The 115343-nt window shown below is 67.2% G+C and carries 92 protein-coding genes, 1 tRNA gene and 1 pseudogene (2 of these 94 running past the window's edge); 46 read left to right on the plus strand and 48 right to left on the minus strand.

Going from position 1 to position 115343, the window contains the following annotated elements; genetic code table 11:
* A protein-coding gene (locus AC5P57_RS11610) for an ankyrin repeat domain-containing protein (protein ID WP_495219582.1) crosses the window boundary here: on the plus strand, positions 1-154 show its final stretch. The gene continues 3185 nt to the left of window position 1, outside the view; the window shows 154 of its 3339 coding nt (coding positions 3186-3339); its start codon lies beyond the left edge, outside the window; its stop codon occupies positions 152-154.
* 152 nt (positions 155-306) lie between these two features.
* On the opposite strand, the gene AC5P57_RS11615 is transcribed toward AC5P57_RS11610, so the two are convergent.
* Positions 307-2085, minus strand: a complete 1779-nt coding sequence (locus tag AC5P57_RS11615; RefSeq protein WP_262235526.1) for a monovalent cation:proton antiporter-2 (CPA2) family protein — start codon at positions 2083-2085, stop codon at positions 307-309.
* Between the two features lie 345 nt (positions 2086-2430).
* On the opposite strand from AC5P57_RS11615, the gene mgtE reads away from it, so the two are divergent.
* Both mgtE and AC5P57_RS11625 read left to right on the plus strand, forming a co-directional pair.
* Positions 2431-3801 (plus strand): magnesium transporter, encoded by a 1371-nt coding sequence (mgtE, locus tag AC5P57_RS11620; RefSeq protein ID WP_099551749.1) that lies wholly within the window; start codon positions 2431-2433, stop codon positions 3799-3801.
* Positions 3802-3886: 85 nt separating this feature from the next.
* Positions 3887-6613, plus strand: a complete 2727-nt coding sequence (locus tag AC5P57_RS11625; RefSeq protein ID WP_262235525.1) for a bifunctional acetate--CoA ligase family protein/GNAT family N-acetyltransferase — start codon at positions 3887-3889, stop codon at positions 6611-6613.
* Between the two features lie 43 nt (positions 6614-6656).
* Here the strand turns inward: AC5P57_RS11625 and AC5P57_RS11630 are convergent, their stop codons facing one another.
* A complete protein-coding gene (locus AC5P57_RS11630; protein ID WP_049426729.1) occupies positions 6657-7037 on the minus strand; it encodes a YbjQ family protein in 381 nt (126 codons plus the stop codon).
* Between the two features lie 131 nt (positions 7038-7168).
* On the opposite strand from AC5P57_RS11630, the gene AC5P57_RS11635 reads away from it, so the two are divergent.
* Positions 7169-7870: an alpha/beta fold hydrolase gene (locus AC5P57_RS11635; protein WP_262235523.1), complete on the plus strand. Its 702-nt coding sequence runs from the start codon at positions 7169-7171 to the stop codon at positions 7868-7870.
* Between the two features lie 160 nt (positions 7871-8030).
* Here AC5P57_RS11635 and AC5P57_RS11640 read toward each other — a convergent pair whose 3' ends face one another.
* The 3 genes from AC5P57_RS11640 to AC5P57_RS11650 form a co-directional block, all read right to left on the minus strand.
* Complete coding sequence (locus tag AC5P57_RS11640) at positions 8031-8615, minus strand: YdcF family protein (RefSeq protein WP_262235521.1); 585 nt, start codon at positions 8613-8615, stop codon at positions 8031-8033.
* Positions 8616-8921: 306 nt separating this feature from the next.
* Positions 8922-9731 (minus strand): 2,5-didehydrogluconate reductase DkgB, encoded by an 810-nt coding sequence (dkgB, locus tag AC5P57_RS11645; RefSeq protein ID WP_262235520.1) that lies wholly within the window; start codon positions 9729-9731, stop codon positions 8922-8924.
* Between the two features lie 125 nt (positions 9732-9856).
* Complete coding sequence (locus AC5P57_RS11650) at positions 9857-11071, minus strand: MFS transporter (RefSeq protein WP_262235518.1); 1215 nt, start codon at positions 11069-11071, stop codon at positions 9857-9859.
* Positions 11072-11176: 105 nt separating this feature from the next.
* On the opposite strand from AC5P57_RS11650, the gene AC5P57_RS11655 reads away from it, so the two are divergent.
* Positions 11177-12079, plus strand: coding sequence for a LysR family transcriptional regulator (locus AC5P57_RS11655; RefSeq protein WP_142807026.1), 903 nt, complete (start codon positions 11177-11179; stop codon positions 12077-12079).
* An 84-nt stretch (positions 12080-12163) separates the two neighbouring features.
* On the opposite strand, the gene AC5P57_RS11660 is transcribed toward AC5P57_RS11655, so the two are convergent.
* Positions 12164-14284, minus strand: a complete 2121-nt coding sequence (locus tag AC5P57_RS11660) for a methyl-accepting chemotaxis protein (RefSeq protein WP_142807025.1) — start codon at positions 14282-14284, stop codon at positions 12164-12166.
* Positions 14285-14468: 184 nt separating this feature from the next.
* On the opposite strand from AC5P57_RS11660, the gene AC5P57_RS11665 reads away from it, so the two are divergent.
* Together AC5P57_RS11665 and AC5P57_RS11670 are read left to right on the plus strand one after the other, a co-directional pair.
* A complete protein-coding gene (locus AC5P57_RS11665; RefSeq protein ID WP_099551741.1) occupies positions 14469-14924 on the plus strand; it encodes an Rrf2 family transcriptional regulator in 456 nt (151 codons plus the stop codon).
* Positions 14914-15819 carry an NAD(P)/FAD-dependent oxidoreductase gene (locus tag AC5P57_RS11670; protein ID WP_262235516.1) on the plus strand — a complete coding sequence of 302 codons (906 nt, stop codon included), beginning with the start codon at positions 14914-14916 and terminating at the stop codon, positions 15817-15819. Before AC5P57_RS11665 ends, AC5P57_RS11670 begins: the two co-directional genes overlap by 11 nt.
* A gap of 95 nt (positions 15820-15914) precedes the next feature.
* Here AC5P57_RS11670 and AC5P57_RS11675 read toward each other — a convergent pair whose 3' ends face one another.
* The 4 genes from AC5P57_RS11675 to AC5P57_RS11690 form a co-directional block, all read right to left on the minus strand.
* A complete protein-coding gene (locus AC5P57_RS11675) occupies positions 15915-17135 on the minus strand; it encodes an RtcB family protein (protein ID WP_142807022.1) in 1221 nt (406 codons plus the stop codon).
* A 56-nt stretch (positions 17136-17191) separates the two neighbouring features.
* Complete coding sequence (locus tag AC5P57_RS11680) at positions 17192-18316, minus strand: slipin family protein (protein WP_495219583.1); 1125 nt, start codon at positions 18314-18316, stop codon at positions 17192-17194.
* Between the two features lie 357 nt (positions 18317-18673).
* A tRNA-Thr gene (locus AC5P57_RS11685) sits at positions 18674-18747 on the minus strand.
* A gap of 644 nt (positions 18748-19391) precedes the next feature.
* Positions 19392-20348, minus strand: a complete 957-nt coding sequence (locus AC5P57_RS11690; protein ID WP_142807020.1) for an aldo/keto reductase — start codon at positions 20346-20348, stop codon at positions 19392-19394.
* 169 nt (positions 20349-20517) lie between these two features.
* Between AC5P57_RS11690 and AC5P57_RS11695 the strand changes: the two genes are divergently transcribed.
* The 3 genes from AC5P57_RS11695 (at position 20518) to AC5P57_RS11705 (ending at position 22379) form a co-directional block, all read left to right on the plus strand.
* Complete coding sequence (locus tag AC5P57_RS11695; RefSeq protein WP_262235515.1) at positions 20518-21375, plus strand: class I SAM-dependent methyltransferase; 858 nt, start codon at positions 20518-20520, stop codon at positions 21373-21375.
* 135 nt (positions 21376-21510) lie between these two features.
* Positions 21511-21771 (plus strand): hypothetical protein, encoded by a 261-nt coding sequence (locus tag AC5P57_RS11700; protein WP_099551735.1) that lies wholly within the window; start codon positions 21511-21513, stop codon positions 21769-21771.
* A 68-nt stretch (positions 21772-21839) separates the two neighbouring features.
* Positions 21840-22379: a pseudouridine synthase gene (locus AC5P57_RS11705; protein ID WP_099551806.1), complete on the plus strand. Its 540-nt coding sequence runs from the start codon at positions 21840-21842 to the stop codon at positions 22377-22379.
* A gap of 94 nt (positions 22380-22473) precedes the next feature.
* Here the strand turns inward: AC5P57_RS11705 and AC5P57_RS11710 are convergent, their stop codons facing one another.
* Both AC5P57_RS11710 and hrpB read right to left on the minus strand, forming a co-directional pair.
* On the minus strand, positions 22474-22848 hold the full coding sequence (locus tag AC5P57_RS11710; protein ID WP_019336760.1) for a hypothetical protein: 375 nt from the start codon (positions 22846-22848) through the stop codon (positions 22474-22476).
* Between the two features lie 160 nt (positions 22849-23008).
* A complete protein-coding gene (gene hrpB, locus AC5P57_RS11715) occupies positions 23009-25513 on the minus strand; it encodes an ATP-dependent helicase HrpB (RefSeq protein WP_262235514.1) in 2505 nt (834 codons plus the stop codon).
* A gap of 67 nt (positions 25514-25580) precedes the next feature.
* On the opposite strand from hrpB, the gene AC5P57_RS11720 reads away from it, so the two are divergent.
* Positions 25581-26378, plus strand: a complete 798-nt coding sequence (locus tag AC5P57_RS11720; protein WP_262235513.1) for a TatD family hydrolase — start codon at positions 25581-25583, stop codon at positions 26376-26378.
* Positions 26379-26405: 27 nt separating this feature from the next.
* Here AC5P57_RS11720 and AC5P57_RS11725 read toward each other — a convergent pair whose 3' ends face one another.
* The 5 genes from AC5P57_RS11725 to AC5P57_RS11745 form a co-directional block, all read right to left on the minus strand.
* Complete coding sequence (locus tag AC5P57_RS11725; RefSeq protein WP_262235512.1) at positions 26406-27290, minus strand: NAD-dependent epimerase/dehydratase family protein; 885 nt, start codon at positions 27288-27290, stop codon at positions 26406-26408.
* Positions 27287-28225: a 2-dehydropantoate 2-reductase gene (panE, locus tag AC5P57_RS11730; RefSeq protein WP_099551732.1), complete on the minus strand. Its 939-nt coding sequence runs from the start codon at positions 28223-28225 to the stop codon at positions 27287-27289. Before panE ends, AC5P57_RS11725 begins: the two co-directional genes overlap by 4 nt.
* Before the next feature lie 380 nt (positions 28226-28605).
* Positions 28606-29373 carry a hypothetical protein gene (locus AC5P57_RS11735; protein WP_262235511.1) on the minus strand — a complete coding sequence of 256 codons (768 nt, stop codon included), beginning with the start codon at positions 29371-29373 and terminating at the stop codon, positions 28606-28608.
* A 275-nt stretch (positions 29374-29648) separates the two neighbouring features.
* Positions 29649-30440, minus strand: coding sequence for an ABC transporter permease (locus AC5P57_RS11740; RefSeq protein ID WP_099524090.1), 792 nt, complete (start codon positions 30438-30440; stop codon positions 29649-29651).
* The gene (locus AC5P57_RS11745; RefSeq protein ID WP_099551730.1) at positions 30437-31405 is read right to left on the minus strand and encodes an ABC transporter ATP-binding protein; all 969 of its coding nucleotides are present in this window, start codon (positions 31403-31405) and stop codon (positions 30437-30439) included. The genes AC5P57_RS11740 and AC5P57_RS11745 overlap by 4 nt, the downstream gene beginning before the upstream one ends.
* An 85-nt stretch (positions 31406-31490) precedes the next feature.
* Between AC5P57_RS11745 and AC5P57_RS11750 the strand changes: the two genes are divergently transcribed.
* The gene (locus AC5P57_RS11750; RefSeq protein ID WP_142807012.1) at positions 31491-32240 is read left to right on the plus strand and encodes a ferredoxin--NADP reductase; all 750 of its coding nucleotides are present in this window, start codon (positions 31491-31493) and stop codon (positions 32238-32240) included.
* 89 nt (positions 32241-32329) lie between these two features.
* Here AC5P57_RS11750 and AC5P57_RS11755 read toward each other — a convergent pair whose 3' ends face one another.
* From AC5P57_RS11755 to AC5P57_RS11765, 3 genes are all read right to left on the minus strand, one after another.
* Positions 32330-33496: a lytic polysaccharide monooxygenase gene (locus AC5P57_RS11755; RefSeq protein ID WP_262235508.1), complete on the minus strand. Its 1167-nt coding sequence runs from the start codon at positions 33494-33496 to the stop codon at positions 32330-32332.
* A 169-nt stretch (positions 33497-33665) separates the two neighbouring features.
* Positions 33666-34832, minus strand: coding sequence for a lytic polysaccharide monooxygenase (locus AC5P57_RS11760; protein WP_099551727.1), 1167 nt, complete (start codon positions 34830-34832; stop codon positions 33666-33668).
* A gap of 233 nt (positions 34833-35065) precedes the next feature.
* Positions 35066-35551 (minus strand): DUF1203 domain-containing protein, encoded by a 486-nt coding sequence (locus AC5P57_RS11765; RefSeq protein ID WP_099551726.1) that lies wholly within the window; start codon positions 35549-35551, stop codon positions 35066-35068.
* Positions 35552-35705: 154 nt separating this feature from the next.
* Between AC5P57_RS11765 and AC5P57_RS11770 the strand changes: the two genes are divergently transcribed.
* The 4 genes from AC5P57_RS11770 (at position 35706) to AC5P57_RS11785 (ending at position 40427) form a co-directional block, all read left to right on the plus strand.
* A complete protein-coding gene (locus AC5P57_RS11770) occupies positions 35706-36908 on the plus strand; it encodes a GGDEF domain-containing protein (protein WP_262235506.1) in 1203 nt (400 codons plus the stop codon).
* A 68-nt stretch (positions 36909-36976) separates the two neighbouring features.
* Positions 36977-38503, plus strand: coding sequence for an alpha/beta hydrolase (locus AC5P57_RS11775; protein ID WP_495219584.1), 1527 nt, complete (start codon positions 36977-36979; stop codon positions 38501-38503).
* Positions 38500-39246 carry an ABC transporter ATP-binding protein gene (locus tag AC5P57_RS11780; RefSeq protein ID WP_099551723.1) on the plus strand — a complete coding sequence of 249 codons (747 nt, stop codon included), beginning with the start codon at positions 38500-38502 and terminating at the stop codon, positions 39244-39246. The genes AC5P57_RS11775 and AC5P57_RS11780 overlap by 4 nt, the downstream gene beginning before the upstream one ends.
* On the plus strand, positions 39243-40427 hold the full coding sequence (locus AC5P57_RS11785; RefSeq protein WP_262235504.1) for an ABC transporter permease: 1185 nt from the start codon (positions 39243-39245) through the stop codon (positions 40425-40427). Before AC5P57_RS11780 ends, AC5P57_RS11785 begins: the two co-directional genes overlap by 4 nt.
* A 72-nt stretch (positions 40428-40499) precedes the next feature.
* Here the strand turns inward: AC5P57_RS11785 and AC5P57_RS11790 are convergent, their stop codons facing one another.
* Together AC5P57_RS11790 and AC5P57_RS11795 are read right to left on the minus strand one after the other, a co-directional pair.
* Positions 40500-40925 carry a DUF7832 domain-containing protein gene (locus tag AC5P57_RS11790; protein WP_262235503.1) on the minus strand — a complete coding sequence of 142 codons (426 nt, stop codon included), beginning with the start codon at positions 40923-40925 and terminating at the stop codon, positions 40500-40502.
* Positions 40926-40992: 67 nt separating this feature from the next.
* Positions 40993-41778, minus strand: a complete 786-nt coding sequence (locus AC5P57_RS11795; RefSeq protein ID WP_262235502.1) for an AraC family transcriptional regulator — start codon at positions 41776-41778, stop codon at positions 40993-40995.
* Between the two features lie 77 nt (positions 41779-41855).
* On the opposite strand from AC5P57_RS11795, the gene AC5P57_RS11800 reads away from it, so the two are divergent.
* Positions 41856-42110 carry a hypothetical protein gene (locus AC5P57_RS11800; protein WP_262235501.1) on the plus strand — a complete coding sequence of 85 codons (255 nt, stop codon included), beginning with the start codon at positions 41856-41858 and terminating at the stop codon, positions 42108-42110.
* Positions 42111-42192: 82 nt separating this feature from the next.
* On the opposite strand, the gene AC5P57_RS11805 is transcribed toward AC5P57_RS11800, so the two are convergent.
* Together AC5P57_RS11805 and AC5P57_RS11810 are read right to left on the minus strand one after the other, a co-directional pair.
* On the minus strand, positions 42193-43197 hold the full coding sequence (locus AC5P57_RS11805; protein WP_262235500.1) for an energy transducer TonB: 1005 nt from the start codon (positions 43195-43197) through the stop codon (positions 42193-42195).
* 200 nt (positions 43198-43397) lie between these two features.
* On the minus strand, positions 43398-44018 hold the full coding sequence (locus AC5P57_RS11810) for a TIGR00645 family protein (protein WP_014038884.1): 621 nt from the start codon (positions 44016-44018) through the stop codon (positions 43398-43400).
* Positions 44019-44130: 112 nt separating this feature from the next.
* Between AC5P57_RS11810 and AC5P57_RS11815 the strand changes: the two genes are divergently transcribed.
* The 4 genes from AC5P57_RS11815 (at position 44131) to AC5P57_RS11830 (ending at position 49798) form a co-directional block, all read left to right on the plus strand.
* Positions 44131-44820, plus strand: a complete 690-nt coding sequence (locus AC5P57_RS11815) for a glutathione binding-like protein (RefSeq protein ID WP_142807001.1) — start codon at positions 44131-44133, stop codon at positions 44818-44820.
* Positions 44821-44996: 176 nt separating this feature from the next.
* Positions 44997-47222 (plus strand): S9 family peptidase, encoded by a 2226-nt coding sequence (locus tag AC5P57_RS11820; RefSeq protein ID WP_262235499.1) that lies wholly within the window; start codon positions 44997-44999, stop codon positions 47220-47222.
* Between the two features lie 25 nt (positions 47223-47247).
* Positions 47248-47763: a cytochrome c oxidase assembly factor Coa1 family protein gene (locus AC5P57_RS11825; RefSeq protein ID WP_262235498.1), complete on the plus strand. Its 516-nt coding sequence runs from the start codon at positions 47248-47250 to the stop codon at positions 47761-47763.
* Positions 47764-47998: 235 nt separating this feature from the next.
* A complete protein-coding gene (locus AC5P57_RS11830) occupies positions 47999-49798 on the plus strand; it encodes a DUF885 domain-containing protein (protein WP_262235497.1) in 1800 nt (599 codons plus the stop codon).
* Positions 49799-49902: 104 nt separating this feature from the next.
* Here AC5P57_RS11830 and AC5P57_RS11835 read toward each other — a convergent pair whose 3' ends face one another.
* Positions 49903-50361, minus strand: a complete 459-nt coding sequence (locus AC5P57_RS11835; RefSeq protein ID WP_099551712.1) for a hypothetical protein — start codon at positions 50359-50361, stop codon at positions 49903-49905.
* 184 nt (positions 50362-50545) lie between these two features.
* Here AC5P57_RS11835 and AC5P57_RS11840 point away from each other — a divergent pair, with 184 nt between their 5' ends.
* From AC5P57_RS11840 to AC5P57_RS11855, 4 genes are all read left to right on the plus strand, one after another.
* The gene (locus AC5P57_RS11840; protein ID WP_005411548.1) at positions 50546-50794 is read left to right on the plus strand and encodes a hypothetical protein; all 249 of its coding nucleotides are present in this window, start codon (positions 50546-50548) and stop codon (positions 50792-50794) included.
* Between the two features lie 122 nt (positions 50795-50916).
* The gene (locus tag AC5P57_RS11845; protein ID WP_099551711.1) at positions 50917-51834 is read left to right on the plus strand and encodes a bestrophin family protein; all 918 of its coding nucleotides are present in this window, start codon (positions 50917-50919) and stop codon (positions 51832-51834) included.
* A 19-nt stretch (positions 51835-51853) separates the two neighbouring features.
* On the plus strand, positions 51854-52843 hold the full coding sequence (gene hemB, locus AC5P57_RS11850) for a porphobilinogen synthase (protein ID WP_006400669.1): 990 nt from the start codon (positions 51854-51856) through the stop codon (positions 52841-52843).
* Positions 52844-52875: 32 nt separating this feature from the next.
* Positions 52876-53145: an SHOCT domain-containing protein gene (locus AC5P57_RS11855; protein ID WP_099551710.1), complete on the plus strand. Its 270-nt coding sequence runs from the start codon at positions 52876-52878 to the stop codon at positions 53143-53145.
* 97 nt (positions 53146-53242) lie between these two features.
* Here AC5P57_RS11855 and AC5P57_RS11860 read toward each other — a convergent pair whose 3' ends face one another.
* Positions 53243-54115 (minus strand): TolB-like translocation protein, encoded by an 873-nt coding sequence (locus AC5P57_RS11860; protein WP_099551709.1) that lies wholly within the window; start codon positions 54113-54115, stop codon positions 53243-53245.
* A gap of 48 nt (positions 54116-54163) precedes the next feature.
* Between AC5P57_RS11860 and aroE the strand changes: the two genes are divergently transcribed.
* The 3 genes from aroE to dinG all read left to right on the plus strand — a co-directional run bounded on the left by aroE (position 54164) and on the right by dinG (position 57636).
* On the plus strand, positions 54164-55009 hold the full coding sequence (gene aroE / locus AC5P57_RS11865) for a shikimate dehydrogenase (RefSeq protein ID WP_099551708.1): 846 nt from the start codon (positions 54164-54166) through the stop codon (positions 55007-55009).
* A 3-nt stretch (positions 55010-55012) separates the two neighbouring features.
* Positions 55013-55366 (plus strand): hypothetical protein, encoded by a 354-nt coding sequence (locus AC5P57_RS11870; protein WP_043402795.1) that lies wholly within the window; start codon positions 55013-55015, stop codon positions 55364-55366.
* 167 nt (positions 55367-55533) lie between these two features.
* Positions 55534-57636 carry an ATP-dependent DNA helicase DinG gene (dinG, locus tag AC5P57_RS11875; protein WP_099551707.1) on the plus strand — a complete coding sequence of 701 codons (2103 nt, stop codon included), beginning with the start codon at positions 55534-55536 and terminating at the stop codon, positions 57634-57636.
* A gap of 67 nt (positions 57637-57703) precedes the next feature.
* Here the strand turns inward: dinG and AC5P57_RS11880 are convergent, their stop codons facing one another.
* Positions 57704-58876, minus strand: a complete 1173-nt coding sequence (locus AC5P57_RS11880; protein WP_262235496.1) for a DUF418 domain-containing protein — start codon at positions 58874-58876, stop codon at positions 57704-57706.
* A 226-nt stretch (positions 58877-59102) separates the two neighbouring features.
* A complete protein-coding gene (gene ilvD / locus AC5P57_RS11885) occupies positions 59103-60941 on the minus strand; it encodes a dihydroxy-acid dehydratase (protein WP_099551705.1) in 1839 nt (612 codons plus the stop codon).
* A 408-nt stretch (positions 60942-61349) separates the two neighbouring features.
* On the opposite strand from ilvD, the gene AC5P57_RS11890 reads away from it, so the two are divergent.
* From AC5P57_RS11890 to AC5P57_RS11900, 3 genes are read left to right on the plus strand one after another with little or no spacing between them, the layout of a single operon-like run.
* The gene (locus AC5P57_RS11890; RefSeq protein WP_014038869.1) at positions 61350-61922 is read left to right on the plus strand and encodes a DUF1190 domain-containing protein; all 573 of its coding nucleotides are present in this window, start codon (positions 61350-61352) and stop codon (positions 61920-61922) included.
* A 7-nt stretch (positions 61923-61929) separates the two neighbouring features.
* Positions 61930-63108, plus strand: coding sequence for a glutathionylspermidine synthase family protein (locus tag AC5P57_RS11895; protein ID WP_099551704.1), 1179 nt, complete (start codon positions 61930-61932; stop codon positions 63106-63108).
* Entirely contained in the window at positions 63108-63755 is a 648-nt protein-coding gene (locus AC5P57_RS11900; RefSeq protein ID WP_099551703.1) for a hypothetical protein, read from the plus strand. Before AC5P57_RS11895 ends, AC5P57_RS11900 begins: the two co-directional genes overlap by 1 nt.
* 104 nt (positions 63756-63859) lie before the next feature.
* Here the strand turns inward: AC5P57_RS11900 and AC5P57_RS11905 are convergent, their stop codons facing one another.
* The 10 genes from AC5P57_RS11905 to baeS all read right to left on the minus strand — a co-directional run bounded on the left by AC5P57_RS11905 (position 63860) and on the right by baeS (position 74429).
* Positions 63860-65158, minus strand: coding sequence for a DUF58 domain-containing protein (locus AC5P57_RS11905; protein ID WP_099551702.1), 1299 nt, complete (start codon positions 65156-65158; stop codon positions 63860-63862).
* Positions 65155-66141, minus strand: a complete 987-nt coding sequence (locus AC5P57_RS11910) for an AAA family ATPase (RefSeq protein ID WP_262235493.1) — start codon at positions 66139-66141, stop codon at positions 65155-65157. Before AC5P57_RS11910 ends, AC5P57_RS11905 begins: the two co-directional genes overlap by 4 nt.
* Positions 66138-67322 carry a DUF4350 domain-containing protein gene (locus AC5P57_RS11915; RefSeq protein WP_099551700.1) on the minus strand — a complete coding sequence of 395 codons (1185 nt, stop codon included), beginning with the start codon at positions 67320-67322 and terminating at the stop codon, positions 66138-66140. The genes AC5P57_RS11910 and AC5P57_RS11915 overlap by 4 nt, the downstream gene beginning before the upstream one ends.
* Complete coding sequence (locus AC5P57_RS11920; RefSeq protein WP_099551699.1) at positions 67319-68941, minus strand: DUF4129 domain-containing protein; 1623 nt, start codon at positions 68939-68941, stop codon at positions 67319-67321. The genes AC5P57_RS11915 and AC5P57_RS11920 overlap by 4 nt, the downstream gene beginning before the upstream one ends.
* Positions 68931-69923 (minus strand): stage II sporulation protein M, encoded by a 993-nt coding sequence (locus AC5P57_RS11925; protein WP_099551698.1) that lies wholly within the window; start codon positions 69921-69923, stop codon positions 68931-68933. The genes AC5P57_RS11920 and AC5P57_RS11925 overlap by 11 nt, the downstream gene beginning before the upstream one ends.
* A complete protein-coding gene (locus AC5P57_RS11930) occupies positions 69920-70609 on the minus strand; it encodes an RDD family protein (RefSeq protein WP_099551697.1) in 690 nt (229 codons plus the stop codon). Before AC5P57_RS11930 ends, AC5P57_RS11925 begins: the two co-directional genes overlap by 4 nt.
* A gap of 125 nt (positions 70610-70734) precedes the next feature.
* Positions 70735-71265, minus strand: a complete 531-nt coding sequence (locus AC5P57_RS11935) for a gamma carbonic anhydrase family protein (protein ID WP_099551696.1) — start codon at positions 71263-71265, stop codon at positions 70735-70737.
* A 164-nt stretch (positions 71266-71429) separates the two neighbouring features.
* The gene (locus tag AC5P57_RS11940; RefSeq protein ID WP_099551695.1) at positions 71430-72251 is read right to left on the minus strand and encodes a nucleotidyltransferase domain-containing protein; all 822 of its coding nucleotides are present in this window, start codon (positions 72249-72251) and stop codon (positions 71430-71432) included.
* 88 nt (positions 72252-72339) lie between these two features.
* On the minus strand, positions 72340-73029 hold the full coding sequence (locus AC5P57_RS11945; protein ID WP_099551694.1) for a response regulator: 690 nt from the start codon (positions 73027-73029) through the stop codon (positions 72340-72342).
* Positions 73026-74429: a sensor histidine kinase efflux regulator BaeS gene (gene baeS / locus AC5P57_RS11950; protein WP_099551693.1), complete on the minus strand. Its 1404-nt coding sequence runs from the start codon at positions 74427-74429 to the stop codon at positions 73026-73028. The genes AC5P57_RS11945 and baeS overlap by 4 nt, the downstream gene beginning before the upstream one ends.
* A gap of 117 nt (positions 74430-74546) precedes the next feature.
* Here baeS and smeA point away from each other — a divergent pair, with 117 nt between their 5' ends.
* From smeA to smeC, 3 genes and pseudogenes are all read left to right on the plus strand, one after another.
* Positions 74547-75743, plus strand: a complete 1197-nt coding sequence (smeA, locus tag AC5P57_RS11955) for a multidrug efflux RND transporter periplasmic adaptor subunit SmeA (RefSeq protein ID WP_099551692.1) — start codon at positions 74547-74549, stop codon at positions 75741-75743.
* Between the two features lie 12 nt (positions 75744-75755).
* Positions 75756-78905: pseudogene (smeB, locus tag AC5P57_RS11960) on the plus strand (multidrug efflux RND transporter permease subunit SmeB).
* Positions 78902-80317, plus strand: coding sequence for a multidrug efflux transporter outer membrane subunit SmeC (gene smeC, locus AC5P57_RS11965; protein WP_262235489.1), 1416 nt, complete (start codon positions 78902-78904; stop codon positions 80315-80317). The pseudogene smeB and the gene smeC overlap by 4 nt, the downstream one beginning before the upstream one ends.
* Positions 80318-80449: 132 nt before the next feature.
* Here the strand turns inward: smeC and mnmG are convergent, their stop codons facing one another.
* Positions 80450-82339, minus strand: coding sequence for a tRNA uridine-5-carboxymethylaminomethyl(34) synthesis enzyme MnmG (mnmG, locus tag AC5P57_RS11970; RefSeq protein ID WP_099551689.1), 1890 nt, complete (start codon positions 82337-82339; stop codon positions 80450-80452).
* A 548-nt stretch (positions 82340-82887) separates the two neighbouring features.
* Entirely contained in the window at positions 82888-83376 is a 489-nt protein-coding gene (locus AC5P57_RS11975) for a hypothetical protein (protein ID WP_024958802.1), read from the minus strand.
* Positions 83377-83535: 159 nt separating this feature from the next.
* On the opposite strand from AC5P57_RS11975, the gene AC5P57_RS11980 reads away from it, so the two are divergent.
* Both AC5P57_RS11980 and AC5P57_RS11985 read left to right on the plus strand, forming a co-directional pair.
* Positions 83536-84498: a pyridoxal-phosphate dependent enzyme gene (locus AC5P57_RS11980; protein WP_099555224.1), complete on the plus strand. Its 963-nt coding sequence runs from the start codon at positions 83536-83538 to the stop codon at positions 84496-84498.
* Positions 84495-85127, plus strand: a complete 633-nt coding sequence (locus AC5P57_RS11985) for a YdcF family protein (RefSeq protein ID WP_099555222.1) — start codon at positions 84495-84497, stop codon at positions 85125-85127. Before AC5P57_RS11980 ends, AC5P57_RS11985 begins: the two co-directional genes overlap by 4 nt.
* 156 nt (positions 85128-85283) lie before the next feature.
* On the opposite strand, the gene bioC is transcribed toward AC5P57_RS11985, so the two are convergent.
* From bioC to bioB, 5 genes are all read right to left on the minus strand, one after another.
* The gene (gene bioC / locus AC5P57_RS11990) at positions 85284-86168 is read right to left on the minus strand and encodes a malonyl-ACP O-methyltransferase BioC (protein ID WP_099555220.1); all 885 of its coding nucleotides are present in this window, start codon (positions 86166-86168) and stop codon (positions 85284-85286) included.
* 12 nt (positions 86169-86180) lie between these two features.
* Positions 86181-86960 (minus strand): SDR family oxidoreductase, encoded by a 780-nt coding sequence (locus AC5P57_RS11995; protein ID WP_142806976.1) that lies wholly within the window; start codon positions 86958-86960, stop codon positions 86181-86183.
* Positions 86961-86989: 29 nt separating this feature from the next.
* Positions 86990-87769: a pimeloyl-ACP methyl ester esterase BioH gene (bioH, locus tag AC5P57_RS12000; protein ID WP_262235488.1), complete on the minus strand. Its 780-nt coding sequence runs from the start codon at positions 87767-87769 to the stop codon at positions 86990-86992.
* 17 nt (positions 87770-87786) lie between these two features.
* Entirely contained in the window at positions 87787-89010 is a 1224-nt protein-coding gene (bioF, locus tag AC5P57_RS12005) for an 8-amino-7-oxononanoate synthase (protein ID WP_099555214.1), read from the minus strand.
* A gap of 67 nt (positions 89011-89077) precedes the next feature.
* Positions 89078-90121, minus strand: coding sequence for a biotin synthase BioB (gene bioB / locus AC5P57_RS12010; protein WP_005411515.1), 1044 nt, complete (start codon positions 90119-90121; stop codon positions 89078-89080).
* A gap of 203 nt (positions 90122-90324) precedes the next feature.
* On the opposite strand from bioB, the gene AC5P57_RS12015 reads away from it, so the two are divergent.
* The 10 genes from AC5P57_RS12015 to AC5P57_RS12060 all read left to right on the plus strand — a co-directional run bounded on the left by AC5P57_RS12015 (position 90325) and on the right by AC5P57_RS12060 (position 111754).
* Entirely contained in the window at positions 90325-91650 is a 1326-nt protein-coding gene (locus AC5P57_RS12015; protein WP_262235487.1) for a chloride channel protein, read from the plus strand.
* Positions 91651-91797: 147 nt separating this feature from the next.
* Complete coding sequence (locus AC5P57_RS12020) at positions 91798-92967, plus strand: L-dopachrome tautomerase-related protein (RefSeq protein ID WP_099555211.1); 1170 nt, start codon at positions 91798-91800, stop codon at positions 92965-92967.
* An 88-nt stretch (positions 92968-93055) separates the two neighbouring features.
* Positions 93056-93745 (plus strand): ComF family protein, encoded by a 690-nt coding sequence (locus AC5P57_RS12025; protein ID WP_262235486.1) that lies wholly within the window; start codon positions 93056-93058, stop codon positions 93743-93745.
* 256 nt (positions 93746-94001) lie between these two features.
* Positions 94002-95684: a ShlB/FhaC/HecB family hemolysin secretion/activation protein gene (locus AC5P57_RS12030; protein WP_239503692.1), complete on the plus strand. Its 1683-nt coding sequence runs from the start codon at positions 94002-94004 to the stop codon at positions 95682-95684.
* A gap of 87 nt (positions 95685-95771) precedes the next feature.
* On the plus strand, positions 95772-106046 hold the full coding sequence (locus AC5P57_RS12035) for a hemagglutinin repeat-containing protein (protein ID WP_495219585.1): 10275 nt from the start codon (positions 95772-95774) through the stop codon (positions 106044-106046).
* 557 nt (positions 106047-106603) lie between these two features.
* Positions 106604-107959, plus strand: coding sequence for a hypothetical protein (locus AC5P57_RS12040; RefSeq protein WP_495219586.1), 1356 nt, complete (start codon positions 106604-106606; stop codon positions 107957-107959).
* Positions 107956-108297, plus strand: a complete 342-nt coding sequence (locus AC5P57_RS12045; RefSeq protein WP_262235483.1) for a hypothetical protein — start codon at positions 107956-107958, stop codon at positions 108295-108297. The genes AC5P57_RS12040 and AC5P57_RS12045 overlap by 4 nt, the downstream gene beginning before the upstream one ends.
* A gap of 77 nt (positions 108298-108374) precedes the next feature.
* Positions 108375-109853, plus strand: a complete 1479-nt coding sequence (locus AC5P57_RS12050; RefSeq protein WP_262235482.1) for a hypothetical protein — start codon at positions 108375-108377, stop codon at positions 109851-109853.
* A gap of 882 nt (positions 109854-110735) precedes the next feature.
* The gene (locus tag AC5P57_RS12055) at positions 110736-111287 is read left to right on the plus strand and encodes an HdeD family acid-resistance protein (protein ID WP_262235481.1); all 552 of its coding nucleotides are present in this window, start codon (positions 110736-110738) and stop codon (positions 111285-111287) included.
* Positions 111284-111754 (plus strand): SecDF P1 head subdomain-containing protein, encoded by a 471-nt coding sequence (locus AC5P57_RS12060; RefSeq protein ID WP_142806966.1) that lies wholly within the window; start codon positions 111284-111286, stop codon positions 111752-111754. Before AC5P57_RS12055 ends, AC5P57_RS12060 begins: the two co-directional genes overlap by 4 nt.
* A 52-nt stretch (positions 111755-111806) precedes the next feature.
* On the opposite strand, the gene AC5P57_RS12065 is transcribed toward AC5P57_RS12060, so the two are convergent.
* The 3 genes from AC5P57_RS12065 to AC5P57_RS12075 form a co-directional block, all read right to left on the minus strand.
* A complete protein-coding gene (locus AC5P57_RS12065; protein ID WP_262235480.1) occupies positions 111807-113609 on the minus strand; it encodes a sugar porter family MFS transporter in 1803 nt (600 codons plus the stop codon).
* A 169-nt stretch (positions 113610-113778) separates the two neighbouring features.
* Complete coding sequence (gene nagA, locus AC5P57_RS12070; protein WP_262235479.1) at positions 113779-114894, minus strand: N-acetylglucosamine-6-phosphate deacetylase; 1116 nt, start codon at positions 114892-114894, stop codon at positions 113779-113781.
* Positions 114891-115343 carry the 3' portion of a DeoR family transcriptional regulator gene (locus AC5P57_RS12075; RefSeq protein ID WP_262235478.1) on the minus strand. It continues 324 nt past the right edge of the window, so only the last 453 of its 777 coding nucleotides appear in the window; the start codon falls outside the window, past its right edge; its stop codon occupies positions 114891-114893. Before AC5P57_RS12075 ends, nagA begins: the two co-directional genes overlap by 4 nt.

Here is a 115343-nt window from a genome sequence, read left to right on the forward strand (position 1 = left end):
GCGTGCCGGTGCCGATCCGGAAGTACGCGACAGCCTCAACCGCAGCCCGCGCGAGATCGCGGTGATGCGTGGCTTCATCGACGTTGCCGGCGAGTTCGAACCGCGCGTGCCGGGTGTTTCGTCGATGGCGCGGTTCCTGCGAGACAACGGCTGAGCACCGGGGTCGGATCCCTTTCCAACGGAAAGGGCTCTGACCCCGGCATCGCGTCATCCACGCATGGCGTGGATCTACGGAATCCCTAGGCTGCCGGCCAGCGGCCGGCACTACCGCAATCTGTGGTGGGTGCCGACCGTTGGTCGTCACGCCTACTTGTCGTCGCTTTCCGCGTCGGCCTCGAACAGGTGCATCAGGTCGTTGCGTGCATCGCGCGAGGTCTGGATCACGGCGGCCTCGTCGTCGTAGACCAGGTACTGGTCACGCAGCAGCTGCTCATCGTGCTCGCGGAAACGCTGCACGTGGCGCTCGGCCACAGTGGGGGCAACGCCCAGTGCAGTCAGCACGCGGCCACTCATCTCCAGGCTGGTGCCGAACACCTCGCGGAACGGCTCAGCCGACATGTCCATCAACCGCCACGCATGCTGGCGGTTGCGCGCACGCGCCAGCACCGTGGCATCCGGGTACAGCCGGCGCACCATGCGCACTGCGCGCAGATTGGTTTCCGGGTCATCCACGGTGATCACGAACACATCGATGTGCTCGCCGCCTGCCGCGCGCAGCATCTCCGGCCGGGTCGGGTCGCCGTAATACAGCTGGTTGCCGAATCGGCGCAGGTCGGCCACGGTGTCCGGGTTCGCCTCCAGCGCGACGAACGGCACTTTCTGGGCGGTCAGCAGGCGCGCGATCACCTGGCCGAAGCGGCCCATGCCGGCGATCAGTACCTTCGGTCGGTTGTCCGGCGCCACCTTGTCGGAGTCCGCCGGCTCGCGCGGAGCGGCTTTCTCCTGGCCGAGCAGTTTCAGCAGCGCGATCATCAACAGCGGCGTGATCGCCATCGACAGGCCGACGATCGCCACCAGCCGGTCGTGGTTGGCGTTGCCCAGCAGGTGCGCGCGCTGTGCCTCGTTGAACACCACGAAAGCGAACTCACCGCCCAGCCACAGCACGCTGCCCAGCAGCAGCGACTGCCGCGGGCTGAGCCGGGCGACACGGCCAACCGCGTACAGCAGGCTGAACTTGACCACCAGCAGGATGCCCACACCCGCGGCGATCAGCCACGGCTCGGCGGCGATGCGGTCCAGGTCGATGCCCATGCCCACCGCGATGAAGAACAGGCCGAGCAGCAGGCCCTTGAATGGTTCGATCTGCGATTCCAGCTCGTGGCGGAACTCCGAGTCGGACAGCAGCACGCCGGCCAGGAAGGCGCCGAGGCTGGGGCTGAGGCCGGCTTCCTGCATGAACCAGGCGGTGCCCAGCACCACCAGCAACGCGGTGGCGGTGAATACTTCCGGGCTGCGGGTCCGGGCAATGGTGCTGAACACCCGGCGCAGCACCGGTCGCCCGCACAGGATCACTACCGCCAGCGCACCCAGGGCCACGGCCGCATCTTCCCAGCGCAGGGTTTCATTCTTGACCCCGCCCAGCAACGGAATGGCCGCCAGCAGCGGGATCGCGATCAGGTCCTGGAACAGCAGGATGGCAAAGCCCAACCGGCCGTGGTCGCTGTTGATCGCTTTGTGCTCGGACAGCAGCTGCAGACCTACCGCCGTGGATGACAGCGCCAGCGCCACGCCCACCACCAGCGCGCTCTTCCACTGGAAGTGGTCGAGCAGCAGCAGGCCGCCCAGCACCAGTCCGGACAGCGCCACCTGCGCCGCACCGGCACCGAACACCGAGCGCCGCATCACCTTCAGGCGTGCCGGCGACAGCTCCAGTCCGATCACGAACAGCAGCATCACCACGCCGATCTCGGCGGCGCCGAGGATGCGGTCGGCGTCCTGCACGAAGCCCAGTCCGTCCGGGCCCAGCACCACGCCGGCCGCCAGATAGCCCAGTACCGCGCCGAAGCCGAATTTCTTGAACACCGGCACGGCGATGACCGCCGCCAGCAGCAGCACCAGGGCCAGTTCCAGACCACCGCTATGCATGGGAATACCTGGTCATCGGGGAAGCCCGCTGTGAGTCCGTTCGGGTGGGGAAAGCGTGGCGAACACCACCGCGCCATTATGCGCGCCGGTCCGTGTACGCACGAGAACAACCTGCGGGGCGGGGTGCTGCCGCGGCGGGAGCGGGTTGACCTGCATGGCCCACGGGTCCAGACTGCCCGCCGCTGGCGGCGCGTCCCCCAGCACACGCATCCCGGAGTCCCCAACCCATGTCCAGCGACAGTAGAAGTCGACCTCGTTCGACGCCAGCGATGGCCACCGCCTGACATCGGGACGGTTTGCCTGCGTTGGCGTTGCGCGAGGTCGCACCCCCACAAGGCAAACCCGATGAACCAGAAGCAATTGCTGCGCCCGGTGGCCGATGCCGCCGCCCTGGCCGCACCGCTGGCGAACTACAACACCGCTGACGCGGTGGAATTCCTCAACACGCTGGAACTCGTGCGCGCCGCGGAAACGCTGGCTGCGCTGCCGTTGCCGCGTGCGGTGAAGATGCTGGAAGCGCCGGAGCTGCACCGCAGCGGCGAGCTGGTGGCCGCATTGCCACCGGCCCGCGCCGCTGCCCTGCTCGGGCTGATGGCTGATGACCGGGCCACCGACATCGTCCACGAGCTGGACGAGGAAGAACGCGCACGGCTGATCCCGCTGCTCGGTACCGATGCCCGCCAGGCCATCCAGAAGCTGCTCAGCTACCCGCCGAACACCGCCGGTGCGCTGATGACCACCGAATACGTGGCGGTGCCCGCCAGCTGGACCGTGGCGCAGACCCTGCAGCACATCCGCCAGGTCGAGCGCACCCGCGAGACGGTGTACGCGATCTACGTGCTGGATCCGGCCAGCCAGCAGCTGCAGCAGGTGGTGACCATGCGCCGGTTGATCACCGGCCTGCCGGAGGAGTCGATCCTGGACGTGGCCCAGGTCAACCCACCGGTAACGGTGGACGCACTGATGGACCAGGAAGAAGTGGCACGGCTGATCCGTCGCCACGACCTGCTGGCGATCCCGGTGGTCGATGCGCAGCAGCAGATGCTCGGCATTGTCACCGTCGATGACGTACTGGATGCGTTGATCGAGGAATCCACCGAGGACGCGCACAAGTTCGGCGGCATGGAAGCGCTGGACAAGCCGTACATGCAGATCGGCTTCTTCGAGATGCTGCGCAAGCGCGCCGGCTGGCTGAGCGTGCTGTTCCTGGGCGAGATGCTGACTGCCAGCGCGATGCAGCACTACGAGGACGAACTGGCGCGCGCGGTGGTGCTGACCCTGTTCATTCCGCTGATCATGAGTTCGGGCGGCAACTCTGGCTCGCAGGCCACCTCGCTGCTGATCCGCAGCCTGGCGCTGCGTGAACTGCGCCTGCGCGACTGGTGGAAGGTGGCCATCCGCGAGATCCCCACCGGCATGGTGCTGGGCGCCATCCTCGGTTGCCTTGCCATCGTGCGCATCGTGATCTGGCAGCTGGGCGGCCTGCATGACTACGGCGAGCACTGGATCCTGCTGGCGATCACCATCGGTGCGGCGCTGGTCGGCATCGTCACCTTCGGCTCGCTGTCCGGCTCGATGCTGCCGTTCATCCTCAAGCGCCTGGGCTTCGACCCGGCCAGTGCCTCGGCCCCGTTCGTGGCCACCCTGGTGGACGTGACCGGGCTGGTGATCTATTTCAGCATCGCCGCGATGATCCTGCACGGCACGCTGCTGTAAGAGAAATGGGGACGGAGGGGATTAAGTCGTTTGTGGCACAAACGACTTAATCCCCTCCGTCCCCTTTTTTGGGTACCGTAGGCGTATGAGTACCTACCACCTGCAGTCCGTGTTCCGTCCGCAGTCGGTCGCGGTGATCGGCGGCAGCCCGCGTGAGCGTTCGGCTGGCCGCGCAGTGATGCGCAACCTGCGCGGCACGGGCTTCCCCGGCAAGGTAGCGTGGATCAACCCGCGGCACGCCGAGATCGATGGCATCCGCACTGTGAAGCGGCTGAAGGACCTGGACTGGGTACCGGACCTGGTGGTGATCACCGCCCCCGCAGCCATCGTGCCGCAGGTGGTGCGCACCGCTGCCGAGCGCGGCGTGCAGGCCGCAATCATCCTCACCGCGCACCTGGGCGAAGGTCCGGGCTCGTTGTCGGAACAGGTGGAAACGGTGGCGCGCAAGCATGGCCTGCGCATTCTCGGCCCACACTGCCTGGGCGTCATTGCGCCGCACGCGCGGCTCAACGCCAGCATCGCCGCGCACTTCCCGCAGGCTGGCGACCTCGCGCTGATCTCCGAATCCTCCGCCATTGCCGCCGCGCTTGTGGAGTGGGGCGTGGCCCGTTCGGTCGGTTTCTCCGCCGTGGTGTCGCTGGGCGACACGATGGACGTCGACTTCGGCGACCTGCTCGACTACTTCGCCACCGACTACCGCACCCGTGCCATCCTGCTCTATGTTGAGCAGATCAAGGATGCGCGCAAGTTCATGTCGGCCGCGCGTGCCGCCGCCCGTGCCAAGCCGGTGGTGGTGGTGAAGTCCGGTCGCGCCGAGCGGGTGCAGCCAGGCAGCCGCGATACCCACGTGCAGGCGTTGGCTCGCGCCGACGATGTGTATGGCGCAGCCTTCAACCGCGCCGGCCTGCTGCGCGTGAGCGCACTGGACGAACTGTTCACGGCTGCCGAATCGCTGGGCCGGTTGGGGACGTTCCCCGGTCGTCGCCTGGCCATTCTCAGCAATGGCGGTGGTGTCGGCCGCCTTGCCGTGGACCAGCTCATCGCATTGCGTGGCACGCTGGCCAACCTGTCCGACAGCACGGTCGAGAAGCTCGACGCGGTGCTGCCGCAGGGCTGGTCGCGCAGCAATCCGGTGGACATCGTGGTCGATGCCGACGGTGACCGCTACGCCGCGGCCATCGAAGCGCTGCTGGCCGACAACGAGAATGATGCGGTGATGGTGGTCAACGTGCCGACCGCATTCACGTCGTCCGCAGACGCCGCACAGGCGCTTACCCGCACGCTCGGACTGCGCCCGCGCCATCACCGCGACAAACCGGTATTCGCGGTGTGGCTGGGCAACGACGACCAGGCCACCGCCACGCTCAACGCGGCACGGGTGCCGACCTATCCGACCGAGGCCGAAGCGGTGCGCGGCTTCCAGCACCTGGTGCGCTACCGCGAGGCGCAGAATGCGCTGATGGAAACGCCACCCAGCCTGCCGCAGGATTTCAGTGTCGACGCGGCGGCCGCACGCGCGCTGGTCGATGCGGCGCTGGCCAACGGCCAGCAGTGGCTGGACCCACTGGCCACGCATGAGCTGCTGAAGGCCTACGGCATTCCCTCCGCGCCGGTGATGCATGCGCGCGATGCGCACGAGGCGATGGACCTGGCGCAACCGCTGCTGGAACGTGGCGCCAGCGTGGCACTGAAGATCCTGTCACCCGATATTCCGCACAAGTCGGAAGTCGATGGCGTACGCCTGAACCTGACGACGCTGCCGGCGGTGCAGAGCGCGGCCAATGCGATCCTGTCACGTGCCCGCCAGTTGCGGCCGGATGCGCGCATTGACGGCCTGCTGGTGCAGCCGACCATCGTCCGCCCGAAGGCGCGTGAGTTGATCGTCGGCATTGCCGATGACGCAACGTTCGGCCCGGTGATCGTGGTCGGTCGTGGCGGTACTGCGGTCGAAGTGATCAACGACAAGGCGCTGGCACTGCCGCCGCTCGACCTGCGCCTGGCCCATGAACTGATCGGCCAGACCCGCGCCTCGCGCATCCTCAAGGCCTACGGCGACGTGCCCGCCGCCGACGAGCGCGCATTGGCGCTGGCGCTGGTCAAGCTGGCACAACTGGCCGCCGACATTCCTGAAGTGCGCACGCTGGACATCAATCCGTTGCTGGTCGATGGCAAGGGCATCCTTGCCCTCGACGCACGCGTGGCGGTGGCGCCGTCGCGCATCCTGCACAAGGGCCGCGGCCATCCACGCTTCTCAGTGTTCCCGTACCCGAAGGAGTGGGAGCGCACCATTGAGCTGTCCGATGGCGGCCGTGCCTTCGTGCGCCCGGTGCGGCCGGAGGACGACGCGCTGTTCCGTGCGTTCTTCGCCCGCGTCAGCGACGAGGACCTGCGCCTGCGCTTCTTCCAGTCGGTGAAGCACTTTAGCCACGAGTTCATCGCGCGCCTGACCCAGCTCGATTACGCACGCTCGATCGCGCTGGTGGCGATCGAGCCGCGCAGTGGCGAGATGCTGGGCGCGGTGCGCCTGCACGCCGATGCGGATTACCACCGCGGTGAGTACGGCATCCTGATCCGCTCGGACCTGAAGGGCCACGGCATCGGCTGGCGGCTGATGGCGATCATGATCGAGTACGCCAAGTGGCTGGGCCTGGACGTGGTCGAAGGCCAGGTGCTGCGCGAGAACAGCACCATGCTGGCGATGTGCCAGAGCCTGGGCTTCAAGACCAGACTCGACCCGGACGACCCGACGGTGATGATGGTGACCCTGCCGGTACAGCAGGTCGAAGTGCCCGCAGTGCCGCCGGTGGCCTGACCGCCACCTCGTCGGCAGCGCCGGGCCATGCCCGGCGGTCCCCTCAGCGCACCGGCTCCACCACCACTGCCGTGCCGTAGCACAGCACTTCGGTCAGCCCGGTCATCACATCGGTGGCGTCGTAGCGCATGCCGATGATCGCGTTGGCGCCCAGCTGCCGCGCGTGCTTGACCATGTCGCGGTAGGTTTCCTCGCGGGCCTGTTCGCACAGCTCGGTGTAGATGGTGATGTTGCCACCGAACAGGGTCTGGATGCCGCCGAGGAAATTGCCGACGATCGAGCGCGAGCGCACGGTGATGCCGCGCACCACGCCCAGGTTGCGCACCACGCGATGGCCGGGCAACTCGAAGGCGGTGGTGACCAGTGAATCGTCGAAACGTGCCAGCGAGGTCGTCGGGTTGCCGCTGTTGTAGGGGTCTGCCATGGCCGCATCCTTGGAACGGGTAGGGTCGAGGGATGCATCCTAGCGTGTCGTCGCGCTGCTGGGCCGGTTCTGCAACGCACAGGGCCAGCCACGGCATGTCCTTGTCACCGCACCGGCGCGACAATACCCCCATGACCGACCGTACCCCCCTGTTGCTGCTGCCCGGCCTGCTCAACGACGCCGAGCTGTGGCGCTCACAGTTGCCTGACCTGGCCGACATCGCCGATTGCACGGTGGGCGACCAGACCCGTGGCGAGACCCTGCAGGCGGTGGCCGAGGACGTGCTGGCGCAGGCGCCGGAGCGCTTCGCGCTGGCCGGTTTCTCGCTGGGCGGTTTCGTCGCCCAGCAGATTCTGCGCATCGCGCCGGAACGCGTGCTGCAGCTGGCGCTGGTCGATACGTCGATCCACGCCGACTCGCCGGAGCGCGCCGAGCAGCGCCGCAGCCAGCGCGCCAGCGTGCGCCTGCCGGGGAAGTTCCACGGCTTCGGCGATGCGCTGATGCGCAGCTATATCGACGCCTCGCGGCTGGATGACTACGTGCTGGTGCAGCGCGTGCGCGACATGACCGCTCGCCTGGGCGCGGACGTGTTCCTGCGCCAGAGCGCGCTGGAACGCCGTGACGGCCATGACGTGCTGGCTGGCTACCGCGATCCGCTGTTGATCATCTGCGGGGCCAACGATCGCATCACGCCGCTGGCAGTGAGCGAGGAAATGCACGCCCTGGTGCCGCACTCGCAGCTGGTGGTGGTGCCCGATTGCGGGCACCTTGCCCCGATGGAGAAGCCGGACGAGGTCAGTGCGGCGATGCGTGGGTGGTTGTCTGCGGATTGAGGTGGGTTGGGAGGGCAGGCGGTTCGTTCCACCCCAGTTTGTTGTAGGCGTGGTAGCGGAGAATACCGATGCGTTCGCGCAACGCGTACTCCGCCAGCATCATGTTGAAAGAGGTTGGAAGGAGTCCTGGCATTGCGTCGGCATGATCGCTCGCAAGGCCTTAGGCGGCGATGCCGGCATGACGGAAGTACTGCAGGCTGCGCCGCATGTGCAGGCCCGAGGTGACGAGCACTATCTGGGTCGGCTGCATCTGTCGTGTCAGTTCAGCGCTACGGTGAGCGTTCTGCCAGGTGTTCAGGCTGGCATCCTCCAGCACCAACGACTGCGGAGGAATGGCCAGCGCATGGAGCTCGCGCGCGTAGACTTCGGCTTCCGAGGGAAGCCCTGTCCTGGTATGGCCACCGCTCACCAGGATCCTGCAGGTTGCCCCGGTGTCGTTGCAGGCGTGAAACGCCTGCGCGGCGACCAGCAGGCGGCTGTACCCCGGTACGCTTGGCCGCGAGTTGCCGGGTGAGCCCTGGAGTCCGGCGCCCAGCACGATGATGGTGGCCGAGGGCTGCCACTGGGGAGTCTGCACGTGGGGTGACGTCCCTTGGATGCCATCCAGCCACCATTGGGCAACCGGGCCGATACCCATCAGCAGCGGCAGTGATGTCAGCGCCATGACGATGGCGAGCGCGCGACGGCGTCGCCACAACGCCAGCATCGCGCACGCCCACAGGAGGAGCAGCAGAAGGGTCAGCATCGCAGTGGTCCGCAGGAATTCAACGAATCCGATAGCATGATCCGCGCACTCTTCGCATCATGGACATGCAAAGTGCGGAGCCAACCTCACGATGGCACCACCTCGCGCCGGTGTTGGCATCGTCATTGGCCTATCTGGCCGTGGCGCGCGTCCGTGGCAATGATCCCGCGCTTCTTCAATCGGTTCCGTTGGCCTGACGCTGCAGGTTCCCGGCTGGAAACTGTCGTTTCCAGCCGGCAGTTCCGTCGCCCAACTTGTGTCAGTTGCGACACTTTTACCCGACGCATCACGTGCGTATCGCGTTACTCAGTCCCACGCCGGCGCAATGCCTTCCGGATTGGCCAGGCGGTGCCCACGGTCCAGCTTGGCGATCTGCGCCATGTCTTCGTCGGTCAGGCGGATCGCTGCAGCTTCCAGATTGCCCGAGAGATTCTCGCGCCTGGTCGACGACGGGATCACCGAGAAGCCCTGCTGCAGCGCCCACGCCAGCGCGATCTGCGCCGGAGTGGCCTGGTGACGGCCGGCAATGGCCTGGATCACCGGGTCCTTGATCACCTCGCCATAGGCCAGGCTCATGTAGGCGGTGATGTGGATGCCGTTGTCCTGCAGGAACTTCACCAGCAGGCGGTTCTGCAGGTACGGGTGGATCTCGATCTGGTTGGTGGCAATAGCATCGGCGCCCAGGATGCCGATCGCCCTGCGGGTCTGTGCGATGGTGAAGTTGGAGATGCCGATGGCCTTGGTCAGGCCCTGTGCCTTGGCCTCGGCCAGCGCGGTCAGGTACTCCTCCATCGGCACGTCGACCTTGTCGTTCGGCGACGGCCAGTGGATCAGCGTCAGGTCCACATGATCGGTGCGCAGCTTTTCCAGACTGGTACGCAGGCTTGCCAGCAGCGCTTCGCGCTTGAACTCGGTGATCCAGACCTTGGTGGTCAGGTAGATCTCTTCGCGCGGCACGCCGGAATCGGCGATGGCCTGGCCGACCTCGGCCTCATTGCCGTAGATCTGCGCGGTATCGATGGCGCGGTAGCCGACATCCAGCGCGTTGTGCACGGAATCGATCACGGTCTGGTCTTTGAGGCGGAAGGTGCCGAGACCGAAGGCGGGGACAGTCATGGGGAGCTCCAGCAGAGGGGAGGGATGCGAATATCCGGCAAAGGGTAGGCCAGTGGCCGCATGCGTGCCGGCAACGGTGCATTGCACCACCGTACCGGCAGGGCGCCGGCACGGCATGACTTATCTCAATGCGCGCCCACGGCGATGCCATCGACGCGGTCATCGATGCCGTCGCGGCGGTCCAGGCGGCCGCTGAGCACGGTCAGCGCATACGCACCCACCACCACCAGCGCGCCCAGCCACGGCGTGTGCATCAGGCCGATGTGCTCCACCACCAGGCCGCCGAGCGAGGCGCCCAGCGCGATGCCGATGTTGAAGGCGGCGATGTTCAGCCCCGAGGCCACGTCGGTGGCCTGCGGCGCATAGCGCTGCGCCTGCTTGACCACGTAGACCTGCAGGCCGGGCACGTTGCCGAACGCCACCGCACCCAGTGCCAGCACCGTCAGCAGCATCAGCCAGGTGTTGCAGGCGGTGAAGGTGAGCACGAACAGCACGACGGCCAACAGGGCGAAGATGCGCTTCAGTGCGGGCACCGGACCCATGCGGTCGGCCATGCGCCCGCCCCACAGGTTGCCGATTGCCACCGACACGCCGTACACCAGCAGCACCAGGCTGACCGCATTGGCGGAGAAACCGGTGACGTCCTGCAGGATCGGCGCCAGATAGGTGAAGGTCAGGAAGGTGCCGCCGTAGCCCAGCGCGGTCATCGCATAGACCAGCAGCAGGCGGGGCTGGGCGAGTACGGCCAGCTGCTGGCGGAAGCTGGCCGGCGCACTCTGCGGCACGCTGCGCGGCACGAACAGCAGCGCGCCGAGCAGGGCGATCACGCCCAGAGCGGCCACCGCCAGGAAGGTGGCGCGCCAGCCCAGGTGCTGGCCGATGAAGGTGCCCAGCGGCACCCCGGTCACCACCGCCACGGTCAGGCCGGTGAACATGATGGCGATCGCGCTGGCGGCCTTCTCCTTCGGCACCACCGCGGTGGCGATGATCGAACCGATCGAGAAGAACACGCCGTGGGCGAGGCCGGTAAGGATGCGTGCAGCGATCAGTGAGGTGTAGCCCGGTGCCATGAACGCGATGATGTTGCCGACGGTGAACAGCACCATCAGCGCCACCAGCAGGGTCTTGCGCGGCACGTGGCCGGTCAGCGCGGTCAGCACCGGCGCGCCGATCGCTACGCCCAGCGCGTACAGCGAGACCAGCAGGCCGGCGGAGGGCAGGCTGACCTGCAGGTCGGCGGCGATGGTCGGAATCAGGCCGACGATGACGAACTCGGTGGTGCCGATGGCGAAGGCACCGAGGGTCAGGGCCAGCAGGGCGAGGGGAATGCCACGGATCATGGCAGGCTCCAGAGGGAAGGAAGGCGCGCAGTGTGCGCGGCGCACCTTTGCCTAAAAACCCATCGTCACGCCAATCACTCTTGCCTCGTGGTCAATAATGGCGCCATGAAAACCACCCTCGATGAAATGCAGGCGTTCCTGGCGGTGATCGACAGCGGTTCGATCAGCGCCGCGGCCGAGCAGCTGGGGCAGACGCCCTCCGGCGTCAGCCGTGCGCTGGGGCGGCTGGAGGACAAGCTGGGCACCACCCTGCTGACCCGCACCACGCGCCGCCTGCACCTGACCGCCGAGGGCGAGGCCTACCTGCGCCATGCACGGGCGATCATCGATGCGGTGGAGTCCGCTGAGGAACAGATGGCCGCCCGCCGCGAGCGCCCGGCCGGGCGCCTGCGCGTGGATGCGGCGATGCCGTTCGTGCTGCACGTGATCGCGCCGCTGGTGGCCGGGTACCGCGCGCGCTACCCGGAGGTGCAGCTGGAGTTGAACAGCTCCGAACGCTACATCGACCTGCTGGAACGGCGCACCGACCTGGCGATCCGGATCGGTCCGCTGGCCGATTCCACCCTGCATGCGCGACCGTTGGGCCGCTGCCAGCTGCGGCTGGTGGCCAGTCCGGCCTACCTGGCGGCGCACGGCGAACCGACCAGCGTCGCCGCGCTGGGCCAGCACACGCTGCTCAGCTTCAACGAACCGGAATCGCTGAATCACTGGCCGCTGCCGGGCGATGCCGATGGCCTGCTGCGGGTGCGCCCGGACATCGCGGTGTCCAGCGGCGAGACGTTGCGCCGGTTGGCGGTGGAAGGGGTGGGCATCACCTGCCTGTCCGACTTCGTGACCGACCGCGACCGCGCCGCCGGCACCCTGGTGCCGGTGCTGGCGGCACAGACGCTGGACGTGTACCAGCCGATCCATGCGGTGTATTACCGCAACACCGCAGTGTCGGCGCGGATCAGCTCGTTCCTGGATTACCTGGGTGAAGCGATGGCGCAGAGCGGTTACCTGCGCTGAGGTCGTGGTGGGGTTGCCGGCCAGCGGCCGGCACTACCGTTCATCACGAGGGTAGTGCCGGCCGCTGGCCGGCAACCAAATCCGTCAGGCCGCGCGCGCCAGCGCGTCCTTTGCTGCTGCCGTGGTCGACAGATCAAATACATCCACTGCATCGATCAACCGGTTCGCCTGCTGTTCCAGGCTGCGTGCGGCGGCACTGGCTTCTTCCACCAGCGCGGCGTTCTGCTGGGTGGTGCCATCCATCTGGATCACCGTCTGGCTGACCTGTTCGATGCCCGCGCTCTGTTCCTGCGAGGCCGCGGAGATCTCGGCCATGATGTCGGTCACGCGCTGCACCGACGCCACGATCTCGGCCATGGTGTCGCCGGCCTCGCGCACGCGCTGCGCGCCGTGGCCGACCTGTTCCACCGAGGCTTCGATCAGTGCCTTGATCTCCTTGGCGGCACCGGCCGAGCGCTGTGCCAGGGTGCGCACTTCGCTGGCAACCACCGCGAAGCCTCGGCCCTGCTCACCGGCGCGTGCCGCTTCCACCGCGGCATTCAACGCCAGAATGTTGGTCTGGAACGCGATGCCATCGATCACGCTGATGATCTCGGCGATCTGCCGCGACGAGGTCTCGATCGCGCCCATTGTCGCCACCACCTGGCCGACCACGCTGCCGCCCTGCGAGGCGACCGTGTGCGCGCCGATGGCCAGCTGGTTGGCCTGGCGTGCGTGCTCGGCGTTCTGGCGCACGGTGGAGGTCAGTTCCTCCATCGATGCCGCGGTCTCCTCCAGATTGGCCGCCTGTTGTTCGGTTCGGCGTGACAGGTCGTTGTTGCCGGCGGCGATTTCCGCCGCCGCGGTGTGGATGTTGCCGGAGGCGTGCTTGATGTCGGTGACGATGGTCGCCAGCTGTGCAGCCGTGGTGTTGGCGTCGCCTGCAATGCGTGCGAACACGCCCTGGAAATCACCGTGCATGCGAGCGCCGAGGCGGCCGTCGGCAATCGCGCGCAGCATGCTGGAAACTTCGCCCAGGTTCAGCTCGGTGGTCTGCATCAGGCGGTTGAGGCCATCGACCATCGCGCGGAAATCATGCTCGAAGCGTGCGCTGTCGCCGCGCTGGCTGAAGTCACCGGCGGCAGCGGCTTCGGCCAGGCGGCGGATCTCGCCGTTGATCACACCGAGGTTGGCCTTGGCCGTATCCAATGCGTTGGTGATCACGGCCTTTTCGCCGGGCAGGCGTTCCATGTCCTGGCTGAGGTCACCGATGGCGTAGCGGCCCATGATTGCAATCGCACGCAGCTTTACCTGGATATGTGCATCGACCAGTGCATTGCTGTCGGCGACCATTTCGCCGAATGCGCCCGGGAACGCACTGGCATCCATGCGATGGCTGATGGTGCCGGCGTCATGCGCCTGCGCCATCGTCGCCTGTGCGTCCAGTACGCCGCGCAACGTGGACTGCACCGCCTGCATCGCTTGGGCGAGGCGACCGATCTCGTCGCGGCTGCGCACCTGCACCACGTGCTGCAGATCACCAGCGGCCACGGCACGTGCAGCGGCTTCCACCGCCAGCACCGGCTGCACCACCGCACGCCGCAGCCACCAGGCCAGGCCCATCAGCAACAGCACGGCGGCCAGCACGGTCAGCGCTGCGCACAGCAGCAGTGTCTGCCGCGCCTGCTGCGAGCGTGCCGCCACGGCCGCCTCCGCCACCTGCGTGGCATGCGTGCTCAATGCATCCAGTGCCGTAGCCACCGGGCGATCCTTGCCGCGCACGAGGTTGTCGCCGGCGGCGGGATCGTAGCCGGCCTCCGCAAACGCCTGCAGGGCAGCGTGGTAGTCCTTCTGCAGCTGCGTGTGCAGGCCGATGAAGGCCTGTGCCAGTTCACGCGTGCGCGCGTCCGGGCTGGCCAGCAGGCCCTTGGCCAGCTGCTCGACCAGGCGGCCCTCGCTGTCGAAGGCGTCCAGATGGCGCTGGCGCAGCGCGTCGTCGTGGCCGCGCAGCAGCACGTTCTTCCATTCCTGCACCTGGCCGCGGAACTCGCGCTGCAGGCGTTCGGCGTCGCGGTTGTGCGCGACTTCGGGCGGAACCTCGGTGGAAAGCTTCAACCAGGCGGAGGCCAGGCCCGCCAGAGCGCACAGCAGGACCACGGCAAGACCAACGGAAACCGCGCCGAGCAGCTTGGACTGCAGGCGCGGAGCACGGACAGACGCATTCATGGGGAGGGACTCTCGGGAAGGGGCGATTCGGTATCGACCGCTGCCACCTCCCTCTGAAGTGCGACTTGGATCACATTCCCGTTTCGTTTAGCGATGTGAAGAGGATATTTCATAGGACATATGTGTCCATATGGAACGAAAGCGGACCCTCGACAGGGGATTTAAATGTAACTATGGTTGTTACATGAAATCCGCGAATCCCCTTTCCGACGCCCTGCACGTGATGGCGCATCTGGTCGGCCATGCCACCCCGCGCACCTCCGAGCAGCTGGCGGCGTGCCTGCCGACCCATCCGGTGGTGATCCGCCGCCTGCTGGCACAGCTGCACAAGGCCGGCCTGGTGCGCAGCACCCGTGGCCACGGCGGCGGCAGCCAGCTGGCCCGCGATGCGGCAGCCATCACGCTGCATGACATCTACCTGGCGGTGGGGGCACCTCCGCTGGTGCAGGTCGGCGCTCGCGATTCCGGCGGCGGCTGTCCGATCCAGCAGCTGGTCAACAGCGCCCTGCTGGAGGGCGCACGCGAGGCACAACGGATGCTTGAACAGCGATTGCAGGCGACCACGCTGGACCAGCTTGGCGCCGACTTCGCCCGCCATCTTGCCCATCACCGTTCCCTGGAAGGTCACCATGAATCCTGATGTGCTCATCGTCGGCGGCAGCTATGCCGGCATTGCCGCCGGCCTGATCCTGGCCCGTGCCCGTCGCCCGGTTACGGTCATCGACGCCGGATTGCCGCGCAACCGCTTCGCCAGCCATTCGCATGGCGTGCTGGGGCTGGATGGCATCAGCGGCGCCGAGCTGCTGAAGACCGCGCGCCAACAACTGCTGGATCACCCCAGCGTGCGCTGGCTGCACGCCGAGGCGGTGCAGGCCACCGCCAGCGCAGGGGGCGTGGAAGTGCATACTGCTGACGGCCAGGTGCTGGCCGCACGCAAGCTTTTGCTGGCCAGTGGCATTGCCGACCAGCTGCCGGAACTGCCGGGGCTGGCCGAGCGCTGGGGCAGCACCGTGCTGCACTGCCCCTACTGCCATGGCTATGAAGTGGGTGGTGGTGCCATCGGCCTGCTCGGTGGCCATCCGATGTCCGCCAGCAAGGCGCCACTGTTCGCCGATTGGGGAAATGTCACCTTCTTCAGCCAGGGCCTGCCGATCACCGATGAGGAGCTGGCCGCCATGCAGCAGCGCGGCGTGCAGATCGAGACGTCGCCCGTGCTGGGCGTGCAGGGCGACCAGCCGACCTGGCTGGAAGTGGAGCTGGCCGACGGCCGCCGCATCGCCCAGCGTGCGCTGTTCGTGCCGGCCACCCAGGCGATGGCCACGCCATTGGTGCAGCAGCTGGGCTGCACATTGGTCGATAGCCCGCTGGGCGTGCTGATCGAGGTCGATGCGATGAAGCAGACGTCGGTGCCGAACGTGTATGCGGCAGGCGATGCGACGACGGTCGGCAACATCACGCTGGCCACCGCCGAGGGCGTGCGCGCCGGCATCGGCGTGCATCACGCGCTGGTGGCCGAGGACAGCGTGCCGCGCTGAATGTCTCGGGGTCAGATCCCTTTCGCAGAAAGGGCTCTGACCCCCGACATGACGTGCCGCCCTGGCAGAGGCCGGCCGTAGCCGGCATCGCTCCATCATCCTTTCACGCACAGCACCTGGCGCAGGGTGTGCACCACGTCAACCAGGTCCAGCTGGGCGGCCATCACATCATCGATCGACTTGTACGCCGCCGGTGACTCGTCCAGCACGCCGCTGTCCTTGCGGCATTCCACATGCGCGGTGGCCTCACGGTGCTGGGCCAGCGTGATCTGCTGGCGCGCCGTGCCACGGCTCATCACCCGGCCGGCACCGTGGCTGCAGCTGTGGAAGCTGTCCGCGTTGCCCTTGCCGCGCACGATGTAGCTGCGCGTGCCCATGCTGCCGGGGATGATGCCCAGCTCGCCCTCGCGGGCACTGACCGCGCCCTTGCGCGTCACCAGCAGCTCCTGGCCGTGGTGCGTTTCCTTCTGCACGTAGTTGTGGTGGCAGTTCACCGCCATCGCCGCCAGCTGGAACTTCGGCAACCGGTGGCGCATCTCGGCCAGCACGCGCGACATCATCGCCTCGCGGTTCTGCCGGGCGTAGTCCTGCGCCCACGACACGGCTTCGACGTAGTCATCGAACAGCGGCTCGCCTTCCATGAAGAACGCCAGGTCCTTGTCCGGCAGGTGGAAGCCGAGCACGCGCCGCGCCAGTTCCTCGCGCGCCTTCTCGATGAAGTAGGTGCCGATCAGGTTGCCGGTGCCGCGCGAGCCGCTGTGCAGCATCACCCACACCGTATCCGTCTCGTCCAGGCACAGTTCGATGAAGTGGTTGCCACCGCCCAGCGTGCCCAGCTGACGGTCCAGCTTGTCGGTGCGGATCTTCCGGTGCCTGTCCTTGATCTTCTCCAGCCCGGCGGCCAGCCCGGACTGCACCAGCCGGGTGTGGATGCTGTCGGGCATGCGGTGATGCTCGCCGCCACGGCCATTGCCGACCGGGATGCTGCGCTCGATGCTGTTGCGCAGCTGCCGCAGGTCATCGGGCAGGTCATTGGCGCGCAGCGTGGTGCGCACCGCCGCCATGCCACAGCCGATGTCGACGCCGACCGCAGCCGGGATGATCGCACCACGGGTCGGGATCACCGAGCCCACGGTCGCGCCCTTGCCCAGGTGCACGTCCGGCATCACGGCCACCCACGGTCCGACGAACGGGATCGCGGCGATGTTGCGCAGCTGCTCGTGGGCCTGCGCTTCCAGCGGTACCCCGTTGACCCAGCCCTTGATCGGCGTGGTGCCCTCGGCATGCAGCCATTGATAGTTGTGTTGAGTGTCCATGTCTTCGTGTTTGTCCTTGATGGGCCGGCGGCGCGTCCCTGCGCCGCCGCTACCCCCTACCTGATCGTCACCAGCTGCTTCAGCACGCCATCCAGGCCGCCGAACACGGTGAGCTTGTCGATCTTCTCGGTGACCTTCTCCAGTGCCTCCAGCTCCTTCAAGCGCATCAGCACCGGGTTGTCCTCGATCAGCTTTGCGGTGTTGAGCTGCGAACGCGTGGCGTTGGCCTCCTCGCGGCGGCGGATCACGCTGGCCTGGGCCTGCTTCTCGGCCAGCACCACGCCGTTGAGGATCTCCTTCATCTCGCCCGGCAGGATCACGTCCTTGATGCCCACGCCGAGCAGCCGCACGCCGTGGCCCTCGATCGTCGCCTGCACATGGGCAGCGATCTCGCCGTCCAGTGCCGCCTTGTCGCCCAGCAACTCGTCCAGGCTGCGCGCCGCGATCGCCTGGCGCAGGCCGAACTGCAGCTGACGGTAGACGAACTCATCGGCGTTGCTGAGCGTGCGGTGCGCACGCACCGGGTCGACCACCTGCACGGTCGCGGCCAGGTTCACCCGCAGGGTCACCTTGTCGCGGCTGAGCAGCTCCTGGCCGGACACGTCCAGCGAACGTGCACGCAGTTCCACACGCTCCATCGACACGTTGCCGTTGAAGTTCCAGAACGCGTGCAGGCCGGCGTCCAGCGTCTGCCGCAGCGTGCCATCGATGAACAGCAGGCCCACCGACTCGCTCGGCACGGTGCTGATCACCGCCACACGCGGCAGCACGCCCAGCTGGCCCAGGCGCTGCTGCACGTCCGCCGGAATGCGCGGCTCGTCGCCCAGCGCCATCACGCGTACCTGGGTGTCGACAGAACCGCGCCAGTACAGGCGGCGGCTGCCCGGCGGCAGCACTTCGTCGATGCGGCCGTTGCGCAGCAACAGGCCGACCTCGCTGGCGCCGACGTTGGCCAGCACGAAGTGCGTGTCCAACCGCGCGCCCAGCGCCTCGATCAGGCTGTCCTGGTCGCTGCCGGTATAGGCCGCGCCCTTCGATGCAGTGTGGATGTCCACGTGCGGCCGGCCGCCGAACGGCGACAGGCGGTGCACGCCCGGCAGCAGGATCTGCTGGAAACGACGGTTGCGATACACCAGGCCGCGCTCGCCGTCGCCGATCACGACCTTGATGGTCCAGAACATGGGAGTCTCTCCTTGTATGGCTCTGGTGGTTCGACCCGTTGCGGATGAATCGCCATGACCCGGGTCGATCCGGTCGTGGCGAGGCCGCCTGCACATCACGTGCAGGCGGCGGAAGAGGGCGGCCATCGGCGGACGGTCCGCGCGCGGAGCCTTCGGTGCACCGGCAGTGCTGCCATCGTCGTTCCCGGCAGGCAGCACCGGTGCGGAACGTGGCTGGCAGTGGCGGCGGGCCGGGGCCCGGCGTGCGGTCCGTTGCCTTCCACGTTCCTGCCCGAAGGCGATGTCCGTGGACGGCGACGATGGCCGCTGGGGCTTGCGCCCCGGGTGTTGCTTCAAGTCATGACGTGAGAGGTCATGTGGTTTGGAGTGGGAATCGAACCCACGACAGACGGATTACGGATCCGTTGCTCTGACCAAGCTGAGCTATCCAGTTGGGGACCGCGCGGAATCGAACCGCGTACCGGCGAACCGGTGCCTGCCTCCAGCAGGCGATCCAGGCGATGGCATGTCCGCGACCTCCGGCATGCGCCACGGCAATGCCGCGCGCACCAGCCCGTGGTTGAAACGGGACCGTTGGAGAATCGAGGGTGCAGGCCACCGACATTATCGGCGAGCGATAATGTTTGGGTGCAATGCAGATAATGTCCAGGCGTTGCCGGTCGCGCGAAGTAAATCCTTCGGCGGGGCAGAAAAACCTGGGTCAGTGAGCGGCGGGTCGCCGCGCGGGGTGCAGTTCTGGCATCGCGGGTCCTTGTGCCGACGCAAACGAAAACGCCCCCGGGACTTGCGTTCCGAGGGCGTCGTCAGGCCTCGGAGATCGGGGTGGCCGATCTCCGCAGGGCGGGTATCAGGCCGTTGTCAGCTGGTCTTCCTTGCCGAACGCGCGCGCCGGCCCGTCCATGCGCAGGCATGGCAGCTGTTTGGCGATGGCGACGGAATGCGCGTTCAAGGGAAGTTTCCAGTGGTTGTTGAAACGAGGTGCGCACGATAAACCACGATTTAGTCGCGTGCAACCATTTTGTTCAATTATTTTCTTCGCTGTTGTGCAATGCCGGCCAGCGGCCGGCACTACAACTCAGGCTTCCGTGCTGGCGGCATCCAGCTGCGCGACATCCTGCACGCTCAGCGCTACGTTGGCCGCTGCCAGCAGATCGTGCAGCTGTTCGACGCTGGTCGCGCTGACGATCGGTGCGGTGATCGACGGCCGCGCGATCTGCCACGCCAGTGCGATCTGTGCAGCGCTGGCGCTGTGCTTGCTGGCCACGTCATCCAGCGCCTGCAGGATGCGCAGGCCGCGCGGGTTCAGATAGCGCTTCACCACTGTTTCGCCACGCGCCGGGCTCTTTGCCGCATCAGCCGGCGTGCGGTACTTGCCGCTGAGGAAGCCACTGGCCAGCGCGTAGTAGCCGATCACGCCGATCTGCTCGCGCTGCACCAGCGGTTCCAGTTCCTTTTCGTAGCCGGCGCGGTCGTAGAGGTTGTACTCCGGCTGCAGGGTTTCGTAACGCGGCAGCTTGTAGTCGGTGGACACCTTCAGCGCATCGGCTAGGCGCGTGGCGCTGTAGTTGGAAGCACCGATCGCACGCACCTTGCCGGCTTCGATCAACCGGCCGAACGCGGCCAGGGTCGCTTCCAGCGGTGTCGACTCGTCATCCTCGTGGGCCTGGTACAGATCGATCACGTCAGTCTGCAGGCGGCGCAGCGAATCCTCGACCGCCGCATTGATGTTGTCCGGGGTCAGGCCGGGGCGCTCGGCCCACTTGGCCACCTTGGTCGCCAGCACCACCTTGTCGCGCTTGCCGCTGCGGGCAAACCACTTGCCGATCAGCGTTTCCGATTCGCCGCCGGCATTGCCCGGCACCCACGCCGAATACACATCGGCGGTGTCGACCAGGTTGAAGCCGGCATCGACGAAGGCGTCGAGCAGGGCGAAGCTGGCCTTCTCATCGGCGCTCCAGCCGAACACGTTGCCACCGAAGGCGAGCGGACGTACATGCAGGCCGGAACGGCCCAGTTCGCGGGTTGCCGTCATGGGCACGGACTCCTTGGGGGAAGTGCTCCAGAATAAAACGCGTTGTGTGACCGTGCTGCGGCGGTGGCCACAAAACAGTGTTCCGCGACGGGCATGCGGCTAACGTTTTGTGAACACCTGGGACGCTGCGGCTGCTAGTCTCGCCGGATCTTCCGCTGGAGTCGTTCCGATGATGCCTGCTTCGTCCCCGCGTGGTTGCCGACTGCTGCTTGCTTCGGCCCTGCTCGCTGCTGTTCCTGCGTTCGCCGCACCGGCCACGGTAGCGCCGGCGAAGATCCAGGTCTCGCCGGCCATCGACGCGGCGGTGAAGGCGCCGACCCGCGATGCCAGCAACGCCAAGCGCGATGGCTTCCGTCATCCGGCGCAGACGCTGTCGTTCTTCAAGGTGGCACCGGAAAAGACCGTCATCGAGATCACCCCCGGCAACGGCTGGTACTCGGAGATCCTGGCGCCGCTGCTGCATGACAAGGGTCGCTACGTCGCCGCCGTGGTCGATCCGATGGCCGTGCCCGAAGGCCGCGGCCGTGACTACCAGCAGCGTAGCCGCGACAGCCTGGAAAAGAAGTATGCCGGTGCGCCGGCACAGTTCGGCAAGACCGCCGTGGTCGCCTACGATCCGGCCAAGCCGGTGTTCGGCCCGGCCAATTCTGCCGACGTGGTGCTGACCTTCCGCAACGTGCACAACTGGCGCAAGGCCGGTCAGGCGCAGGGCATGTTCCAGGGCTTCTTCAACGTGCTCAAGCCGGGCGGCGTGCTGGGCGTGGTCGAGCACCGCGCCAAGGCCGATGTGGCCGACGACGATGACACCGGCTATGTCGGCCAGCAGCAGGTGATCGCGATGGCCGAGGCCGCCGGCTTCAAGCTGGACGCGCGCAGCGAGGTCAACGCCAACCCGCGCGACACCAAGGACCACCCGAACGGTGTGTGGACGCTGCCGCCGACCAACCAGCACGACAAGGCCGATGATGCGAAGTACCAGGCGATCGGCGAAAGCGACCGCATGACATTGCGCTTCATCAAGCCGTAAGAGGGGTGCCGGGCTGGCGCATGCTGACTCTGTAGAGCCGAGCCCATGCTCGGCTCATCGCGCGTAGCGCGGCGCATGGCTGGTCCCAAGGCCGGCCATGCGCCGGAATTCGATCGTATGCAAGGACATGGATAGTTGAAGAAGATTTTTTACATCGCTGCCGCGGTGCTGGTGCTGGGGCGGTTGATCGATTTCGTGTTCTACGGTGGTCATGCCCACGATCTGATGGCGACGGTAGGGTTTGCCGTGCTGTTTGCGGGTGCCCTTCTGGAGGAACGTTCGCGCAAGGCCGACCCGCCGGCGGCAGACCTGCGGCGCCGGGCCAATGTCATCGCCGCGTGCGGCATCGCATTGGTCCTGGGTTCGTTCCTGCTGGAATGGAAGGTTTTCGGCTGAGCCCGCCGTGATCGCGGCGGCAACGCGGGAATGGGACAATGCCCTACCCGCCGCCTGCCGTGCCCGCAATGCTGATCGCCTTCAACAAGCCCTTCAACGTGCTCTGCCAGTTCACCGACCGCAGCGTGCCGCCGCGGCCGACCCTGGCCGGGTTCGGCCTGCCGCCGCGCGTGTATGCCGCCGGCCGGCTGGACCATGACAGCGAGGGGCTGCTGCTGCTGACCGACAACGGCACGCTGGCGCACAAGCTGACCGACCCGAAGCACAAGGCCGACAAGACCTACTGGGTGCAGGTGGAAGGCACGCCCAGCGACGAGCAGCTGCAACAGCTGCGCGACGGCGTGGTGCTCAACGACGGGCCGACCCTGCCGGCGAAGATCGAACGCCTCGATCCGGCGCCGTCGCTGTGGACGCGCGATCCGCCGGTGCGTTTCCGCAAGACCGTGCCTGACAGCTGGCTGGCGATCACCATCCGCGAGGGCCGCAACCGCCAGGTGCGGCGGATGACCGCGGCCGTGAACCTGCCGACGCTGCGGCTGGTCCGCGTGTCGATGGGGCCCTACCGGCTGGACGACCTGCAGCCGGGGCAGTGGCGGCAGATTGGCTGAAACAGAAAGGGCCGGAGGCCTTGCGGCGTCCGGCCCTCGTGCGGTGCTTTGAGGTCGGAGCCCTTCCTGCGGAAGGGCTCCGACCCCAGATGATTCACGCGTCGCTGCCGATATCGCTGTGCTCGTCCACCACGGTGTCGTTGCGGCGGTCACGTGCGTTGATACGCTGCGCCTGCCCATTCACCACGTGGCCATTGGCGGCCTTCTTCTTCTGCTGCTTGCGGTACAGCGCATAGCCGAGCAGGCCTACACCGACCGCAGCGGCGGCCACGGCCACTGCCGGATTGCGGCGCACGAACTTGGTCGCGGCCTTGCCGCCGGTCTTCACTGCGCCGATGGCGGCGCCGGTCTTGATCCAGTCCGCATTGCGCAGGCTGCCACCGGCGCTCTTCAGGCCATCGCCGGCGGTGTGGGCCAGCTCCAGGGCGCGCTCCAGAGCGCGGTCGGTGATTACGGTCAGCTTGCTCATGCGGGGGTCCTTTGCCTCGGGTCGAAGTCCAGTGTCGCGTGTTGCCCGTAAACGGTATGTCAGTCGAGGCCGCACGTGGCGTGACTTTACCGCAGCCATTCAGGATCAGGCAGGGTGGGGTCAGAGCCCTTTGCGTTGCAAAGGGATCCGACCCCGCCAATCAGGTCCCGCGCGGCTTGGCCCGGTGGGTGGCCGTGGCCGTCCACGGATCATCCGGCCATGGATGGCGCGGGTAGCGGCCCTTCATCTCCTTTTTCACCTCGGCGTAGGTGTTTTCCCAGAAGTTGCGCAGGTCCTGGGTGACCTGCAGCGGGCGGCCGCCGGGGGAGAGCAGGTGCAGGGTCAGCGGCACGCGGCCATCGGCGATGCGCGGCGTATCCGCCAGGCCGAACAGTTCCTGCAGCTTCACCGCCAGCACCGGTGGCAGCGGATCGCCGCTCTCGCCGTCCAGCGCATAGCTGATCGGCCGCTCCAGCCCGGACGGCACGGTGATGCGGATTGGCGCATGGCGTTCGACCAGCTGCCGTTGTGACCACTCCAGGGGGGACTTCAACGCTTCGCCGAAGCCGGATTCATCCAGCGCATCCAGTCGCGTCTTACCGGCGAACGCAGGCTGCAGCCACTGCGCGCGGTTGGCCAGCAGGGCGTCGTCGCTGCAGTCGGGCAGGTCCAGCTCCGGCATCCAGCGCCGCAGCGATTCCACCCGTGCCTGCCACTGGCGCAGGCCTTCGGTCCACGGCAAGGCCTGCAGGCCGAGCTCGGCGACCGCGTCGGTCAGGGCCTGCGCGGCGTGCTGCGGATCGACCCGGCCGGCCGAGCGGCTGTCCAGCACGATGCGGTCGAAACGGGTCTCGCGCAGTGCCACCAGGGCGCGGCGCTCGCTGTCCCAGCGCACCACGTCTTCAGTGACGAAGCGCTCCGGCCACGCCTTGCGCAGTTGGCCTTCATCCACCGGTGCGGCACGCAGCAGCAGCGCATCGCGTGCCTCAAAGCGAAGCTCGCTGGCCACCAGCCACGGTTCGCCACGCAGGTCGCTCAGTTCGTGCAGGCGCGCGCTGCGACCATTGGCCAGCAGGTAGCGCAGTGGATCGCCGGGATGCTGGACACCGATCCGGTCGGGGAAGGCATGTGCGAGCAGGTCACCCAGCTCGTGCGCCTCGATGCTGGCCGGTGGCGCGGCATCGCAGCGCAGGCGACGTCGCCATTGTTTGGCGGCGGCATCGATGGCGGCCAGCCCGCTGCGATTGGCGTCGCCCGGCGCGCGGCCGTTGCGGAACGCGGCCAGTGCGCGCCAGCGGGCCGCCAGCGCGTCACCGCCCTGGCGCAACGGGTCGCGGGCTTCCAGCAGGGCGGCCAGATCGGCGGCCAGCGCCTGCGCGCGGGCATCAGGTGCTGCCAGCAGCATCGCCGCCATCCGTGGATGCGTGCCCAGCGCCAGTACGCGGCGGCCGAGTGCGGTGATCGCACCACGGCTGGACAACGCGCCCAACCGCTGCAGCAGTTCGCGCGCGGCGCTCATTGGGCCGGCAGGTGGCGGATCGAGGAAGCGCAGGTCGCTGCTGCCCCAGGCGGCCAGTTCCAGCGCCAGTCCGGCCAGTTCCACCTGGTCGATCTCGGCGCGGCGCTGCGGCTCCAGCCGCTGCGACTGCGGCCACAGCCGCCAGGCCACGCCTTCGGCCACGCGACCGGCACGACCGGCGCGCTGATCGGCCGACGCCTGGGCGATGGCCACCACGTCCAGCCGGGTGAAACCGCTGTTGGGGTCGTAGCGCGGCTCGCGTGCCTGGCCGCTGTCGATCACCACGCGCACGCCGGGCAGCGTCACCGACGACTCGGCCACATTGGTGGCCAGCACCACGCGGCGGCGGCCATCGCTGGCGGCCTGCAGCACGCGTGCCTGCTGTTCCACCGGCAGCTCGCCGTGCAGCGCCAGCACCTCCACGCCGCTGTCCAGGGATTCCTGCAGGCCGGCTTGCACCCGCGCGATCTCACGCTGGCCGGGCAGGAACACCAGCAGGTCGCCGGGATGTTCGGCCAGGGCCTGTTGCACCGCGCGGCGCACCTGCAGTTCCAGCGCCTCATCGCGGCGCGCCGGGAAATGGCTGACCGTCACCGGGTAGCTGCGGCCCTCGCTGCTCAGCCGCGGCGCATCAAGGAAGCGTGCCAGGCGCTCGCCGTCCAGCGTGGCCGACATCACCACCAGGCGCAGGTCGTCGCGCAGCTGCGCCTGCACGTCCAGCGCCAGCGCCAGGCCGAGGTCGCCGCTGAGATGGCGCTCGTGGAATTCGTCGAACAGGATCGCACCGACCTCTTCCAGCATCGGGTCGTCCTGCAGCATGCGGGTCAGGATGCCTTCGGTGACGACTTCAATGCGCGTGCGCGCCGAGACTTTGTTCTCGAAACGGATGCGGTAGCCGATGGTGCCGCCCACATCCTCGCCCAGCTGCCGCGCCATGAACAGCGCGGCGCTGCGTGCGGCCACCCGGCGCGGCTCCAGCAGGATGATCTTCCGGCCTTGCAGCCACGGTGCATCGAGCAGCGCCAGCGGCACCTGGGTGGTCTTGCCGGCGCCGGGCGGGGCTTCCAGCACCAGCCGTGGCTGCATGGCCAGGTGCTGCTGGATCTGCGGCAGCAGCGGGGAAATCGGGAAGAGCGGGGCGTTCATGTGCAAAGGATAAGGGGCCGCGGCGGGCGCAGGTACAATGCGCGGGCACTTTTCCCCCGCGATGACCATGCACCTGATCGATATCGGCGCCAACCTGACCCACGATTCCTTCGACCGCGACCGTGACGCCGTGCTGGACCGTGCGCGCCAGGCCGGCGTGGTGCAGATGGTCATCACCGGTGCCAGCCGCGAGCACTCGCCGCTGGCCGTGCAGCTGGCGCAGCAGCACCCCGCCTTCCTGTACGCCACCGCCGGCGTGCACCCGCACCACGCGGTGGAATACACCGAGGAATGCGATGCGGAGATGCGCGCGCTGCATGCCCAACCGCAAGTGGTGGCGGTGGGGGAGTGTGGGCTGGACTACTTCCGTGATTTCTCGCCGCGCCCGGCCCAGCACCGTGCGTTCGAGCGACAGCTGCAGCTGGCCGCGGACAATGGCAAGCCCCTGTTCCTGCACCAGCGCGACGCGCATGCCGATTTCATGGCACAGATGAAGAACTTCGAAGGCCGCATCGGCCCGGCGGTGGTGCATTGCTTCACCGGCGAACGCGATGAGCTGTTCGATTACCTCGACCAGGACTGGTACATCGGCATCACTGGCTGGCTGTGTGACGAGCGCCGCGGCGCGCACCTGCGCGAACTGGTGAAGAACATCCCGGCCAACCGCCTGATGATCGAGACCGACGCGCCGTACCTGCTGCCGCGCACGCTGAAGCCGATGCCGAAGGATCGCCGCAACGAACCGATGTTCCTCTCGCACATCGTGGAAGAGCTGGCACGTGACCGTGGCGAGGACGTTGCGGTGACCGCGGCCAATGCCACTGCCGCCACGCGCGCGTTCTTCCGCCTGCCTGACGCCGGTTGATCGGGTAGTGCCGGCCAGCGGCCGGCACTACCGGAGCAGGTCGCGCAGGCCTTCACGGTAACTCGGAAACCGTGGTTCCCATCCCAATGCTTCACGCGTGCCACGACTGTCGATGCGCTTGTTGCTCTCGTAGAAGCGCCGCAGTGCCGGGCTCAGCGCCGGATCGTCCCAGGCCACGGCCGGCGGCAGCGCGACCCCGCCCAGCTGCGCGGCGAAGGCCAGTACGTCCTGCGGTGGCGCCGGCTCGTCGTCACTGGGCAGGTACAACCCTTGTGCGGTGGGGCGCTGCATCGCGGCGATGATGACCGCCGCCAGGTCCTGCACATGCAGGCGGTTGAACACCAGCCCGGGCCGCACCACGTGGCGTGCACGCCCCTGTGCCAACTGCATCAGCGCATTGCGGCCCGGCCCGTACAGGCCGGGCAGGCGGAACACCGCCGAGGCGATGCCGTGTTGTCCGGCCAGTGCGCGCCATTGTGCTTCCGCGAGCAAGCGCTGCACGCCGGCCGCTTCAGTGGCATCGGCCGCGCTGCGCTCTTCGATCCAACCGCCGGCGCGGTCGGCATACACCGAGGTCGACGACAGATAGCCGACCCAGCGCAATGCCGGGCTGGCCTGCAGCGCGGGCAACAGCAGGCGCAGTGCCGGGTCACCCCTGGCATCTGGCGGCACGCTGCACAACACGGCGTTGGCCTGCGCGATTTCCTCGAGCAGGGACGGCGAAGGCGAGGCGTCGGCATGCAGCCGGTGTCGATGCAGGCCATCGTTGGGCGCCGCTGCCGGATCACGCACCGTCCCCGCAACCTGCACGCCGCGCGCCTGCAGCTGCGTAGCCAGCACGCACCCGCTCCAGCCCAGGCCGAGGATCAGCACCCGCGCCGGCAGTGCGTTGGCCTGCAACGCGAAGCTCACGCGCTGCGCAGTGCCTGGTAGGCCTGCAGGCTGCTATAGGCGACCTGCAGCAGCAGGGCTTCCTGGTCGGCCTTGCGGGCACGCGCCAGCATGTCGCCGACGATCTGCTCGGCTTCGACCTGCTGGCCTGCTTCCAGGTCGCGCAGCATCGAGGCCTTCAACGCAGAGCCGGACTGGGTCAGGGTGCCGCGTGCGGTGTCCTGTGCGGCTTCGGGAATCGGCTCACCGGCGGCCTCGGCCACGGCCAGGCACTCGTCATACAGGCCACGCACGATCGCCTCGCCATCGCGGGTAGCGACGATGGTGCCGATGTCGGCGCGCAGCAGGCAGGTGGCAGCGGCCAGCGCGGTCAGGAAGGTGTACTTGACCCACTGTTCCTGGCCGATGCGTTCGCTGGCCAGGTGATCAAGACTGGCCTGTGCGCAGGCGGCGGCGAAGGCACGGACGCGCGCGGAGATCGCGCCGCCATCGCGCTCGCCGAAGGTGAGCTTGGCTGGCTTGCCCAGATGCAGCACGGCGCCGTCAGTGGCCTTGGTGGCGCTGATGAAGCACAGGCCACCCAGCACCGCCTCGCGGCCGAAGCGCAGGTCCAGTGCGTTGTAGTGGTGCAGGCCGTTGAGGATTGGCAGCACGGTGGTGTTCACACCGACTGCCGGCGCGATGGCATCGATCGAACTGTCCAGGTCATAGGCCTTGCAGCTGAGAATGACCAGATCGAACGGCTTCTGCGCGGCGAGCGCTGGCAGCGCGTCGGCAGTGACGTGCTGCACCGGGAAGCGGGCATCGCCGATGGGGCTGCGGATGACCAGGCCATCGCGATCCAGCTGCGCTGCGCGGGCGGGGCGCACGAGGAAGGTCACGTCCACGCCGGCCTGGGCCAGGCGACCACCGAAGTAACCGCCGGTACCGCCGGCGCCGAGGATCAGGATGCGCATTGCAGGTTCACCGTGTTCTGGGGGAATCAGAACTGCGATTGTGCCGGAGATTGCGGCCAACGGCGGAGCACCTCGTGGTGGTTCGCGGAAAGCACTGTTCATTGGGGTAGGCCGGGCGGGTAGGCCGCGCAGGGGACGCTGCAAGTACGTCCCCGTAAGCTCGGTCGCCGCTTGCTCGCGTGCGCTTTCCTGCGCACACGGCAAGACCGGGGTTGGGCGTCCTGCCCAACCCGCCCGAGGCATGCCTCGGGCCCATGCGGCTCACGCCCCTGCACAACCTACCCGCCCGGCCACGGACATGTTCCGGGCGCGGCCACCACGGAAAGCAGATCAAGAGCGGAAGCGGGTCGCTCGCTGCGCCCGCTCGTGTAGAGCGGTGCTCAGGGCAGTTGTTCGCTGAAGTCTTCGGTGTAGCCCAACAGCAGTGTGGTGCGGGTGGCCAGGGTTGCAGCCAGTTGTGACCAGGTGTCATCCGTTCCTGCGGCATAGGTGTGCTGCAGATCCGCGACCAGAGCACTCGCTTCTGCAGGCAACGGCGCGCTGTCGCGCTGGAAGCCCAGCCACGACGCGCCAAGCCCGAACAGACGGTAGTCGTATCGCTCCTGCAGGTGCCGGATCAGGGCGTGATTCTGGAAGGGGTCCCAGTCCGCGCTGAAGTAACCGTTGGGCAGGGCGGCGATCAGCAGGTCATCGCGGTCCACGGGCACCTGCTGCACGCAGACCACATCGTCGACGATGTGGCCCGGTGTGGCATTGGCCGCGACCAGTGCCTCGATGTCTGCGTCATTGCACATCAGCGTGCCCGCCAGCGCGCTCCATTCCAGTCGATGAGAGGAATGCTCGAGTTGCGCGACGACATGCGCCAGCAACCGCCCGCGTGCCGCCAACGCATCTTCGGGGGTTGCCGGGTCCTCGTCCTCGTACAGCGCGATGCGTGCGTCGTCTGACGCGTGCATGCTGGTGTAGCGGCACTGGCCGGCGTCATCGAGCGTGCATAGATAGCGATACCGAGGATCAGCCGCGTGCTGTGAGGCCAGGTATTCCAGCACCTCCTCCAACGTGGGCGAATCGCCCAGCAACGCATGGCTGAAGGCATCGATGGGGCCGTCCGACACGGCCTTGTCCAGCGGAATGGAAGTGATGTTCATCGCCACAGCCTAGCCGCAATCCCGAACGAGAAGAGCGGAGCGTCGACCTTACCGTGAACGCTCCATCCACGCATGGCGTGGATCTACAGTGTCGACCAAGGTCGACACCCACCAACAGCAGCGGCAATCTGTCGAAGGCGGGGTGGGTCCGGTTGCGGGGGTGTGAGCCGCAACCGGACCCACCCCGCCATCCCCCGGATAGTCAGCTTTTGCCGTTGAAGTTGACGTTGACGTTGATTCGGCGGGTGCAGGGCCGCAGGCCCTGCACGCAGAACTCAGCTGCGCATGCCCACGCCACGGCGCAGCAGCCACAGCGCCAGCGCCGTCAGCACCACCACGAAGCCGATCATCAGGCCGTAGGCCACCGGCAGCGGTACGTCGCTGCTGCCCAGCAGGCCATAGCGGAACGCGTTGACCATGTAGAAGATCGGGTTGGCGTGCGTGGCCGCCTCGGCCCAGGTCGGCAGCAGCTTCACCGAATAGAACACGCCACCCAGGTAGGTCAGCGGGGTCAGGATGAAGGTCGGCACGATCGCCACGTCGTCGAACTTCTTGGCGTACACCGCGTTGATGAAGCCGGCCAGCGAGAAGATCGTCGCGCCCAGGATCACCGTGGTCAGCATCACGATGGGGTGCGGAATGCGCACCGGGGTGAAGAACATCGCGATGATCAGCACGATCACGCCCACCATCAGGCCGCGCAGCACAGCACCGGCCACGTAGCCCCACAGGATCACCCAGTTCGGCATCGGGCTGACCAGCAGTTCTTCCACGTGGCGGCCGAACTTGGCGCCGAAGAACGAGGAGCTGATGTTGCCGTAGCTGTTCTGGATCACGCTCATCATCACCAGGCCCGGCACGATGAACTGCATGTAGCTGTAGCCGCCCATGTCACCCACGCGCGACCCGATCAGGTTGCCGAAGATCAGGAAGTACAGGGTCATGGTGATCGCCGGCGGCACCAGGGTCTGGCCCCAGATGCGCATGATGCGGGCGACTTCGCGGCGCACGATGGTCATCAGCGCGACGCGGTTGCGCTGGCCGTCGGTCAGCTCGGTGGTGCTCATGCGGAAGTCTCCAGGTTGCCGGTGAGGCGCACGAACAGCTCCTCCAGGCGGTTGCTCTTGGTACGCATCGAACGCACGCGGATGCCAGCCTCGTTCAGCGTGGCGAACACGCGGTTGAGGTCCATCGCGCGCGGCATGTCGATGTCCAGCGTGTGCGGATCGGGGGCGGTCAACGTCGCGCCTTCGATCACCGGCAGCTGCGCCGGCAGTTCGCCATCGATGTCCAGCAGGAAGCCTTCCACGTCCAGCTTGGCCAGCAGGGCGCGCATCGGGCCCTGCTCGACGATCTGGCCGTGGTTGATGATTGCCAGGTGGCGGCACAGGTACTCGGCCTCTTCCAGGTAGTGCGTGGTGAGGATGATCGTGGTACCGGCGGCATTGATCTCCTTCAGCACGCGCCACATGTCGCGGCGGATCTCGATGTCCACGCCGGCAGTCGGCTCGTCCAGGATCAGCAGGCGCGGGCGGGTCATCATCGCGCGCGCGATCATCAGCCGACGCTTCATGCCGCCGGACAGGGTGCGGCTCATCACCTGCGCCTTTTCCCACAGATGCGCACGCTTCAGTTCCTCTTCGGCACGCTTTTCGGCTTCCTCGCGCGGCACGCCGTAGAAACCGGCGTAGTTCACCAGGATGTCGAAAGGTTTCTCGAACAGGTTGAAGTTGATTTCCTGCGGCACCAGGCCGATCAGGCGCATGGTGGCGCTGCGGTTGCGCACCAGGTCGCTGCCGAACACTTCCACCTGGCCCTCGCTGAGGTTGACCAGGGAGCTGATGATGCCGATCAGGGTCGACTTGCCGGCACCGTTGGGGCCGAGCAGGGCGAAGAAGTCGCCCGGGGCCACTTCCAGGGAAACCCCCTTCAGGGCCTGGGTGCCGTTGTCGTAGGTCTTGCGCAGGTCGCGCACGCGCAGGGCGGGCGCCGTATCGTTCTGGGATGCCAAGCTCGAAGCCTTCGCGCCCATGGGCTGGCGCTGGAGAGGGGGCGGGGAGGGGCTATTATAGAAGACCCCGAGGGCTTGCCCCGGCTACACACTGTCCCGAAAAGTCGTGCCTGTTCAATTCCCCCTCAAGCTGGTCGGCTGCCGCATGCTGGCCCCGACCGTCGGCCACTACCAGTTCGTGCGTGACGATGGACAGCCGCTGGATTTCCAGCCCGGCCAGTTCATCCAGGTCCATTTCAGCTACGCCGACGGCACCGAAACCAAGCGCAGCTACTCGCTGGCGACCATCCACGACCACGCGCTGGGCCCGGGCGAGGCAGTGGATATCGCGGTCAGTTTCGTGCCCGGCGGCGCCGCCACGGCGCTGTTCGAGGCGCTGGAGCAGGGCGGCCAGATCAGTGCGTCCGGCCCCTATGGCCGGTTCTGCCTGAATCCCGGTGATCACAACGCCCGTTACCTGCTGATCGCCACTGGTACCGGCGTTACCCCGTACCGCTCGATGCTGCCGCTGCTGGAAAAGGCCATGGCCGAGCGCGGTGTGCAGATCGTGCTGCTGCAGGGCGCGCGCAGCCCGGGTGAGCTGCTGTACAGCGAAGATTTCTACAGCTTCGCCGAAAAACATCCGAACTTCCGTTATGTGCCGTGCCTGTCGCGCGAACTGCCGGCCGATCCGCACCCGGACGTGCAGCACGGCTACGTGCAGCAGGCCCTGGCTGGTTTCTCGCCGGACCCGGCCACCGACATCGCTTACCTGTGCGGCAACCCGGACATGGTCGATGCCTGCGCCGAGCTGCTCAAGGCGGCTGGCCTGGGCAACCCGCAGATCCGCCGCGAGAAGTACGTCAGCAGCAAATAGGTCCGGTTGGTGCCGGCCGCTGGCCGGCAACCCCACGACGCCTGGAAATACCCACCGGAGGCGGCGTCATGCCGCCCCCGGTGCCTGCCTCAGTACGCGATCCAGGCATCCCGCCAGGCGAACCCGGTGCCCGGGCGGTAGGCATCGGCATTTATGTTGCACCAGGCGCCTTCCGGGAACGGGCGGCAGGCGTACAGCGTGCCATCGGTGCCCTTCACCACGGTCTCGCCAGGCTTGTAGCTGCCGATACCGGCCGGGTACACGAAATCGTAGTCGCCGCCCGGCGGATCGATCGGGCCCGGCCCCGGAATCCGGGTTTCCAGTTCGAAGCGGTTGCCCGGCTTGAGATAGACACGGTTCCCGGTCGCCGACGCCACCGGCGTGATGACGCCGTTCCTCATTACACCCACCCGGGCGTGCTGGGCGTTGCCGTTGACCTTGCGCGCCAGCGCCAGCGGCCACTGGTCTGCAGCAGTCTGGCCGGCGGCCAGGGTGATTTCCGGACGTTCCAGATCGTTGCCGTTGGCGTTGAACACGCGCAGGGTCACCGTGGTGCCTGCTTCCAATGCACCGCGCGCGGTGACCGGGCCGGCATCCTGCCATTGCGGCGGCGGGGTGACGCCATCACCGTCTTCGAAGCGCACGTCCACACAGGTGTAGAAGGCTTCACCCGAATCCGAGCGCTGCCAGGTGTTGTAGATGATGTGCTGGCCGCTGCGCTTGGGCAGCGGGCAGTCCAGCTTGTAGACACCGCCCTCGGACAGCGGCACGTTGCCCAGCGTGCAGAACGCTTCCAGGTCCGACCAGCGCAGACCGTCGCTGGCCTTCCAGCCGTCACGGGTGACGTAGAACTTCCACTCGCGGGTGGCGTGCGGTGCCGGTGCAAGGAATTCAAAGGTGTACCGGCCGCGTGCATCGGCGCGGATCGGCGAGGTCGGCCAGTCGCTGCGGTTCAGGTCGAGGCCGCGGAACTTGCTGTTGCCACCACTGCACAACTGGCCATCCGGAACGACGGCCTGATGGTTGCCGTGCGCGGCCGCCTGGTTGACGCCGTTCCAGTCATAGAACGGCTGCGCGCCACCAATGGCCTTGGCCGCAGCGCAGGCCGGGTTGGTCGGGTTCTCCGGGTTGCCCTCGTAGCACTGCTTCACGCGGCTGAGCGGCTTGGACATGGTGCCGTGGGCGAAGGCGCCGCCGGACAGGGCCAGGCCAGCGATGGCGGACAGCGCGAGCGCGGCCCGATGGGACAGATGCATGGAGATCTCCTCTGGAAGGGTGGAACTGCCGGGAGGAGTCTTCACATGCGAACTGACGATCACCATAGGAACAGTACGAAACTCGCGGCCGCGAAAGTGCTTCTGCGCAGTCGTACCCACTTCCTGCAGGCGAGAGGCGATGCAGTGGCACCGCCTCTCGACCGTATGATCAGTACGCGATCCACGCATCCCGCCAGGCGGCACCCACGCCCGGCCGGTATGCCTCGGCATTGACGTTGCACCAGGCACCCTCCGGGAACGGGCGGCAGGCGTACAGCTTGCCGTCGGTGCCCTTCACCACGGTCTGGCCCGGCACGTAGCTGCCGATACCGGCGGGGTACACATGGTCGAAATCACCGCCCGGCGACGGCGTGCCCGGGTCCGGCACCTTCGTGTCGAGCTGGAAGCGGTTGCCATCCTTCAGGTACACGCGGTTGTCGGTGGCCGAGGCGGTCGGCGTGATCACGCCATTGGCGAGCACGCCCACGCGCGCGTGCTGGGCACTGCCATTGACCTTGCGGGCAAGCACCAACGGCCACTGCGCGGCCGCCGTCTGGCCGCCGGCCAGCGTGGCCTCAACGCGTTCCACGTCATTGCCGTTTGCATTGAACACGCGCAGCGCCAGTGTAGTTCCCACCGGCAACTCGCCGCGCGCGGTGACCGGGCCGGCATCCTGCCACTGCGGTGCCGGCGTGGTGCCACCGCCCTGGAAGCGCACGTCCATGCAGGTGTAGAACGCTTCGGTCGAATCCGAGCGCTGCCAGGTGTTGTAGATCACGTGCTGGCCGCTGCGCTGCGGCAGCGTGCACTGCAGCTTGTAGGTGCCATCGGCCGACAGCGGCGTATTGCCGAGTGTGCAGAATTCCTGCAGGTCGGCCCAGCGCAAGGGGCTGCCCGGTTGCCAACCTTCGCGGGTGACGAAGAAGCGCCAGTCACGCGTGGCATGCGGCGCGGTGGCCTTGAACACGAAAGTGAACCTGCCATTCGCGTCGGGCTGGATCGGCGTGGTCTGCCAGTCACTGCGGTCCACGTCCAGGCCGCGGAAGGTCGGGTTGTTGCCGCTGCACAGCTTGCCATCGGGCACCACCGCCTGGTGGTTGCCATTGGCGTTGGCCTGGTTGATGCCATTCCAGTCGTAGAACGCCTGCGAGCCGCCGATCGCCTTGGCGGCGGCACAGGCCGGATTGGTCGGGTTCTCGGGATTGCCCTGGAAGCAGGCGTAGACGCGGCTGACCGGCGTGGTCATGGTGCCGTGGGCGGCCGCAGTGCCGGCCAGGCTCAGGCCTGCGGCGGCGAACGTGGTGGCCAGCAGCAACGGTGTGGATCGGAATGACATGGCGCATCCTTGTGGTCGTCGAAAGGGAACGGTGACCGCAGGAGTTGCGCTGCGCAGCGGACTTGCGGCGGCACCACAGCGAGTATCGAGTCGTGGTGCGGGCGGCGGAACCATGGAAGTGCCGATCCGTGACTGTGCATGTGAAGCCCTTCCCGCAGGCTTCACGTGGTGCTGAACGGATGCGCCAATGGTCACGTGATCGGCGTGCCGTCGATCACGTCATGGAGGTGGCATTACGTGGCGTTGATGCCAACCCGATCTGCCTGGCATGAGAAACAGCCGTGTGCCGCGTTGTGCAGCTGGACAAAGGCCACCGCTGGATCGGCGAAGATCGTGTCCAGCTGCGTGGCGACCTCGGTGCCGGCGCAGACCTGCGCACTGCGCATCAGCGCCGCTGCGTCATAGGCGCGCAGCGAGATCAGGCGGCGCTGCACATAAGGTGGCACCTGCCCGGCGGGCAGTACGCAACGGATCACGCCGCGCTGCACGAAGATCGGGCCGGAGGCGCGATAGGGCGAGTGCAGCGGCAGGTGCACATGGGACAGCAGGAGCAGTTCGCTGCCGCGGGGAGGATCGCTCAGGCTGATCCGGCAGGGGTGTCCTCCCGAATCACCTGCCCAGCGACGCTGGATTCCCAGCGCAGCGAGCGCGATGTCACTCATCTCGAAGAGGGGCAGGAAGGGGCGGTGGTCGATGCCACCGAGGTACCACGCATGCATGGGCGTCTCCTTGGTTTCCCGCGGATTCTGCGCATGCGCCGGCCGCCATGCTCGCCGTTTTCAGACCCCGCATCACCCTCGAGCCGAGGAACGCCGCGGGAATCGCGCTGCAAGGCGCTAAGATGCGCGCGCCGCCCCGGCCGATGAGCGCTGCATGTCACTGGATTTCCGCACCATCACCGTGCTTGGCTTCCTGCTCTGCATCGGCATTGCCGTGGGGTTCTCGCTGCTGCTGGTCGTGCTGCGCGGGCAGCCGGTGCTGCGCCAGTGGACCGCCAGCCTGTGGCTGCTCACCCTGGGCGTGACCCTGCTGGCGCTGCGTCCCTATCTGCCACTGGCGCCGGCGGTGCTGGCCGGCAATGCAGCGATGGCCGGGTGCGCGCTGATGATGCTGCGCGGCGTGGCGCTGCACCTGGAGCAGCCGTTGCCGCTGTGGCGGCCGTTGTTGATGGCGGCCGCGTTCATGGCCTGCATCTTTGCCTTCCTGGTGCCATGGCCAAACCTGGGCGTGCGCCTGCAGGTGTTCAGCGTGTTCGCGCTGGTTGTCGATGGCTGGATCGCCTGGCTGCTGCTGCGCCATGCCCCGGCCCAGCAACGCACCAGTTGCCGGTTGGCCGCTGCGGTGTTCCTGGCCGAAGCCACATCGTATGCCGTGCGCCTGTTCCTGCCGGTGGCCCCGGATGCCGGCGAGGACATCATGCGCACCGGTTCGCCGATGTTCGCCACCTACATCGCCGGAGTGATGCTGGAACTGGCACGCTGCTTCGCGATGGTGCTGCTGCTGGTCGAACGCATGCTGGTCGATCTGCGGCATGCGGCGCGCACCGATGGCCTGACCGGGCTGCTCAACCGCAGCGCGGTGCTGGCCGATGGCCAGGCGCAGTTGCAGCGGCTGCGCCGGCAGGGACGGCCGCTGGCGCTGCTGCTGGTGGATGTCGATCACTTCAAGCAGATCAATGACCGCTGGGGCCATCTGGCAGGTGACCAGGTACTGCGCCATTTCGCAGCGCTGCTGCAGCGCTGTGCACCGGGCCACGACGCCCTGCTGGGCCGTTACGGCGGTGAGGAGTTCGTGCTGGTGATGGCCGGCAGCACGCAGGGCGATGCAATGGCAGGGGCCGCAGCGATCCGTGCCGCTCTGCAGCGGTGCCCGGCGCGCCTGGCCACCGGACCGGTGACGGTCACCGCCAGCATCGGTCTGGCGATGGACGAAGGCCAAGGCGACCTGTCCACGCTGCTGGCGGCGGCCGATGCGGCGCTGTACCGGGCCAAGGCCGAGGGCCGCGATCGCCTGGCCTGCGCCACGCCGGCGGAGATTTCGCGTCTGCCCATCGCCGACGACGCCGTGCCCGTGTAAGTTGAGTCACATCTTCCGCGGCAGCCCGTCGTGGTTGCCAGGAACGTCCTCCAGGGGAAACGAGCACGATGCAAAGACACCACCTCGCGTTGGCCGCAACGTTGGCCAGCCTGATGCTTGCCGGTTGCAGCCAGCCACCGTCACCCGGCGTCGAAGGCGCCAGCGATGGACCCAGCCGCCGTTTCGGCACGATCGACTTCCAGCCCTGCACGCTGTCCACGGTAGGTGCCAGTGCCAACGTGGAAGCGCAGTGTGCCACCCTGCAGGTACCGGAGGACCGGGCCCAGCCCGAAGGCCGACGCATCGGCCTGCGCATCGCCTGGCTGGAATCGGGCAGCAGCGGCTCCAGCCAGCCCGACCCGGTGTTCTTCCTGGCCGGTGGCCCCGGCCAGGCCGCCAGCGAAGTGGCGGTCATCGTCGATACCGCGCTGCGCCAGGTGCGCAAGCAGCGCGACATCTTCCTCGTCGACCAGCGCGGTACCGGCGGCTCCAACCCCCTCAACTGCCTTGGCGCGGATGGCAAGGAGCTGGCCATGGACGAGGATGCCGCACCCACGGAAGCCTCGCTGCGCGATTACGCCGAGCGCTGCGCCGCCTCGCTGCAGGGGCGTGCCGATGCGCGCTTCTACACCACCAGCGAGGCGATTGCTGATCTGGATGCGGTGCGTCAGGCGCTGGGCGTCGAGCGCATCAACCTGGTCGGCGGCTCCTACGGTACCCGCGTAGCCCAACGCTATGCCGGTGCCTATCCACAGCACACGCGCAGCATCGTCATCGATGGCGTGGTGCCGAACGAGCTGGTGGTGGGCGGCGATTTCGCCACCACGTTCGAGGATGCGATCGCCCTGCAGTCGGCGCAGTGCCGCAAGGATGCCGCCTGCAGCAAGCGCTTCCCGACCGACACCCGTGCGCAGCTGCGCAGCGTGGTCGAGACCCTGCGCCGCGCCCCGGTCTCAGTGGAGTATCGCGACCCCGGCACCAACCAGACCCGGCAGGATGTGCTGAGTCCGGACAGCGTGATCGGCCTGGCGTTCGCCTTCTCCTATGTGCCGCAGTATTCCTCGCTGCTGCCGCTGGTTCTCGATGAAGCCGCGCACGGCCGCTACGCACCGCTGGCGTCGCTGGCACGCGGTGCGAACCGCAGCATGGATTTCCAGATCAACCGTGGCATGCAGTGGTCGGTGATCTGCAGCGAAGATGCGCCGCGCTACCACGCGCCGGCCGAGGATCCCGAGCGCCTGTTCGGCAACGACGTGGCCAGTGCCTTCTTCGCCGCCTGCCCGGTTTGGCCGCACCGGCCGGCACCGGCAGCCAATGCCGTGCCGCTGCGCAGTGACGTACCGGCGCTGCTGCTGTCCGGTGAGCTGGACCCGGTGACGCCGCCGCGCTATGCCGAGCAGGTCCTCAAGGGCCTGCCCAATGGACGCACGCTGGTCGCACGCGGCCAGGGCCACGGCACGCTGGCGGCTGGTTGCATGCCGCGCCTGCTTGGCCAGTTCATCGACACGACCGATGCCAAGGCGCTGGATGCCGGCTGCCTGGACACGCTGAGCTATGTGCCGGCGTTCACCTCGTTCAACGGATGGGAACCATGATCGTCGCCGACAACCTGCACAAGGCTTTCGACACCCGTACGGGGCGCATTCAGGCGGTCGCCAACGTCGGCTTCCGCGCCGAGGATGGCCGCATCACCGGCCTGCTGGGCCCCAATGGTGCCGGCAAGACCACCACCATGCGCATGCTGTACACGCTGATGACGCCCGACCAGGGCAGCATCAGCGTCGATGGCATCGATGCAGCGCGCAACCCGGTGGAGGTACGCCGCCACCTGGGGGTGCTGCCCGATGCGCGTGGCGTGTACAAGCGCCTGACCGCGCGCGAGAACATCGCCTACTTCGGCGAACTGCATGGCCTCTCGGCCCAGCACATCCGCGAACGCATCGAGGTGCTGTCGCATGCCCTGGACATGGGCGACATCCTTGATCGCCAGACCGATGGCTTCTCGCAGGGCCAGCGCACCAAGACCGCGATTGCCCGCGCGCTGGTACACGACCCGCGCAACGTCATCCTCGATGAACCCACCAACGGCCTGGACGTGATGACCACCCGCGCGCTGCGCCGGTTCCTGCTGGGGCTGCGCGAGGAAGGCCGCTGCGTGATCCTGTCCAGTCACATCATGCAGGAGGTGGGTGCGCTGTGCGATCACATCGTGATCATCGCCAAGGGCACGGTGATGGCCGCCGGCAGCGCCGATGAACTGCGTACGCAGGCCGGCGAATCCAACCTGGAAGATGCGTTCGTGAAACTGATCGGCAGCGAAGAGGGCCTGCACGCATGAGCATGATGTCGACCCTGATGACGGTGATGCGCAAGGAGCTGCGTGACCTGTCGCGCGACCGCCGCACGCTGGCGCTGACCCTCCTGTTCGGGCCGCTGCTGTACCCGGTGCTGCTGCTGGGCATGGGCAAGCTGGCTGAGAGCCGGGTGCGCACCCAGATCGAACAACCGCTGCAGATTCCGACCATCGGTGCGGACAACGCCCCCAATCTGGTGCGTTTCCTCGCCGCGCAGGGGCTGAACACCGCTCCGGCACCGAAGGACCTGGCCGAGGCCATCCGCAGCCAGGAGATCGACGTGGCGCTGCGCATCAGCGATGACTTCGGCAAGGACTGGGCCGATGGCAAGCCGGCGCTGGTGGAGGTGATCAAGGACAGTACCCGTCGCGCCGCAGAAGTACCCAGCGCGCGCCTGGAGGCGGCACTGGCGACCTACAACGGCCAGGTCGGTGCGCTGCGCCTGATGGCGCGTGGCATCGACGCGCAGGTCGCACGGCCGCTGGAGGTGGCGCGCCAGGACCTGGCCAGTGCCGAGGCCAAGCGCGGCATGATCCTGTCGATGCTGCTGCCGGTACTGCTCACGCTGACCTCGTTCATCGGCGGTGCCTATCTGGTGATGGACGCCACCGCCGGCGAGCGTGAGCGACAGTCACTGGAGCCGTTGCTGGCCACACCGGGCTCGCGCAGCGCCATTGTCAGCGGCAAGATCGCGGCCGCCTGCGTGGTCGGGTTCGTGTCGCTGCTGCTGACCCTGGTGGCGTTCAAGGTGAGCGCACAGATCGCACCCGGCAACATCGGCCGCCAGTTCAACATGAACGTCAGTTCGATGCTGCAGATGCTGCTGGTGATGTTGCCGATGCTGATGATCGGCACCTCGCTGCTGACCTTCCTGTCGGCCGCGGCCAAGAGCATGAAGGAAGCGCAGAGCCACATGACCTGGCTGATGCTGTTGCCGATGATGCCCGGCTACGCGCTGGTGGCCTATCCGCTGAAGAGCGAGCTGTGGCAGTACGCCGTGCCGTTCCTGTCGCAGAACCAGATGCTGCTGAAGGTGATCCGCCACGAGACGATCACGCCGGCGGTCTGGGCCATCTATCTCGGCGCCAGCCTCGGCCTGGCCGCCGTGCTGTGGTTCGCCGCCGTGCGTCGTTACCACAACGAGCGCCTGGCGATCTCCGGCTGACCGCCGCTGGTAGCGCCGGGCCATACACGGCGGATATGAAACGAGGCCCGGTCAGTCCGGGCCTCGTTGCTTTCAGGATCGCGTTGTCTGCCAAGTGGCGAAGCGCTGGGTGATCACCGGTGCCAGCCGGTCGAAGTTCTCCCAGGTATCGGCGACGTGGTACAGCGAAGGGAGATCGTCTGCCAGCAATTCGATGTAGTCATCGGGATACAGGCAGTCATCCGCGTCGTAGTATTCCAGCGTGAATGCGTTCGCCTCATCGTTGATCATTTCGTCAAGGAACTTGCCATCACACACCAGCAGGAACTGACCGGGTGTCATCCTACGCCGGGTCAAGGATTCCAGTTCCTCCTGCATGTCCTCTGCCAGTTCCTCACTTGCCATACCGCGCAGTAGGAGCCATGCCACGTACATGCCGATATGCGTTGCACCGGCCTCGGGGGCAAGCTCGGCGGGAAAATCGCCGTCGGAATGCCAGCTGGCGTCGTCGTACTTCATCTATTTTCCTCTTGAGGTCGACAACCAGCATAGGTCGCGAGGAACTACGGTGGGAGGGTTGAATGCGTCATCCTTTTCCATACCGCGCAGGCGTCACGCCCATCTCGCGCTTGAACACGGCGATGAAGGCGCTGGGCGTGTCGTAGCCCATCGACAGCGCGACGCTGATCACCGGCTCGCCGGACAGCAGGCGTGGCAGCGCCAGCAGCACGCGCAGTCGTTGCCGCCATTGGCCCAGCGTCATGCCGGTCTCGGCCAGCCAGTGGCGGGCCAGGCTGCGGCTGGACAGGCCGCTGCTCGCGGCCCAGTCGTCGACGCTGCGGTTGTCGTGCGGCGCGCGAGCCAGCGCGGCGGCGATCCGGCGCAGGCGGCGGTCGCGCGGTTGTGGCAGGGCCAATGGCAATGGCGTACTGCTGGCGATCTCATCGGCGATCACACCGGCCAGTCGTGCCTGTGCAGCATCCAGCGGCCGATGGGGCCATTGCAGCGCACGTGCTGCCGCCGCCTGCAGCAGCGCATCTGGCTGGAAGATGCGTGGTGTGGCGGGCAGACCCAGGCAGGCCTCGGCGTTGAAGTACAGGCTCCAGCCATTGAACCCGTCTGCGCCCAGCAGCGCGTGGGGCAGCAAGGGCGGTATCCAGGCGACGTGACCTGCAGGCAGCAGCCAGTGCAGGTCGTCGGCGGCGATCCGCAGCAGCCCCTGGTGCGCACCCAGTAGCTGCCCACGCGCATGACGGTGGCGGCCCGTGCGACGCACACCGCGCTGGCGCAGCCGGGCCGCCAGCACCACCGGTCCGTCGGAGGCATCGGCCAACGCGGGGTCGAGCAATGCGGTGGTTGTCTGATCTGCCATATCGATTGGCAGTTATACGGCAGAAACGTCGCGTCCGGGCCCCGACACTGGAGCCCACTTCAACGGAGCGCTTCCCCATGCAGCCACAGGACATTCTTCCCGACCATCAGAACGACGTGCAGGTGAACGGTCTCACCGTGCGCAAAGGCAGTGTCGGTGCTTTCCTGGCCAGCGTCCGCGACTGGCAGGATCCGGCCAGCGATCCTGCCACACGCGCCACTGCTGAAGCCGACCTGCGTGCGTTGCTGCCGGGCCTGCACGCGCTGGGCCTGTTCCAGGTGCTGGCGGCGCGCGATCCGGCACTGCAACGCCTGATCGATGGAGTGGCCTGAAACGGACAAGGCCCGGACATGCCGGGCCTTGGCGTCATTGCAGGGGCAGAAACGACTTAATCCCCTCCGTCCCCTTTTTCGTTCAGTTGTTGCCCGGCGCGAACACCAGCGTGCGGCGGGTGGTCACCGGCGCGCTGACCGGCTCAAAGCGCCAGCGCTTCACGGCGTTCAGGGCTTCACGATCGAACACGCGCCCCGGCGTCGCGCGCAGCACGCGAGCGTTCACCACCGAGCCGTCGGTGCCGACGGTGATCTCCACCAGCACTTCGCCGGAGGTTCCCGAGCGCAGCGCTTCGCCTGGATAGCGCGGCGCCGGTGTGCTGACCGGGCGCAGGGTGGGCGCTGCGGGTGCGGCGGCCTGGCGCGCGGCGCTGGCCTGCTGGGCGGCGGCCTGCTGCTGCTTCTGCTCGGCTTCGCGGCGGGCGGCGGCCTGGCGCTCGGCTTCCTGGCGCTCATTGTCGCGGCGGGCGGCATCCTGCTGCGCGGCGATCTGCTTGGCGGCGTCGGCTTCCTTGGCGCGCTGCTCGCTCAGGCGTTGCTGTTCGGTCTGCTGCTTGCTGCGGTCCTCGGCCTCCTTCTTCGCCTTCTCGGCTTCGGCCTCGGTGCGCTTGGCAGCGTTCTGCACGCCCTTGGCCAGGCCGTCCTTCAGGCGCGGCAGCGCCGGCGCGGACGCATCCACCTTCTCGATCAGCGCCACCAGGCGCTGCGCTTCGGTGTAGTCCTCGCGGCCCAGGTGCTGTTCGGCGGCGATCAGGGTGTAGGGCAGCAGGTCGGTCAGCGCGCTCTTCACCGAGGCGTCGTCCGGGGTCTTGTCGCGCAGGGCGAGGTAGTACTCGATGGCGTTGTCGCCGGCCGGCGCGTACATGCGGTTTTCGCGCAGGGCCTGGCTGGCCGACTCACGCAGCTGCTCGGTGCCCATCGACTGCACCTTGGCGGCGACCACCGGGGCGGCCGGAGCAGCGGACGTGGGTGCGGCGGCGGGGGCCGGTGCGGGCGTTTCTTCCTTGCCCGAGCAGGCGGCCAGCGCCAGTGCCAGGGCAATCGGCAGCCACCGGCGCGCGGCGGTGATCGTTGAGACGTGCGACATCCTGCTCCCCTCTAGAAGACGACGTGACGTAAATCATTGATACGCATGGCCGGGACCTGTGGTCCGGGCGCGGCAGGGTGACGTTTCCCGACGCCACCGCCGGCAACGGCGAGGGTGCAATCTAGCATCCCCGCCACCGCCACGTACAAGGGCGGTGGCAGGGAAGGGCAACGGCGACCAGGCCGTTGCCGGCGCCGACCTCAGTGGTCGTGCGCCTTGTCGTGCGACTTGCTGTGGCTGTTGGACATCAGCTTGTCGGTCCAGGCGATGCCGATCGCCGACAGGATGAACACGCAGTGGATGATGGTCTGCCACAGCACGCCTTCCTGGGTCAGCATCGAGCAGCGGGCGACACCGATGTTGGCGGCGGCCACGCTCATCTGCTCCGGCGTGCACAGCGGGATACCGCCCAGCGCACCGCTGGCGATGAAGGTCTTCAGCAGGTGGATCGAGGAAATGCCGATGATCGCCATCGCCAGCTTCACCTTCAGCACGCTGGCGTTGACGTGGCTCAGCCATTCCGGCTGGTCCGGGTGGCCTTCCAGGCGCAGGCGCGAGACGAAGGTCTCATAGCCGCCGACGATCACCATCACCAGCAGGTTGGAGATCATCACCACGTCGATCAGGCCCAGCACGATCAGCATGATCTGCTGTTCACCCATCGAGGCGGAATGCGAGATCAGGTGCCACAGTTCTTTGCCGAATAGGAACACATAAACGCACTGCGCCACGATCAGGCCCAGGTACAGCGGCAGCTGCAGCCAGCGCGAGGCGAAGATCAGCGTGGACAACGGGGAGAGCGGCGGGCGGTTTGCACTCATGCGGGGGATGCTGCGTTTCGGGGGAGAGGCGAGGTTACCGGCCCGCCATGACGGTGCCAACCCAACTCACGCACTAGACTTCAGGTTCCTTTCCGCACCCCGAGCCGACGCCATGATCGACCTGTATTACTGGCCCACCCCGAACGGCCACAAAGTGACCCTGCTGCTGGAAGAAACCGGACTGGAATACCGCATCCACCCGGTCAACATCGGCTCGGGCGACCAGTTCAAGCCGGAATTCCTCGCCATTTCGCCCAACAACAAGATGCCGGCCATCGTCGACCAGGCCCCGGCCGATGGCGGCGCCCCGCAGAGCGTGTTCGAATCCGGTGCGATCCTGCTGTACCTGGCCGAGAAGACCGGCCGCTTCCTGCCCAGCGACCCGCGCGGCCGCGTGACCACCCTGGAATGGCTGTTCTGGCAGATGGCGGGCCTGGGCCCGATGAGCGGCCAGATGGGGCATTTCAATGTGTATGCGCCGGAAAAGATCCCGTACGCGGTCGAGCGCTATGACAACGAAGTGCGCCGCCTGCACGGGGTGATGGACAAGCGCCTGGCCGAGCATGCCTTCCTGGCCGGCGACGAGTACACCATCGCCGACATGGCCAGCTACCCGTGGATCGGCGCCTACGACAAGCTGCCGGTGGACTTCGCCGCCTTCCCGAACCTCAAGCGCTGGCACGAGGCCATCGCCGCGCGCCCGGCCACCCAGCGCGCCTATGCCCTGCGCCAGCAGGTGAACCCGAACGCCGGCAAGCCGCTCAGCGACGAGGAGCGCAAGCACCTGTTCGGCCAGCGCTGACCCAGAACGGCGTCATCCACGCATGGCGTGGATCTACCGGTGGTGGGTGCCGACCCTTGGTCGGCACTCCTTATGGGCAGAAGGTCATGCTGCCTTCCTGCACGGGCTTGGTTAGGATGGGGGACAACCGCCCGGCGCCCGCCGCAGGGCGGACCTGCCGTTTGCCGGGATCCTCCATGCGCCACCTGTTCGCTTCGCTCGCCCTCATGCTCGCCACCAGTACCGCCGCCCACGCTGAAAAGCTGACCCTGGAAGCCATCACCGGCCCGTTGCCGCTGTCCGGCCCGACCCTGATGAAGCCCAAGGTGGCGCCGGACGGATCGCAGGTCAGCTTCCTGCGCGGCAAGGACAGCGACCGCAACCAGCTGGACCTGTGGACCTACGACATCGGCAGTGGCCAGACCCGGCTGCTGGTCGATTCCAAGGTGGTGCTGCCCGGCACCGAGACCCTCAGCGATGAGGAGAAGGCCCGCCGCGAGCGCCAGCGCATCGCTGCGATGACCGGCATCGTCGATTACCAGTGGTCGCCGGACGCGCAGCGCCTGCTGTTCCCGTTGGGCGGCGAACTCTACCTGTACGACCTCAAGCAGCAGGGGGCGGCGGCCGTGCGCCAGCTGACCCACGGTGAAGGCTTCGCCACCGACGCCAAGCTGTCGCCCAAGGGCGGCTTCGTCAGCTTCATCCGCGGCCGCAACCTGTGGGTGATCGACCTGGCCAGCGGCAGGCAGCTGCAGCTGACCCGCGACGGCAGCACCACCATCGGCAACGGCGTGGCCGAGTTCGTCGCCGACGAGGAAATGGACCGCCACACCGGCTACTGGTGGGCGCCGGATGATTCGGCGATTGCCTTTGCCCGCATCGACGAATCCCCGGTACCGGTGCAGAAGCGCTACGAGGTCTATGCCGACCGCACTGACGTGATCGAACAGCGTTACCCGGCCGCCGGCGATGCCAACGTGCGCGTGCAGCTGGGCGTGATCGCACCGGTTGCCGATGCGCAGCCGCGCTGGGTCGATCTTGGCAAGGAACAGGACATCTACCTGGCCCGCGTGGACTGGCGCGATGCGCAGCACCTGAGCTTCCAGCGCCAGTCGCGTGACCAGAAGCAGCTGGACCTGGTGGAAGTGGCACTCGACTCCAACCGCCAGCGCGTGCTCGCCCACGAAACCAGCCCGACCTGGGTGCCGCTGCACAACAGCCTGCGTTTCCTCGATGATGGCAGCGTGCTGTGGTCGTCCGAACGCACCGGTTTCCAGCACCTGTACCGCATCGACAGCAAGGGCAAAGCCACTGCGCTGACCCACGGCAACTGGCCGGTGGACGAACTGCTGGCGGTCGATGAGAAGGCCGGCAAGGCCTACTTCCGTGCCGGCATCGAGAGCTCGCGCGAAAGCCAGATCTACGCGGTTTCGCTGCAGGGCGGCGAGCCGCAGCGCCTGTCGAAGGCGCCGGGCATGCACAGCGCCAGCTTTGCGCGCAACGCCAGCGTCTACGTCGACAGCTGGTCCAACAGCAGCACGCCGCCGCAGATCGAACTGTTCCGCGCCAATGGCGAGAAGATCGCCACCCTGCTCGAGAACGACCTGGCCGATCCCAAGCATCCGTATGCGCGCTACCGCGATGCGCAGCGCCCGGTCGAGTTCGGCACGTTGATGGCTGCCGATGGCAAGACCCCGCTGAACTACAGCCTGATCAAGCCGGCCGGTTTCGATCCGTCCAGGCGCTACCCGGTGGCGGTGTACGTCTACGGTGGCCCGGCCAGCCAGACCGTTACCAACAGCTGGCCCGGCCGTGGCGATCATCTGTTCAACCAGTACCTGGCCCAGCAGGGCTACGTGGTGTTCTCGCTGGACAACCGTGGCACCCCGCGTCGCGGTCGTGATTTCGGCGGTGCGCTGTACGGCAAGCAGGGCACGGTGGAAGTGACCGACCAGCTGCGCGGCGTGACCTGGCTGAAACAGCAACCGTGGGTGGATCCGGCGCGCATCGGCGTCCAGGGCTGGTCCAACGGCGGTTACATGACCCTGATGCTGCTGGCCAAGGCGTCGAACCAGTACGCCTGTGGCGTGGCCGGTGCGCCGGTGACCGATTGGGGCCTGTACGACAGCCACTACACCGAACGCTACATGGACCTGCCGGTGCGCAATGAAGCGGGCTACCGCGAAGCGCGCGTGCTGACCCATATCGACGGCCTGCGTTCGCCGCTGCTGCTGATCCACGGCATGGCCGACGACAACGTGCTGTTCACCAACTCGACCAGCCTGATGAGCGCGTTGCAGAAGCGTGCCCAGCCGTTTGAGCTGATGACCTACCCGGGTGCCAAGCATGGCCTGTCCGGCGCCGATGCCCTGCATCGCTACCGCGTGGCCGAAGCCTTCCTGGGGCGTTGCCTGAAGCCTTGATCCAGCAACGGGAAGGAGCCCGCCGATGACCCTGCCACCGCCGATTCCCGCCCATGACTCGGCATCCGCCGGTTGGTGGTGCCGCCACTGGCGCTGGGCGATGCCGTTGATGGTGGTGCTGGTGCTGGGTGGGGCCGGTGGCGTGGTGACCTGGAGCGTGCTGCGCTGGAGCGAGGCCGCACGCGAGAGCCCGCCGATGCGCGAGGCGCTGCGGCGCGCGGGTTGCAGTATCGACCTGGTGGGAGCGTTCGGTGAGCCGCTGAATATCGAGTCGATGCCGCTGGGCAGCATGCAGACTGCGATCAACGGCCAGCGTGATGTCGGCCTGACCGTGGCCCTGGAAGGACCGCATGCGCATGGCCGGTTGTTCGTGCAGGGCACCCGTCGCGATGACGTGTGGGACTACCCGGTGATGTACGTGCTGGGCGAGGACAAGCAGACCTTCGACCTGACGGCGCTGGATGATGATGAGGCTGCACACGAATGCGAACTGCAGGCCTGCCGTGATCGCGGCGAATGCCCGCTGACCGCCGCGTTGTGACCTCCGAGGGCAGGCGACTGCGGGACGTCGACTGGGTTTACACAGTTGGTCGACCGCTCTTCGATCAGATGGCGAAAACCCCCGCGCTGCGCGCGATGGTCGACTGACAGTCGACACTACCCCCGGCAGGTTTCCGCGGAGCCCGTCCGCACAACCCGGTCGCCGTGACCTCCAGCCGATTGTCGCCATCGCTGTGAGCGCGTAGGGTGCGGGCAACCCTTTGCTGGAGTGTCCCATGAAGCCGATTGCATTGGCCGTTGCCCTGGCCCTGACCGCCGCACCGCTGCTGTCCGCACCGCCGGCGCTGGCGGCACCCGCCACCAAGGTCGCTACCCCGGCCAGCCCGGCCTGGGTCGCCCGCAGCAATGCGCTGGCGCAGATCCTGCTGGATGCGCAGGGCCCGTTCCAGCCGGAGGAAACCGGCTTCTTCGGCGTGCCCGGCTATGACGACAAGGTGGCCGACCTCGGCCCGGACAACGGCAAGCGCTACCGCGCTGCCATGGCCAAGGCCCGCGACGAACTGAAGGCGAAGCTGGCCGCCGAAAAGGATCCCAATGTCCGCCAGGACCTGGAGATCATGATCCACGCCGCCAACCAGAACATCGAGGGCAGCGAGCTCAACGAGAAGTACCTGCTGCCGTGGAGCGACGCACCGCAGACCGTGTTCAGCGGCCTCAACCTGCTGCTGTCCGACCAGGTGCCGGCCGAGCGCCGGGCCAAGGCGCTCGATCGCCTCAAGGCGTATGCCGGCCTGCAGCCGGGCGGCACCGCCTTCACCACGCTGGCGCGCCAGCGTTACGAGGAACGACTGAAGGACAGCAGCCTGCTGCAGCCGACGAAGATCGAAGTGCAGCAGTCGCTGGACAACGTCGAGACCTACGTCACCGGCATCGAGTCGCTGCTGAAGAAGTACCAGATCACCGGCGCCGATGAGGCGATGAAGACCCTGGCCGGGCAGATGAAGGACTACGCCGCCTGGACCCGCAGGGAGGTGCTGCCGAAGGCACGTGCCGACGCACGCCTGCCGGCGCCGCTGTATGCCTACCAGCTCAAGCAGGTCGGCATCGACATCGATCCGAAGCTGCTGATGCAGCGTGCGCAGCTGGAGTTCATGGAAACCCGCTCGGCGATGCAGCAGCTGGCACCGCTGGTGGTGAAGGACAAGGGCCTGAAGGTGGCTGATCCGAGCGACCCGGTGGCGGTGATCCGTGCGCTGAAGGCCGACAAGATCGCCGACGACCATCTGGAAGGCCACTACCGCAAGGTGATCGACGCGATCGATCCGCTGATCCGCGAGCATGCCATCGTCGACGTGCCCAAGCGCGCCATGCAGATGCGCCTGGGTTCGGCCGCCGAGAGCGCGGCCAGCCCGGCCCCGCATTTCCTGCCGGCACCGCTGGTCAACAACACCGGGCAGCAGGGCACCTTCGTGCTGCCGCTGGGCAACCCGGCCGCGGGCCCGGGCGCGCAGTACGACGACTTCAACTTCGGTGCGGCAGCATGGACGCTGAGCGCGCATGAAGGTCGCCCCGGCCACGAGCTGCAGTTCACCGCAATGGTCGAGCGCGGCGTTTCGCTGGCGCGCACCATGTTCGCGTTCAATTCGGTGAACGTGGAAGGCTGGGCGTTGTACGCCGAAGCCGAGATGGTGCCGTACGAGCCGCTGGACGGGCAGATGATTGCCCTGCAGTTCCGCCTGCTGCGCGCCGCGCGCGCGATGCTTGACCCGATGCTCAACCTCGGCCTGACCGACCGTGCCAACGGCGAGCGCGTGCTGATGGAGCAGGTCGGCCTGTCCAAGGCGATGGCCACCCAGGAACTGGACCGCTACATGGTGCGCATGCCGGGTCAGGCCGGCAGCTACTTCTACGGCTATACCCGCATCCTGGAGCTGCGCATGCAGACCGAACTGGCGCTGGGCGCGAAGTTCGACCGCCTGGCGTTCAACAACTTCCTGCTCGACCAAGGCCTGCTGCCGCCAGACCAGCTGGCTGACGCAGTGAACAAGGTGTTCGTGCCGAAGTACAAGCGCTGAGCATCTCCGGCAATGCCGGCCGCTGGCCGGCATTGCCCTGGCGCAGGAAGGATTCCTGAGGTTGCCGGCCAGCGGCCGGCACTACCCGCGGTGACGCAGCTGCGTCACCGCTGCGGGGTAATCACCTGTGTCGGCAACCGCGCGGGCGGTGCCGGATTCGGCACCCAGATCGCGACGCCGGCGGCGCGCTTCTGTGTGGTCGGAATCCCGATGCCGACGCCGCCACCAACGTGCGAGCCGAAGGTGCCGGCGCCCACCGACATGCCTACCGGCGAACCGCTGCTGCCCACGCCCATCAGCACCACGCCGTTGGCGCCCAGTGCCGCCGCTTCACGCTTCAGGCGTGCCACCGCGGCATCGGTCTGGCCCTGGGTGCCGAAGCCGACGGCGGAAGCCGATTCCAGCTGGGCGATTTCCTGGGAGCCGGCCGGTGGCGTCGAATAGATCTGCACCAGCGCCGGGTCGATCGGTGCGCGGGCGCGGCCCAGCATCACCTTGGAGGTGCTGGCACAGCCGGCGGCGACCAGCAGCATGGCCGCCAACGCGGCCCAACGGATGTTCATGGCACTACCCCTGCAGGACTGGTTGCGATGATCGGCGGGCCACTCTGAATCGGCGCCAACACCCGGGCCAGGGCACGCACGACTGCACGCTAGCACGGGTCGGGTGACAACCCCGCCAATGGCAGTAGGCGGCAGCAATGGGAACGATTATGGTGGGGCCACGAACCAACTGCGGGAGAGCGGCATGGGTGTGATCAGTCTGTTGTGGGGCGTATTGGCGCTGTTGTGGATGATCCTGGCGTTGATTCCGCTGCTGGGCTGGGGCAACTGGTTCCTGATCCCGTTCGCCGCGGTCGGTGCGGTGATCGCCGCGCTGGGCATCCTGTTCACCCACCCGAGCAAGCGTGGCCGGGCGTGGGCCGGGTTGGTCCTGAACGGCATCGTGGTGGTGGTCGGCATCCTGCGTCTTGGCCTGGGCGGCGGCGTGGTCTGAGCCCGGTCCCGGGTGCGACAGGGCGTCGCAGGCACACGGCCGACGGCCGGGCGGGGGCGTACAATGAATGGCTGCGCGAGCCCCCCGCGTGCCTGTGAATCCGCGCCCGGCGCGGCTGCCCCATGATCATCCGACCCCGTCCCCACGGCTGGCAACTGCTGTACATCCTGCGCGGTTCGATCGTCAAAGCGATCGCGCCCAAGGTGCTGGCCATCCTGATCCTGTCCATCGCCGTGGCCGCGGTGGTCGAACTGGCGCCACCCACCGGCATCGAACGCGTTTCGGTCACGCCGTTCACCCTGCTGGGCCTGGTGCTGTCGATCTTCCTCAGCTTCCGCAACAGCGCCTGCTACGAGCGTTGGTGGGAAGGCCGCAAGCTGTGGGGCCAGCTGGTCTACGAATCGCGTTCGCTGGCGCGCCAGGTCAACCTGCTGCTGGCCGATGACGCCGGTCGCCGTCGCCGCATCGCCTACCTCACCACCGCGTTCGCCCATGCCCTGGCCGGGCGCCTGCGCGGGCGCATCGTGGCGCTGATGGCCCTGCCGTGGCTGGACAAGCGCCAGCGCGAACAACTCGGTCAGCGCGAGAACGTACCCGACGCGCTGCTGTCGATGATCGCGGCCGAACTGGCGCAGGCCCTGCGCGCCGGTGACCTCGATCCGATCCTCTACACCCAGCTGGAAGAACGCCTGCACGCGATGTCGTCGATCCAGGCCGGCTGTGAGCGCATCCTCACCACCCCGCTGCCGTTCGCCTACACCCTGCTGCTGCACCGCTGCGCGTGGATGTTCTGCGTGCTGCTGCCGTTCGGCTTGGCCAGTTCGCTGGGCTGGGGCACGCCGGTGCTGTCGGCGGTGCTGGCCTATGCCTTCTTCGGCCTGGACCAGCTGGGCGAAGAAATGGAAGACCCGTTCGGCCTGGAGCCGAACGACCTGCCGCTGGACGCGCTGGTGCGCACGATCGAGATCGACCAGCTCGACGCGCTCGGCGAACGCCCATTGCCCGAACCCCTGCTGCCGCAGGGTTACCTGTTGCAATAGCCACTCCTCGGAGCCTGCCATGTCCCACCCGCTTTACCGCCCGCGCCGCATGCGCCATGACGAGTTCTCACGCCGCCTGATGCGCGAGAACACGCTGACCACCGACGACCTGATCTACCCGGTGTTCGTGCACGAACTGGCCGGCCGCACCGCAGTACCGTCGATGCCGGGCGTGGAGCGGCTGTCGATCGAAGAACTGCTGAAGGTGGCCGAAGAGGCGCTGGAGCTGGGCATTCCGGTGATCGACCTGTTCCCGGTGATCGACCCGTCGCTGAAGTCGCTGGATGCGTCGGCGGCGTGGGCCGAAGATGGCCTGGCGCAGCGTGCGATCCGCGCGCTGAAGTCGCGCTTCCCGGAACTGGGGGTGATGACCGACGTGGCGCTGGACCCGTACACCACCCACGGCCAGGACGGCATCATCGACGACAAGGGCTATGTACTGAACGACATCACTGTCGAAGCGCTGGTCAAGCAGTCGGTATCGCACGCTGAGGCCGGTGTGGACATCGTCTCGCCGTCGGACATGATGGACGGCCGCATCGGCGCGATCCGCCGTGCGCTGGATGCCGACAACCACATCAACGTGCGCATCATGGCGTACTCGGCCAAGTACGCCTCGGCGTTCTACGGCCCGTTCCGTGACGCGGTGGGCAGCGCGGCCAGCCTCGGCAAGGCCGACAAGAAGACCTACCAGATGGATCCGGCCAACGGCGACGAGGCCCTGCGCGAGATCGCGCTGGACCTGGAAGAGGGCGCCGACATGGTGATGGTCAAGCCGGGCATGCCGTACCTGGATCTGGTGCGCCGGGTGAAGGAGACCTTCGGCGTGCCGACCTTTGCCTATCAGGTGAGCGGCGAGTACGCGATGATGAAGGCCGCCTTCGCCAACGGCTGGCTGGACGAGCGCGCCTGCGTGCTGGAATCGCTGCTGGGCTTCAAGCGGGCCGGTGCCGATGGCGTGCTGACCTATTTCGCGCCGCAGGTGGCGCGATGGCTGCGCGAGCGCTGACAATAGCGCCACGATAGACGGAGGACTACGCGATGGGACCCGAACTGGGATGGATGCAATGGTTGATCTGGGGCATCGGTACGCTGGTGTTCGGCGCCATCATCGTCGGTGTCTTCATCGCCGCCTGGCGGGCCGGCAAGCGCCCGCCGGAGCAGCTCTCGGCCGCCCGCCACGTGGCCCGTGAGCAGGCCCTGCCGGAGAGCGTGCAGGCCGAGCTGGCGGCGCTGAACCAGCGCAAGGACAACGGCCAGCTGAGCGAAGTGGAGTACGAGCAGTTGCGCGCCAAGGTGTTGTCGCGCTGACCGCGCGTTCCGGGCGTTCCATCCACGCATGGCGTGGATCTACTGGTAGCCGCCAACCTTGGTTGGCGCTTTCACACAGGCCCACCAAGGTTGGCATCTACCGAGCGCCCTGCACGCACCCGGCCACCGCCGCCACCTTCGGTACCGCCAACCGGTACACATCCACGCCACCGGCACGCGGTGCCTTGGCCGCGCTGCTGGCCACCATCATCTCGCCCGGCTTGGCGTTGTCGATCACCGGCGCGCCGGTCCAGCCGCTGGTCTGGTTGAACGACAGCCCCAATGGCTGCAGCGACACGCCGGTCCACGCACAACCGCTGCTCCACACCTGTGCGGTCGTGCCGTTGCCGCGGCTGAACACCACGGCGCCGTCATGGCCCAGCCAGTCGCCGTCGGTCTCGTCGCCGGCGCTGTTCAACGCGGTCAGTGCGGTGGCCGGTCCGCGCTGGCCCTGCGCATCCAGCGTTGCCACGAACAGGTCCCAGCCGGCGCCACGGCCCTGCTGGCGGGCAAACAACAGCCGTTGGCCGTCCGCGCTCAGGGCCGGCCCGCGCTCTTCCCGGCGACCGCCATCACCGGACAGCGCCTGCGCATGGCCCAGCTGGCCGTCGACGGCCAATGCGGCGCGGTACAGCGCCAGCGCGCCCTCGCGGCCGGCCGCGAACAGCAGCCAGCGGCCGTCACGGCTGAAGTAGGGATCGCGGGCCTCGCCAGCCACGCCCACCGGCAGCGCCTGTGCCTGCTGCCAGCGGCCATCGACCACGCGTGCCTCCCACAGGCCCCAGCCGGCCTCGCCGCGGCGGGCGAAGACGATGCGCTGGCCATCGGCGCTGATCGTGGCGCGGCCCTCGTCGGCACGGGTCGAGACCACGCCCATGCCTTCGATGCCGTACTCGTTCAACGCCATCGCCACGGGGGCAGAGAGTAGACTGGCGGCAAGCACCAGCAGGGGCAGGGTGATGCGCATCATCCGGTTCCGTGCACGAAAGAGCATCAGTCTAGCCAGCTTGAGGATTCCATGACCGACCGTTACGCCGTCTTCGGACACCCCGTTGCCCACTCGAAGTCGCCGCAGATCCATGCGACGTTCGGTCGCCAGGAAGGCATCGCCATCGACTATCGCGCGATCGACCTGGCCCCGGATGCGTTCCTGGCCGGCCTGGAGGCCTTCGCTGCCGAGGGCGGTGTCGGTGCCAACGTCACCCTGCCGCACAAGGAAACCGCTTTCTCGGTATGCACCACGCTGACCGCACGGGCGCGCCGCGCCGGGTCGGTCAACACGCTGCTGCGCAAGGGCGACCGCTGGCACGGTGACACCACCGATGGCATCGGCCTGGTGCGTGACCTGACCGATCGCCATGGCCTGGACCTGCGCGGCCGTCGCGTGCTGATGATCGGTGCCGGTGGCTCGGCGCGCAGTGTCGCCCCGGCGCTGCTTGATGCCGGCATCACCGAGCTGGTGGTGGTCAACCGCACGCCGGAGCGTGCCGACGAACTGATCGACGCCATGGGTGAACCGGGCCGCGCGATCAGCCGCTACTGGGAAGACCTGCGCGACCTGGGTGACTTCGAACTGATCGTCAACGCCACCTCGGCCGGCCGCGACCGTGACGTCGAGTTCAAGCTGCCGCTGTCGCTGGTCAACTCGATGACCACCGCCGTCGACCTGAACTACGGCGAGGCGGCCATCGCCTTCCTGGCCTGGGCCCGTGCGGCGCAGTGCCGCAATACCGTCGACGGCCTGGGCATGCTGGTCGAGCAGGCCGCCGAGAGCTTCCTGCAGTGGCACGGTGTGCGCCCGCAGACCGACGAGGTCTACCAGTCGCTGCGCCAGGGCTCGGCCGTGCTGGCCGGCGAGGATTGATCGATGGACAGCACAACGTTGATGGTGACCGTGCTGAGCATGGTCGGCGTGCGCCTGCCGGTGCTGATCGCGCTGTGCATCGGCCTGGTCTGGGTGGTCGGCGCACCGCGCGATGCCACCCGCACCGGCGCCCTGGTCGGCCTGGTGCTGTTGCTGCTGTCCAGCCTGGGCGGCCTGGCGGCGGGTGTCCTGCCGATGTGGCTGGTCAGCAGTGGCAACTTCAGCGCCATCTCGGGCATGGGCGCCATCCTCGGCGTGCTGCATTTCGCGCTGGCGATGGTCGAGGCCATCGGCGTGGTGCTGCTGGTGTGGGCACTGGTACGCCTGCTGCGTAGCCGTACGATTCCGGCGGCCTGAGCGGCAGCGCCGGGCCATGCCCTGCGCATCTGGCCCTTGGGCGATCCGGCCACCGTACCGTGACCGCCGCCAGGCGTCGTCGCTGGCCCGTTCAGGGTGCCAGCGGCGGTGAACGTGGCCAGCCATGCGACAATGACCGGCCTGATCCAGCTACGGTAATTCCCGGCGTGACCGAAACCGTCGCCGCTCCGCGCACGCTCGATGACCCCTTGAAGGACGCGATCCGCAAGGCGTACACGACGCTGCAGGCCAATACGCCCGGCTTCTCCACCCGCCGCTCGCAGAGCCAGATGATCGGCGTGGTGTCGCGCGCGCTGTCGAAAAGTGGGGGTGTCGGCGTCGTCGAGGCACCCACCGGCGTCGGCAAGAGCCTGGGCTACCTGACCGCGGGTGTGCCGATCGCATTGGCCAGCAAGAAGAAGCTGGTGATCAGCACCGGCACCGTCGCGCTGCAGTCGCAGCTGGTCGAACGCGATATTCCCAACTTCCTCAAGGCCACCGGCCTGGAAGCGACCGTGGCGCTGGCCAAGGGTCGTACCCGCTACCTGTGCACGCGCAACGCCGCCGAGGCGCAGGGCGAGGGCTCGCAGGGCGGCATGTTCGAGGATGACGCGCCCCTGTTTGATCGGCCGCTGGCGCCGATCGAGATGGACATCGCCAAGCGCCTGACCGATGCCTTCACCGGCGGTACCTGGGATGGCGACATCGACAACGCGCCGGAGACCATCAGCCCCGGCCTGCGCAGCCGCATCACCACGCCGGCCTCGGGTTGTGCCGGCCGCCGCTGTGCGTACTCGGCGCAGTGCGCGGTGCTGCGCTCACGCAACACGGTGCGCGATGCGCAGATCGTGGTCACCAACCACGCGCTGCTGCTGTCGGCACTGTCGATCGGCGACAGCGACAACGGCCAGCCGTTGATCGCACCGCCGTCGGACATGCTGCTGGTGCTGGACGAAGGCCATCACATCGGCAACGTGGCGATCGACCAGGGCGCGGCAAGCCTGGCGCTGGATGAAATGGCCAAGCGCACCGGACGCCTGCAGATCCTGATCGCGGGTGCCTACCGCGCGGTCGACAAGGATCGTCTCGGCAACCTGCTGCCGAACGAAGCGATCGAGGTGGCCAGCAACGTGGCCAAGCAGCTGCGCGCGTTCCGCGATCACATCGAGCGCGTGTGGATGCCTGCGCCGGCGGACGAAGAGCCGATGTGGCGCGCCGCCAACGGGCGACTGCCCGAGGCCTGGCGCGAGCCGATCGAAGCACTGGCCGACGATACCCGCAGCCTCTACAACTGGGCGCATGCCGCCACCGCGCAGGTGGCCAAGGGCAAGCCGGACGATGCCGCGCGCGAGCGCCTGCAGCGCAACCTGGGCATGGCGCTGGAGATGATCGAGCAGCAGTACAACCTGTGGCAGGCCTGGCGCCGCGAGGACAAGGACGGCGCGCCGCCGATGGCGCGCTGGGTCACCGCCACCCGCGACGGCGACCTGGTGCTGCACGGCTCACCGGTGTCGGCCGCGCACGTGCTGCGCAAGCTGCTGTGGGATGAAGTGGACTCGGTGGTGATGACCTCGGCGACGCTGACCGGTGGCGGCGATTTCCAGTCGCTGGCGATCGACAACGGCATCCCTGAAGAGGCCGAGATGGTCTCGCTGTCCTCGCCGTTCGACCTGCCCAACCAGGCCGAGCTGATCGTGCCGAAGTTCCCGGTCACCCCGGACGACCGCGAAGGCCACCCGCGCGAAGTGGCGCGCTACCTGGATACCGAACTGGACTGGGCCAAGGGCTCGATGGTGCTGTTCACCTCGCGCTGGAAGATGGAGAAGGTGGCCGGCCTGATGTCGGCCGCGCGCCGCAAGCAGGTGCTGGTGCAGGGCGAGATGTCCAAGACCCGGTTGATCGACGAGCACCTGCGCCGCGTGGCGGCGGGCGAGGGCTCGGTGCTGTTCGGGCTGAATTCGTTCGGCGAGGGCCTCGACCTGCCGGGTGAGGCCTGCACCACGGTGGTGATCACCCAGGTGCCGTTCGCGGTGCCGACCGACCCGCAGACCGCCACCCTCAGCGAGTGGTTCGAGGGTCGTGGGCTGAATGCCTTCAACCTGATCGCGATTCCGCATGCGCTGCGCACGCTGACCCAGTTCGCCGGCCGCCTGATCCGCACCTCCACCGATACCGGCCGCGTGGTCATCCTCGATTCGCGGCTGCTGACCCGCCGCTACGGCAAGCGCATCATCGACGCGTTGCCGCCGTTCAAGCGCGTGATCGGCTGAAAAAAGGGGACGGAGGGGATTAAGTCGCAAATGGCACAAACGACCTGATCCCTTGCGTCTCCGGTGGCTACCGCCGCAACGGCAGCCATTGTCCTTCGCTGGCGCTGCGCCACAGCCATTCGACCGGCCCGAAACGATGGCCGCGCAGCCACCATGCACTCGCCCACAGTTGCAGTGGGAACACTACTGCAGCCACCAGCAGCACCGGCCACAGCCCGTGCAGCGGACCGATGCCCAGCCCGAAGCCGGCAAACAGCGGTACGCAGATCGCGCTTTGCAGCAGGTAGTTGCTCAGTGCCATGCGCCCGGCCGGAACGAACACGCGCAGCACGCGTCCGGCCCATGGGCGCAGATAGAGCAGGGCGAAGATCGCTGCCGCAGCGATGCCCAATGCCAGCGGCGCAACGCGGTACGACACGCGCAGCAGGTAGCCGGGCACGCCCCCTCGCAGCGCTGGCCATGCCTGCTTCAGTGCATCGGCATTGGCATCGATCCACAGGAACGCTGCCGTCAGCAGCAGGCCGCCCAGAGCGATTGAACGCAGCAGCGGCAGATGTGCCTGCGGCTGCAGCAGCAGGCCGCGACGGCCTGCCCAGTAGCCCAGCAGGAAGCGACCGAGTACGAAGAACAACAACGCCCAGTTGCTCAGCTTCAGCCACGCCGCCAGCTGCAGGTTGTGCCACCACGCCTGCGCCAGGCTTCCGTGCTCCAGCGCATCGAGTGCTACGGCGTTCATCTGCGCGCGCGGTGTGAGCAGGGCCACCCATTCGCGTATCCACGGCGCCAGCAGCGGAGGCAGCAACAGGGCAATGAACAGGCCGCTGAACAGCAGGGCGCGATCACCCAGGTGCCGGAACAGCGGCAGCAGCAGGCCGACCACGGCATACACCAGCAGGATGTCACCCCACCACAGCAGCACCGAATGCAGCAGGCCGATCACCAGCAGCACCGCCATCCGCCGCAGGTGCGCGGCCATGCTGCCCTGCGCATTGCCGTCCATCTGCATCGCCACGCCCATGCCGAACAGCAGCGAGAACAGCGTGATTGCCTTCATGTCCACCAGCCATTCCATGCCGGTGCGGATGGCCTGGTCGAGCGCCGCGCTGGGCAGTGCCTGCTGCGCGGCCTCGGTCATCAGCGCGTCGAGCGAGAAGAAGCGCAGGTTGACCAGGAACACGCCGAGCAGCGCGAACCCACGCAGGGCATCGATGAGGGGCTGGCGAGATGGACGTTGGGTCATGCCGCGCAGCGTAGCGGATCGGTAGTGCCGGCCGCTGGCCGGCAACCGTTGTTGGTAGATGCCGACCTTGGTCGGCGCTGTGGGTACCGTGCCAACCAAGGTTGGCACCCACCAGAGCGATGTGGCGGTTGTTGCAGGGGTAGTGCCGGCCGCTGGCCGGCACCTGCACCGCGATGGCCCACATCGATGAGGCTGCCGGCCAGCGGCCGGCACTACCGTATGGCGATCAATCGCCCAGCAGGGCGGTGTTGCGCACGGCGCCCTTGTCGGCGCTGGTGGCGAGCAGGGCGTAGGCCTTCAACGCGCTGGTGACCTTGCGCGGGCGCGGCGCGCGCGGCTTCCAGCCACGCGCATCGGCGTCGGCGCGGCGCTGGGCCAGCACGGCCTCGTCCAGCAGCAGATCGATGCGGCGGGCCGGAATGTCGATGCGGATGCGATCGCCATCTTCCACCAGGCCGATGACACCGCCGCTGGCCGCTTCCGGCGAGACGTGGCCGATCGACAGGCCCGAGGTGCCACCGGAGAAGCGGCCGTCGGTGAGCAGCGCGCACTGCTTGCCCAGCCCCTTCGATTTCAGGTAGCTGGTCGGGTACAGCATTTCCTGCATGCCGGGGCCGCCCTTCGGCCCTTCGTAGCGGATCACCACCACTTCGCCTGGCTGCACCTCGTCGGCGAGGATGCCGGCGACGGCGGCGTCCTGGCTTTCATAGACGCGCGCGCGGCCTTCGAACACATGGATCGACTCGTCCACGCCGGCGGTCTTCACCACGCAGCCATCGACGGCCAGATTGCCGCGCAGCACGGCGAGGCCACCTTCCAGTGAGTACGCATGCTGCAGTGAGCGGATGCAGCCCTCGGCGCGGTCCACGTCCAGCGTCGGCCAGCGCGTGGCCTGGCTGAAGGCCTCCTGGGTGGGGATGCCGGCCGGGCCGGCCTTGAAGAAGGTATGCAGGGTGTCGTTGTCACTGCGCAGCACGTCCCAGCGTTCCAGCGCGTCGGCCAGGCTGGCGCTGTGTACGGTCGGCACCCTGGTTTCGAGCAGGCCGGCGCGGTCCAGTTCACCGAGGATGCCGAACACGCCGCCGGCGCGGTGCACGTCCTCGATGTGGTACTTCGGCGTGTTCGGCGCCACCTTGCACAGCTGCGGCACGCGCCGCGACAGCGCATCGATATGGGTCAGGTCGAAGTCGACCTCGGCTTCCTGCGCCGCGGCCAGCAGATGCAGGATGGTGTTGGTGGAACCGCCCATGGCGATATCCAGGGTCATTGCATTGGCGAACGCGGCCTGGGTGGCGATGCCGCGCGGCAGCGCGCTCGGGTCTTCGCCGCCATACCAGCGGTGGCAGAGTTCGACGATCAGGCGGCCGGCGCGGCGGAACAGCGCTTCGCGGTCGGCATGGGTGGCCAGCGTGGTGCCGTTGCCGGGCAGCGACAGGCCCAGTGCTTCGGTCAGGCAGTTCATCGAGTTGGCGGTGAACATGCCCGAGCAGGAGCCGCAGGTAGGGCAGGCACTGCGCTCGAAGGCGGCCACCTTCTCGTCGGAGGCGCTGTCATCGGCGGCCACCACCATCGCATCGACCAGGTCCAGCTTGTGCTCGGACAGCTTGGTCTTGCCCGCTTCCATCGGCCCGCCGGAAACGAACACCACCGGGATGTTGAGGCGCAGCGCGGCCATCAGCATGCCCGGGGTGATCTTGTCGCAGTTGCTGATGCACACCAGTGCGTCGGCGCAATGCGCGTTGACCATGTACTCCACGGCGTCGGCGATGATCTCGCGGCTGGGCAGCGAATACAGCATGCCGTCGTGGCCCATCGCGATGCCATCGTCCACGGCGATGGTGTTGAATTCCTTGGCGACGCCGCCGACCTGCTCGATCTCGCGCGCGACCAGCTGGCCGAGGTCCTTCAGGTGCACGTGGCCGGGCACGAACTGGGTGAAGGAGTTGGCGATGGCGATGATCGGCTTGTGGAAGTCGCCGTCCTTCATGCCGGTGGCACGCCACAGGGCGCGGGCGCCGGCCATGTTGCGGCCGGCGGTGGAGGTGCGGGAACGGTATTCGGGCATGGCTGGCGGAACGGGCGGGCCGTACGACGTGGGGGTCAGCCGATCATGGCCAATTTTTTCGGTTGCTGCTGCAACCACCTTCACCGCTTGCAGCGGCTTGGTGGTCCGCGCATTTCCCCTTATCCCTGCGCCTTCGGCGCGCCCCCTTGAACAACAAGGGGGCTTCTTGCCGGAGACTTGGCTGTGCACGCCGGGCATAGCCGGGCGCCGCGGGGTGTGTGCCAACCAAGGTTGGCACCTACCAGTGCGGTGTGCCGCCCGGGGTCGGATCCCATCGCGGCGGGATGGGCTCTGACCCCAATGCCGACGAAAATGAAAGTCCGTTCATCTTTCGGACTTTGCCGATTCCGGTTGTTGGCCAGGATTTGGCATCATTGGGGCATTGATCCGTCGACAGGGCATGAGGCCATGAAACGTTCCCGCACCACCGCGCTGCTGCTGATGAGCGCTGCGCCGCTGCTGTTCACCGCCTGCCAGAAGGAGCCGGAGGTGAAGGTGCAGGAAGGCCTGTACACCTCGGTGGAGGCCTGCACCGAGGCCACCGGCGATCCGTCGTCGTGCCGCAATGCCTTCGCCGAAGCGCAGAAGCAGGCCGCCGATGCGGCACCGAAGTACGCCAGCAAGGAAGCCTGCGAGAAGGATTACAAGCCGGAGCAGTGCGTGCAGCAGCACACCTCGGCCGGTACCTCGTTCATCGGCCCGATGATGATGGGCTTCTTCATGTCGCAGATGCTGAGCAACCGCGGCGGCCTCGCCCCGCAGGCGCCGGCGGCGTCGCCGGCTTACCAGGACAAGAGCGCCGGCTGGGCGCGCCCGGCACCGGGCGGCAGCGGTGGCCTGAACACCGCCAGTGGCATCGGCGCCGGCAAGGCTGGCCTGGCCCCGGTCACCAGCGAACCGAACCGTGCGGTCACCGCCAGCCGTGGTGGCTTCGGCAACACCAGCGCGCGCCGCAGCACCAGCGGCAGCTACGGCGGCTGATCGACCCATGCAGCGCATCCGGATTGCCGAGCGTGCCCAGTGGCGGGCACGCGCGGAAGAGGCGGGTTTCCGCTTCCACACCATCGACGGCCAGCCGTACTGGGATGAAAGCGCGTACTACGCGTTCACCCTGCGCCAGATCGAACAGGACATCGAAGACCCCAGCGCCGAGCTGCACCAGATGGCGCTGGATCTGGTCGGCGATGTCATCGCCAGCGAACGCTTGATGGACCAGCTGGCGATTCCGTCGCACTACCGCGACTGGATCGCTGACAGCTGGCGCCAGCGCCAGCCGCACCTCTACGGCCGCCTGGACCTGGCCTACGACGGCACCGGTCCGGCCAAGCTGTACGAACTGAACTACGACACGCCGACCTCGCTGTTCGAGGCCAGCTTCTTCCAGTGGCAGTGGCTGGAAGACCAGCGCAACGCCGGTCGCCTGCCGCAGCATGCCGACCAGTTCAATGCCATCCACGAAGCGCTGGTCGAGCGTTTCGGCGAACTGGCCACGCAGCTGCCGCCGCCGCTGTACTTCAGCGCGGTGGGCAGTTCCGAAGAAGACCGTGGCACCGTCGATTACCTGCGCGACTGCGCTTCGCAGGCCGGCCTGCATGGCCAGGCCATCGCCGTCGAGGATATCGGGTTGTCCGAGGACGGCCGCTTCACCGCGCTGGATGATTCGGTGATCGGTACGTTGTTCAAGCTGTACCCGCTGGAAGACCTGATGGCCGAGGAATTCGGTCGCGCGCTTCCCGGCTCGGGCGTGCAGCTGCTGGAGCCGGCCTGGAAGGCGGTGCTGAGCAACAAGGGCATCCTGCCGTTGCTGTGGCAGCGCAACGTGGGCCATCCCAACCTGCTGGAAGCGCACTTCGATGACGGCAGCACGCTGGCGTCGGGCTGGGTGCGCAAGCCGCTGTTCTCGCGCGAAGGCGCGAACATCGAGATGCACCTGGCCGATGGCAGTACCCAGCGCAGCGACGGTCCCTACGATGGCCCGGCGATCATCCAGCGCGCGCATCCGCTCACCCGCTTCGAAGGCGGCTACCCGCTGATCGGCAGCTGGGTGATCGGTGACCACGCCTGCGGCATCGGCATCCGCGAGGACGACAGCGCGATTACCCGTGACAGTGCGCGCTTCGTGCCGCACGCGATCGTTGATGAGGCGCCGACGCGGATCTACGTCTGATGACGGTGCGGCGTTGGCCTGGCCGGCATGGGCGTCCCACGCCCGTGCCGGGCCGGCATTTCGATGACGGGCGCAGCCTGCAGGCCTTCGCGGACCGCGTCGCTGTGCGTTGCCATCGCTGCGACACCCCCGGCTGGGTGATCGCCAGCTGGAAACCTTATCGGTGGACGGCGCGATTCCGCTGCACCGGCTGCAGTTCTGCGTTGGACAGTGGTGACTGGGTCGGCGCGGTCTACATGCTGGGCCGCCAACCTTGTGGATTCTGTGGGCATCAGTGGCTGCATGTGCGTCGCCGGGTTCCCGCTGGCATCCCTGCACCGGCGTCCTTCGCTGCTCGATGTGCGCAATGTGATCGTAGTACCGATGTTTCGGTCTCGGTGCGTCCGTTGCGTGATGCCGAGCCTGCCGATCCGCACTTCGGATTGCCGCTGCGCCTGGTTGAACCGACCCGCGCGGGCCTGCTCTGGGCCTACAACGCTGAGCATCTGCAGGCACTGCACGAGTACGCGAGCGCGACACTGCGGGAAAGCCGCGGCCATCACCGATCCATGTTCTCGCGCCTGCCGCAGTGGATGAAGCTGGCCCGCAACCGGGTGCTGCTGCAGCGTGCGGTGGAGCGGTTGCAGCGGCGGTTGTTGCAGGGGTAGTGCCGGCCGCTGGCCGGCAACCGGTGTTGGTAGGTGCCGACCTTGGTCGGCGCTGTGGGTTTCGTGCCAACCAAGGTTGGCACCCACCAGAGCGATCGCTGGTATCAGAGCAGCCCTTCGCGCTTCACTGCCAGATAGCGCTCCACCAGCGCAGCAGGCAGCGCATCGGCGGTCACGTCCAGCACCATCACCTTCTCGCTGCGCAGTGCCTCGTGCGCCTTCGCGCGCTGCTGCAGGTACAGCGCCGCAGCGCCAGCCTGGGCGGCGTCCTCCAGCGACTGCACCTCATCATCGAGGACAGCATCCAGTTCGCGCTCGCGCAGGCTGGCCACGCACACCAGGTGGCGTTTCTGCAGCAGGCGCACTGCCGCCAGCAGATCCTCGATGTCTTCGTCGCGCACGTTGCTGACCAGCATCACCAGCGCGCGTCGGCGCTGGCGCAGCGACACCTCGGTGGCGGCGGCCAGGTAATCGGTGGCCACCGCGCGCGGCTGCAGGTCGTAGCTGGCACGCAGCAGGTGCTCGACCGTACCCATGCCACGCTGCGGCGCCACCCAGCGGCGCTCGCCACCGGCAGCGAACAGGCCGGCGGCATCGCCCTGGCGCAATGCCAGGTACGCCACCACCAGTGAGGCGTTCAAGGCGTGGTCGAAATGCGAGAGGCCGCCTTCGCTGGCCAGCATGCGCCGGCCACTGTCGAGCATCAGCAGCAGCTGCTGGTTCTTCTCGTCCTGGTACTCGCGCGAGACCAGCTTGCGCGCCCGTGCGGTGGCCTTCCAGTCGAGCTGGCGCAGGCTGTCGCCCACGCGGTATTCGCGCATCTGGTGGAAGTCGGTGCCTTCACCGCGGCGACGCTTCACGTGCGCACCCACCAGGCGCGAGGCCTGGTCGGCGCTGAACAGGGCGAAGCGGGTGAGCGGCACGAAGTTCGGATAGACCCGCACGTCCAGCGCGGGGGGCAGGGTGCGTTGCTGCCACCACAGCCGCCATGGCGAGCGCATGCGCAGATGCACGCCGTCGAAGCGGAAGCGCCCACGCTGGAGCGGCTGCAGGTGATAGTGAAGTGTGGAGGCGCTACCGGGCTGCAGGCGCACGCGCTGCGGCAGCGATTCCAGCGGCCATCCGCCGGGCACCAGGTCGAACACCTGCACCGTCATCGCTGCGTCTGCCTGCAATCGCAGTGCAGCCTCGCGGCGCACGCCCAGTGCCAGTGCTTCGGGCAGTTCGCGCTGGATCTGCGGCGATGGACGCCGCGTCTGCCGCCACAGGTCGAACAGCGCAGGCAGTGCGATGGCCACCGCGGCCAGCGCCCAGCTCCAGCGTGGCAGCAGGTCGCCCAGCACCAGGCCGCCCAGCGCGGCCCAGGCCAGCAGCAGCGCCAGCAGCAGCGGGGCCGGCCTCATCGGCGCGGCGCTTCCACCTTGACCAACAGCGCGCCCAGCACATCGTCGGCGTCCTGGCCCTCGATCTGCAGTTCCGGGGCCAGCGCGATGCGGTGGCGCAGTGCCGGGCGGGCGATGTCGCGCACATCATCCGGAGTGACGAAATCACGACCGGCCAGTACCGCCTGCGCGCGCGCGGCACGCACCAGCGCGATGCTGCCGCGCGGACCGGCGCCGACCGCGATTCCCGGCCACTGCCGGGTGGCGGCAACGATGCGTACCGCGTAGTCAATCACTTCGTCATCGACCGTGATCGCCGCAGTAGCACGCTGCAGCGCCAGCAGTTCGCCGGCGCCGAGCACGCGCGGTACCTGGCTCAGGTCGAAATCGCTGGCGGCGCGGCCGCTGGTGATCGCGGTCACCATGCGCTTCTCGTCCTCCAGCTGCGGGTAGTCGATCAGCACTTTCAGCAGGAAGCGGTCCAACTGGGCTTCCGGCAGCGGGTAGGTACCTTCCTGTTCCAGCGGGTTCTGCGTGGCCAGCGCCATGAACGGTGGCGCCAGGGCGAAGGCCTTGCCTTCGATGGTCACCTGGCCTTCCTGCATCACTTCCAGCAGCGCCGACTGGGTCTTGGCCGGCGCGCGGTTGATCTCATCGGCCAGCAGCAGGTTGGTGAACACCGGGCCACGACGGATCTTGAAGCTCTCGCTCTTCGGGTCGTACACGGCGTGGCCGCTGACGTCGCTGGGCATCAGGTCGGGGGTGAACTGCACGCGCCCATAGTCCAGCTCCATCGCCTGCGCCAGCGCGCGCACCAGCAGGGTCTTGCCCAGCCCCGGCACGCCCTCGATCAGCACGTGGCCACCTGCCAGCAGGGCCACCAGAATCTGGTCCAGCACATCGGCCTGGCCGATGAAGGCATGTCCGACGGCGGTGCGGATGGCATCGACGCGTTCGATCAGGCGGGCATCGGCGGCCGCCGGCAGCTCGGGGACTTCGGTCATAGCAGGGATCTCATCTGGAGCAGCAAGCGGATGCGCTCGCGCAGGGCGGAGGAATCGTGCGGCGGAGGCGGTGTGAGCGCGCTGGCAACGCGGCCCTGCGGCCACTTCAGCAGCTCGGCGATGGCCTGATCGCGTGGCGCACCGTCCAGTGCGGCGGCAATCGGTGCGCGCAGGCGCAGGCGGTGCAGGAACAGGGCGAGGACGGCCTCGTACAGGCGCGCGCCGTGGCCGAAACGCAGCAGCAGTTCACCACTGGCGCGCACGTGCTCCAGCAGCGAACGGCGTTCCAGTACCGGTGACGGCAGCAGGCTGCCGAAGCGCTGCGAGCGGCCCCACAGCCAACCCAGCAGGGCCAGCAGAAGTGGCGCCCACAGCGGCCAGCCCTGGTAGAAGACGCGTGCCCACAGCGATGGCGGACGGCTGGCGTAGATCAGCCAGACCGTACCGTTGCCGTAGTTCGGGTCCAGCAGATGGCGGGTCAGGTCGCGGTGCGAAGCATCGTGCAGGCCATCGCTGGCCCTGCCGCCCGCCGAGGCCAGGCGCGCTGCCGGTGAATCCACCTCGCTGCGCATGAACTCCATGTCAGCCAGCACGCTCACCTTGCCCTGGCCATGGCGGAGGCGTGCGAACACGAGATCGCGATCACCGCCCCAACGGCGCTCGGCCTGCGCACTGGCCGCAAAGCCCAGGGTGAAACGGCGGCCACCGCAGAATTCAACGTGGCCCGGATCATCGTCGACATGGAAGGGTTGGCAGTCGCTGCGCTGGAACAGGCTGTCCACGCCCAGCCGGTCCAGCAGCGGCCCCTGCGTGCTGCCGGCATCGTCCTCGGCCGGCGGCGGTGTGCGTACCAGCAGGTGGCCGCCATCCTCGACCCAATCCAGCAGGGCGTTGGCGACGGGCGGCGGCAGCTCGCTGCTGTCCTGCAGCAGCACCACCGTGTCGTGCGGCCCCAGCGTCATCTGCTGCAGTTCCAGCCGGGGCAGCGAATGCACGTCGATGCCGTCGGCACGCAGGGCCTGGCCAAGCACGTACAGCGGGTTGTAGCCGGCTTCGCCCTGCGGCGGCAGCCGGATGGTCTCGGTCACGCGCTCATGCGTGCGCAGGTAGAGGATGGTCAGCGGCACGCCGAACAGAACCAGCACGCCCAGAAGCAACGACCAGAACAGGCGCGGGCTCATGCCTGCCACCCGTACTGCTGGCGCAGCGCTGCGGCCAGTGCGTCGAAATCGCTGCGGCTGGGCAGGCGGCCACCGTAGGCCGCGTACTGCCACATGCGGACGATGCGCGCGAACAGGTCACGGTCGGTGGCGTCAGGCATGCGTCGCGATGCGCGCAGGCACTGTGCTTCGGTGGCGCCGGGGGGCAGCGCGATGCCACTGCGCTCCCCCACGGTACCCACGCTGGCACGGTAGAGCAGGGCCAGCGCCTGGCGGGGTCGGCCCTGGTCCCAGAGCAGGCCGGCCTGCGTGGCCACGTCCGGCGGCAGCACCACGGGCAGTTCCACCTGTTCCTCCATCACCTGCGGTGGTGCATCGGCCTTGCGCCGGCCGCTGCCGCGCAGCCAGGGCAACCACATCCGCGCCGTCAGCAGCAGCACCAGCAGCAGGACGCCGAGCAGGCCCCACAAGCCCCACTCGGCCAACCGTGCCAGCCAGGCGATGCCATCCTTGCGCGCCTTGCGTTCGCCCCGGGCGCTGCTGTCACTCTGCAGCTGCTTGTCTTCCTTCTTTTTTTCCTCGGCCTGTTCGATCGGCTTCCAGTGGGTGACCTGGCGGGTCGGGCGCTGCAGCGGATCCTCGTAGGCGCGATTCACCGCCTGGCGGAAACCGGCAGTGTCCACCGGCGTGCCACCGAAGATGGTGGCCGGCGTGTTGGCCGGGTCGATGGTCGGTTCTTCGTCGTCCTCTTCGGCGGCAATGCCGCTGGCGCTGGGTTTGCCCATTGCGCGTTCGGGCTCGGCATCTGCGTCCTGCGCGTGCACCGGTGCGGAGGCCAGCGGCAATGCCAGGCACAGCAGCAGGGCCAGCGTCGATGCCGCCGGCAGCAGGCGATCGCGCAGGCGGCGCAGGGCGATCTCGACGTCCCAGGCTTCCATCTGCGTACGCCGGTTCAAGTACAGGCCAAAGCCCGCACCGACGAAGAACGGGCCGATCAGCGCCGAGGCCAGCCAGCAGGCCAGATTGAAACCGAAGCGTGCCCATGCGGGCGTGTCCTTGCCGATCATGTCCCACGCCGCGCGCCAGGATTCGGACATCAGGTCCAGCGGCATGAACATGAACACTGCACCGATGGCACCGGACACCAGCACCGCTTCGAACGCCATGCAGGTCACGGTCAGCACTGTCGCCGCACCTGCGGCGCCGGCCGCCACCGCACGGCGGCGTGGACCGCGCTGGCCCGGTGCGTTGCCTTCCAGCAGGTTCACCGGCAGGCACAGGCTGCGCAGCACGCTGAAGCGACGCCAGCCAAGGTAGCCCCAGAAACCGGTGTTGCCCCAGTGGCGCTGCGCACGCAGGGCCGAAAGCGTGCTGACCGGTTCGCCGAAGATGCCGCGCGACAGCACATACAGCGGCGCACGCTCGAACAGCGGCTTGCACCACCACATCGCCAGCCAGGCCCAGCCGAAGGCATCCAGCCACCCTCCCAGCACGTTGAAGATCACGAACAAGGGGGCACTGGCCAGCAGCCAGCTGCCCCACACTGCGCGCGCATGGCGGCGGGAGAGGGCAGTGCCCAGCTCCATCGCTTCCCAGCCGCTGCGTGCACGCAGCACCACGTCCAGGCGGTCAATGCGCATGGCCGTCTCCACGCCCGCCACGCCACAGCCACAGCAGCACGCCGGCCCAGAGCACTCCGGCGACGCTGAACTTGATCCATGCGGGGACTTCGGCGATCGACGACCAGAACGCTTCGATGAAGGCCGCGACCAGCAGCATGAACGCCACGCCCAGGCACAGCCGGGCACCGATGCGGCCACCGTCGACCAGCGCATCCAGGCGGCTGCGCCGGCCCGGTGCCAGCAGTTTCATGCCCAGCTGCAGGCCGGCACCGCCGGCGATCACGATCGCGGTCAGCTCGAATGCGCCATGGCCGACCACGAAGCGCCAGAACGGTCCACCGTGCCCGATGTGCTGCAGGTGGCCGGCCACCGCACCGATGGTTACGCCGTTGAACAGCAGCACCAGCAGCGTGCCCAGCCCGGCCAGCAGGCCGCTGGCGAAGGTGCGCAGGGCAATGCTGATGTTGTTGAGGATGTAGTGGCCGAACATCATCCAGTCGGTGCCGCTGTCGCGGCCCAGTCGTTCGGCAGCAGGGTCGTACATGCGCTCCATCGCGGCGATCTGGCGGTTGTCCATCAGCGTGTGGATCAGGTCCGGATGGACCTGTGCAAGCACGAAGCAGGCGATCGCCGGCAGCGCGAACATCGCCAGCGCTACCCACATGCTGCGTGCCTGGCTGCGCACGAGCAGCGGGAAGTCGGCCACCAGGAATTCCAGCGCGGCGCGCCAGCGCGTCGGCCGTGTGCGGTACAGCACGCTGTGGCCCTGCTGCATCAGCTGCTGCAGGCGCTGGACCAGCTGCGGGCTGTAGCCGCGCTCGCGGGCCAGCGCCAGCTGCTGGCACAGGCGTCGATAGCGTTGCGGGACGGCGGTATCGTCCAGTGCCAGGCCGCTGGCCTTGCGGCGCGCGCGGCGCGAGGCGCCGGCACGCAGCAGCAGCCACTGTTCCAGCTCCTCCCATTCCTGGTGGTAGCGGGCGACGAACTGTTCCTGTTTCATCGCCGCCCCAGCAGCCAGTTGGCCATTGCATACAGGCGCAGCACACCGATCTGGCCCAGGCTGCCGGTCAGGGGTTCGGCAATGCCGGCCAACTCCTGCTGGCGGGGCGCGGACAGACGTGGGGCGCGCTCGGCGAAGGCCATCAGCGCGGCCTGTTCCTCCAGCCGCAGCGGCTGCGGTGGGGCCAGCACGCTGTCGATGGTGGGGGGGGGCGGCAGGTACGGTACAGGCGCGTGTACCACCACGGTGCCGGCAACCAGATCGCCGAGGCGGCGGCCGTGCGGATCGAACAGGCTGCTGACCAGGCCCAGTGCATAGCCAAACGGCAGCATGTCCACCGTACGCAGCAGGTTGCGGGTGATCGCCGCCATCCAGCCCACGGGCGCGCCATCGCGGGACAGCACGCGCAGGCCCAGCGCGCGCTTGCCCAGCGTGCGGCCCCACAGCGCCTCGCACACGATCGGGTAGACCCAGTAGACCAGGAACATCAGCACCAGGTTGAGGCCGGAGCCGAATTCGTCCAGCACCGCCAGCGGGATTGCCATGAGCACCAGTACCGCGATGCGCACGCCAAGATCGACCAGCCACGCCATGGCCCGCGGCAGCGGCCCGGCTACCGGCAATTGAAGCAGCACGCCCTCCGGCGTCACCACCTCACGGTAGGTATCGAGCATCGGTGCGGCCATCAGCGCGATGGCCTTCGTTGTGGGCGCCGGAGTCCTCTCCGGCGGGCAACCACAGGCATGGGGGGGTCTCGACAGGTCCTGGTCGGGCCCAGACTTTAGCAGAGCCGCGTGGCGGCGTTGGCTGCTCAGCCCCGGTACTCGTCCTTCAGGCGCACGTAGTGGTCGGCCGAATAGTGCAGCGACTCGATCTCCTTGTCGCTCAGCGTCCGCGCCGGCCGGGCCGGGTTGCCGACCCACAGCTCGCCTTCGCCCACCACCTTGCCGGGGCCGATCACCGCGCCGGCACCGACGAAGCCGTGGCGTTCAACGCGGGCACCGTCGAGGATGCAGGCGCCCATGCCGATCAGGCTGTAATCGCCGATGGTGCAGGCATGGATGATGCAGCCGTGGCCGACGGTCACGCCCTCGCCGATCAGGGTCGGGTAACCGGCCTTGTTGTACGGGCTGTGGTGGCTGACATGGATGATGGTGCCGTCCTGCACGTTGGTGCGCGCACCGATGCGCACGTAATTGACATCACCGCGGATGACCGTGCCCGGCCACACCGACACGTCGTCGGCCAGGTCCACGTCGCCGATGACGGTGCAGGCCGGGTCGATGTACACGCGCTCGCCGAGGACGGGCATCTTGTCGCGGAAGGGGCGCAGCGGGTTCATCGGTGTCTCCGGAAATCAGGGCATTCGCGACGATGATACGCGTGCGTCCGCTGGGGGAGGTACCGCCCTGGGGCCGCGCGGATACGCAGTAGATCCACGCCATGCGTGGATGGTGATCTCGGTGCCGACCAAGGTCGGCAGCTACCAGAAACGGGTGCAACCGCTCAGGCCGGCGCGTGCTCGGCCAGCATCTGCCGGAACAGCGCGTCCAGCCGGGTGCTGTCGCCCTGCCCAGCGGGCAGATGCGGGGCCTGCTCGACGCGGGCGGCCAGCTCACGATCGATGAAATCGCTGATCGCCGCGATGCGCGGTCCGGCACTGACCTCGGCACTGGCGCGTTTCACCACCAGCAGGGCATCGATGGCTTCACGCACCGGGCCATGTGGCAGCAGCCGGTCCAGCAGATCCTCGAAGGCCATCGGCTGGGGTGTCTGCTCGTGTTCGATCCACTGGCAGGCCAGCAGTGGGCGCAGCACGTACAGGTACTTCTTGGTGCGTACCGTTTCGCCACGCAGGTAGCCGCGATGGTTCGAGCGCGCCATGTTGAAGTAGTGCCACCACGTGCCCAGTGGTGAATGGAACGACTCAGCTGCCTTCCACAGCTGCGACACCGCGGTGTGATCCTGCTGGTAGATGATCGGCGAGCGCAGCCACTCGATCAGTGTCGGATTGGATTTTGAAACCAGGCGCAGCGCTTTGCGCAGGTCCCAGCCGCTGACGTCGAGTTCATCGTCGATCGGCAGTTCGATCACATCGCGCTGTGCTTCACCGGGGCCGGTGCTCTCGTTGACGGTGAGATACCACGGCTGGCGATGCACGTAGATGAAGCGCGCGTCGTAGTCGCTGTCCGGCGAGGAAAAACCCCAGCCGCGGCTGCCGGATTCGCAGGCCAGCAGCACACGCACATCGTGGCGCTGTTCGATGTCGGCGAGGGTGGAAAGAATGGCGGCGCGCTTGTCCGGCGCGATCGGGTGGATGTCGTCCATGCAGTCGTGATTCGTTGATGTCGAGCGTTCTCGAATGTAGCGCAGATCGAACACACTGCGCCTGCCGGGCCAAGCCAGGCGAACGCGATCACGGCTCGTAGCTGTAGCCCATGCCGTACACCGAACGGATCGGTTCGCCTTCCATGCCGGCGTCGGCCAGCTTGCGGCGCAGGTTGCGCACATGGCTGTCGACGGTGCGGTCGACCACCACGCGATGGTCCAGGTACAGCCGGTCGAGCAGTTCATCGCGCGCCCAGATCCGGCCCGGCGTGGCCAGCAGCGTGCGCAGCAGGCGGTATTCCACCGGGGTCAGGTCCAGGCCCTTGCCGTTCCAGGTGGCGCGTGCGGCCGGCTCGTCGATGTGCAGGCCGCCGTTGGCGCGCGCACCGGGGTCCGGGCGGTAGCGGCGCAGCACCGCCATCACCCGAGCGACCACTTCACGCGGACTGAACGGCTTGCAGATGTAGTCGTCGGCACCGATCTCCAGGCCCAGCAGGCGGTCGATCTCTTCCACCCGTGCGGTGACCATGATGACCGGCACATCGCTGCCGGCGCGCAGTTCGCGGCACAGGTCCACGCCGTCGCGCTGCGGCAGCATCAGGTCCAGCAGCACCAGGTCGGGCTGGTAGCGCGCGAACGCCTCGATCACCTGGCCACCGTCGTCCACCCACTCGCTGGCCATGCCGGCAGCGGCCAGGTAGTCGCGCAGTACCGAGGCCAGGCGTGGCTCGTCCTCGACGATCAGGATCTTCGCGGACGTGGCGGGCGACGTGCTCATGCAGGCTCCGGCAGGGTGATGACCACGCGCAGCCCGCCCAGTGGCGAGGGCTCGGCGTGGATGACGCCGTGGTGGGCCAGGATGATGTTGTGGCTGATGGCCAGGCCCAGCCCGCTGCCGCCACTGGCGCGGTTGCGCGAACTTTCCACGCGGTAGAAGCGTTCGAACAGCAGCGCGCACTTGTCGGCCGGCACGCCCGGCGCGGTGTCTTCCACGATCAGCTGCAGGCCGGCAGGCACGCGCGCTGCCTGCACGAGTACGCGGCCACCGGCGTGGGTGTAGCGCAGTGCATTTTCCAGCAGGTTGGCCAGCACCTGCTGCAGGCGCCGTTCGTCACCGGACACCTGCAACGGCGTGGCGGGCAGATCTTCTTCCAGCGCCAGGCCTGCATTGGCAAAGCGCACGCGCATGCCATTGAGTTCGCTGCGAAGCAGCGCCACCAGGTCCAGTGGCGCGAAGCGGTACGCCAGGCCGCCGGACTGGGTCATCGACAGGTCGTGCAGGTCGTCGATCAGCTTGCCCAGCTGGCGGATCTCGCCCTGCAGGCCCACCAGGTTGGCGCGGTCCAGCGGACGGATGCCATCTTCGATCGCCTCCAGCTCGGCGCGCACCACCGCCAGCGGCGTGCGCAGTTCATGCGAGATGTCGGCAATGAAGGCGCGGCGGTTGCGCTCGGTATCGTCCAGCGCCTGCGCCATCCGGTTGAAGTCGTTGACCAGTGCGTCCAGCTCATCGTCGCTGGTGCGCTCGATGCGGGTGGCGTAGTCACCGGCGGCCAGCCGGTGCGTGGCCGCGGCCAGCTTGGCCAGGCGCTTGCGCAGCGCACGCGATACCAGCCAGGCCAGCAGTACCGTCACCAGCAGTAGTGCGATGCCGATCACCCACCAGGCACGCACCTGGGTGTTGTAGAAATTCAGGTCGTTGGTGGCGATGACGGTCTGGAAGGGGACCATGCCCAGCCAACCTACGGTCTGCCCGTCCACCTGCACCGCGTGCGGCTCGTCATCGCTGGTGGCGTCGGGGTTGCCGGCCACGAAGCGGTGCTGCGCATCGAACAGGCCCAGACGCGAGGGCACGCCGGTCTGGTCGGACAGCGGCGGCACCGGTCCTTCGTGCCCATGGGCCAGATCCGGGCGCAGCAACCGCGCCCAGCGGTCGCCATCACCGTGCAGATGTTCCCAGCCAGCGTGCTCGCGGTACTCGCGCTGCAGGTGCGGCATCAACCGCTGCATGCGCAGATCGCCCTGGTCGTTGAGGTAGTCCAGGAATCCGGTCTGGAAGGCCACGCGGCTGGCAATACCGTTCACTGCCAGCACCAGCAGGCAGGCGGTGAAGATCGCGAGGAAGGTCTTCGCGGTCAGGCCGAATTTGAGTCGAATCTTCGCCATCGCGGAGGCCATTAGCGGCGCATGCGGCGCCGAAAGCAAGCGCCAGCTGAGCCGGTCGCACAATCTCCATATTCTCTGCACAGTTCCACGGCAGCGTGCACGGGTCCACGCAAGGCCCCCACGCCCCCCATGTCCCTCCTGCGCCCGCTGTCCCGTTCCCCGCGTCCCCTGCTGCTGCCCCTGCTGCTGGCCCTGGCGGCCTGTTCGGCGGGCAGGACTGAAGCCCCGGCCATGCCCGAAGTGGGCGTCATCACCGCCAGAGCGCAGCCGCTGGCACTGCAGCAGACCTTGCCCGGCCGCGCCGTGCCGTTCGAGATCTCCGAGGTGCGGCCGCAGATCGGCGGCCTGATCCGCCAGCGTCTGTTCACCGAAGGCCAGCAGGTCGAGGCAGGGCAGCTGCTGTACCAGGTCGACCCGGCGCCGTACCAGGCTGCTTTCGATACCGCGCGCGGGCAGCTGGCGCAGGCCGAGGCCACTGTGTTGTCGGCACAGCCGAAGGCCGAGCGCACCCGCGCGCTGGTGAGCATGGATGCGGCCAGCAAGCAGGATGCCGACGACGCCACCTCGGCGCTGAAGCAGGCGCAGGCCAACGTGATCGCCGCGCGCGCTGCATTGCAGGCCGCCCGCATCAACCTTGACTACACGCGGGTGACCGCGCCCATCGACGGTCGCATTGGCACTTCCAGCGTGACCGCTGGTGCGCTGGTCGCGGCCGGGCAGGATGCCGCGCTGACCACCATCCAGCGGCTGGACCCGGTGTACCTGGATGTCACCCAGTCCAGCACGCAGATGCTGGCGCTGCGCAAGCAGCTCGATGCCGGCCTGGTGAAGGCCATCGATGGCAAGGCACAGGTGAAGGTGCTGCTGGAGGACGGCAGCACCTATGCGCATGAGGGCACCCTGGAGTTCGTTGGCAGCGCGGTTGATCCGGGCACCGGCAACGTGGTGCTGCGCGCGGTCATCCCGAACCCGGACGGTCTGTTGCTGCCCGGCATGTACCTGAAGGCGGTGCTGCCGATGGCCACCGACGCGCGCGCGCTGCTGGTGCCGCAGAAGGCGGTGATGCGCAACGAGCGCGGCGAGCCGCTGCTGCGCCTGCTCGACGCCAGGGATCATGTGGTCGAGCGCCGGGTCAGCACCGGCCAGGTGGTCGGCAACCAGTGGCAGATCACCGATGGCCTCAAGGCCGGCGAACGGGTGATCGTCAGCAACGGCAGTGCGGTATCACTGGGCCAGCAGGTGAAGGCGGTGGCGGCCACGACGGCGCAGCTGGCCGCGATGCCAGCGATCGACCCGAACGGCAACACCGACGAAAAGTCGCACTGAGGCCTGCCGCGCATGGTTCGTTTCTTCATCGACCGGCCGATCTTCGCCTGGGTGATCGCCATTGCGGTCAGCCTGCTCGGCCTGCTTGCGATCCTGATCCTGCCGGTGGACCGCTATCCGCAGATCGCCCCGCCCACCATCACCATCCGCGCCACCTACACCGGCGCCTCGTCGCAGACCGTGGAAAACGCGGTCACCCAGGTCATCGAGCAGTCCCAGCAGAGCCTGGACCACCTGATGTACATGACCTCCACCAGCGCCTCCGACGGCTCGGCGCAGGTCAACCTGGTGTTCGCCACCGGTACCAACCCGGACACCGCGCAGGTGCAGGTGCAGAACCAGCTGCAGGCCGCCATGGCCACGCTGCCGCAGGCGGTGCAGCAGAACGGCCTGACCATCACCAAGTCCAGTGGTTCGATCTTCGAGGTGCTGTCGTTCACCAGCGAAGACGGCAGCATGGACAACTTCGATGTCGCCAACTTCATGGAAGCGCGCATCGACGACCAGATCAGCCGCGTCAGCGGTGTCGGCAACATCCAGCCGATCGGCCAGGAGTACGCCATGCGGATCTGGCTGGATCCGGAGAAGATGCGCCAGTACGCACTGATGCCGTCGGACATCGAGACCGCACTGCAGGCGCAGAACACCGACGTGTCGGCCGGTGAACTCGGCGGCCAGCCGGCGCTGAAGGGCCAGCAGCTCGACGCCACGGTGACCGCGCGCAGCCGCCTGCACACGCCCGAGCAGTTCGCGCAGGTGGTGCTGAAGGCCGATGCCAACGGCAGCGTGGTGCACCTGGGCGACGTGGCGACGATCGGCCTGGGGCCGGAGAGCTACGACAGCATCAGCACCTTCAACGGCAAGCCGTCGGCCTCGCTGGGCATTGAACTCAATGCCGGTGCGAACGCGATCGCCGTCTCCAGGGCCATCGATGCACGGCTTCAGCAGCTGCAGAAGTACTGGCCGCATGGCTACACCGCCCACGTGGCCTTCACCACCACGCCGTTCGTGACCATCTCGCTGAAGGAAGTGGTGATCACCCTGATCGAGGCGATCATCCTGGTGGTGCTGGTGATGTACCTGTTCCTGCAGAACTGGCGCGCCACCCTGATCCCGACCATCGCGGTGCCGGTGGTGCTGCTGGGCACGTTCGGCGTGCTGGCCGCGTTCGGCTATTCGATCAACACGCTGACCATGTTCGCACTGGTGCTGGCCATCGGCCTGCTGGTGGACGATGCCATCGTGGTGGTGGAGAACGTGGAACGGGTGATGACCTTCGAAGGGCTGGCGCCGAAGCCGGCCACACTCAAGGCGATGGGCCAGATCACCGGCGCGCTGGTCGGCATCGTGCTGGTGCTGACCGCGGTGTTCCTGCCGATGGCGTTCTTCAGCGGTGTCACCGGCGTGATCTACCGCCAGTTCTCGGTGACGATTGCTGCAGCGATGATCCTGTCGGTGCTGGTGGCGATGACCATCACCCCCGCGCTGTGCGGCAGCATCCTGCATCAGATCCCCAAGGGCGGCCACCCGCATGGAGACCACGGCGGCGAACCGAGCCTGCTGGGCAAGTTCTTCATCTGGTTCAATCACCGCTTCGAACGCACCTCCAACGGCCTGCGTCGTCGGGTGGATGGATTCCTCGGCCGGCGCACGCTGGGCGTGGTGTTCTACCTGGTGCTGAGCGTGGCCACCGGCCTGCTGCTATGGCACCTGCCGGGTGCATTCCTGCCTGATGAGGACCAGGGCATGCTCAACGCGCTGGTGAAGCTGCCGGCCGGTTCCACGCTGGAGCAGACGCGGGCGGTGATGGATCGCCTGAGTGCCGCCGCGGTGAAGGACGACAGCGTGCTGTCGATCCAGGCCACCGCCGGTTTCAGCGTGACCGGCAGCGGCCAGAACGTCGGTCAGGCCTTCATCCGCCTGAAGGATTGGGATGACCGCAAGGATGATGCCGATACCATCGCCGCGCGCTTGACTACAGCCATGGCCAGCGTGCCCGATGCATAGGTGTTCATCACCTCGCCACCGGCCATCCTCGGCCTGGGTGATGCGGGCGGATTCACCCTGGAACTGCAGGACGAAGGCGGTGCCGGCCATGCGGCCGCGGTGGCCGCGCGCAACACCCTGCTGAAGGAAGCTGCCAAGGATCCGAGGCTGGTCAACGTGCGCTATGCCAGCCTGGAAGATGCACCGGTGTATGCGGTGAAGGTGGACGACGCCAAGGCGCAGGCGATGGGCGTGAGCCCGCAGGACATCAATGACACCTTGAACGCGGCGCTGGGCGGCGACTTCGTCAACAACTTCATCTACAAGGGCCGCATCAAGAAGGTGTTCATCCAGGGCACTGCCGAAGCACGCATGCAGCCGCAGGACATCGAGCGCTGGAGCGTGCGCAACCAGGCCGGGCAGATGGTGCCGCTGTCGTCGCTGGTCAGCACCCACTGGACCAGCGCACCGGCCGCGCTGCAGCGCTACAACGGCATCTCGGCGATGGAAATCACCGGCCAACCAGCGCCGGGTGTCAGCTCCGGCGAGGCGATGGCCGAGATCGCGCGCCTGGCCGACACACTGCCGGAAGGCTTCAGCCACGCCTGGTCGGACATGGCCTACCAGGAACAGCTGTCGGGCAACCAGGCGCCGATGCTGTATGCCATCTCGCTGCTGTTCGTGTTCCTGTGCCTGGCCGCGCTGTATGAAAGCTGGGCGGTGCCGTTCGCGGTGATGCTGGCCGTGCCGGTAGGCGTGTTCGGTGCCGTGCTGATGATGAACCTGCGTGGCCTCAACAACGATGTGTACTTCCAGGTCGGCCTGTTGACCACGATTGGTCTGGCAGCGAAGAACGGCATCCTGATCGTCGAGTTCGCGCGCATCCTCGAACAGCAGGGCAAGAGCACCCGCGAAGCGATCCTGCAGGCCGTCTATCTGCGGCTGCGGCCGATCGTAATGACCTCGCTGGCGTTCCTGATGGGCGTACTGCCGCTGGTGTTCGCCACCGGCGCCGGTTCGGCTGCGCGCCGTTCGCTGGGTACCGGCGTGGCCGGTGGTACGGTTGCCTCGATGGTGCTGGGCATGTTCTTCGTGCCGTTGTTCTACCTGCTGGTGCGCCGCATGTTCCCGGGCCGCGCCGCAAGCCAAGCCACTGCCCCGGAGGCAAGCCCATGAAGCCGTTGCTGCTGCGCGCCCTGACGGCCGCGACGATGACCACCGTGCTCGGTGGCTGCGTGAGCATGGCGCCGCGTTACCAGCGGCCCGAGGCGCCGGTGCCGATGCAGTTCGGCAATGCAGCGACCGGCGAAGCTGATCCTGCGCTGGCGATGCCGGCATGGCGTGAGGTGTTCCTCGAACCGCGCCTGCAGCAGGTGATCGCGCTGGCCCTGCAGAACAACCGCGACCTGCGCGTGGCCGTGCTGCAGGTGGAGAAGGAGCGGGCGCAGTACCGCATCCAGCGTGCAGCGCTGCTGCCGTCGGTGGATGCCAGCGGCAGTGTCACCCGCTCGCGGGTCAGCGATGCCAACAGTGAGACCGGGGCCACCCAGGTGACCGAGTCCGATGCGGTGCAGGTGGGCATCAGCAGCTGGGAGCTGGACCTGTTCGGTCGCATCCGCAGCCTGAAGAACGAGGCCCTGCAGAACTGGCTGGCCAGTGCCGAGAACCAGCGCGCGGCGCGCACCAGCCTGGTCGCCGAAGTGGCGACGGCGTGGCTGGCGCTGGCCGCCGATGGGCAGTCGCTGGCATTCACGCAACAGACCCTGGACAGCCAGCAGCAGACCCTGCAGCGCACCGAGGCCCGCCATGCGCAGGGGGTGGCCTCGGGCCTGGACCTGTCGCAGGTGCAGACCAGCGTGGAAGCCGCGCGCGGCGCGCTCGCCAAGCTGCAGACGCAGCAGGCGCAGGATCGTGATGCACTGCAGCTGTTGGCGGGGGCGCCGCTGGATCCGGCCCTGCTGCCGACAACGCAGGTGCTGGAAGGCAGCGTCGCGCTGGCACCGCTGCCCGCCAACCTGCCCTCCAGCGTGTTGCTGCAGCGCCCGGACGTGCTGTCCGCTGAGCATGCGTTGCAGGCAGCCAACGCCGATATCGGTGCCGCGCGCGCTGCATTCTTCCCGACGCTGACGTTGACTGCCAACTACGGGCACAGCTCCACCGCGTTGTCGACGCTGTTCTCGGCCGGCACCCGTGGCTGGTCGTTCGTGCCCAGCATCACCGCGCCGATCTTCCATGCCGGCGCACTGAAGGCGTCGCTGGATGCCTCGAAGATCGGCAAGGACATCGGCATCGCGCAGTACGAGAAGGCGATCCAGCAGGCCTTCAGCGAAGTGGCCGATGCGCTGGCCACGCGTGATCACCTGGCCGCGCAGATCGATGCGCAACGCGCGTTGGTGGCCGCCAGCCAGCGCAGCTACACGCTGGCCGAGGCACGCTACCGCACCGGACTGGATGGCTATCTGCAGTCGTTGGACGCGCAGCGCAGCCTGTATGCCGCGCAGCAGGACCTGATCGCCCTGCAGCAGCAGGAAGCGGGCAACCGGGTGACGTTGTTCAAGGTGCTGGGCGGAGGCGCGGACGCACGGTAACGCGCCCGCCAATGTGGGTGTGTCTTCCGCTCCGGTAGGTGCCGACCTTGGTCGGCACAAATGCATGCAGCATCGCGATCTGCTGATTCGTGCCGACCAAGGTCGGCACCCACCAGAAGCAGGTGTGACTGCTTACGCCACGCGTCCGCGCCGCGCCCGCTCCAGGTGCACCAGCAGCAGCGAGATCGCCGCCGGGGTCATGCCCGGGATACGTTGCGCCTGGCCGATGGTCTGCGGGCGCACACGTTCCAGTTTCTGCAGTGCCTCAGCCGACAGCCCGCGCACGGTCGCATAGTCGAACGCCTCGGCGATCGGCGTGGCCTCATGCCGCTGCTGCCGCTCGATTTCCTCGCGCTGGCGATCCAGGTAGCCGGCGTACTTCACCCCGATCTCCACCTGTTCGGCGACTTTGGCGTCGGCCACGGCCGGGCCCAGCGACGGCACCTGCATCAGCTGCGCGTAATCCAGCTCGGGGCGCTTGATCAGGTCCAGCACATTGGTTTCGCGGCTGACCGCCACGCCCAGCGTTTCCTGCACTTCGCGGCCCAGCGCATTGGCCGGGGTCGCCCACAGTGCACCCAATCGCACGCGCTCGGCGGCCACGGCAGCCTGCTTGGTCTCGAACGCGTTCCAGCGGCGGTCATCGACCAGGCCCATCTCGCGACCGGCCGGGGTCAGGCGCTGGTCGGCATTGTCCTCGCGCAGCTGCAGGCGGTATTCGGCGCGGCTGGTGAACATGCGGTACGGCTCGTTGGTGCCGTGGGTGATCAGGTCATCCACCAGCACGCCCAGGTACGCCTCATCGCGGCGCGGGCACCAGCCGTCCAGCCCGCGCACCTGGCGCGCGGCGTTGAGGCCGGCCAGCAGTCCCTGCGCGGCGGCTTCTTCATAACCGGTGGTGCCGTTGATCTGGCCAGCGAAGAACAGGCCGTTGACCAGCTTGGTTTCCAGCGAAGCCTTCAGCCCGCGCGGGTCGAAGAAGTCGTACTCGATCGCATAGCCGGGGCGGGTGATATGCGCGTTTTCGAAGCCGCGGATGCTGCGCACCATCTCCAGCTGCACGTCGAAGGGCAGCGAGGTGGAAATGCCGTTGGGGTAGATCTCGACGATGCCCAGGCCTTCGGGTTCGACGAAGATCTGGTGGCTGGCCTTTTCGGCGAAGCGCACCACCTTGTCCTCGATGGACGGGCAGTAGCGCGGGCCGATGCCCTCGATCTGGCCGCTGTACAGCGGCGAGCGATGCAGCGCGTCGCGGATGATCTGGTGGGTCTGCTCGGTGGTGTGGGTGATCCAGCAGCTGACCTGCTGCGGATGCTCGTCCACCGAGCCGAGGAAGGACATCACCGGACGCGGCGTGTCGCCGGGCTGCTCGTCCATCGCGCTGTAATCCAGCGAACGGCCATCGATGCGCGGCGGCGTGCCGGTCTTCAAGCGGTCCACCTGGAACGGACGCTCGCGCAGGCGCGCGGCCAGCGTGGTGGCCGGCGGGTCGCCCATGCGGCCGGCGGCGTACTGGGTCGGGCCGACGTGGATCTTGCCGGCCAGGAAGGTGCCGGCGGTCAGCACCACGGCTTCGGCGTCGAAGCGCAGGCCGGTCTGGGTGATGACCCCGCGCACGGCGTCGCCTTCGATGACCAGGTCATCGACGGCGGCCTGGAACACGGTCAGGTTGGCCTGGCCTTCGACGATGGCGCGGATCGCCATGCGGTACAGGTTGCGGTCGGCCTGGCAGCGGGTCGCGCGCACGGCCGGGCCCTTGGAGGCGTTGAGCGTGCGCCACTGGATGCCGGCGCGGTCGGCGGCATGCGCCATCGCACCGCCCAGGGCGTCGATTTCCTTGACCAGATGGCCCTTGCCGATGCCGCCGATGGCCGGGTTGCAACTCATCGCGCCCACGGTTTCGATGTTGTGGGTCAGCAGCAGGGTGCGCACGCCGGTGCGGGCTGCGGCCAGCGCGGCTTCGGTGCCTGCGTGGCCACCGCCGATGACGATGACGTCGTAACGATGGAAGGACGGGTTCATGGGAGGCTGTTCAGCTGGGGGCGGGCGCGGCCGGGGGGCGGCGCCGGGGTGGCGATTTTAGCGCCATTCGGGGCCAGGACGCCGGCGCCGGCCAGTTGGCGTCGAAATCAACCCTAAAGTTGGCAGGATTTTTGCAGATAACCCAATAGCACCCATCGTGGCTGGCGCCGTAGGCGCCCGTGACCGGAATTGGAACAGGGGCCGGTACAGGTGCACGATGGGGGAGCAGAGGGCCGGCAGTCGGGGGACTGTCCGGCCCTGTTTTTTGGGGCGCCGGGAAAGGCCCCATCCACGCATGGCGTGGATCTACTGAAGCAGGGGCCTCGCCGGTCGGCGTCCCGCCAAAACAAACGGCCCCGCATTGCGGGTCCGTCTGCCTTCAGAGGTGCCGACATCCGACAGGGCCGGAACAGGGGGGATCCAGATGTTCCTGTCGGATATCGACGTAGAGCTTTCTGCGGCGGCCCGTGTCGTTTTTGTCACTTTGTGACGCGGGCCGTCACTGTCCGCGTAGATTGCGGCTTAGACCGTGTGAAATGCAAGACGGTTCAGCGCTCAACTGTGCGCTGCGTCGCACGATCCATGTTGCGCCAGGGGGAACCGTTCATCCTCGGCGCACTCGGTGCCGGGGCCGGGCGGGCCTGCGGTGCGGGCGCCGGCGGCTGCATGTTCGACTGCGGCGGGCGACGCATCGAATCCATGTTCCGCCACGGGGAACCGCCGTTGTACGACGGCCTCGGCGGCGGCGGACGGTTCTCGCCACCGTTGCCGGGCGGGCGCGGCGGCGGGCGGTGGTTGTGCGGCGGGCGGTAGATCGGGCGCGAGTAGTACGGGTTGCCATAGCCGCCGTAATAGCCGCCATAGCCACCGTAGTACGGGTAGCCGTAGTTGTAGGGATAGCCGGCCGGGTAGCGGTACTCCACCGACGGCGCGCCGTGGTAGTAGCCGCCACCGCGGCCACCGCCTACATAGTCGTAGGTGGTGCAGCCAGTCAGGCCCAGCAACAGGCCACCGGCAAGCAACAGGCGCATTTTCATGGTGGGTCCCCCCAGAGGACGGGTGTGCAGTCAGCTTCGTGCGCGGGCATTGAATCGGCCCTTAATCCGGCTGGCCAGGATGAATGGAGGCGTAGGCCCGCATGCTGGCATGACCTGTGCCCCGGTCGCCAGCGCAGGGGCATACGTTAATCTTGCGTCATGAGCGATTCACTGTTGCCCCGCGCCGATGACGTCCTGCTTGCTGCTGCGAGGATCGCCCCGCATGCCAGCGTGACCCCGGTGCTGCGCTCGCGCACGCTCGATGCGATGACCGGCGCACAGCTGGCGTTCAAGGCCGAGCACCTGCAGCGCGGTGGCGCATTCAAGTTCCGTGGTGCCTGCAATGCGGTGTGGTCGCTCGATGCCGATCGTGCCAGTACCGGCGTGGTGACCCATTCCTCCGGCAACCACGGTGCCGCGCTGGCCCTGGCCGCACGCACCCGGGGCATCCCCTGCCATGTGGTGGTGCCGGAAGGGGCGGTGGCCGCCAAGCTGGCCAACATCGCCCGCCACGGCGCCACGCTCTGGCGCTGCCCGCCGACCATCGCCGACCGCGAGGCCACCTGTGCCAGGGTGCAGGCCGATACGGGCGCGACCCTGGTCCATCCGTACGCGGACCCGGCGGTGATGGCCGGTCAGGGCACTGCGGCCCTGGAACTGCTGCACAGCGACGGCCCGTTCGATGCGCTGTTGGTGCCGGTAGGCGGCGGTGGCCTGGCCAGCGGTACCGCGCTCGCCCTGCAGCACGCCAGTCCGCAGACCCGGCTGATTCTGGCCGAGCCGGCCGGTGCCGATGACACCGCGCGCTCGCTGGCCACCGGCGAGCGCCAGGGCGCGTTCACCCCGGACACCATCTGCGATGGCCTGCGTACCCTGATCGGCGCGCCCAATTTCGACTTGCTGCGCGCCGCCGGTGCCGAGGTCATCGTGGTCGATGACGCCGCAACGCTGGCGGCGATGCGCCTGCTGTGGGACGTACTCAAGCAGGTAGTGGAACCCTCATCGGCCACCGTGCTGGCTGCGGTGCTGGCGCAGCCACAGCGCTTCGCCGGCCTGCGCGTGGGCCTGGTGTTGTCTGGCGGCAACGTCGACCTGCCAGCGCTGCGCTGGGGGGCTGCGTGAGCCGCGGGCGGCACCGCGAACGCACCGGCCTGCTGGGCTGGTTGTGGCGGCTGTTCGTGCTGCTGGTGATCTGGCTGCTGGGCGTGACCGCCTGGATCGTCTGGGTGGGGGAACGTGACCAGGCCGCCAAGGCCGACGCCATCATCGTGCTGGGTGCCGCCGCCTATGACGCCAAGCCGTCACCCGTGTTTGAAGAACGCATCCGCCATGGGCTGGACCTGTATGAAGCGCGCTATGCGCCGCTGCTGATCTTCACCGGTGGCTATGGCGGTACCGGTGCCCGCTTCTCCGAATCGCAGGTCGCGCGGCGCTATGCGCTCAAGCACGGCGTGCCGGACGACGCGATCCTGATCGAGACCGCCTCGCGCAATACCGTGCAGAACCTGGTGGAAGCCAAGCGGCTGATGGACCAGCGCAGCCTGCACCGGGTGATCATTGTCAGCGACCCGCTGCACATGGCGCGCGCGCTGCGCCTGAGCAAGGCGCTGGGCATCGATGCGCTGGCCTCGTCCACGCCCAGCACGCGTTTCCGCAGCTTCCATACCAGCTGGCGCTTCCTGGTGCAGGAAATCTATTTCTTCCACCGCGACCTGGTGCGCCCGCCGTTGAGTTCGCCGGCCAACACCTGAGCAGCTGCCGCTACGATCGCCCGGGTTGTCGTGCTGGCCCATACCTGCCTTTGGTAGGTGCCGACCTTGGTCGGCACGATGCTGGCGGCACCGCGATCTGATGGATTGTGCCAACCAAGGTTGGCACCTACCAAAAGCAGACCCGCGATCGTTCGATCAGGTCTGCTTGCGACGGATCGGAATCGCCGACACCGGCACCGCGGCCACGTCATGCCCGCCCTCGCGGATCGGCGCGCCCGGGTCCGGTGCCCAGGCGTGGGCGTAGATCACTTCCCAGCTGCTGGGCAGCTTGCCGTCGGCGCGGCGCATCGGTTCGTACGCCGCCGCCGCCGCCGCGAAACGTCCGCGCCCGGTCAGGGTATGACGGCGGTCTACCCGTGCATTGGTCGCGCCCATCGCGCGCAGCTCGCGCATCAGCGAGGGCAGGTCGTCGTAGGTCAGGGTGAACAGATCGCGGTCCAGCACCGGGTCGCGGAAGCCAGCCATCATCAGTGCATCGCCGAACTGCGCGATCTGCGCGAAGCGGCTCACGTGCGGGCGGTCGTCGGCGGCGGCGAAGGCTTCATTGAGTTCCACCAGGGTTTCCGGGCCGAAGGTCGAGCACAGCAGCAGGCCACCCGGCTTGAGCACGCGGCGGAACCCGGCGAACACCGCCGGCAGGTCGTCCACCCACTGCAGGCACAGGTTGCTGAAGATCACGTCGACGCTGTTGTCGGCCAGCGGCAGCGCAGCGGCGTCACCGCACAGGCGCTGGAACGGCTTCCACCAGCCGGCCTGGCGCTTGGCCTGGTCCAGCATCGGCAAGGCCACGTCCAGCGCGATCACCTGTGCCTTCGGCCAGCGCTTCTTCATCAGCGCACTGGCGTGGCCGGTGCCGGAACCAATGTCCAGCACCACCTCGGGCTTGCGTGCCTCCAGGTAGTCCAGCGATTCGATCAGCCGCGACTGCACCTCGCGCTGCAGGGCGGCAGCAGCGTCGTAACTGGTGGCGGCACGCGCGAACGCGCGGCGGACATGGCGGGCATCGAAGTGGGACGGCATTGCGAAAGTCTCTTAGAACGTACCGGGGTAGGCGCCGCCGTCGATCAGCAGGTTCTGCCCGGTGAGGTAACCGGCCTGTGCACTGCACAGGAAGGCGCAGGCGGCGCCGAATTCGTCCGGCGTGCCGAAGCGGCCGGCGGGAATCTGCTGGCGCCGGCGTTCAGCCACGTCGCCGGCGTCGCCGTCCTTGCCCGCACTGTGGGCGAAGTTGGCGCGCAGGCGATCGGTGTCGAACTGGCCGGGAAGCAGGTTGTTGATCGTGACGTTGTGGGCCACGGTGCGGCGCGACAGGCCGGCGACGAAGCCGGTCAGGCCACTGCGCGCGCCGTTGGACAGTGCCAGGATGTCGATCGGTGCCTTCACCGCCGACGAGGTGATGTTGACGATGCGGCCGAAGCCGCGCTCGATCATCGCGTCGACGGTGGCGCGGATCAGCGCGATCGGCGCCAGCATGTTGGCGTCCAGCGCGGCAATCCAGTCGTCGCGCTCGAAATTGCGGAAATCACCGGGCGGCGGGCCACCGGCGTTGTTGACCAGGATGTCCACCTGCGGGCAGGCAGCCAGTACCGCCTTGCGGCCGGCCTCGGTGGTGATGTCGGCGACGACGGTGCGTACCTCACCGGCACCGGGCAGTGCACGCAGTTCGTCGGCAGCGATCTGCAGTGCAGCCTCGCCACGAGCCACGATCACTACGTTCACGCCCTCGCGCACCAGTGCACGCGCGCAGCCCAGGCCCAACCCCTTGCTTGCGCCGCAGACCAGTGCCCAGCGACCAGTGATACCCAGATCCATGCGTCAGTCCTGCGGAATTCGGTAGGCGCTCATTGTCCGCCATCGGCCGGTGACAGGCCGGCAACGAAGTGTTGCAGGGCGGCCGCCACCTCCTCGGCATGGCCGAGGAAGGGTGCATGGCCGCCGTGGGCGATGGTCAGCGCCTGCGCGCCCGGGGCCAGCGCCGCAGCGGCCTGCATGGCGACCGGTGACACCAGGCGGTCGCGCTGGCCGGCGATCCACAGGCTGGGCTTCCCCAGCGCTGGCAGGGCGCCGCGCAGGTCGGTGCTTTCGAGCAGGCGCAGGCCTTCCAGCAGGGCGCGTTCAGTGGGGGCGCCGCGCTCGACCAGGCGCTGGCGCAGCGTGCGCAGCTCCTCGCGGGCGTGCGCCGAGCCCATCACGTCCAGTGCCAGGAAGCGCTCCAGGGTGCCGCCGAAATCGTTGGCCAGCTCGCGCCCGAACTGCTCGAACACCGCCGGTTCCACCGCGTGCGGCCAATCCTCGCCACGCACGAAGCGCGGCGTGGCGGCGATCATTGCCAGGCCGCGTACCTTCGGCAGCGTTGCCGCCGCGTGCAATGCGAACAGGCCGCCCAGCGACCAGCCGCACCACACCGCCAGCGGCGTGGCCGCGGCAATGGCACTGACCACGAACGGCAGGCGCAGCGACGTGGTGTCCTCGCGGCTGTGCCCGTGGCCGGGCAGGTCGACAAGATGCAGGGTGAACTGGTCCGCAAGCCGCTGTACCAGCGGCGCGAACACGCCGCCCTGCAGGGCCCAACCGTGGATCAACACCAGGTCCGGCCCACGGCCGGTGACTTCAATATGCATGGGCAACTACACGGAACTCAGGCAAAAGCGGGCAGCGGCGGTGGGGCGGCTTCGCGTACGGCCAGGTCGACGCGATCGCGCGCGTTGGCGATGGCCTCGACCAGACCCCGCACCTGTTCCGGTGCATGCAGTGCGGACAGCGTGACGCGCAGGCGCGCCTTGCCTTCCGGCACCGTCGGCGGGCGGATCGCGCCGACCAGCCAGCCGGCCTGTTCCAGCGCCTTGGACATCGCCATGGCGCTGTGGTCATCGCCGCACAGCAGCGGCTGGATCGGCGTTTCCGAGGCCATCAGGTCCAGCCCGTGGCGGCGTGCTTCGCTGCGGAACAGCGCGATCAGGTCGGCCAGCTTGGAGCGGCGCCAGTTGTCCCTGCGCGCCAGACGCACCGCTTCGAGTGCAGCGGCGGCCATCGCCGGTGGCACGGCGGTGGTGTAGATGTACGGGCGCGCGGTTTCGGCCAGATGCTCGATCAGGTCGTCGCGGCCCAGCACCAGTGCACCGGAACCACCCAGCGCCTTGCCCAGTGTGACCAGCTGCAGCGGCACATCGTCCACGCCCAGTCCTGCGGCGGCCACGGCACCACGGCCATCACCGACCACGCCTACACCGTGCGCATCATCCACATAGAACAGCGCCTGCTGCAGGCGTGCCACAAGCGACAATGCACGCAGCGGTGCGATGTCGCCATCCATGCTGAAGACACCATCGGTGGCCAGCATTGCCGCGCCATCGGGCGCGTGCTTGAGCTGACGCATCGCGCCTTCCGCATCCAGATGCGGATAACGACGCAGACGTGCACCGGCCAACCGGGTGGCATCGAGCAGGCTGGCGTGGTTGAGCTTGTCCTGTACGCAGACATCGTTCTCTTCACTCAGCAGTGCCTGCTGCACCGCCAGATTGGCGGCGAAGCCACTGCCGAACAGCAATGCACGCGGGTAACCCAGCCACTCGGCCACCTCGCGTTCGAGTGCGTCGTGCATCGCGTGGTGGCCGCAGACCAGGTGCGAGGCACCAGCGCCAGCGCCTTCGCGTGCGGCGGCGTCCTGCAGCGCGTTGACCACGCTGAACTGCTGGGCAAGGCCCAGGTAGTCGTTGCTGCAGAAGCCGGTCAGCCATTGGCCGTCCACTTCCAGGCGCACGCCATCACGACGGGTGACCGTGCGTCGCGGGCGGCGACGGCCTTGGGCATCGCGCAGAGCGCGCTGGGCGTGGAGGCGGGCGGTCAGGTCGGGGCGGGCCATGGTGGCTGAATGCGTCGACGGGGCGGCTAGGGTAGCGCGTTGCCGCTGCGCCTGCTTGCGGCCCGTCTCAGGCCGCGTGAGCGCAGCCGCAGCCGGGCGTATCGGCGCTGATATCGGCGTGCACGGTGCCGCCGTGGTCGTGGCCTTCGGCATCCACCTGTACTGCCATTGGCTGCAGACCCAGCCGCGCGAACAGGGCCAGGTCGCGTTCGCTTTCCGGGTTGCCGGTGGTCAGCAGCTTGTCGCCGTAGAAGATCGAATTGGCACCGGCCAGGAAGCACAGCGCCTGCAGTTCGTCGCTCATCGCCTCGCGGCCGGCCGACAGCCGCACCATCGAGCGCGGCATGGCGATGCGGGCCACCGCGATCATGCGCACGAACTCGAACGGGTCCAGTTCGGCGCTGCCATGCAGCGGCGTGCCCGCCACCTGCACCAGCTTGTTGATCGGCACCGAATCGGGGTGTGCCGGCAACGTGGCCAGCGCCAGCAGCAGGCCAACGCGCTGCGCGCGCGTCTCGCCCATGCCGACAATACCGCCGCAGCAGGTCTTCAGGCCGGCATCGCGCACATGCTCCAGCGTGTCCAGGCGGTCCTGGTACTGGCGCGTGTGGATGATCGAATCGTAGTAATCCGGCGCGGTGTCGAGGTTGTGGTTGTAGTAGTCCAGACCCGCATCCTTCAGCGCACGCGCCTGCTCGCCGCTGAGCATGCCCAGCGTGGCGCAGGTCTCCAGCCCCAGTGCCTTCACCCCGGCGATCATCGCCGCCACCTTCGGGATGTCGCGGTCCTTCGGCGAACGCCACGCCGCGCCCATGCAGAAGCGCGATGCGCCGGCGGCCTTGGCCTGGCGTGCCTTGGCCAGCACCGCATCGGTCTCCATCAGCTTCTGCGCGTTCACCCCGGTGCTGTAGCGCTGCGCCTGCGGGCAGTACGCGCAGTCTTCCGGGCAGCCACCGGTCTTCACCGACAGCAGCGTGGACACCTGCACCTGCGCTGGGTCGAAGTGCTCGCGATGGACCGCGGCGGCGCGGAACAGCAGCTCGGGGAACGGCAGATCGAACAGCGCCTGCAGTTCGTCGTGTTGCCAGTCGTGGCGGATGGCAGCAGCCATGGCGGGACCTTGGGTACGAATGGAGCGAGGGCGGCAGTGTGGGTGGGTAGATGAAGGCTGTCAACAATATTATTCGAACAATGGTTTACAGTGCGCGCATCCAGTCAGGTGCGGTGGAAATGCGGTGTTTCACCGTATCCAGCAAGGCCTTCGGCCACAGTGGCCGCTGCCCAACCGGTACGACAGCGCGCAGACTCCTGCCCATGTTTGATCTTTACAGCCTCCGCGGCCGCATCACCGCGCTGGTTCTCAGCGAGGCCTGGCGCCGCCGTGCTGCGCTCTGGGGCGGCGCCGTGGCCGTGGCGCTGGTGGCCATCCTGTTCGCCAAGGCCAGCGACGCGGCCTTCCATCTATTCCAGCGGATCACAACGCACTCGCCGTGGTGGGCCCTGCTGCTCACGCCCGGCATCTTCGCGCTGTTGGCCTGGTTGACCGCCGGTGTGCTGAAACCCACGCGGGGCAGCGGTATTCCGCAGGTCATCGCTGCGCTGGACAAGCCCGATGAGCCATTCCGGAAGACCAATCTTTCGCCTGCGGTCTCAGCCGGCAAGCTGCTGCTGACGTCGTTGTCGCTGCTCGGCGGCGCGTCGGTCGGGCGCGAAGGTCCCACGGTGCATGTGGGCGCCAGCCTGATGTATCTGTTCGGTCGCTGGTTCGGTTTCAAGGATCCCCGCGAGCTCTCGCACTTCCTGCTGGCCGGTGGTGCGGCGGGTATCGCGGCGGCGTTCAACACGCCGTTGGCCGGAATCGTCTTCGCCATCGAGGAGCTCAGCGGCCGTTTCGAGCATCGTTTCTCCGGCACCCTGCTGACCGCGGTGATCGTCGGTGGCGTGGTGTCGCTGGGCCTGCTGGGCAACTACACCTACTTCGGCCATGTGAGCGCACGCCTGCCGCTCGGCCAGGGCTGGCTGGCCATCCTGCTATGCGGCGTGGTGGCTGGGTTGCTGGGCGGATTGTTCGCGCGCGCGGTGCTGGCCAGTGCGGCGGGCCGCCCGCGTTGGCTCGGGCAACTGCGGCAGCGGCATCCGGTTCTGTTGGCCGCAGGCTGCGGCCTGGTGGTGGTACTGCTCGCCCTGGTCTTCGGTGAAGGCGCGTTCGGCACCGGCTACGAGCAGGCGCGCAGCCTGGTGCAGGGGCAGGCGATGGTCGGCCACGAGTTCGGACTGATGAAGCTGCTGGCCAACCTCGCATCGTACGTGGCCGGCATTCCCGGCGGCCTGTTCTCGCCGGCGCTGGCGGTCGGCGCGGGACTGGGCCACAACCTGGCGGTACTGATGCCGGGCGTGGACCCGCGCGCGTTCGTGCTGCTGGGCATGTGCGCCTACCTGACCGGCGTCACCCAGGCACCACTGACCTCGGCGGTGATCTCGCTGGAGCTGACCGACAGCGGCGATCTGCTGCTGCCGATCCTGGCCACGGTGCTGATCGCGCGCGGCGTGTCCGGGCTGGTCTGCCGCGTGCCGATCTACCGCGGGTTGGCGGAGGTGTTGATGGCGCCGCAAGCAGAGCCAGCTGATAGGCATCGCTGATTACCTTGATCAACAGGATCAATCAGGTCGCAATCTTCACTCCTGCAGTGAAGCTGATTCCCCGTTGCACCGTCTACTCGATGCCAGGTGCGCCGCTGAAGATGCACCCACGCCGGGGCTGCACCCGGACCTGCATCGAGAGCGACCATGATCAACTGCCGTATCCGCAGCCTGGCGGCTGCCGTCCTGGCCCTGGCCAGTTCCCCCATGCTGGCGATCGCCGGTACCCCATTGCTGCCCAGCGAGCGCAGCATCGGCACCCTCGAACCGGTGGCGCGTTTCGAAGGCGCCATGCCCACCAGCGTGGCGGTATCTGAAACCGGGCGCATCTTCGTCAACTTCCCGCGCTGGGGCGATGAGGTGGCCTACAGCGTGGCCGAATGGCGCGACGGCCGCGCCGTGCCCTATCCGGATGCGCGCATCAACAGCGCGGAAGGAGCGGACCCGGCTGCACACTTCATCAGCGTGCAGAGCGTGGTGGCCGATGGCCAGGGCCGGTTGTGGGTGCTGGACACCGCCGCGCCCGGGTTCTCTGCGCCACAGGCCGGAGGTGCCAAACTGGTGGCGATCGACCTTGCCACCAACACCGTGGTCAAGACGCTGGTGTTCCCGGCCAACGTCATCGACGCGCGCACCTATGTCAACGATGTGCGCTTCGATTTCCGGGTTGGCCGCGAGGGCGTGGCCTACGTGACCGACTCGTCGCTGAGCGGTATCGGCGGCATCATCGTGATCGACCTCGCCACTGGCGTCGCGTCCAAGCGACTGGTCGGCCACGTATCCACCTCGGCCGATGCCGCCTTCGTGCCGATCGTGGAAGGGCAGCAGATGCAGCTGCGTAACGCCGATGGTTCATCGGCGCCGTTTACCGTGGCCGCCGATGGCATCGCCCTGTCGCCCGATGGCGGCACGCTGTTCTACACGCCCTTGTCCAGCCGTCATCTGTACAGCGTGCCGACCGCGCTGCTGCGCGACCCGAAGGTGAGTGAGGCGGCACTGGCGGCAGCTGTGGTCGACCTTGGCGACAAGGGCGCCTCCGATGGCATGGAGATGGACGCCAACGGCCGGCTGTATGCGAGCGATTACGAGCACAACGCCATCCATGCCCGCGACGCGCAGGGGCGATGGACGACGGTGGTGCACGACCCGCGCATCCTGTGGCCGGATACGCTGTCGATGGGGCCGGACGGCTATCTGTACTTCACCGCCAACCAGCTGCATCGACAGGCTGGCTTCAATGGTGGCGTGGATCGCCGGCAGACGCCGTACATGGTGTATCGCACCCGGGTGGATGCGAAGCCTGCGCCGACGCGGTGAAGTGCTCCGTAAACTGGTAAGGATGCCTACGGGCTGAAGAGCGTGCGCCTGATGGCCTCGGGACCGCGGCGCGTTCAGGCTGTAGCGCATGCCAGCCCTGTCCACGCCCACTCGTCTTCTGGAGGCAGCACTTCGCGTGCTGCTGCCACTGCGCTGCCTGGTCTGTGGCGAGCCGGGCCACGATGAACTTGACCTGTGCCGCGCCTGCCTTGCCGAACTGCCCTGGGCCGGTCGTGCCTGCCTGCGCTGCGCACTCCCGCTACCCGGGAACGCCCTGATTGTCTGCGGCATATGCCGCGACGAGGTGCCGCCGCAGGCCGCCACGCATGCCAGCCTGCTGTACCTTCCACCCGTCGATCAGCTGCTGGTGCGTTACAAGTTCCATCAGGACCTGGCGGCCGGGCGCCTGCTCGCACAGCTGATGCAGCGCGCGCCACCACCCTGGTCGTGCGCGCCGCTGGTGCCGGTGCCGCTGCATGCGCGACGCCTGCGCCAGCGTGGCTACAACCAGGCCGCCGAACTGTGCCGCCTGTTGCCGATGCCGGTCTGGCAGGGGCTTTACCGGCGCCGCCACACCGCGCCGCAATCCGAGCGCAGCGCAGAACAGCGCCGGGACAATCTCTTTGACGCATTCGGCACGCGCTTGTCGCCACCCACACGGCTGACCGTCGTGGACGACGTGATGACCACCGGCAGCACCGTGATGGAAATCGCCGAGACGTTGCGGCTGGCGGGCGCCAAGGACGTGCGGGTCTGGGTGTGCGCACGGGTGCCGTGACGGCCGGAGCGATTGACACCATATGACGGCTGCTGAAGGATGCCCATCCTTCAGCGCGCGGTGCTCGACTGCGTCGCCGCAATGGGTGCGCGGATGCAAAGACCCTAAAGTTCCGCGCACTCCCGCCGATAGCGGTTGGCGGTCGAGTCGGTGTTGGCCGCACGTTCTATCTGCACGATGTCTGTTCACAGCTTCAGGTCTGTACCAATGCTGGACAAGGAAGTCGTTGATGGGTAACAGGAAAGCAGGATGCAGCATGCGTGCCGTTCTGGGCACCGCGGGGCTGTTGTGGATCGGCGTCGTGCATGCGCAGTCGGCCAGTCCTTCGTTCGTCGAGCAGCAGGAACTGCGCGAACGCGCCGAGCGCGAGGCACGCGAGCGTGAGCAGCGGCAGGCATTGCCGGATGTATCGCGCGAACAACCGGCCGCTGCCACCGATATGCATTCGCTGGAACTGCCGGACGAAGAACCGTGCTTCACCTTGCAACAGCTGCAGCTTGACGGCGCGCATCTGGGGCGGTTCGCGTTCCTGCAGCGCTATCTCGACCGCTACCGTGGCCGCTGCGTGGGCCAGCAGGGCATTGCGCTGATCGTCCGGCGTGCGTCGGATCTGGCGCTGGCCAAGGGCTACGTGACCACCCGCATTGGCCTGCCCGAGCAGAGCCTGGGCAGCGGAACCCTGCGCCTGCAGCTGGTGCCAGGCGTGATCCGGCAGATCCGCTTCAACGTGGAAGAGGTACCCGATTCGATGTGGAAGAGCGCGTTTCCCGCGCGGCCGGGGGACGTGCTCAATCTGCGCGCGTTGGAACAGGGCCTGGAACAGCTCAAGCGCGTTCCGTCGCAGGACGTAAGCATGGAGCTGGTGCCGGGCGAGGCGCCCGGCGAATCGGACGTGGTCATCAGCATCCGCCACGGCAAGCGCTGGCGTGCCTCGGTGTCGCTGGACGATGCCGGCAGCCGTGCGACCGGAAAGCAGCAGGTCGGCGCGACCGCCTGGGTAGACAACCTGGCTCGCGTCAACGACCTGCTCAGCATTGGCGTCAGCAGCGACGGCAGTGCCGACAAGGGCCGGGGTACCCACGGCTTCAATGCATCGTGGTCGGTTCCGCTGGGCAACTGGCGTTTCAGCACCAGTACCTACAGCTCGCGCTACAAGCAGACCATCGCCAGCAACGCCGACACGTTCGCCAGCACCGGCACCTCCAGCAACGTCGATCTGGCCGTGGAACGGCTGCTGGTGCGTGGCCAGAGCTATCGCAGCGGCATTGAACTGCGCGTGGCGCAACGGTCGTCGCACAGCTACGTGGAAGGCGTGGAGATCGAAGGCCAGCGCCGCCGTACCACCTCGGTCGAGCTGGCGCTGCTGCACCGCCAGTACCTGGGGCGGGTCCAGGCCGATGTCCGCCTGGCGCACCGCCGCGGCGTGCCCTGGCTGGGAGGCGATGATGACGCCGTGGGCCGCGATGACCTGGCGCCGACGTTCCGCTATGGGCTGACTACGCTGGATATCGGCGCCGGTGGCGCACTGACCTCCGGGCCGCGCCCGCTGGCATGGAACACCGCGCTCCGCTACCAGTGGAGCGAGGACACGCTGTATGGCTCGGAGTTCATCAGCGTCGGTGGCCGCTATACCGTCAACGGCTTCGACGGCGAGGTGCCACTCGGCGGCAGCCGCGGTGGCTATTGGCGCAACAGCATCAGCTGGATGGCACATCGCGCCATCGCGCCCTACGCGGGCATCGATATCGGCCACATCGAGCGCGACGACCGCCAGGGTATCGGCGGCGGAACCCTCAGCGGTGCGCACCTGGGTGCACGTGGCGAGCTGGGCGGATTGGCGTGGGATGGCTTCGTCGGCGTACCGATGAGCCGCCCGGCGTGGCTCAAGCATGAGGCACGCGGGCACGTGATCGGATTCCGCGCGTCCTGGCAGTTCTGATCCGGCTGGAAGCACCGTCGCCGGGTGGCGACGTGACCGGGTTGTTGTGTGTGTGCAGTTCCCCCTGGGTTGATGGAAGTACCTGGCATGAAGAACGTATTCCGCAGTTTGTCCCTGTCCGCTTCGGGCGCTGTCTGGGCCACGCGCCTGCGCATCACGATGGCGAGCGCCACCCTGGCAATGGCGTTCCTGGCCCCAGGCAGCTCATTTGCCCAGGTGCAGGTGCAGGCCGGCGAGCAGGCGCGGGCCGACCAGTCGGCGAACGGCGTGCCGGTCATCCAGATCAACCGCCCCAACGCCGGCGGTGTCTCGCATAACCGCTTCCAGGACTACAACGTCGGGCGCGAGGGACAGATCCTCAACAACAGCGCGAGCACCGTACAGACCCAGCTGGGTGGCTACATCCAGGGCAACGGCAACCTGCAGCCGGGCCAGTCGGCACGCTTGATCCTCAACGAGGTGACGTCCACCAACGCCTCGCGCCTGCAGGGCCATATCGAGGTGGCCGGCCACTCGGCGGCGGTGATCGTCGCCAACCCCAATGGCATCACCTGCGATGGCTGCGGCTTCATCAACACCACCCGGGGCACGCTGACCACCGGCACCCCGGTGTTCGGCAACGATGGCAGCCTGTCGGCGTTCCGGGTGTCCCGTGGAACGATCCGCCTGGAAGGCAACGGCCTGGATGCCGGCAACCTGGAAGGCGTCGACCTGCTGGCCCGCGCGGTGCAGCTCAACGCCGGCCTGTGGGCACGCCAGGTGAACGTGGTCACCGGCGCCAACCAGATCGATGCCCAGACGCTGGCGACGCAGGCGATCAGCGGAGAAGGCGAACGCCCGCAGTTCGGCCTGGACGTTGCCGCTCTCGGTGGCATGTATGCAGGCAAGATCCGCCTGGTCGGCACCGAGGCCGGTGTGGGCGTGCGCAGCGCCGGCCAGATGGTGGCCGATGCAGGCGACTTCATCCTGACCCAGGCCGGCGATGTCCGTCTGAATGGACGCACGGCGGCCGCGGGCCGCCTGCAGATCGAGACCGACGGCGACCTGAAGGCCGACGGCACGCAGTACGCGCAGGGCGATCTTCAGATCCGTGCCCGGCAGGCGTCGCTTGCCGGTTCCACGTCGGCAGGCGGTGCGATGGCGGTACGCGCCATCCAGAATCTGGACCTGGCTGGCAGCGCGCAGGCCGCGCAGATGCAGCTGGACGCCGGTGGCATGCTGACCCTGGCTGACACGGTGAAGAGCGCGGGCAGCATCGCGCTGGCTGCCGCACAGGTGCAGAACCGTGCACAGGTGACCGCAGGCGCCGGGCTTGCCGTGCGCGCCGACACGCTGGTGCAGGACAAGGGCGCGCGCCTGGGCGCGCAGGCGCTGGACGTGCAGGCCCGCCAGGTGGACAACGCCGGCCTGCTGCTGGGCAACCAGAGCGTACGGATTCAGGCCGCGCAGCTGCACAACGCAGGGCAGCTGTACAGCGACGCCGACGTCGATCTCGACGCGGTCAGCATCGACAACGAGGGCATCATCGGTGCCGGTGCCAACCTGCGTGCAGCGGCCGACCGCATCACCCAGGTGAAGGGTGCCGAGCTGTCTGCGGGCGCACTGCTGAAGGCCGAGGCGCGCCAGCAGCTGGACAACGCCGGGCATATCCTCTCCGAGCAGGCGCTGGAACTGTCTGCCGGCGGCGTGGACAACCAAGGCACCCTTGAGGCCCGCCAGGCCTCGCTGACGGTCGACCGTCTGCGCAACGGCGGCACGCTGCAGGCGGTGGATCTGCTGGCGCTGAAGGCCAACGCACGCATTGACAATGACGCCACCGGCAGCATCCAGGGTGGCAAGGGCCTGCAGGTCGACGCGGATGTGCTGGACAACGCCGGCATCATCGGCAGTGCAGCCGATGCCCGTCTGTCCGCTGCCACGCTCGACAACCGCAACCGGCTTGAAGCAGGCGGCACCCTGACCCTGCAGGGCGGCACCCTGCGCCAGCAGGCGGCCGCCACGGCGCTGGCACGCGTGCTGGCCGTGGACATGCAGAAGGTGACCAATGATGGTCGCCTGCACGGCCAGCAGACCCTGGATCTGCACGCCTCCGGACTGGCCAACAGCGGCGTGATCTATGGTGGTGATCGCACCCGGCTGCGTACCACCACGCTGGACAACGCGGGTGTAGTCGCCAGCGATGGCGCGCTTGACGCGCGTACCGACGCGCTGCACAACCGCGCCGGCGGCAACCTGTCCAGTGCGCAGTCGCTGCAGCTGGATGCGGTGACGCTGGACAACGCAGGCAACGTGTTCGCCAAGGGGGCACTGACGGCTACGGCCGATGTGATCGACAACCGTGGCGACCTCTACGGCGCCGGTGATGTCGATGTCACCGCGCGCGATTCGCTGGACAACCAGGGCAGCCTGGTAGCCGGCCAGGCGTTGCAGGTGCGGGGCCGGACCCTGCACAGCCAGGGTGAACTGGGCAGCGAGCGTGGCAACGTGCAGCTCAGCAGTGACCAGACACTGGTGCTGGGCGGGCGCACGTTGGCCGCCGGCACGCTCACCGCCCACGCGGGCGGCAGCCTGGAGCAGTCGGGCAAGGTCTTTGCGCAGCAGGGCGTCGTGCTGTCCGCCGATGCCGACGTGACGCTGAAGGGAACGATCGACAGCGCTGCCGATCTGCAGGTGCGCAGCGGTGGCGACCTGGACAACCAGGCCGCGTTGTTCGCCAGCGGCGCGCTTTCGCTGCAGGCCGCGCAGGCACTGCGCACGACGGCAGACGTGCAGGCGCGCACCGTCACGCTGCAGGCCGCCCAGGCCAGCAACCGCGGACGCATGCTGGCCTCGGGTGACATCGAGGTACGGGCAGGGCAGATCGACAACAGCGGCGTGATCGTGGCGGGCCTGCTGGCCGACGGCAAGGTCGGCAGCACCGGCAGCGTCACCCTTGATGCGCGCCAGCAGCTGCGCAATGCCGGCCAGATCAACGCCGGCCAGCAGGTTCACCTGCTGGGCGACAGCCTGCTGCTGGAGGGTGGCCAGGTCTGGTCGGGTGGCACCCTGCTGGCGCAGGCGCGCAGCGGTGAGTGGCGCAATACCGGCGGCAGCCTGACCGCGATCGGGCTGCTCGACCTGCGTGCCACCGACCTGCTGCGCAATGCGGGCAGCCTGCAGGGCACGCGCATCGGCCTGCTCGCAGCCGCGCTGGACAACAGCGCCGGCGAACTGCTGCAGACCGGTACGGACCCCTTTGAACTGAGCCTGACAGGTGCTCTGCGCAACACCGGCGGGCGCATCGCCGCCAATGCTGGCAGTGTCCACCTGAAAGCTGCGCAGCTGCTGAACCAGGGCGGCCGCATCGAGCACGCGGGCACGGGTGTGCTGAAGATCGAGACCGGTACGCTGGACAACAGCGGTGCTGGCCTGATCGTCGGCAACGGCGAGGCGGACGTGGCCGTTGCTGGTCGCCTCGACAACAGCGGCGGTACGCTGACCGCGGGCACCGGTGCGCGCGTGACCGGTACGGAGATCGTCAACGCCGGTGGCCGCCTTGATGCCGGCGGCACCCTTACCGTGGACGCCACGGGGGCATTGGACAACCGCACTGGCACCATCGTGCAGCGTGGTGTCGGCCAGCTGCAGGTGCTGGCCTCCCAGCTGGACAACAGCAATGGCCTGCTGGGCGCCGAGGGCAGTGCGCGCGTGACCAGCCGCACGGGCGACCTGCGCAACGTGGATGGCAACCTGTACGCTCGCCAGGAACTCGGGCTCGACGTTGCGGGTGCGCTGGCCAACCAGCGTGGCCTGGTCCACGGCGGCACCTCGCTGGATCTGCAGATCCGCCAGGCACTGGACAACAGCCAGGGCAACATCGAAGCACAGGGCGCTGCGAACATCCGCGCTGCTTCGGTGGGCAACCGTGGCGGCCGCATCGTGGCCAACGGCATCGGGCAGCTGTCGCTGGAATCGGCCGGTGCGCTGGACAACCGTGGCGGCACCCTGGGCAGCACCGGTGGTGCGCTGACGCTGACCGCAGGCAGCGTGGACAACCGCGCCGAAGGCGGCCAGGCCAAGCTGGTGGCTGGAACCGACCTGCGCCTGCAGACCGCTTCGCTGGACAACGCCGGCAGCATGGTCCATGCCGCCAATACCCTGTACCTGGAGCGCGCCGGCGCACAGGTATTCAACGTAGGTGGCCAGCTCAGCGCAGGCAATCTGCTGCGCCTGGATCTTGCCGCGCTGGACAACAGCAACGGCCGGCTGCTCAGTCGCCAGAGCCAGCTGACGCTGGGCAGCCTGGCCAATGGTGGTGGCGAAATCAGCGCCTATGAAGCACTCGGCGCACGCCTGCAGGCCTTCAGCGGCATCGGCCGCCTGTTCGGCGGCAGCGAGCTGCGCCTGACGCTGGCCGGTGACTACGTGCATGGCAACGGCCAGCGCCTGGAGAGCAACGGGCTGCTGAAGCTGGACGTGGCCGGTGCACTGGTCAACCAGGGGCGCCTGGAGAGCAAGGGCACCCTTGAAGTCTCGGCGGCCCGGATCGAGAACAGCGCTGGCGGGCAGATCAACGCCACGGCAGGCAATGGCAGTGGTCGTGTCGCGCTGAGTACGGCGGGCGATTTCAGCAATGCCGGTCGCGTGGACGGCGATACGGTGGAGGTGTCGGCTGCCACCATCACCAACACCGGCACCCTGATGGGCAACGCGTTGGAACTGCGCGCCTCGCGCATCACCAACGGCCGCGACCTAGGCGACACGCTGGTCGCTCGCGATTACAACGAAGGGCTGATGGCGGCCACCGGCCGCATCAACCTGTATGCCAACTACATCGACAACCTCGACGGCGAGCTCTTCAGCCTGGGCGACATCCGCCTGCAGGGCTGGAACGGCGGCAATGCCCAGCAGATCCGCAACCGTTCCGGGCGCATCCAGGCCGAGAACGACCTGATCCTTGCTGCACTGGGCGTGGCCAACGAACGTCGTGTGCTGGTCACCCAGCACAAGGTCTACAGCGGCAACGAAGGCGCTGCCGATCCGGACAGCGGGACGTTCAGGGTCGATGGCATCGACGGCCCGGCACCGCCGGGCAAGCTGTGCCCGGGCGACTGTGCCGTGCTGGAGGTCTGGACCGAGCACAAGGACCTGGTGCTGGAAGGCACCACCGTCATCGCCGCCAGCGCGGCGTCGCAGCTGATTTCCGGTCGCGACATGCAGATGTCCGGCGGCTCGGTCGACAACCGGAACTCGGCCATCGCCGCCGGTCGCAACCTCTCGATCAACGGCCGCGGCTCGTCCAACAGCGAAGACCCCAATGACTGGGCCGGCGTGGTCAACAACGAGGCGCTGGCCGGCTACAAGGTGGTCCAGCGTACGTCGACCATCGACTACACCTACCGCCCCTGCCCCAGCCGCTGCGACTTCGAGATCTATGGCGGCAGCCGTGCGCTGGGCACCAGCACGGTCACCAAGCAGGTCACGCTGGCTGGTGGCAATGCCAGCATCACCGCCGGCCGCAAGGTGCAGATCGAAGCGCGCGAGGTCAACAACGCCGTGGTCACCGCGCACAGCGGTGGCACGCCGCTGGACGTTGCCGGTTGGCAGGGCAACAACGCCTACGCACCCGAACTGGGCCAGCAGCAGGGCGCCGGCGCGGTCGGCGGCAACGCTGGCGCACCGGATGCACAGCAGGGCGTGGCCACCGGTCCGGCCAGCGCGCAGGCGCAGGGCGCCGGCATGGCCGGTGATACCGGCACACCGGGACCGGGCCGTGTCACCACGGTGCCGCCGCCGCAGGTGGTGGGCAGCCCGCAGAATCCGCTGCCGGGCCTGTCGCTGCCCAGTGGCGGCCTGTACACGGTCAATCCGGGCAACCAGCGCTGGCTGGTGGAAACCGATCCGCGCTTCGCCAACTTCGGGCAGTGGATCGGCTCGGACTACATGTTCCAGCGCCTGAACCTGGACCCCGACAAGCAGCTGCGTCGGATGGGTGACGACTTCTACGAGCAGCGCCTGGTGATGGAACAGATCACCGGCCTGACCGGGCGTCGCTACCTGGATGCCGACCAGGGCGATGGCATGGGCCAATACCGCGCCATGATGGATGCCGGCGTGAGCGAAGCCGCGCGCCAGCAGCTGAGCGTGGGCGTGGCACTGTCGGCCGAACAGGTGGCCGCGCTCAACGAAGACATCGTGTGGATGGTCGCCCAGGAAGTGGACGGGCAGAAGGTGCTGGTGCCGGTGGTGTACCTGTCCCAGGCCACCGCCAGCCGCCTGCATCTGGGGGGCGCCGCCATCGCTGGCGAGTCGGTGGAGATCCGCGCCGGCAATGTGTCCAACCAGGGCATGATCCGCGCCGATGATCGATTGACCATCGACACCGGCAGCCTGCTCAACGATCGCGGTGGCATTTCCGCGGGTGGCAATGCCCGCATCACCGCCGTGGAGGACATCCTCAACAACAGCGGCCTGATCCAGGGCGGCAACGTGGCCCTGGTGGCCGGCCGCGACCTGAAGAGTGTCAGCGGCATCGACGTGGCCAGCATCCGCAGCGGCGGCAGCCTGGCGCTGGAAGCCGGGCGTGACCTGGCACTGGTCGGTTCGCAGGCCAGTGCCCGCGGCAACGCGGCGCTGGAGGCCGGCCGCGACCTCAACCTCACCACGCAGATGCAGGGTGATGGCAGCCTGCGCCGCACCACGCTTGATGTCGGCGGCAGCCTGTCGCTGGACGCTGGCCACGATCTGAACCTGACGGCAGTGACCGCCAAGGCCAGTGGCAGCGTCCATGCCACGGCCGGCAACGACATCAACCTCAACGCACTGACCACCACCGAACAGGGCGGCTGGGGCAGTAACCGCTACACGCGCGAAACCCTCAACGCCAGTGGCATCGAGGCCGGTGGCTCGCTGGGCATGCAGGCCGGGCAGGACGTGAACCTGCAGGCCGCGCAGCTGAAGGCCGGCGACGGCCTGGCCGTGGTGGCCGGGCGCGATCTCAACCTGCAGGCCGAAACCACCACCAACACCAGCCAGCAGCAGAGCCGTGGCAAGCGTTTCTCGCAGACCACGCAGAGCATGGACGAGACCGTGCACGGCACTTCGCTGCAGGCCGGCGGTGACATTGCGCTGGTGGCCGGGCGCGATGCCAACCTCACTGCCACGCAGGTCGGCAGCACCGACGGCGGCATCAGCATTGCCGCTACGCGCGACGTGAATCTGCTGGCGGCACAGGAGGACCACAGCTGGGAGCAGGAAACCACGCGCAGGAAGAAGAGCCTGCTGTCGAGCAAGACCACCACCACTTACGACGCGACCCGGGACAGCCTGGTGGTGGGCACTACGCTCAGCGGCGAGACGGTCACCATCGGCGCCGGCCGTGACGTCGTCGCGCAGGCGGCGCAGGTGGCTGCCACCGGTGATGTGGTGGTGGCCGCCACCCGTGACCTGACCATCGGCACGGCCACCTCCACGCACAGCGAAGAGCATGACAAGACCGTCAAGCGCTCGGGCGTGTTCGGCGGTGGTGGCTTCAATCTGACCATCGGCCAGAGCAAGCTGGAAAAGGGCCTGGAGATCGAGCAGAGCGCGCCACAGGGCAGCCTGATCGGCTCAACCGATGGCCGGGTCAACCTGAGCGCCGGCAACACGCTGCACATCACCGGTTCGGACGTGCTGTCGAAGACCGGTACGCAGCTGGTGGGCGGGCAGGTGGTGATCGACGCGGCACAGGGCACCACCGACGTACACCAGAGCACCAAGCAGAAGAGTGCCGGCATCAACGTCGGCCTGACCGGCGGCGTGGTGGATGCCGCGCTGGCGGCATATGGTGCGGCCAAGGCCGCCGGCAACGCGCAGGATGACCGCCTGAAGGCGCTGTACGCGGTGCAGGCGGCCAATGCCGCCGCTGGCGTGGGCGGCGCCATGCAGCAGGGTGCTTCCGGCGCTACTGACGGCGTAAGCCTGCGCATCGGCATCGGCGCCTCCAGCTCCAGTGCCAGCCAGACCAGCCACGACCAGTCGGCGGTGGGCAGCACCATCCGCAGCCAGGGCGACGTCAGCATCGTCGCCACCGCCGGTGACCTGAACATCATCGGCAGCCAGGTGAAGGGTGACAACGTGGCGCTGGCCGCGCGGGACAACATCACCCTGCGCAGCGAAGCGGAAGACCACACGCAGTCGTCGAAGAACAAGAGCGGCAGCGGTGAGATCGGCTTCAGCATCGGCGCGCAGACCGGTTGGTACGTGTCGGCCAGCACCGCCAAGGGCAAGGGCAGCGGCAACGGCACCACGCACGTCGAAACCGTGGTGGACGCCGACCGCAACCTGACCGTCATCAGCGGCAAGGACACCACGCTGCAGGGGGCCCAGCTGAGCGGCGACAAGGTGGTGGCCAGCATCGGCGGCAACCTGTCCATCATCAGCGAGCAGGACACCGACGACTACGCCAGCAAGCAGACCCAGGCTGGCGGCACCTTCGTGTATGGCAGCGGCGGCACTGTCAACATCGGCCAGCAGAAGGTCGAGAGCCACCTGCGCAGCGTGCAGGAACAGAGCGGCATCGTTGCCGGCAGCGGTGGCTTCAACATCACCGTGGGCGGCAACACGCACCTGGAAGGCGGCGTGATCGGCAGTACTGCCGACGCCTCGAAGAACCGCCTGGATACCGGCAGCCTGACCGTTGTCGACATCGAGAACGAATCCCGCGCCAAGACCAGTGGCGGTGGCATCGGCACCGGGATGAGCAGCGGTGGTGGCATCAGCAACCCGCTGGGGAGCGCGGCCGGCGCAGGGCTGAGCCTGCTGGGCGGCACGAAGAAGAACGACAGCAGCACCACCCACTCGGACATCGCCGCCGGCACGGTGGTGGTGCGCGATGGCAATGAAAGTGCCCTGGCCGGTCTTGATCGGACCGCGACCGGATTTGATACCGACAGTGCGTTGTCGGCCGTTGACCTGCGCAAGATGCAGGAGCGCGCCGAGGTGATGCAGCTGGGTGGGCAGCTGCTGTTCAAGGGTGCGGGTGACCTGGGCAGCTACCTGAGCCAGAAGGCGGAGACCGAAGAAGGCAAGGCGTTCTGGGCCGACGGCGGCAACGGCCGCGCACTGCTGCACGGCATGGCCGGTGCAGCGATGGCCGCATTGGGTGGGGCCGATGCCCTGAAGGGCGCGGTGAGTGCTGCCGGTGCGGAGAAGGCCAAGAAGGCGATCTCGGATTACCTCACCGCCAACCAGAGCGAGATCAGTCCCGACCAGTTTCGGTCCTTGATGGAGGTCAGTAGTGCGATGGTGGGTGGACTGGCCGGTGGAAGCACCGGCGCCAACATTGCGCTTACAGGAGATCGATTCAATCGGCAGCTGCACCTTGACGAAGCAAAGAAGCTGGATGCGTTGAAGCAGGGCAAGACTGCTGATGAGCAGCAGCGCTTGAACGACGCAATGTGTGCTCTGGTTCATTGTTCCGCCGGCGTACCGGATAGCGATCCGAACAAGGCTCAGCTGGAGGCCTCGGAGAAACGCGGACGTGGATACGCGGCAGAGCAGCAGCTTATCAAGGGCGCCAATGCTTTCCTTGGCTACTCAACGATCGATCAAGTGAATGACCAGATCCTTCGGTTCGATGAGTCATTCATGCGAATCAAGGGAGGGGTGCAGGCAGTCGGTGGTGCGGCTGGAGCAGTAGGAGCAACCGCCGGCGCGGTGGCAACTACGCCCGGTTGTGGGACTGTCGTGTTGTGTGCGGCACCGATTGGGCTGGCTGGCGTGGCCGTCCTGTCGGCCAAATCCGGTATGGATGGTCTGGACTCTGCCCTGGGGCCCTACAACTCAGTGCAGGGAAAGAGGGTTCTGGATTCGTTCAATGCTTCAACCTATCAAGGTGATCAGAATCCCTTGGCGGGTGCTGCTGTTTCACTCGTGCGGATGGCTGCCGAGCAGGCGATCAGCCGAGTGGGCGGAAGGGTGCTTGCGCAGAAGGAGCTTCCTGGGGCGACGGGGCCTATCTTGCCTGGTAGTAACATTGGCAAAGAAAGTCCAGCTGTAGGCTCCGGTGCAGAGAACGCGGTGAACGCCGCTAAGCTTCGTACCCAGTTGGCCGCTCAGGAGATTGCGGGTGGGCATGCCTTCGAAAAGCACGTGCTTGTACAGGGGGAATTCAAGGGGCTGGGTATTCGCACTCGTGAGCAATTTGCAAGTCATATTGAAAATGTCATGAACAATCCATCGTCGATACGTTATTACAAAGATGGTCGGATGGTATATATTCAAGAGAGTACAGGTACTGTTGTCTTTAGAAATCCAAACGGCGGAGAAGGAACCGCGTTCCAGCCTAAAAACTGGAAAGGCTATATCTCAACTCTCCCGACTCAATCAGTTCCATACTGAGAATTCAATGAAATTAGATAGAATTAACGATGCGGACCTTATTCTGCACTTAAACTCCCGAGAGCTCGAGCTGGTTCTATCATGCATTCGAGAGTCATTTGCAGCATTGAATGGGAAGGAGTATGAATTGAGGGTTGGAGTTCCAATTGATGAGGCTGTAAAGATGGCCGTTGAGCTAAAGGATATTATGGAGCGTGAGGGGTTGGGTGGGTAATTGAGATAATTTGGTCCTTGGCATTTACTCCGCGAGTTGGGGTGCGCCTCAGCGGGCAGGGGGCTTCGATGGCGATCCGTTTTCAATGGATCTACCGTTGACGATTGTAGGTGTGAAGAGTGTGCAATGCTGACCCGAAAATTTTAGTCACCATCGACATTGATGAGTATCGTAGGGCGCTTCGAGGGCTTCAGCCGGAGTGGATCTTTCAATAGAAGTAGATCTGGCGGCCAGGAAGATAGCCTCTTCGATTTGAACAGCCTGTGCAAAGCAGGCGAGGCAGGCGGCCGCGTTTGAAGGTGGTTCCTGCATCTGCGGCAACGACCGCGCGCTGCTGCACGGCATGGCCGCACTGGGTGGTACGGATGCGCTGAAAGGCGCGGTGAGCGCTGCCGGTGCGGAGAAGGCCAAGAAGGCGATCTCGGATTACCTGGAGAATAACAAGGGCAGCCTGAGCGGTGAGGCCTACCAGTCGCTGATGGAAATCGGCAGCGCGATGGTGGGTGGTGCTCTGGGTGGAAGTACGGGCGCCAACATTGCGGTGACCGGGGACCGGTTCAATCGGCAGCTGCACCCGGATGAGGTGAAGTGGATCCGCTTCCATGCAGAGGAGTTCGCCCGCGAGCAGAAGATCTCGAAGGAAGAGGCCTATCGCATCCTTCTTGTGGAAGCAGCTGCGTACGTAGACTCCAAAATTCAGTCCGATCTGAGTGGAGTAGAAAACAATACGGCCGCAATTGAGTTCCTGCGCAAGAACCAGAACAAGTACGACTGGGGCACGGCGTTCGACACCAGCGACCAAGACAACTTCTCTAAGTTCAGCGAAGAGCTTGGGCGAGAGAAGGGCTATTTCCGCGACGTCTACAATGCCATTTCGGGGACCGCGTCCGCCGCGGGATCAACCAAGGACTGGCGCTTCGAGTTCCAAGAACCGCTGCGCTACTACGGCGATGCCTCCCGCTCCCAGAAGGGCGTTGCCATGGTCCAAGCCGGCGCAGCCGGTCTTGGTATCGGTGCCGCAGCGGCTGTTGAATTCGGTGGCTGGTGCATCCTCAATCCATACAGCTGTGGCAGGGCTGCCAGCGGGGCGATCGATGCGGTCATGAGTGACTACGTGGGTGGTCACTCGCTTGCGCCTGTGCTGCCGGCCTTGGTTGCGGCAAAGGCCGCTACCACTGCGGAAGAAACGCTTCGACTGTCGAGCGGCGCGGTGGGTGCTGAGATCGCGGGGAATGCTGCAAAGAAGGGGGGGCTGCAATCCGAGCAGGTGCTGAAGCCGATGCAGGCTGCCGGTGCGGATGTGGCAGAGGCAGGCGCGAAGGCCGGGGCAAGCGAACAATCTTCTCTGGCAACTCTGAATCGTCTGAGTCCGCAGGAAGAGGCTGAGCTACTAAAGCGACAACTGGTCCAGGCCGAGCGGCATGATCCATGGATTGGCACAACGCTTCCGGGAGCCGAGGCTCCAGTGACGGTTACGGCAGAAGCAACCGTCGGCGGACGAATGCTCAAAGACACCAATCCGGCAGTCGTCAAGGAGCTCACTTCGGATGGGTCTAGAATTGAGGACTGGGGGAAATTTACTACCCAAACCATAGTTCTGCCGAGTGGTCAAAGATCTCAAATCTACTACTACATGAATAAAGTTACCGGAAAGCTCAATTTCAATATCGATTTCAAGGTCAAAGGAAGGGTGGAGTGAAAGTTGCGGTCAAGCCAGGCGCTGAAAGCGCGCGCGGTTGGTTGTACGAAGATATTGAGCTAACGGTCCTTGCACTCATGATTTCTCCATCTGGTGAAGTTAGATTGGTATTGTGGTCCGACGCGCAAGAGTCGGTTGCACTATTTCCAATTGGAGATTTTAGTGTGTCCGACAGTGCGCTCTCGGTCGCTTGGGTAATCAGTTTCGATCCGAGTGGGGCTGTTTCCATAGCGCCGAAGTCCTGGCAGACCGCTGACTTTTGGGATCTTTACAATGAGGGGGATTCGGCGGCGGAAGAAATTTTTAGACTGGAAATGAAAAGAATGATGGATGAATAGGAATGGATCTTTTGCAATGAGCGGATCAGGCTCAGGGCGGGGCTGAAGACAAAGGGAACCTCGCTGACAAGCCTCCATTGATCGCTGGTTCTCAACTCTCTAGCGGTGGTGGCATCAGCAACCCGCTGGGGAGCGCGGCCGGCGCAGGGCTGAGCCTGCTGGGCGGTACGAAGAAGAACGACAGCAGCACCACGCGTTCGGACATCGCCGCCGGCAGGGTGGTGGTGCGCGATGGCAATGAGAGCGCTTTGGCCGGCCTCGATCGGACCGCGACCGGCTTTGATACCGACAGCGCACTGTCGGCCGTTGACCTGCGCAAGATGCAGGAGCGCGCCGAGGTGATGCAGCTGGGCGGGCAGCTGCTGTTCAAGGGCGTGGGTGACCTGGGCGGCTACCTGAGCCAGAAGGCGGAGACCGAAGAAGGCAAGGCGTTCTGGGCCGACGGCGGCAACGGCCGCGCGCTGCTGCACGGCATGGCCGGTGCGGCGATGGCCGCGCTGGGTGGTGCGGATGCGCTGAAGGGCGCGGTGAGTGCTGCCGGTGCGGAGAAGGCCAAGATCGCGATCTCGGACTTCCTGGAGAGCAATAAGGGCAGCCTGAGCTGGGAGGACTACCAGTCGCTGATGGAAGTCGGCAGCGCGATGGTGGGTGGGGCTTTGGGTGGAAGCACGGGCGCCAACATTGCGGTGACCGGGGACCGGTTCAATCGGCAGCTGCATCCGGATGAGGTGAAGTGGATCAACATGAATGCTGCCGCGTTCGCTGCCCAGGAGGGTATCAGCGAAGCAGAGGCAGTACGGAGGCTGACCACGGAAGGTGCTGCGCGTGTTGATGCAAAGGTCAACCGGTTGGTGGGCAACGAGAATGTTGATCTCGAAGCAACCGCGTTCCTGAGCAAGATGGGTGGGACGTACGGGTTCACTGCGACGGAGGCTGAGTACAACAACTTCAACCTCTATGGGAAAGAGCTGCTCAAGGACGACGCACTGTACCGGCAGGTCTTCAATTCTCTGCTGTCCTCCGGCGTATCCAAGGATGCCCTGCAGCTCAAATTCTATGATCTGAACAACCTCCGCGGTGATTCATTAAGGTCACAGAAAGGTGTGGCTGCTCTTCAAGCAGGTGCTGCCGTAGCCGGTGCAGGTGCCGCGCTTGCTGTCGAGGGCGGCGTCTGGTGTCTGCTGAACCCGATCGCTTGCTCCAATGCGCTAAAGGGAACGGCGGATGCTCTTTCGGCAGACTTTGTCGGCGGGCATGCGATTTCAGTTCCTGTCGCGGCTGGTGTCGTTGCGAAAGCCGGGTTGGTGGCGGAGGAAACAATAAGCACAAGTCGTGCTGCATCTCGAGTGTATGAGGGCGCGAAGGGTGTCTCCGGATTTAAATATGGAATTGCCGCAGATGAGGTTCGTGGGATAAATTACAGAATAAGTGGAACTGGTGAATACTGGGATATTTCAACAACAATCGCCAACGCTGCCAATCACGAAGGGTTTTATAATAAGAGTGTCGTATTTATTCGTGATATTGCCGGGGCACGGATTTGTAAATGGGAATAAGAGGGCTGCTGTTGAGGTTTTCGAGGTTATTGAGGAAAGGAATGCCGTTGACGGTCCGCCGCGTGAGCTGGTGTGGAAGGTTGTTGGCCAGTGTTTCCACTGGCGAGTTAAAGTCAATTGACGAAATTTCAAAGGCTCTCAGGGGGCTTGAGTGAAAAGCAAGAATGAATTGGCTTTCGACTTTTCTGAGCGAGTAGGTGTGCCTATTGATAGGAATTATTTGTCTGATTTTATTGGCGTTGTAAACGGAATTGTTAATGGAGAGGGTTCTTACTTCATTTTCAAGCTGGACGGGGATAGGGTTAGTTCGAGGCTTACTTTCGTTTTTTGCGATCGCGCTAGAGATGTTATATTGAGGAGAGATACATCCAGTATTGAGGATGGCATGATGCATATATTTGCTGGACTGGAAGAGGCGGGTGGGTACGCTTAGTTGCTGTGGGTGGGATGTATATGCCATGGTTTTGGTCCGAGCCTTCTCGTGTGCTGACCGGCTGGGGTTCTGAGTTGTATTGGATTTCGATCCGCACATATTGCTGACATGCAATGACCCGCCGATATATGCTCGGGTCATGCGGTTAATGTGGCGGCATAGAAGCCATACGGAGCAACTCGCTGGGCGACCCAGCGGGTGCAGGGTTGAGCCTGCTGGGCTGCACGAAGAAGAACGGCAGCAGCACCACTAGTACTCATAGTGCCGCCGGCCGGGTGGTTGCGGAGTCCAAATGAGGGTCGAAGCAGGCTTTGATCTAACGGCCATCGAGCTTGACGCCCATGTCCATTGGGGCGTCGATCCAAGACGAACCCATCCAGAGCCACCGTGATCCCCCTCTTCATCCCGAACGGCTAGGATGAACCCGATTACGGATCGAAGGAGTGGTCATGAATTCCCCCTTGTCTCCCCTGTTGTCGGCAATCGGCCGTAGCTGGTGGATCCTCCTGCTGTATGGCCTGGTCGCACTCGGCTTTGGCATCATCGCCATCGGTTGGCCCTTGTCGGCGGCCATGGCATTGGCCTGGACGCTTGGCGTGATGGCCATCGTCGAGGGTGTCATCAGCCTGTTCGCTTTGATCAGCGGCGGTAGCGGCGCTTCGCGCGGCTGGCTTGCGCTGTATGTCATTGCTTCGCTGGGCTTCGGCATCCTGGCGGTGATCAATCCGCTGGCAACGGCCAGCGTGCTGGTGCTGTTCCTGGCGGCGTGGCTGCTGGTGGCCGGCATCTATCGCATCGTGTTCGCGATCCGCGTGCGCAAGCAGATCCAGGGCGAATGGCTGCTGGTCCTCAGCGGCGTGCTGGCGGTGGTGCTGGGCCTGCTGTTTGCGGCCAATCCATATGCCGGCGTGGCGGTAACCACGTTGTGGATCGGCATCGGCAGCCTGCTGTACGGCCTGCTGCAGGTGCTGGTGGCATTCAAGCTGCGGAAGCTGAAGTGAGAACGGCGCTTCTGCTGCTGCTGGGCGCGGCACTGGCCATCACCGGATGCACGCCGGGTGCCACACCCGGTGTCCTGGCAGGCAAGGAGCATGCGCCGCGGCCCGGTGTGGATGTGCGCCTGAGCGCGGTTGATGCGGACGGCAAGGGCACGCAAGCGCAGTGGCAGGGCGAGACCCTTGCGCTGCGCGAGCCGCCGATTGCCGGCAGCGCCGACATTGCCGATGTGCGCTATGTGCTGGACGCAGGCCAGCAGCCCGGCCTGCAGATCCGCTATCGGCCCGAAGCGCACCAGCGCATCCACGATGGCACGGCAGCACTGGTGGGCCAGCGAGCAGCGATCAGTGTGGATGGCCGCGTGCTGATGGTGGCGACGGTGAAAGGCCCGTTCGGTGAATCGATGATGCTGAGCGGGCTGCCGAGCATTGCCGAGGCGCAGGCGTTGGCGAAGCACATCACCGGTCAGTGACGGGCGCGCCAACACCGCCGCGCCATGCGCGGGGGTCGATCAAGGTCGACCGCTACCGGGCGAACCGTGCCTCGATCTCCTCCAGCGACTTGCCCTTGGTCTCCGGCAGCCAGAAAGCGGCCACCAGGAAGAACACGAAGGTGCACGCCGCCCAGAACACGAACATGCTGGCGTAGCCGTAGTGGCCCACCGTGGGCAGGAAGATGGCGGCGATGGTGGTCGACACGAACTGGTTGATCAGCAGTGCGATGCTCATGCCGTTGGAGCGGATGCGGTTCGGCATCAGCTCCGACAGTGCCAGCCACACGCACACGCCGGGGCCGACCGCGAAGAACGCGACGAACACCAGGATGCAGGCGGCCACGGCCCAGCCATGTGCCGGCGGCGGCACCGGGCCGATGCGCGCCTGTTCGATGCGCAGCGGTGCCTGCGCGGCACTGGCCGGGTCGGCGAACGGGTTCAGATGCAGCTTGCGGAAGAACGCACCAATCACGCTGTCGGGCTGCACGGTGCCAGCGCGCTCGATGCGCAGCTCGCGATCAGTCAGGTTGTCGCTGCGCAGGGCGCGAACATTGGTGAAGTCACCATAGGCGTACGACACGGTCAGCTGCATCGGTCGGCCCTGGCTGTCGATGCCATTGCTCAGGCGCTGCCACTGCGCGTCATCCAGCACCAGCTGCAGGCCATCGCCGCTGACCGCCGCCTGCAGTTGTGGCTGCACATCGGCGCGACCGCGTTCGGCCTGGAAGAACAGCGTGGCCGCCGCCAGCAGGGCCACGCAGATACCGCCGCTGCCCAGCATCAGCAGGAATTTGCGGCCCTTGCGGTCGACCAGCAGCAACGCGACCACGGTCATCACCGCATTGAGCAGCTTGATCGCCACGTCGGCGCCGTTGGCCACTGAACCGGACAGGCCGGCCTGGTTGAGGATGTTCACCGCGTAGGCCAGCACCGAATTGATGCCGGTGGCCTGGGTGCAGGCCAGCACCACGCAGGCGAGCAGGAACGGCACCACGTAGCGGCGGCTGAGCAGCGGGTCACGCTTGCCATCGCTGCTGCTCGATTCCGGCGCCTGGATCTGGGCCAGCGTGGGCTCGACGTCTGCGGCGGGAAGGACGCGCTGAAGGCTGCGGCGGGCTTCATCGATGCGGCCGCGGCGTACCAGCCAGCGTGGCGATTCGGACAGCCAGAAGATGCCGGCGCAGAACAGCAGGCCTGGCGCCAGGCAGGTCCAGAAGATGGTGCGCCAGGCATGGTCCTTCACCGTGAACAGTTCCTGCGCCTGTTGCGCGACCGGCAGCGAACGCACGGCTTCGGCGGCGGCATCCACGGCGTGGGCGTGGTACAGGCCGATCAGGGCTGCCAGCACCAGGCCAACGGTCAGCAGCAGCTGGAACATGGCCGCGCCGCGCCCACGTCGTTCGGGGCTGAGCACTTCGGCCAGGTACAACGGAATGACCACCCCGATCAGGCCGCCACTGATGCCCTGCAGCAGGCGTCCCAGCAGCAGCGGTGTGTAGCCGGAGGCCAGTGCCATGATCGGAATCGAGGCAGTGAACAACAGGCCGGCCAGCAGCATCGCGCCGCGGCGGCCGATCAGGTCGGCGACCATGCCGGCGAACAGCGACGACAACACGCTGCCCAGCAGTACCGCTGCCACCACGAAGCCAAGCTGCTGGCTGCTGAGCTGCCACGCGTGGCTGGCCGTTGCCTCCAGGTAGGGCAGGGCACCGGCGATGATGCCGATGTCGATGCCGTACAACAGGCCACCGAGGCCGCCGATGAAGAGCAGGTAACGTACGGGCCAGCGCGGAGCGGTGGAAGCGGGTACGGCAGGTGCGGCGGCTGCGGTCATCGGCGTATTCCTGGAATAACGGGGATGGTGCGTGGCTGAGGCGTTGCGCTTGCGCGCTTCATGAAGGGCCGAGCCAGGCTCGGCTTGCCGTGCGAAGCGCGGCACGGACGTCGTCGATATCGGTACGAAAAACAGCCGAGCATGGCTGGGCTCTACGGAAATGCGTGGCTCAGTTCAGATCGACCACGCGCCCGCCGATGACCACCCGCTGCAGGCGCAGTTCGGCGTCCATCACCACCAGGTCGGCGCGGGCGTCGGGCGCGATGCGGCCGCGATCATCCAGCCCCAGGTAGTCGGCCGGGAAGGTGGATACACGCTGCGAGGCATCGGCAAGCTCCAGGCCCACACGCACCAGGTTGCGCAGCGCCTGGTCCATGGTCAGCGCGCTGCCGGCCAGTGAACCCGTGGCCAGGCGCACGCAGCCGCCGCACTTGTGCACGCGCTGCTCGCCTAGCGCGTATTCGCCATCGGGCATGCCGGTGGCGGCGGTGGCGTCGGTCACCGCGTACAGGCGCGGGATCGCGCGCGCGGCCAGGCGGATCACGCCGGGATGGATGTGCTGCAGGTCGGGAATGATCTCGGCGTACTGCGCATGTGCCAGTGCCGCCGCCGCAATGCCCGGGCGATAGTGATCGACGCCGGTCATGCCGTTGAACAGATGGGTGAAGCCGGAGGCACCGGCCTGCAGCGCAGCAACACCTTCTTCGTAGGTACCGGCGCTGTGGCCGAGCTGTACGCGGATGCCCATTGCCGAAAGCGCGGGAATCAGCGCGGTGTGCTCGCCGATCTCCGGTGCCAGCGTCATCACCCGGATCGGCGCCAGCGCGTGCAGCTGCTGTACCAGCGCCAGCGTCGCCTCGATGGTGCGGTTGGGCTGCGCGCCCAGCCGCTGCGGGCTGATGAACGGCCCTTCCAGATGTACGCCGACGATGCTGGCGGCGTCTGCATCGGGTGCGGCCATGGTCGCGGCCACGCCGTGCAGCGCGTGCTCGATCTCATCCAGGCCGGCGGTCATGGTGGTCGCCAGCAGCGTGGTGGTGCCGAAGCGCAGATGGGTACGGGCGATGGTGCGCGCCACGTCGCCGCCCTGCATCAGGTCCACGCCGGCCGCACCGTGCACGTGCAGGTCGATGAAGCCGGGCAGGATCACCGGCAACTGCAGGTCGTCGGCACCGCTGTGGTCATCCACCTGCAGGTGGCGCACGTGCGAATCGAAGTGGACGTGGCCACGCCGCCAACCCAGCGGGGTGAGGATGCGGCCATGCAGGGAACGGGTGTCGCTCATGCGGTGGGCTCGGCGATGATCACTTCGATGCCCAGCCGCTGCAGGCCCTCGCGGGAGACGTCGTCGATACCGGCATCGGTGATGATGGTGTGGATCTGATCCAGCAGGGCGATGCGGTGCAGGCTGACGCGCCCGAACTTGGAGGCGTCGGTCAGCACCACGATGCGGCGTGCACGCTCGACCATGCGATGGTTGAGGCGGGCTTCGGCTTCGTCGTGGGTGGTCAGGCCGAACTGCAGGTCCAGGCCGTCCACGCCCAGGAACAGCGTGTCGAAGCTGTACGAATTGAGGCTGGCTTCGGCCTGGCTGCCCTGCAGCGACAACGACTGCTGGCGCAGCAGGCCACCGGTCAGCAGCACGTTGATGCCGGGCGCGTTGGCCAGTTCCCAGGCGATGTTCAGGCCGTTGGTCATCACCGTCACGTCGCGCTGCGTGCGCAGGTGGCGGGC

It is taken from the genome of Stenotrophomonas sp. YJH_SMC_79 (assembly GCF_059367995.1).

What these genes read in the sequence shown, in the direction of transcription:
- AC5P57_RS11615 (WP_262235526.1), bottom strand. Translation starts at nt 2,085, where the DNA reads ATGCATAGCGGTGGTCTGGAACTGGCCCTGGTGCTGCTGCTGGCGGCG.
- mgtE (WP_099551749.1), top strand. Translation starts at nt 2,431, where the DNA reads ATGAACCAGAAGCAATTGCTGCGCCCGGTGGCCGATGCCGCCGCCCTG.
- AC5P57_RS11625 (WP_262235525.1), top strand. Translation starts at nt 3,887, where the DNA reads ATGAGTACCTACCACCTGCAGTCCGTGTTCCGTCCGCAGTCGGTCGCG.
- AC5P57_RS11630 (WP_049426729.1), bottom strand. Translation starts at nt 7,037, where the DNA reads ATGGCAGACCCCTACAACAGCGGCAACCCGACGACCTCGCTGGCACGT.
- AC5P57_RS11635 (WP_262235523.1), top strand. Translation starts at nt 7,169, where the DNA reads ATGACCGACCGTACCCCCCTGTTGCTGCTGCCCGGCCTGCTCAACGAC.
- AC5P57_RS11640 (WP_262235521.1), bottom strand. Translation starts at nt 8,615, where the DNA reads ATGCTGACCCTTCTGCTGCTCCTCCTGTGGGCGTGCGCGATGCTGGCG.
- dkgB (WP_262235520.1), bottom strand. Translation starts at nt 9,731, where the DNA reads ATGACTGTCCCCGCCTTCGGTCTCGGCACCTTCCGCCTCAAAGACCAG.
- AC5P57_RS11650 (WP_262235518.1), bottom strand. Translation starts at nt 11,071, where the DNA reads ATGATCCGTGGCATTCCCCTCGCCCTGCTGGCCCTGACCCTCGGTGCC.
- AC5P57_RS11655 (WP_142807026.1), top strand. Translation starts at nt 11,177, where the DNA reads ATGAAAACCACCCTCGATGAAATGCAGGCGTTCCTGGCGGTGATCGAC.
- AC5P57_RS11660 (WP_142807025.1), bottom strand. Translation starts at nt 14,284, where the DNA reads ATGAATGCGTCTGTCCGTGCTCCGCGCCTGCAGTCCAAGCTGCTCGGC.
- AC5P57_RS11665 (WP_099551741.1), top strand. Translation starts at nt 14,469, where the DNA reads ATGAAATCCGCGAATCCCCTTTCCGACGCCCTGCACGTGATGGCGCAT.
- AC5P57_RS11670 (WP_262235516.1), top strand. Translation starts at nt 14,914, where the DNA reads ATGAATCCTGATGTGCTCATCGTCGGCGGCAGCTATGCCGGCATTGCC.
- AC5P57_RS11675 (WP_142807022.1), bottom strand. Translation starts at nt 17,135, where the DNA reads ATGGACACTCAACACAACTATCAATGGCTGCATGCCGAGGGCACCACG.
- AC5P57_RS11680 (WP_495219583.1), bottom strand. Translation starts at nt 18,316, where the DNA reads ATGTTCTGGACCATCAAGGTCGTGATCGGCGACGGCGAGCGCGGCCTG.
- AC5P57_RS11690 (WP_142807020.1), bottom strand. Translation starts at nt 20,348, where the DNA reads ATGACGGCAACCCGCGAACTGGGCCGTTCCGGCCTGCATGTACGTCCG.
- AC5P57_RS11695 (WP_262235515.1), top strand. Translation starts at nt 20,518, where the DNA reads ATGATGCCTGCTTCGTCCCCGCGTGGTTGCCGACTGCTGCTTGCTTCG.
- AC5P57_RS11705 (WP_099551806.1), top strand. Translation starts at nt 21,840, where the DNA reads ATGCTGATCGCCTTCAACAAGCCCTTCAACGTGCTCTGCCAGTTCACC.
- AC5P57_RS11710 (WP_019336760.1), bottom strand. Translation starts at nt 22,848, where the DNA reads ATGAGCAAGCTGACCGTAATCACCGACCGCGCTCTGGAGCGCGCCCTG.
- hrpB (WP_262235514.1), bottom strand. Translation starts at nt 25,513, where the DNA reads ATGAACGCCCCGCTCTTCCCGATTTCCCCGCTGCTGCCGCAGATCCAG.
- AC5P57_RS11720 (WP_262235513.1), top strand. Translation starts at nt 25,581, where the DNA reads ATGCACCTGATCGATATCGGCGCCAACCTGACCCACGATTCCTTCGAC.
- panE (WP_099551732.1), bottom strand. Translation starts at nt 28,225, where the DNA reads ATGCGCATCCTGATCCTCGGCGCCGGCGGTACCGGCGGTTACTTCGGT.
- AC5P57_RS11735 (WP_262235511.1), bottom strand. Translation starts at nt 29,373, where the DNA reads ATGAACATCACTTCCATTCCGCTGGACAAGGCCGTGTCGGACGGCCCC.
- AC5P57_RS11740 (WP_099524090.1), bottom strand. Translation starts at nt 30,440, where the DNA reads ATGAGCACCACCGAGCTGACCGACGGCCAGCGCAACCGCGTCGCGCTG.
- AC5P57_RS11745 (WP_099551730.1), bottom strand. Translation starts at nt 31,405, where the DNA reads ATGGGCGCGAAGGCTTCGAGCTTGGCATCCCAGAACGATACGGCGCCC.
- AC5P57_RS11755 (WP_262235508.1), bottom strand. Translation starts at nt 33,496, where the DNA reads ATGCATCTGTCCCATCGGGCCGCGCTCGCGCTGTCCGCCATCGCTGGC.
- AC5P57_RS11760 (WP_099551727.1), bottom strand. Translation starts at nt 34,832, where the DNA reads ATGTCATTCCGATCCACACCGTTGCTGCTGGCCACCACGTTCGCCGCC.
- AC5P57_RS11765 (WP_099551726.1), bottom strand. Translation starts at nt 35,551, where the DNA reads ATGCATGCGTGGTACCTCGGTGGCATCGACCACCGCCCCTTCCTGCCC.
- AC5P57_RS11770 (WP_262235506.1), top strand. Translation starts at nt 35,706, where the DNA reads ATGTCACTGGATTTCCGCACCATCACCGTGCTTGGCTTCCTGCTCTGC.
- AC5P57_RS11775 (WP_495219584.1), top strand. Translation starts at nt 36,977, where the DNA reads ATGCAAAGACACCACCTCGCGTTGGCCGCAACGTTGGCCAGCCTGATG.
- AC5P57_RS11780 (WP_099551723.1), top strand. Translation starts at nt 38,500, where the DNA reads ATGATCGTCGCCGACAACCTGCACAAGGCTTTCGACACCCGTACGGGG.
- AC5P57_RS11785 (WP_262235504.1), top strand. Translation starts at nt 39,243, where the DNA reads ATGAGCATGATGTCGACCCTGATGACGGTGATGCGCAAGGAGCTGCGT.
- AC5P57_RS11790 (WP_262235503.1), bottom strand. Translation starts at nt 40,925, where the DNA reads ATGAAGTACGACGACGCCAGCTGGCATTCCGACGGCGATTTTCCCGCC.
- AC5P57_RS11795 (WP_262235502.1), bottom strand. Translation starts at nt 41,778, where the DNA reads ATGGCAGATCAGACAACCACCGCATTGCTCGACCCCGCGTTGGCCGAT.
- AC5P57_RS11800 (WP_262235501.1), top strand. Translation starts at nt 41,856, where the DNA reads ATGCAGCCACAGGACATTCTTCCCGACCATCAGAACGACGTGCAGGTG.
- AC5P57_RS11805 (WP_262235500.1), bottom strand. Translation starts at nt 43,197, where the DNA reads ATGTCGCACGTCTCAACGATCACCGCCGCGCGCCGGTGGCTGCCGATT.
- AC5P57_RS11810 (WP_014038884.1), bottom strand. Translation starts at nt 44,018, where the DNA reads ATGAGTGCAAACCGCCCGCCGCTCTCCCCGTTGTCCACGCTGATCTTC.
- AC5P57_RS11815 (WP_142807001.1), top strand. Translation starts at nt 44,131, where the DNA reads ATGATCGACCTGTATTACTGGCCCACCCCGAACGGCCACAAAGTGACC.
- AC5P57_RS11820 (WP_262235499.1), top strand. Translation starts at nt 44,997, where the DNA reads ATGCGCCACCTGTTCGCTTCGCTCGCCCTCATGCTCGCCACCAGTACC.
- AC5P57_RS11825 (WP_262235498.1), top strand. Translation starts at nt 47,248, where the DNA reads ATGACCCTGCCACCGCCGATTCCCGCCCATGACTCGGCATCCGCCGGT.
- AC5P57_RS11830 (WP_262235497.1), top strand. Translation starts at nt 47,999, where the DNA reads ATGAAGCCGATTGCATTGGCCGTTGCCCTGGCCCTGACCGCCGCACCG.
- AC5P57_RS11835 (WP_099551712.1), bottom strand. Translation starts at nt 50,361, where the DNA reads ATGAACATCCGTTGGGCCGCGTTGGCGGCCATGCTGCTGGTCGCCGCC.
- AC5P57_RS11840 (WP_005411548.1), top strand. Translation starts at nt 50,546, where the DNA reads ATGGGTGTGATCAGTCTGTTGTGGGGCGTATTGGCGCTGTTGTGGATG.
- AC5P57_RS11845 (WP_099551711.1), top strand. Translation starts at nt 50,917, where the DNA reads ATGATCATCCGACCCCGTCCCCACGGCTGGCAACTGCTGTACATCCTG.
- hemB (WP_006400669.1), top strand. Translation starts at nt 51,854, where the DNA reads ATGTCCCACCCGCTTTACCGCCCGCGCCGCATGCGCCATGACGAGTTC.
- AC5P57_RS11855 (WP_099551710.1), top strand. Translation starts at nt 52,876, where the DNA reads ATGGGACCCGAACTGGGATGGATGCAATGGTTGATCTGGGGCATCGGT.
- AC5P57_RS11860 (WP_099551709.1), bottom strand. Translation starts at nt 54,115, where the DNA reads ATGATGCGCATCACCCTGCCCCTGCTGGTGCTTGCCGCCAGTCTACTC.
- aroE (WP_099551708.1), top strand. Translation starts at nt 54,164, where the DNA reads ATGACCGACCGTTACGCCGTCTTCGGACACCCCGTTGCCCACTCGAAG.
- AC5P57_RS11870 (WP_043402795.1), top strand. Translation starts at nt 55,013, where the DNA reads ATGGACAGCACAACGTTGATGGTGACCGTGCTGAGCATGGTCGGCGTG.
- AC5P57_RS11880 (WP_262235496.1), bottom strand. Translation starts at nt 58,876, where the DNA reads ATGACCCAACGTCCATCTCGCCAGCCCCTCATCGATGCCCTGCGTGGG.
- ilvD (WP_099551705.1), bottom strand. Translation starts at nt 60,941, where the DNA reads ATGCCCGAATACCGTTCCCGCACCTCCACCGCCGGCCGCAACATGGCC.
- AC5P57_RS11890 (WP_014038869.1), top strand. Translation starts at nt 61,350, where the DNA reads ATGAAACGTTCCCGCACCACCGCGCTGCTGCTGATGAGCGCTGCGCCG.
- AC5P57_RS11895 (WP_099551704.1), top strand. Translation starts at nt 61,930, where the DNA reads ATGCAGCGCATCCGGATTGCCGAGCGTGCCCAGTGGCGGGCACGCGCG.
- AC5P57_RS11900 (WP_099551703.1), top strand. Translation starts at nt 63,108, where the DNA reads ATGACGGTGCGGCGTTGGCCTGGCCGGCATGGGCGTCCCACGCCCGTG.
- AC5P57_RS11905 (WP_099551702.1), bottom strand. Translation starts at nt 65,158, where the DNA reads ATGAGGCCGGCCCCGCTGCTGCTGGCGCTGCTGCTGGCCTGGGCCGCG.
- AC5P57_RS11910 (WP_262235493.1), bottom strand. Translation starts at nt 66,141, where the DNA reads ATGACCGAAGTCCCCGAGCTGCCGGCGGCCGCCGATGCCCGCCTGATC.
- AC5P57_RS11915 (WP_099551700.1), bottom strand. Translation starts at nt 67,322, where the DNA reads ATGAGCCCGCGCCTGTTCTGGTCGTTGCTTCTGGGCGTGCTGGTTCTG.
- AC5P57_RS11920 (WP_099551699.1), bottom strand. Translation starts at nt 68,941, where the DNA reads ATGCGCATTGACCGCCTGGACGTGGTGCTGCGTGCACGCAGCGGCTGG.
- AC5P57_RS11925 (WP_099551698.1), bottom strand. Translation starts at nt 69,923, where the DNA reads ATGAAACAGGAACAGTTCGTCGCCCGCTACCACCAGGAATGGGAGGAG.
- AC5P57_RS11930 (WP_099551697.1), bottom strand. Translation starts at nt 70,609, where the DNA reads ATGGCCGCACCGATGCTCGATACCTACCGTGAGGTGGTGACGCCGGAG.
- AC5P57_RS11935 (WP_099551696.1), bottom strand. Translation starts at nt 71,265, where the DNA reads ATGAACCCGCTGCGCCCCTTCCGCGACAAGATGCCCGTCCTCGGCGAG.
- AC5P57_RS11940 (WP_099551695.1), bottom strand. Translation starts at nt 72,251, where the DNA reads ATGGACGACATCCACCCGATCGCGCCGGACAAGCGCGCCGCCATTCTT.
- AC5P57_RS11945 (WP_099551694.1), bottom strand. Translation starts at nt 73,029, where the DNA reads ATGAGCACGTCGCCCGCCACGTCCGCGAAGATCCTGATCGTCGAGGAC.
- baeS (WP_099551693.1), bottom strand. Translation starts at nt 74,429, where the DNA reads ATGGCCTCCGCGATGGCGAAGATTCGACTCAAATTCGGCCTGACCGCG.
- smeA (WP_099551692.1), top strand. Translation starts at nt 74,547, where the DNA reads ATGTCCCTCCTGCGCCCGCTGTCCCGTTCCCCGCGTCCCCTGCTGCTG.
- smeC (WP_262235489.1), top strand. Translation starts at nt 78,902, where the DNA reads ATGAAGCCGTTGCTGCTGCGCGCCCTGACGGCCGCGACGATGACCACC.
- mnmG (WP_099551689.1), bottom strand. Translation starts at nt 82,339, where the DNA reads ATGAACCCGTCCTTCCATCGTTACGACGTCATCGTCATCGGCGGTGGC.
- AC5P57_RS11975 (WP_024958802.1), bottom strand. Translation starts at nt 83,376, where the DNA reads ATGAAAATGCGCCTGTTGCTTGCCGGTGGCCTGTTGCTGGGCCTGACT.
- AC5P57_RS11980 (WP_099555224.1), top strand. Translation starts at nt 83,536, where the DNA reads ATGAGCGATTCACTGTTGCCCCGCGCCGATGACGTCCTGCTTGCTGCT.
- bioC (WP_099555220.1), bottom strand. Translation starts at nt 86,168, where the DNA reads ATGCCGTCCCACTTCGATGCCCGCCATGTCCGCCGCGCGTTCGCGCGT.
- AC5P57_RS11995 (WP_142806976.1), bottom strand. Translation starts at nt 86,960, where the DNA reads ATGGATCTGGGTATCACTGGTCGCTGGGCACTGGTCTGCGGCGCAAGC.
- bioH (WP_262235488.1), bottom strand. Translation starts at nt 87,769, where the DNA reads ATGCATATTGAAGTCACCGGCCGTGGGCCGGACCTGGTGTTGATCCAC.
- bioF (WP_099555214.1), bottom strand. Translation starts at nt 89,010, where the DNA reads ATGGCCCGCCCCGACCTGACCGCCCGCCTCCACGCCCAGCGCGCTCTG.
- bioB (WP_005411515.1), bottom strand. Translation starts at nt 90,121, where the DNA reads ATGGCTGCTGCCATCCGCCACGACTGGCAACACGACGAACTGCAGGCG.
- AC5P57_RS12015 (WP_262235487.1), top strand. Translation starts at nt 90,325, where the DNA reads ATGTTTGATCTTTACAGCCTCCGCGGCCGCATCACCGCGCTGGTTCTC.
- AC5P57_RS12020 (WP_099555211.1), top strand. Translation starts at nt 91,798, where the DNA reads ATGATCAACTGCCGTATCCGCAGCCTGGCGGCTGCCGTCCTGGCCCTG.
- AC5P57_RS12025 (WP_262235486.1), top strand. Translation starts at nt 93,056, where the DNA reads ATGCCAGCCCTGTCCACGCCCACTCGTCTTCTGGAGGCAGCACTTCGC.
- AC5P57_RS12030 (WP_239503692.1), top strand. Translation starts at nt 94,002, where the DNA reads ATGCGTGCCGTTCTGGGCACCGCGGGGCTGTTGTGGATCGGCGTCGTG.
- AC5P57_RS12035 (WP_495219585.1), top strand. Translation starts at nt 95,772, where the DNA reads ATGAAGAACGTATTCCGCAGTTTGTCCCTGTCCGCTTCGGGCGCTGTC.
- AC5P57_RS12040 (WP_495219586.1), top strand. Translation starts at nt 106,604, where the DNA reads ATGGCCGCACTGGGTGGTACGGATGCGCTGAAAGGCGCGGTGAGCGCT.
- AC5P57_RS12055 (WP_262235481.1), top strand. Translation starts at nt 110,736, where the DNA reads ATGAATTCCCCCTTGTCTCCCCTGTTGTCGGCAATCGGCCGTAGCTGG.
- AC5P57_RS12065 (WP_262235480.1), bottom strand. Translation starts at nt 113,609, where the DNA reads ATGACCGCAGCCGCCGCACCTGCCGTACCCGCTTCCACCGCTCCGCGC.
- nagA (WP_262235479.1), bottom strand. Translation starts at nt 114,894, where the DNA reads ATGAGCGACACCCGTTCCCTGCATGGCCGCATCCTCACCCCGCTGGGT.